Here is a 112559-nt window from a genome sequence, read left to right as displayed (position 1 = left end):
GTGGGCGACAAGCGCTGGAACGACGAGTACCGGAAGCTGATCCGGACCAGCCGGGTGGACAGCACCACCACGCTCGCCATCACGATCGCGGGTCTGCCCGCCGCGGACCGGCCCGCGGTGCTGCTGAACTCCTCGGCTGTCGGCTGGTACGGCAACACCGGTGACCGCGCGGTGACCGAGGAGGCGCCGCCCGGTGAGGGCTTCCTCGCCGACGTCTGCCGGGTGTGGGAGGCCGCGACCCGGCCGGCCGAGGACGCGGGCGTACGGGTGGTGCGGCTGCGTACCGGGCTGCCGCTGCACCGCGACGGCGGCCTGCTCAAGCCGCAACTGCTGCCGTTCCGGCTCGGCGTCGGCGGCAAGCTGGGCAACGGGCGGCAGTGGTTGCCGTGGATCTCGATCCGGGACTGGCTGAACGCGGCGAAGTTCCTGCTGGACCGCGACGACGTGGCGGGTCCGGTCAACGTGGTCGGCCCGGCGCCGGTCACCAACGCCGAGTTCACCCGGGAACTCGCCCGTCAGCTGCACCGCCCCGCGATCATGCCGATTCCGGCGGTGGCGCTGAAGGTGGCGCTCGGCGGCTTCTCGCACGAGGCGCTGACCAGCACCCGGGTGCTGCCGGGCGTGCTCGACAAGTCCGGCTTCCCCTGGACGCATCCGGACCTGCCGGGCGCGCTGCACGCCGCCCTCACGGAGTGAGCCCGCGAGGGCGGCGCGGCGTGGCGGTTCAGCAGCCGATCACCCAGTACGCGGGCCCGGTCTGCTTGAGCGTACTCGTGTAGAAGGTGTTGTAGAGGCCCATCCGCTGCCCGCTGCCCAGCGCGTAGGCGTACCCGCCGGACTGGTAGGCCCGCCCGGCGACCACGTGCGCGTAGTTGCTGGCGGTGACGCAGACCGGCGCGCTGGTCGGCGAGGGCGACGGCGACGCGGTCGGGGTGGGCGACGCGGTCGCCGTCGGGGTCGGGCTCGGCGAGGCGCCGCCACCGCCGAGCCCGAAGAAGAGCGCGTCGCGGTACGTCGAGCAGATGGTGTCCAGGAAGTACGCCCCGGCGGTGCCGCACTGGTCCGCGCCCGTGCCCGGGTCGACGGGGGTGCCGTGGCCCATGCCGGAGACCCGGTAGAGGCGTACCTGGTCGTTGCCGTAGACCTCCAGGCTCGTGCCGGACGGCAGCGTGGAGGTGCTGGTCGGGGTGGTGGACACGCCCAGCACGTTCGTCCACTGGTCGCGCGACTCGACGGCGTTCGCGGTCGCCACTGTGGTGTCGCTGGTGCCGTGCCAGATCGCCACCCGGGGCCGCTTGCCGGTGTAGCCCGCGTACGCGCCGCGGGCCAGGTCGCCCCACTGCGCCGGGGTCTTGTCCACACCCGGGTTCATGCAACTGAACGCGGTGACGGTGCTGGTGGCGCAGCGGTACGGGATGCCGGCGATGATCGAGCCGGCGGCGAAGACGTCGGGGTAGGCGGCGAGCATGGCCGCGCTCATCGCGCCACCGGCGGAGAGGCCGCTGACGTACACGCGGGCGGCGGCGGTGCCGTAGTTGCTCTTGGCGTAGTCGACCATCTGCTTGATCGACAGCGCCTCGCCCTGACCGCGGGCGGTGTCACCGGTCTCGAACCAGTTGAAGCAGGAGTTGGCGTTGTTGCCGCTGGGCTGCTGCGGCGCGATGAGCGTGAACTTCCACTGGTCGGCGTACTTCTGCCAGCCGGAGTTGGCGACGTAGGTCGAGGCGTTCTGCACGCACCCGTGCAGCAGCACCACGGCGGGCGCGCCGGCCGGCAGGCCGTCCGGGCGGTACGCGTACATGGTCAGGTTTCCGGGGTTGGAGCCGAAGCCGGTGACCTGGGTGAGCGAGGCGGCCTGGGCGGGGAGGGCGGCGACCAGCGCGGTGGCCGCGGCCAGCACGACCCCGGCCGCCGCTCCGGCGACGCGGGCGATGAGGGATGAGGAGCGGGGCACGGGGACCTCCCGATCGTGGAATGTGAACTGAGTCACTTCCGGGTTGCCGCGACGTTACGGCCGCGTTTCGTCACTCGGAATGGCGGCGACTCACACATTCACGACCGCCGAAGTGTGCGGGCGAGTTTCGTGTCCGGCCGGTCTGCCCAGGTCAGGTTGGTAACGTCCGCTGCGTGCCGTCCTCCCCGTTCCTGGCCACCGGGCCGTCGACGACCCGCGTCCGTGACCGGCGGGCCGACCTCCTGGTGACGCTCGCCGCGCTGGCCCTGGCCTTCTGGGTCACCAGCGGCATGTGGCGTGACCCCAACAGCCGAGCCATCACTGTCAACTCCAGCGACCAGGCGTTGTTCGAGTGGCTGCTGGCGTTCGGCGGGCACGCGCTCACCCACGGGGAGAACCCGCTCTTCACCACGCTGATCAACGTCCCGGACGGGGTGAACCTCGCGGTGAACACCTCGATCACCGTGTACGCGGCGGTCTTCGCGCCGCTGACGTACCTGATCGGGCCGCCCGCCACGTTCCTGGTGATCCTCACGCTCAACCTCGCCGCCACCGCGGTGGCCTGGTACTGGCTGCTGAGCCGGTACCTGGTGCGCAGCCGGCTGGCCGCCGGCGTGGGGGCGCTGTTCATCGCCTTCTGCCCGGCGATGGTGTCGCACGCCAACGCGCACCTGAACTGGACGGCCGGCTGGCTGGTGCCGCTGCTGATCTGGGGCGTGTTCCGGCTGCGCCGCCCCGGCCGCGCAGTCACCGGCGGGATCGTGCTCGGGCTGCTGGTGGCGGTCGCGTTCTCGATCGCCGCCGAAGGGCTGTTCTTCACCGCGCTGGCGCTCGGCGTGTTCCTCGCCGTCTGGGCGCTGCACCCGGCCCGGTGGCCGGAGGTACGCGCCGCGCTGCCCCGGATGGCGGCCGGGCTGGGCGTCACAGCGCTCGTCGCCGGGGCGCTGCTGGCGTACCCGCTCTGGCTGCACTTCCTCGGGCCGCAGCGGTTCCACGGCACCGGTTTCGACCCGCTGATCCACTCCGAGGACATCGCCGCGTACGGGTCGTACCCGCGCCGGTCGCTGGCCGGCTGGGCCGGGTGGGGCACCTCGCTGGCGCCCAACCCGACGGAGGAGAACTCGTTCTTCGGCGTACCGCTGCTTGTGCTCGCCGTGGCCTGCTTCGCGCTGCTGTGGTGGCGCGCGGACCGCGCGTTCCGGGCCACCCTCGCGGCGCTCGGGGTGACCGCAGTGGTCTTCGCGGTGCTGTCGTGGGGGCCGACGGTCAAGTGGAACGGCCGCCGTTTCGACCAGACGCTGCCGTTCGGGGTGCTGGACAACCTGCCGGTGATCAACGCGGCGCTGCCGTCGCGGCTGGCGCTCGTCGTCGCGCCGGTGATCGGCCTGCTGCTGGCGTACGCGATCGACGCGCTGCGCGCCCGGCCGCCCCGGCGCCGCGCGACCGGCGTGGCCTGGGCGCTCGGGTTCGTCGTCGCGCTGCTGCCGCTGGTGCCCACCCCGCTGCTCACCAGCGTCCGCGAGCCGATTCCGCAGTTCATCACCAGTGGCGCCTGGCAACGCTACGTCCCGCCCGACGGGGTGCTGACCCCGCTGCCGCTGACCGTCGACGTGTATCCGGACGGGCAGCGCTGGCAGGCGTACGCGCTGGCCCACCGGCAGGGCGAGTTCCGCATCCCGGCCGGGTTCTTCCTCGGGCCGGGCGGACCGGAGGGCCGGGGCCGGATCGGGCCGGTGCCCCGCACCTTCGACTCGCTGATGGACCAGGCCGGCCGGACCGGCCTCGTACCGATCATCACCGACGGCAGCATCCGCGAGTCCCGGGCGGACCTGCGCCACTGGGGGGTGCGGGCGGTGGTGCTGCCGGATCGGGTGCACGGCGCCAAGTACGACGTCGACGAGGAGGCGCTGCGGCGCACCGCCACCGCGCTGCTCGGCGAGCCGGAGCGGGTGGAGGACGTCTGGCTGTGGCGGGTGCCGGACTGACGCGACGAGGCTCACGGGCCCGGTTCCCGGAGGGCGGGACTAGGCTGGACGGGTGAGCGTGACGACTTCCGGGCTGACCGCCGTCCGCGCCGGCCTGCTCGACTACCAGGCCGCCTGGGACGAGCAGCGCCGGCTGCACGAGGCGGTGGTGGCCGGCGAGCAGGGCGACACGGTGCTGCTGCTGGAGCACCCCAGCGTCTACACCGCCGGCAAGCGCACCGAACCGTGGGACCGGCCGATGGACGGCACCCCGGTGGTGGACGTGGACCGCGGCGGCAAGATCACCTGGCACGGCCCGGGGCAGCTCGTCGGCTACCCGATCGTCCGGCTGCCCGACCCGGTCGACGTGGTCGCGTACGTCCGGCGCACCGAGCAGTTGCTGATCGACGTGTGCGCCGAGTTCGGGCTGACCGCCGGCCGGGTCGAGGGGCGCTCCGGCGTGTGGGTGCCGGAGGACGACAGGGGCCCGGCGCGCAAGGTGGCCGCGATCGGCATCCGGGTCGCCCGTGGCGTCACGCTGCACGGCTTCTCCGTCAACTGCGACTGCGACCTCGGCTTCTTCGACCGGATCGTGCCCTGCGGCATCCGCGACGCCGGGGTCACCTCGCTGACCGCCGAGCTGGGCCGTCCGATCACCGTCGCCGACGTGCTGCCCGTGGTCGAGCGGCACCTGCCGACGCTCACGCAGGTCTGAGCCGGGTGCGGCTCGACCTGGTCACGCTCGTCGTCGCCGAGTACGACCGGGCGATCGCGTTCTTCACCGAGGTGCTCGGCTTCGATCTGGCCGAAGACAGCCCGTCGCTCACGAACGACGGCCGGCCCAAGCGCTGGGTGGTGGTACGCCCACCGGGCGGCGGCACCGGCCTGCTGCTGGCCCGCGCCGACGGCGAACACCAGGCCGGCGCGGTCGGCGACCAGACCCACGGGCGGGTGGGCTTCTTCCTCCAGGTCGACGACTTCGACGCGGCCTACCGCCGGATGCTCGACGCGGATGTCGAGTTCGTCCGACCGCCCCGCACCGAGCCGTACGGCCGGGTCGCGGTCTTCCGCGACATCGCCGGCAACCTCTGGGACCTGCTCGGCCCGGCCTGACCGCCCTCGCCCCGCCCGCCCGCCTGGTCCCGTCCCTCGGCCCTGGCCCCGCCCTCCCCTGCTGTGGTCCGGCCCTCGGTCACCGCGCATCCGCTCGACACACGGCGACCGCCGGGACCGGGTCGCCCTCCACCCGGGCCCGGCCTCTCAGCCAGTCACGGTCAGTGACAGATCAGCGCCCGAGGCTTGCACCCTCCGGCAGACTTTGCTCTGCAACCGCATACGCGGCGGTAACTCCTGGTCGATCGTTGCTTCAGTGGCTGCAGAGCAAAGCGCGCAGAGACCCATCTCCTCTCCCGGAGACCGTTCGCCATAAACCCTGCTCAGGGGCAATGCGCCAGCGGCCAGGGCGCCCAGCGATCCCGAACGCACCATCACCGAGCGTCACCCCAGCGCGGCACAGCCCTTCCTCACTCTCGGTGGCCAGCCGCAGCAGTCCGCAGCACCCGCGGCGAGACACCGACGAGCCCGCGCCGCAGCGCCAGGCCGGCAGGGCGCAAGTCCCACCGGCCGCAGCCGTCAGGGCGTGAGGCGGTGCAGGTCCCGCGGGAAGGCGGTCACCTCCCGGACGTTCGCCGCGCCGGTGAGCCGCGCGACGAACCGCTCCAGCCCGATCGCGAACCCGCCGTGCGGCGGCATGCCGTGCCGGAACGCGTCCACGTACCCGGCGTACGGCTCGACCGGCTCGCCCCGCGCCGCCAAGGCGGCCAGGTAGTCGGCGTGCCGGTGTAGCCGCTGCCCGCCGGTGACCAGCTCCACGCCCCGGAACAACAGGTCGAAACCGTTCGAGTACGCGGGCCGGGCCGGGTCCGGGTGGGTGTAGAAGGGGCGCTTCGCCATCGGGTAGCCGGTGACGAAGAGGAAGTCGCTGCCGTGCTCGCGGAGCGCCCACTCCCCCAGCGCCCGCTCGTGCGCGGGCGCCAGGTCGGGTTCGTCGGCCGGCGCTCCGGCGATCTTCAGCGCCTCGGTGAAGTGCACCGCCGGGATCTCGGCCGGCACCGCCGGCACCGTCACGCCGAGCGTGGCCAGCGCCCCGCCGGCCCGGTCGGCGACTGTCGCCACCATCCCGGCCAGGGTGTCCCGCAGCACCGCCATCACGTCGCGGTGGTCGGCCACGAACCCCAGCTCGACGTCGAGCGACGTGTACTGGGCCAGATGCCGCGCAGTGTCGTGCGGCTCGGCGCGGAACACCGGCCCCACCTCGTACACCCGCTCGAAGACGCCCACCATGAGCTGCTTGTAGAACTGCGGCGACTGGGCCAGGTAGGCGAGACGGCCGAACCAGTCCAGCGCGAACACGTTCGCCCCGCTCTCGGTGGACGAGGCGACCACCTTCGGCGTGTGCACCTCCACGAAGCCCTGCCCGTCGAGCGTGGCCCGGAAGCCGGACACGGCCGCCGCCGAGATCCGTAGCGCGGCGGACCGGATCGGGTGCCGCAACGCGACCGGCGCGTGGTCGAGCTGGGTGGACAGGCCGGCGGTGAGCACCGGCCGGTACAGGTCGAACGGGGGCGGGACGGCGGGTGGCCCGAGCGGACGTACCGTCGGCTCGACGACCTCGACCCCGGCGGGCGCGGCCGGGTTCGCGACCACGGTGCCGACCACCTCGACGACAGTCTCCTCGGTGAGCGCCTCGACCTGCGCGCGCACGGCGGGCGCGGCGACCACCACCTGGGCGAGCCCGCCGCCGTCGCGGAGGACCAGGAAGGCCACCGACTTGAGCAGCCGGCGGCGGTGGACCCAGCCGGCGAGTCGCACGGCCGAGCCCACATGGGCGGGGAGTTGAGAGGACAGGATGCGTTGCACGACGACTACCTCCTTGACCAATCGCAACGCGATCCCCAGGGAGGTGTGGGCGAGCGGGAACCTCGCGGTGCCACCACACCTTCGCTCCCACCGGGGCGGGAGCCTCGTTCGTCGCCTTTTCACCGGGGCCGGCCGGGCGGGCTCTACTGGGCGCGAAGGCGCTGTTCTTCCCGCAGCTCGGGAGGGTCTTCGCGGGCCGGCGCCAGACCGCCTCGCAGCAACCGGCGGATCTCTCGACTGGCGGATCGGTCCGTTACTCGGCTCCGTCACAGCTCTGCCCGGCACGCTAGCACCTGACGCCTCGCCGTGTGACCGGGATTTTTGGCCCTTCGTGTCCGGTGTCACAGCGATTCCGGGGTGACGGCGGTCGCCCGCCGTTCATCGACCGGCGCCGACCGGCGTACGCTCGGTTTTGTGACGATCGAGCAATCCGCGCCGACGACTGAGCAGCCTGCGCGCCCCGCGACGGTCGCCCCGGAGGGGCGGCGCATGCTGCGGATCGAGGCACGCAACGCCGAGACGCCGATCGAGCGCAAGCCGCCGTGGATCAAGGTCAAGGCCAAGATGGGCCCGGAGTACACCCAGTTGCGCGGGCTCGTCTCGCGCGAAGGGCTGCACACCGTGTGCCAGGAGGCCGGCTGCCCCAACATCTACGAGTGCTGGGAGGACCGGGAGGCCACCTTCCTCATCGGTGGCGACCAGTGCACCCGGCGCTGCGACTTCTGTCAGATCGACACCGGAAAGCCGGCCGAGTTCGACGCCGACGAGCCGCGGCGCGTCGCCGAGTCGGTCGCCGCGATGGGCCTGCGCTACGCGACCATTACCGGTGTCGCCCGCGACGACCTGCCCGACGGTGGCGCCTGGCTCTACGCCGAGACGGTCCGGCAGATCCACGCGCTGCAGTCCGGCTGCGGTGTCGAGCTGCTGATCCCCGACTTCAACGCGGTGCCGGAGCAGCTCGCCGAGGTGTTCGGCTCGCGGCCGGAGGTGCTGGCGCACAACGTGGAGACGGTGCCGCGCATCTTCAAGCGCATCCGCCCGGCGTTCCGCTACGAGCGTTCGCTCGACGTGATCCGCCAGGCCCGCGCCGACGGCCTGGTCACCAAGAGCAACCTGATCCTGGGCATGGGCGAGGAGCGCGCCGAGGTCTCCCAGGCGCTGCGCGACCTGCACGAGGCCGGCTGCGAGCTGATCACCATCACGCAGTACCTGCGCCCCTCCCCCCGGCACCACCCGGTGACCCGCTGGGTCAAGCCGGAGGAGTTCGTCGAGCTGCGCGAGGAGGCCGAGGAGATCGGCTTCGCGGGCGTGATGAGCGGCCCGCTGGTCCGTTCGTCGTACCGCGCGGGCCGCCTCTACCAGCAGGCGCTCGCCGCCCGCGAGCAGGTCGCCGTCCCCGGCTGAGGCCGGCCGACCACCGCGTCACCCGCCGCCGGCCGCCCGCCGGATGCCATGATCACAGGCATGACCGCCGGGGTACGCGAGGAGCCACGCGAAGCCGTGCGCCCTCGTACGCCCCGGCGGCTGCCGTTGCCGACGCTGCTCGCCCTGCTCGTCGGGTTCGCGGCTGTGGGCTACCGGCTGGCGCTGCTGTTCGCCGACGTGCCGCCCACCAACAGCGACGAAGCGACGATGGGCCTGGCCGCCCTGCACATCGCCCGCGGTGACGGCTTCCCCGTCTGGTTCTACGGCCAGGCGTACATGGGCACGCTGGAGGCGTACCTGGCCGCGCCGCTCGTCGCGCTGGCCGGGCCGTCGGTGCTCGTGCTGCGGCTGCCCACGCTGGCCCTGTACGCGTTGTTCCTGCTGCTGTCCTGGCAGCTGACCCGGCGGCTCGGCGGTGACCGCTGGTACGCCCTGCTGGTCGTCGCCGTGCTGGCGCTCGGCGCGGACCGGGTGGTGAAGAACCAGCTGATCGCCGGTGGCGGCTACCCGGAGCTGAACCCGGCCGGCGCCGCGCTGGCGCTGCTCACGGTCGGCCTCTGCGTGACCGGGCCGGGCGCGCGGTTGCCCCGCTGGGCGGCCTGGGGACTGATCTCCGGGGTGCTGCTCTGGGTGGACCCGCTGATCCTGCCGTACGTGCTGACGCTCGGCGCGATGCTCGTGGCGTGGCGCTGGCGGGAACTGGCCGGCCGGGCCGGGGTGGTGCTGGCCGGGGCGCTGCTGCTGGGCGCGGCGCCGATGCTCGTGGACAGCATCCGGCACAGCCGCAACCCGGTGGCCGCGGTGCTGGCTGCGGGTGGCACGGGCGCGCCTGCGGACTGGGCGGACCGGCTGCACGGCGGCCTGGTGCTCGGGCCGCCGCTGGCGATGGGCTTCTGCTCACCCGGCCGGTGCGCCACCTGGCAACTCTGGTGGGCCGTCGCGTTCCCGCTGCTGCTGGCGCTCGCCGCGCTCACCGCGTGGCACACGCTGCGCCGTGCCTCCGGCGGTCCGCGCTCGCCGGAGCGGGTGTCGGCCGGGGTGCGGCTGGCGCTGCTCGGTGGCGCGGCCGGTGTCCTCGCCGCGTACGCGGTGAGCAACGCGGCCGGGCGGACGCCGATCGAGAGCAGCCGATACCTGTCGTGCCTGGCGGTGGCGGTGCCCGCGCTGCTCTGGCCACTGTGGCGGGCCGCCCGCCCGCTCACCGCCCGCCCCCAGCTCGGCGAGGTGGCGGCATCGGTCCGGCCCGCCGAACGCCAGCTCGGCGAGGTGGCGGCCTCCGACCGGCCCGCCGAACGCCAGCTCGGCGAGGTGGCTGCATCGGAGGAGGGTGGATACCGCCGCCTCCCCGACGTGGAGTCGATCAAGGCGACCGGCGGGCGCGCGGCCGGGGCGAGGGCCCGCGTGGCGGGTGTCGGGGCGCTGGCGGTGCTCGCGGGTGTGCTCGGCACCGGCGCGGCGGCCACAGTGGAGGTGATCCGGGCGGCGCCCGCCGTGCACGCCGAGGCCGACCGGCACCGCTCCCTCGTGGACACGCTCGGCGCGCTCGGCGTCCGGCACGTGCGCGGCGGCTACTGGACGTGCAACCGGCTCACCTATGCCACCGGCGAGAACGTGCTCTGTGCCGTGGTCGAGGACGACCTGCGCCCCGGATTCGACCGGCTGCCCGCGTACCGCCGGGAGGTCGCCGCCGACCCGGACGCCGCCTGGGTGGCGCCCGCCGGCTCGCCGCTGGCCGCGCGGCTGGACGCCCGCCTCGGCCCCGAACCGGGCGCGCTCGACGTCGTCACCGTGGCCGGCTGGCGGATCTACCTGCCACGCCGCTGACGCAGGCCCGGGTGGTCGCCGTTCTGACGCTCGCCCGACGCGGCACGGCCCGACGCTCGCCCGTCGCAGCGCGAGCCGACACGGCGCGGCTCGACTCGACGCGGCCCAACGCGCGGCCGCCCCGGCGCGGGCCGACGCGGCGCGCTACCGGGCGCGGCGCTGCGCCGGGGCGGGTGGCGGCACGTCGAGCAGCCCGAGGCGATGGGCCAGCGCGGCGGCCTCCACCCGGTTGGTCACGTCCAGCTTGGCGATGATCCGGGACACGTGCACGCTCGCCGTTTTCGGCGAGATGAACAGCCGCTCGGCGATGCGGCTGTTGCTGTGCCCCTCGGCGACCAGTCGCAGCACCTCCCGTTCCCGGCTGGTCAGCAGATCCGGCCCGGGTCGCCCGGTGCCGCGCAGCCCGACCCGGCGGGCCAGCGTCGCCGCCTGCTCGCCCAGCGGGGTCGCGCCCAGGCGGGCGGCCACCTCGACGGTCTCCCGTACCGCGGCGGCCACCTCGTCCCGCTCACCCGCCGCGGCGGCCGCCTCGGCCAGCCCGAGCAGCGCGCGGCCCAGCGGGTACGGCTGCCCGGCCGCCCGCCACGCCGCCACCGCCGCCCGCCACTGCGCGAGCGCCCCGGCGGGGCCGGTGGACGCGAGCCCGGCCAGGACGGCGGTGACGCCTGCCGCGTACGCCTGCTCGGCGGGGTGCCGGGCGGGCAACGCGGCGGCCGCCGTGGACACGTCGGCGGCAAGCGCCGCGTCAGCGGTCAGCGCGGCGGTACGCGCCACCGCGCTGAGCACCGGCCAGCCCTCGCGCGGCAGGTCGGCCAGGTGGGGATCGGCCAGGGCGGCGCGCGCCGCGCGTACCGCCTCCAGCTTGTCGTCGGCGGCGAGCGCGGCCTCGACGCGCAGCTCGTGCAGCGGCAGCCGGTGGTTCGGCCAGAGGTAGGGGCGGCTGAGGAACGCGAGCGCCCGCCCGACGACCTCGTCGGCGGCGGGATGGGCGCGGGCCAGGTGGAGCCCGGCGCGCAGTTGCAGCCAGTGCAGCCCGGAGACGCCGGGCGGGTCGATGCGGGCCGCGTCCGCGCAGGTGGCGTCCGCCTCGTCCCAGCGGCCCAGCGCGATCAGCGCCTCGGCCCGGTTCGACAGCAGGTACGCCCCGATCGAGCGGCTGATGCCGACCCGGCGCGCCTCGGTCACCCCGGCCGCGGCTGCCTGTTCGGACTCGTCGTAGCGGCCCAGCTCGTAGAGCACGTCGGAGAGGAAGACCAGCGCGCTGACCAGGGCCCACGAGTCACCTGCGGCGCGGGCCCGCGCCTCGACCCGGCGCAGCTCGGCCATTCCGCGCTCCGGGGTGCCGTCGAGGCGGTGCAGCAGGGCGATCCGGGTGGGCAGCAGGACCAGGTCGGTGCCGACCTCGGACGCGCCGGCCGCCGCCTCGGCGGCGACCGAGGCGGCCTCCCGCGGGTCGACCTTCATCAGGTGCGACGCGATGTCGGCCAGCACGGCGAAGCGTTCCGCGCCGTCGGGGGCGCCGGCCGCCAGCCGGTACGCCTCGCGCAGCTCGGCCGCGCCGTCGCTCTTGCCGAGCAGCGCGAACAGCCGGCCGCGATGGTCGAGCAGGCGGGCGGCGCGCAGCGGCTCGGCGTCGGAGTCGACCTCGGCGAGCGCGGCCCGGGTGAGCGTGAGCGCCCGGCTGAGGTCACCGGCGGTGACCGCAGCGGTGAGCGTGTCCTCCAGCACCCGCAGGTGGTCCATGCCGAGCCGGTCGGCGGCGTCGGGCACCTGCTCCCACAGTTCCAGGACGCGCTCCAGCAGGCGGCTCTGCTCGGCGTACGCGTACCGTTCGGCGGCCGCCTCGGCGGCGACCCGGGCGGCGGTGAGCGCGCGCGGGTGGTCGTGCGCCGCGTACCAGTGGTGGGCGATCTCGGCCGGGGCGCGTCCGGCGGCGACCAGGTGGGGTTGGGCCTCGATCGCGGCGGCGTACCGGGCGTGCAACCGCGCGTGCTCGCCGGGCAGCAGGTCGTCGTGCACGGCTTCGCGGACGAGCGCGTGCCGGAACTCGTAGTCGCCGTCCGGGTCGGCCACCACGAGCTGCCCGGCGACGGCGGCGCGCAGCGCGTCCTCCAGCTCGGCCTCGGGCAGACCGGCCACCTCGGCGAGGAGCTGATGGGCGAAACGGGTGCCGCCGGCGGCGGCGATCCGCAGCACCCGCTGGGCCGGCTCGGGCAGCCGGTCGACGCGGGCCAGCAGCAGGTCGCGCAGCGTCTCCGGGATGGCGGCGCAGCCGACCGGGCCACCGGCGGCGGCCAGCTCCTCGATGAAGAACGGGTTGCCCTGGGTGCGTTCGTGCACGTCGTCAACGGTCCGGGCGTACTGCTCGATGCCGAGCAGGTCGGCGAGCACGGCGGCGGTGCCGTCGCGGTCGAGGCGGCCCAGCTCGATCCGGTCCACGCCGCGGACCCGGTCCAGCTCGGCGAGGAACGGCCGCAGCGGGTGGCCGCGGTGCAGCTCGTCGGTGCGGTACGTGCAGACCACCAGCAGGCGGGTGGCCCGGGCGGCCCGCACCAGGAAGCCGATCAGGTCGCGGGTGGAACGGTCGGCCCAGTGCAGGTCCTCGATCACCAGCACCAGCGGGCGTTCCTCGGCGATCCGCCGGAACAGGTCGGCGACCAGGTCGAACAGGTAGCCGCGCGGGGTGTCGGCGAGGGCCGGCCCGGCGGGCGCGGCGGCCCCGGCGGGCATCCGAGCAAGCTCCGGCAGCAGCCGGGCGAACTCCGCCTCGTAGCCGGCGAAGGCGGCCGGCCCGTCGTGGCGCAGCACGTCGCGCAGCGCGGCCGCGAACGGGGCGAACGGCAGGCCGGCCTCGCCCAGCTCCAGGCACTGGCCGACCAGCAGCCGCGCCCCGGCAGTGTGGACGTGTGTGCCGAACTCCTCCAGCAGCCGGGTCTTGCCGACGCCGGCCTCGCCGCCCACGAGCACTGTCGTCGGGTCGCCGGACCGGGCCCGGGCCAGCGCGTCGCCGAGCACTGTCAGCTCGCGCCGGCGGCCGACGAGGACGGTGCTGGCGGCGCGTACTGTCACGCCGTCGAGCATGCCACGGACCTGCGACGGCCCGGACGGGCCGATCGGGCGGTGGACGGCCGCCGGCCCGGCCGCCCCCGTGACGGCCGGACCGGCGAACTGCCCCACGGCGCCGGCCGCGCCCACCGACCCGGCGGCGGCCGCCGGTGCGGTCACCGGCGGGCGTCGGTGGTGCGGGCGTGGTGCTGCCGGCGGCTCAGCCAGCCGCGCGGGTGCCGGCGGGGCAGCGACCGGGCCAGCCGGTCCTGCGCCGCGTCGGCCTGCAGCTCGGAGGCGTGGCTGCGGTGGATGCTGAGGATGAACTCCGCGTCGTTGCCGAACATGTCGGATCTCCCTGTGTCGTACGTCTGTCGTCCCTGTCGAGATCCACTTTTCGCGCGAAGGTGCCTCCGGCACATGGGTACGCCGCCTGATCTTTGCCCCCGCCGCCTCCTTACCTGAGGGCCGATGAGGGCCGGCGCGGCCGTAAGGTACTCAGCCCGCGCCGGAAGGGGCGGCCACGGATCAACGTGACGTGCGCCGACCACTAGACTCTGCGGCATGGCAAAGCCCCAGGAGAAGGTCTCGTTCGGCCAGCGGCTGAAGCAGATCGGGATGGTGTTCCGGTTCACCGCCAAGCAGGACAAGTGGTTCGCGCCGCTGACGGCGGCGGCGGTGCTGATCCCGCTCGCGCTCACCGTGGTCGCGGTGATCGCCTGGGGCTGGATCTGGCTGCCGATCGGCATCCTGCTGGCCACGCTGGCGGTGCTGATCGTGCTCAACCTGCGCTCCAACAAGGCGATGATGAACGCCGCGGAGGGGCAGCCGGGCGCGGCGGCGCAGATCATGGAGAGCATGCGCGGCGACTGGCGGGTCACCCCGGCGGTCAGCTCCACCACGCAGATGGACATGGTGCACCTGGTGGTGGGCCGGCAGGGCGTGATCCTGCTGGCCGAGGGGAACCCGCAGCGCGTGCGTGGCCTGCTCGGCCAGGAGAAGCGCCGGTTGGCGAAGGTGATCGGCACGGCTCCGCTGCACGACTACGTGATCGGGCAGGGCGAGGGTGAGCTGCCGGTCCGCAAGCTGCGGATGACGCTGATGCGGCTGCCCCGCGCCCTGTCCCCGAAGGACGTCAATGCCCTCGACAAGCGGCTCAAGGCGCTGACCGCGCGGCCGCAGATGCCCAAGGGCGCGGTCCCGAAGAACATGCGGCCGCCGCGTGGCGCGTTCCGGCAGACCCGGGGTCGCTGACTTCCGGCGTACGCGAGAAGGAGCCGGTCCCGTGCGGGGCCGGCTCCTTCGTCGTGCGGGTCAGCGGCGCGGGACGTCGGTGACGACGGAGCCGGCGAGCCGGTCGTGCAGGCCGCGCCGGTGCTCGTCCATGAGCAGGGCCGGCACGACGAGGGCCAGCAGGAGGCCGCGCAGCAGCCCGCGGAGCAGCCCGATCCGGCCGCCGTCGGCCCAGGCGACGCAGCGCAGCCGGGTCAGGTACATGCCGGGGGTCTGGGCGAACAGGCCGATGAAGAAGCCGTACTCCAGGATCAGCACCAGGACCGGCGGCCAGCCGTCGCGGACCGGGTCGGAGAAGGCCCGGGCGACCATCAGGCACAGCACCCAGTCGATGATCAGGGCGCCGAAGCGGCGGCCGAGGCTGGGCGGGGTGAAGTTGGCGTCGGCCGCGGGCGGCACCGGTGTGGCGGCGGTATCGGTCACAGCGGCCAGGGTAGCGCCGCAGCAACCCCTGACGAAAAATACGACATTCGGCACCAGAGCGTGCCGTAGTGACGCTCCGCAAGCAACGTAACACGGCGGAAACAGACGAGACACGGCCGGGCAACCCCCCGGCCATAGCGTCGCCAGTAGTTAGCTACCGGAGTGGACCTGCCAGGAGGACGTGTGTTCGCCAATTCCGAGGAACTCCTGCGATACCTCGCCAACGAGGACGTGAAGTTCGTCGACGTACGTTTCTGTGACCTGCCCGGCGTGATGCAGCACTTCAACCTGCCGGTCGAGTCGTTCGACGACAGCGTGTTCACCGACGGCCTCGCCTTCGACGGCTCCTCGATCCGCGGGTTCCAGGCCATCCACGAGTCCGACATGCTCCTGCTGCCGGACGTCGCCACCGCCTTCATCGACCCGTTCCGCACGCAGAAGACCCTCGCGCTGAACTTCTTCATCCACGACCCGTTCACCCGCGAGGCCTACTCCCGCGACCCCCGCAACGTCGCCAAGAAGGCCGAGGCCTACCTCGCCGCCAGCGGCATCGCCGACACCGCCTACTTCGGCGCGGAGGCGGAGTTCTACATCTTCGACTCCATCCGCCACGAGACCTCGGCGCACCAGTCGTTCTACTACATCGACTCGATCGAGGGCGCCTGGAACAGCGGCCGGATCGAGGAGGGCGGCAACCGCGGCTACAAGACCGCCTACAAGGGCGGCTACTTCCCGGTGCCGCCGGTGGACCACTACGCCGACCTGCGTGACCGGATCGTGCGGCGCCTCGTCGACGGTGGCTTCACCGTCGAGCGTTCGCACCACGAGGTGGGCACCGCCGGCCAGTCGGAGATCAACTACAAGTTCTCCACGCTGCTGCACGCCGCCGACCAGCTCCAGCTGTTCAAGTACATCGTCAAGAACGAGACCTGGGCCGCGGGCAAGACCGCGACGTTCATGCCCAAGCCGCTCTTCGGTGACAACGGCTCCGGCATGCACACCCACCAGAGCCTGTGGCGCGGCGGCGAGCCGCTGTTCTACGACGAGACCGGCTACGCCGGCCTGTCCGACACCGCCCGCTGGTACATCGGCGGCCTGCTGCACCACGCGCCGTCGCTGCTGGCCTTCACCAACCCGACGGTGAACTCCTACCGCCGCCTGGTGCCGGGCTTCGAGGCGCCGGTCAACCTGGTCTACTCGCAGCGCAACCGCTCCGCGTGCACCCGTATCCCGGTCACCGGCAGCAACCCGAAGGCCAAGCGCGTCGAGTTCCGGGTGCCGGACCCGTCCAGCAACCCGTACCTGGCGTTCTCGGCGATGATGATGGCCGGCCTGGACGGCATCAAGAACAAGATCGAGCCGCCGGCGCCGATCGACAAGGACCTCTACGACCTCCCGCCGGAGGAGTGGGGCGACGTCAAGCAGGTCCCGGGTTCGCTGCCGGAGGTGCTCACCGCGCTCGAGGCCGACCACGACTACCTGCTCGACGGCGGCGTGTTCACGCCGGACCTGATCTCGACCTGGGTCGAGTGGAAGCGGGCCAACGAGGTCGACCCGGTGCGCCTGCGCCCGACCCCGCACGAGTTCGCGATGTACTTCGACTGCTGAGCACGCTCGTCAGCACCGGCCGGGCCGGCTCCGCGATCGCGGAGCCGGCCCGGCCGTTTCAAGCGGCTCGGCGGCGCAGCGCGGCCCGGACGGCGGCCACCGCGACGACCACCACCACCGCCGTCATCAGCACCGCGCCGGGCGCCTTGGTGAACCGGGCGAGGTTGGTCCCGTCGGGCAGGGTGAGCAGCGAGACCGCCGCGCAGGGGGCCACGAACCAGACCTCCCGGGCCAGCGGCACCGCCGCGACCGCGAGCAGCGTCAGCGGCCAGATCGCGTACCAGGGGTGGAACACCGGCGCGAGCAGCACCGTGGCGGCGAGCGCCAGTCCCGCGCCGAGCAGCGCTACCCGCGGCCGGGCCAGAGTCAGCCGGGCGACCCGCTGGCGGGCGTCGTTGAGCCGCCGCAGTGTCGTCCACGCCCGCCACCAGAGCGCCACCAGCAGCCCGGCCAGCAGCGCCAGCGCGACCGTCCGGACCACCGGCACCGCCGCCGGCCGCCGCCCGGCCAGCTCACCGGCGTAGTCGATCACGAAGCCGACGGCTGTCGGCGGTGAGGTCCACTGCTGCGAGTCGCCGCTGTGGCCGAGTCCCCCGATCCAGCCCAGCCCGAGGCCGGTGGCGAGCGAGACGACGAGCAGTGTGCCGAGCACCGACGCGGCCAGTTGCCCGCCGTCGCGCAGCAGCGCCCGCCAGGTGTAGCGGCCCAGCACGGCGGCGAGCGCCGCGAACGGCAGCGCCACCACCGCGACCGCCTTCACCGCCACGGCCAGGCCCAGCAGCACGCCGGCCACCAGCAGCGCGCGCGGCTTGCCCGGGCGGCGGACCAGCACCAGCAGGCCGAGCAGGAGCAGCCCGAGCGCGAGCGCGTCGTTGTGCGCGCCGGCCACCAGGTGGATCCCGACCAGCGGGCAGGCGAGCACCAGCCAGGCGGCCCGGCGCGTGGGCACCCCGGCGGCGCGGGCCAGACCGGGCAGACACAGCGCGGCCAGCAGCACCCCGGCCACCGAGACCAGCCGCAGCGCCACGACCGTCCCGATCAGGCCGCCACCGGCGAGGACGGCGAGCCCGGCCAGCAGCACGAAGAACGGCCCGTACGGCGCCGGGGTGTCCCGCCAGATCGGTGACACCGAGTCGGTCCACGGGCAGCCGGCCGCCGCGACCCCCACCCGGTACGGGCTGAGCCCCTGCGTCCACGTCCAGCCCTGGCAGGCGTACGAGTAGACGTCGCGGCTGCCGATCGGCGGCGCAGCGAGCAGCGGCAGTGACCAGAGCCCGGCCGTCAGGTACGCCCACCGGCCGGACGGCGCGCCCCACCGCAGCGACCACCAGGCGCCGACCAGCAGCAGCGTCCCGGCCAGCCAGCAGCCGAGCGTCAGCGGCCCGTTCGGGGCCGCCCAGATCGCGGCGGGCGTGCTGCGCGGGGGCGGGCCGGGCAGCGCGCCACCGAGCCACCCGGCGGCGGTGAGCAGCACCGCCCCGGCGAGACCGGCGTAGCGGGCGACGGCGGCGGCGATCGGCCGGACCGGACCGTCGACCTCGCTCACCGGCACACTCCTCAGTCCGCGGGAACCGGCTGCCGGCCCGTGCGAGCCGACCGTACCAACCAGACGACCACACCGATCACGAACAGGGTCATCAGCGGCGCACCGGGCATCTTGCTGAACCGGGCCAGCCCGGTGCCGTCGGCGAGCACCAGGAACGACGACACCACAGTGACGATCGAGAACCAGAGCGTGCGGTGCGCGGTGGCGGCGAGCACCGCCAGCGGCCACAGCCAGTACCAGGGGTGGAACAGCGGGGACAGCGCGACGGTGGCGGTGAGCGCCAGCGCGGCGTGCCAGAACGGCTCACCGCGACGGAACGATCGGAACCAGAGCCAGATCAGCACCCCGATCAGCGCGACCATGCCGATCGCCCGGGTCGCCGGCAGCGCGTCGACGTGCACCCCGAACGGCGCCAGCAGATAGCCGACGGTCTGCCCCACCGCCGTCGGCGGCGACGTCCAGGCCACCACCAGGCTGCCCTGCTCCAGCCCGCTGATGAACCCCAGCCCGAGGCCGGAGACGACCGTCACCCCGGCCAGCGCCAGGAGCGACCCGCCGACCACCCACCCGCCGTCGCGGACCAGCGACCTGATCCGGTACGCCCCGACGATGGCGGCGAGCGCGGCGAACGGCATCACGACCAGCGCGGTGACCTTGACGGCGGCGGCCAGTCCGAGCAGCGCCCCACCGGCGAGCAACGGCCAGGGCCGCCCCGGTCGGGCCGCCACCACCGCGAGCCCGGCCACGAGCAGGCCGATCATCAGCGCGTCGTTGTGCGCGCCGGACACCAGGTGCACGGGCACCAGCGGGCTGGCCAGCGCCAGCCACAGCGCCCGCCGCGGCGGCACCCCGCAGCGGCGGGCCAGCACCGGCAGCGCCCACGCGGTGAGCGCCACCCCGGCCACGGCGAGCAGCCGGAACAGCGCGACAGCGCCGAGGAGCGAGCCGGTGGCCTTCACCACCGCGCCGGCGAGCAGCACGAACAGCGGCCCGTACGGCGCCGGGGTGTCCCGCCAGATGTAGGAGATGGTGTCCAGCCAGGGGCAGGGCAGCGCCGACACGCCCTGCTCGTAGGGGTTGATCCCGGCCGAGAAGCTGGCGCCCTGGCAGGCGTACGCGTACACGTCGCGGCTGCCCAGCGGCGGCGCGACGAGCATCGGCAGCAGCCACAGCGCGACGGTCACCAGCACCCAGCGCGACGACGGCACCCGGTCCCGCAGCGACCACCAGGCCCACGCCAGCAGCGCAGTGCCGACCAGCCACAACGCGATGATCAGCGGCCCGTTCGGGCCCTGCCAGATGCTGACCGGAGTGGGACGCAACTCGCCGTCGGGCAGGGCGCCGCCGAGGAACGCGGCCACGGCGAGCAGCACCGAACCCGCCAGGCCGATCCAACGCGAGAGGTGGTGAGACACGCCCGACATGCTGCCAGTACGGTGGTTCGCGATCAGGAGGTGGGCATGCGGGGCGGTCGGGTGGTGGCGGTGTCCGCCGCGTCGGCGCTCGTCCTGGCCGTGCTGTATCTCACCCTGCCGGTCACCGGCTCGGACCTGTCCGCCCAGGTCGCCCGCGCCGACTTCTTCGCCGCGCACCCGTCCGCCCTGGTCGACCTGCGCTGGTACGGCGGCGTGCACCCGTGGGGCTACAGCCTCGTCTCGCCGCCGCTGATGGCGCTGCTCGGCGTACGCGTCACCGGCGCGCTCGCGCTGCTCGCCTCCGCCACCGCGTTCGCCGCCCTGCTGGTGCGTACCCGGGTGCCCCGCCCGCTGCTGGGCAGCCTCGTCGGGGTGCTGACGATCGCCGGCAACCTGGTCTCCGGCCGGGTCACCTACGCCCTCGGCGTCGCGTTCGGCCTGGCCGCGCTGCTGGCGCTCACCGGCCCTGCCCGCCGCGCCGCTGCCGACCCGGCCGGTGCTGCCCGTGGAGCCGGTGTCGCTGCCGGTCCTGCCGCCGCCACGCCGGCCGGCCCCGTCGGCATCGGTGCGGGCCGGAGCGTCTGGGCGGCCGTCGCCGCCGCGCTGCTCGCCTCCGCGGCCAGCCCGGTGGCCGGGCTGTTCGTCGGCCTCGTCGGCGTCGCGCTGCTGCTGACTCGCCGGTACGCCGACGGCCTGCTGCTCGCCGTACCCGCGGCCGGGCCGCTCGCGGTGACCGGGCTGCTGTTCGGCGAGGGCGGCTGGATGAACATCAGCCGCACCGACACCCTGCACGCCGTGGTGACGAGCCTGCTGGTCGCGGCGCTCGTGGCGTACCGGCCGGTGCGGGTGGGCGCGCTGCTGTCCGCGGCCGGGGTGCTGGCGTCGGCGTTGCTACCCACCCCGGTCGGGCTGAACGCCACCCGCCTGGTGGTGATGTTCGCGCTGCCGCTGCTGGCCGCCGCGGCGACGCCACCCGCATGGCTCACTGCGGCTCGCCTCGGAGCCCGACTCGGCGCGGATCGACTCGGCGCGGGTCGGTCCCGTCGGGCTCTCGACGCGGTCGGGCTGGCCGCCCTGCTCGCTGTCGTCTGCTGGTGGCAGCCGCCGGTGGTCACCGCCGACCTGCGCAGCGCCGACGATCCGACGGCCGACCCGGCGTACTTCGCTCCGCTGCGCGCGGAACTGGCCCGGCGCGGGCTCACCGGACGGGTGGAGGTGCCGCCGACCCGCAACTACTGGGAGGCGGCCCGCATGGGCGAGGTGCCGCTGGCCCGGGGCTGGCTACGCCAGGCCGACATCGACCGCAATCCGCTGTTCTTCACCACGGTGCCCGGCGCGGACGGCACCGGCATTCCGTTGACGCCCGTCACCTACAGGGACTGGCTGGCCGACAACGCGGTGCAGTACGTGGCGGTGCCCGACGCCGAGTTCTCCTGGGTGGGTCGTTCCGAGGCGAAGCTGGTGGAGTCGGGTCAGCCGTACCTGACCGAGGTCTGGTCGGATCGGCACTGGAAGCTGTACGCGGTGGCCGATCCCACCCCGCTGGTCGGGGCGCCGGGTGAGCTGGTCCGCCAGGACGGCGCCTCGATCACGTTCCGCGCCCCCGCCCCCGGGCCGATCCCGATCCGGGTCCGCCACGACCGCTGGCTCACCGCCTCCAACGGCGCCACAGTCACCCCCGAGGGCAAGTGGACCACCGTAACGGTCCCCCAAGCCGGCACCTACACCCTCAAAAGCTGACCCACCCGGCCCCGGCCCCTGCCCGGCGATCTTGCAGTTGCGGCCCCTCGGAGGCCGGATAAGCCCCTTTTGCCGGGCGGCAAGTGCAAGATCGACGCCGAGGGACGAGGCCGAGGACCGGGGCGAGGGCGGGGCGGGGTTTAGAGGGGGGACTCCAGGATGCGCTGGACGACTGTGCGGGAGTGGCGGCCCGTTCGCAGGTACTCGTCGAGGAACTCGCCCTGGTCCTCGCGCCCCAGCAGCCGCACCACCCCGGCCAGCTCCACCCCGTGCCGGGGCAGCTGGTCGCCGGCCCGGCCGCGTACCAGCATCAGCGCGTCACGCACCTCGGCGGCGAGCGTCCAGCCGGCGGCCAGCTCGGCGGCGTCGGTGGCGTCGAGCAGCCCGGCGTCGCGGGCGGCGGTCAAAGCGTCGAGCGTACGGGTGCCGCGCAGCTCGGGTATCCGGCCGGCGTACCGGAGCTGGAGCAGCTGCACGGCCCACTCGACGTCGGCGAGCCCGCCCCGGCCCAGCTTGGTGTGGGTGGCCGGGTCGGCGCCCCGGGGCAGCCGCTCGGTCTCGACCCGCGCCTTGATCCGGCGGATCTCGATGACCTGTTCGCGGGTCAGCCCGTCGGCCGGGTAGCGCACCGGCTCGATCATCGCCTCGAACTCGGCGCCCAGGTCGGCGTCGCCGCAGACGAACCGGGCCCGCAGCAGCGCCTGCGCCTCCCACACCCGCGACCAGCGCGCGTAGTACTGGGCGTACGCGGCGATGCTGCGCACCAGCGGGCCCTGCCGGCCCTCGGGTCGCAGGTCGGCGTCGACGCCGAGCGGCGGGTCGGGGGCGGGCGCGGACAGCAGCCGGCGCAGCTCCTCGGCGACGGCGTGCGCCGCCGCGCTCGCGGTGCTCTCGTCCACGCCCGACGGCGGGTCGTAGACGAACAGCACGTCGGCGTCGGAGAGGTAGTTGGACTCGTACCCGCCGAGCCGGCCCATGCCGATCACTGCGAAGCGCAGCCCGGGCGGTCCGGGATGGACGGTACGGGCGGCGCGCAGCGCGGCGGCGAGCGTGGCGTCGGTGACGTGGGACAGCGCGGTGCCCACAGCTGTCACGTCGACCACTGTGGGCCGGCGTTCCCCGCCGCCGACCGGGCGCGGGGTGAGCGGGGCCAGCGAGCCGGCGCGGCTGAGCACGTCGGCGGCGGCGATCCGGACCAGTTCCCGGCGGCGCAGCGCGCGGACCGCCCGGATCGCCTCGACCGGGTCGTCGTGCCGGGCGGCGGCGGCGGCGAACCCGTCGACGAGCGTCTCCCGCGGGCGCGGGGTCAGTTCGCTGTCCTCGGCGAGCAGCCGCAGCGCCTCCGGCTCGCGGGACAGCATGTCGGCGGCGTAGCGGGAGGAGGAGAGCACCCGGGCCAGGCGGCGTGCCACCGGGCCGGAGTCGCGCAGCAGGCGCAGGTACCACGGGGTGCTGCCGAGCTTGTCGGAGACCTGCCGGTAGTTGAGCAGCCCGCGGTCCGGCTCGGGGGCGTCGGCGAACTCGTCGAGCAGCACCGGCAGCAGCGTGCGCTGGATCGCGGCGGTACGGCTGACTCCGCCGGTGAGCGCCTGGAGGTGCCGCAGCGCGCCGGCCGGGTCGGCGAAGCCGAGCACCTCCAGCCGGTGCCGGGCCGCCTCGGGTGTGAGGCGCAGCCCTTCGGCCGGTACCCGGGCCACGGCTTCCAGCAGCGGCCGGTAGAGCAGTTTGGCGTGCAGCCGGCGTACCTCGGTGGCGTGGGTGACCCACTCGGCGCGGAACTCCTCGACGGCGCTGCGGCCCGGTGTGGCGGCGTAGCCGAGCGCGGCGGCGAGCCAGCGCAGCGCGGCCGGTTCGGTCGGCACGGTGTGGGTGCGGCGCAGCGCCTGGAGCTGGAGCCGGTGCTCGACGGCGCGCAGGAAGCGGTAGCCGCGCAGCAGCGCCTCCCCGTCGGCGCGGCCCACGTAGCCGCCGGCGACGAGCGCGCGCAGCGCCGGTACGGTGCCCGGCACGCGCAGCGACTCGTCGCCGCGGCCGTGCACGAGCTGGAGCAGCTGGACGGCGAACTCGATGTCGCGCAGCCCGCCCGGACCGCGCTTGATCTCGCGTTCCAGCTCCTTCGGCGGCACGTTGTCGAGGATCTTGCGGCGCATGGACCGGACGTCCTCGACCGCCTCGGGGCGTTCGGCGGCGGTCCACACGAGCGGAGCGAGGGCCTCGATCCACTCCCGGGCCAGTTCCAGGTCACCGGCGGCCGGGCGGGCCTTGAGCAGCGCCTGGAACTCCCAGGTGCGGGCCCAGCGCTTGTAGTACGCGAGGTGGCTGGCGAGCGTGCGGACCAGCGGCCCCCGGTTGCCCTCGGGTCGCAGCGCCGCGTCGACCGGCCAGGCCACCAGGCCGCAGATCTGGATCAGCCGGGTGGCGATCTGGGTGGCGGCGGGCAGGTCGTCGTCGGTCGCGGAGACGAAGATGACGTCGACGTCGGAGACGTAGTTGAGCTCGTCGCCGCCGCACTTGCCCATCGCCACCACGGCGAGGCGGGGGCGCGGCGTGCCCTCGGGTAGCTCGGCGGCGGCGATGTCGTAGGCGGCGGCGAGCGTGGCGTCGGCCAGCCCGGACAGCGCCGCCATGGTCTGTTCCAGGCCGCGCCCGCCGGTCAGGTCGGCCGCCGCGATCCGCAGCAGCGCCAGCCGGTACGCCTGCCGCAGCAGCGGGACCGCGCCGGTCATGCTGGTGAGCCGGGCTGCCACGCTCAGGTCGAGCCGGCCGTCGGCGGTGGGGGCGAGCCCGTCCGGTTCGGTGGCCAGCACCGCCCACTGCCCGGGGTTGGCCACCAGGTGGTCGCCGAGCGCGGACGAGGCGCCGAGCACCGCGATCAGCCGGCGGCGCAGCCCCGGGTCGGCGGCCAGCGCGTCGCGTACGGCCACCTCGTCGCCGGAGCGCCGCTCGGACTCGACCATCCGGTGCAGCTGACGCAGGGCCAGGTCCGGGTCGGCGGCGTGGGACAGCGCGGCGAGCAGTTCGGCGGCGCGTTCGTCGGCCGGCTCCTGCGTGTCGGGCCGCCACAGGGCGAGCCCGTCCGGGCCGAGCAGGTCGGCGGCGCGCGTGGCGCCGTCACCCTCGGCGAACCCGTAGCGGGCCAGGCGCCCGCGGGCCGGCCGGGTCACCGGTCAGGCCCCGAGCAGCGGCAGGCTGCGGCGTGGGTTGTCGTCGCCCAGCTCGCCGAGCGCGAGCGCGGCGAACCGGATCGCGAACGGCTGCCACGCCTCCTCGACGTCGGCCATCACCCGGTCGCAGGCGGCCACCACCAGCTCCGGGTCGTAGTCCAGCTCGGCCAGCACCGCCGAGTCGCGGGACCACTCGGCGATCATCGCGGTGTCGCACTCGATGTGGAACTGAAGGCCCCAGGCCCGGTCGCCGAGGCGGAACGCCTGGTGCGGGTAGCGGGTGGACGCGGCGAGCAGCGTCGCGCCGTGCGGCAGCTCGGTGATCTCGTCGGCGTGCCACTGGAGCACGTCGGGCATCAGCGGCACGTATCGGAACAGCGGATCGTCCTCGGCGGCGTCGCGCCGGCCCACCAGGGCCGGGCCGATCTCCGGCCCGGACGGGCTGCGCTCGACCAGGCCGGCGTGCGCGGTGGCGAGCAGTTGCGCGCCGAGGCAGATCGCGAGCGTGGGCACCCGCTGGCGGACCGCCTTGCGCAACAGCCCTTCCAGCGCGGGGAACCAGGGCGCGCCGGGGGCGCCGTCGGGCCCCGGGTATGCCTGCTGGTCGCCGCCGAGCACCACCAGCGCGGCGTACCCCTCCAGGTCGGCGGGGAGCGCGTCACCGGCGTGCGGACGCAGCACGCGCAGCTCCAGGCCCCCTTCGGTGAGCCACTCCCCCAGGCGGCGGAGGTCGTCGGTCGGGTCGTTCTCGATCACCAGCGCGGTCGCCACGACGTCGAGGCTAACCGGTGCGCCCGACAGGCCATGGTCCGGCAGGCCCTAGGCTCGCGATCGTGCCCGACGACTGCCTGCGCCCACCGGCCCTGCGTCCCGGCGACCCGGTGATGCTGGTGTCCCCGTCCGGACCGACCCGTCCCGAACGGGTGGCCCGTGGCATCGAGCTGCTCACCGGCTGGGGGCTGCGGCCGGTGCCCGCGCCGAACGCGTACGCCCGGCGGGGTTACCTGGCCGGCGACGACGCGCTGCGGGCCGCGGACCTGAACGCGGCGTTCGCCGACCCGGAGATCCGCGGCGTGATCTGCACGCGGGGCGGCTACGGCGCGCAGCGGGTGGTCGACCTGATCGACATGGCGGCGGTACGCCGGGACCCGAAGGTGGTGGCCGGGTTCTCCGACATCACCGCGTTGCAGTTCGCGCTCTGGCGGGGCGCCCGGCTGGCCGGGGTGCACGGCCCGGGGGCCGCGTGGCGGGACGAGCGCACCCCGATCCGCTCGGCGGAGTCGCTGCACACGGCGCTGACCAGCGCCGAGCCGGTGACTGTGGCGGCGGTCGAGGCGGAGGAGACGTACCCGGTGCGGGTGCCCGGCCGGGCCGAGGGCCGGCTGCTCGGCGGCAACCTGTGCCTGATCACCGCGTCGATCGGCACGCCGGACATGCCCGACCTGACCGGGGCGATCCTGCTGGTCGAGGAGGTGCAGGAGCCACCGTACAAGATCGACCGGATGCTCACCCACCTGCGTCGCTGCGGCGCGTTGGACGGGATCGCCGGGGTGGCCGTGGGTCAGTTCACCGAGTGCGCGGACGGCTGGGACACCACCGTCGTGGACGTGCTCACCGACCGCCTGGGCGACCTGGGCGTGCCGGTCCTGGGCGGCCTGCCGATCGGCCACGGCCCCGGCCAGCTGACGGTCCCGGTAGGCACCCCCGCGCTCCTGAACGCCACCACCGGCACCCTGACGGTGACCTCCGCCGTCCGCTGAGACCTCCACCCCGGCGATCATGAAGTTGGCGGCAGTTCAGAGATCCACAACTGCCGCCAACTTCATGATCAACGCGGAGAGGGTGGCGGCGAAGGGGTGAGGTGGGCGACCGCGCCGGACTCCAGGGCGGCCCAGACCGCGCCGTCGGGGGTGACAGTCAGGCCGTGGGGCTCCGACGCGGGGGTGGGCAGATCGTGGGCGGTGTGGTGGCCGTCGGGGTCGATGTGGGCGATGCGGTTGGCGCCCCACTCGGTGAGCCAGCAGCCACCGGCCGGATCCGCGACGATCGCGTGCGGGCGCGCCGCGCGGTCCGGCAGCGGGAACTCGTCGATCCGCCCGTCCGGCGTGATCCGGCCGACCTGCCCGGCGGCGATCTCGACGAACCAGAGCGCGCCGTCGCCGCCGCGGGTGATGCCGACCGGCCCGGCCGCCTCGGTGGGCAGCGGATGCAGCGTCACCGACCCGTCCAGGTCGATCCGGGCGATCGCGTTCGCCTGGTTGAGCGTGAGCCAGAGCGCGTCGTCCGGTCCGGCCGCGAGCATCGACGGGAAGCCCTTGGCCACCGGCAGCCCGAAGGTGGTCACCTCCCCGTCGACGCTCACCCGGCCGACCGTGTCGTCGTTCATGCCGGCGTACCAGAGCGCGCCGTCCGGGCCGGCCGCCAGCCCGCAGGGGCCGCAGCCGGGCGGCAGCGCCACCGAGGCGGTCTCGCCGCCGACGGTGATCCGGCCGAGCCGGTCGTCGCCCGAGCGGGTGTACCAGAGCGCGCCGTCGGGGCCGCCGACGATGATCAGCGGGCGGCTGCCCGGCGGGTCGTCGCGGTAGGTCCGCACCTCGCCGTCGGGACCGAGCCGGGCGACGCCGCCGGAGCCGGCCAGCGTCAGCCAGAGCGCGCCGTCGGACCCGACCGTGATCGAGTACGGGCCGGAGCCCGGCCCGGTGAGCGTGATCTCGCGGATGGCAGGCTGTGTCATCGAGTGGCCTTTCGTCGGGTTTCGCCCAGCCTTCCGGGCGCTCCCCCACCCGGCAACACGAATAAGCCGGGCCTTCCGGGCGGGATTGCCAGCCCGCTGACAGGTTCGCCACGGGTTGCCCTCAGTTCCGGGGATCACTGTCGGTGACGTCATCGCACCACCACCGAACAGGAGAATCGCATGATCCGCACGATGTCGAAGAAGCGCCTGCTGGTCGGCCTGGCCGCCGCCGGAGTGCTCGGCGTCGGGATCGCCGCCCCGACGGTGGCGCTCGCCGACGACAAGAGCCCGAACCCGTCTTCGAGCGCCAGCAGCACCGACCAGGGCGACGACCGCCGCCAGAAGCACGCCGACCGGCAGGCCGAGTTCGCCGAGGCGCTCGCCAAGGAGCTGGGCGTCCCGGCCGACAAGGTCACCGCGGCGCTGGAGAAGCTGCACGAGCAGCGTCAGGGCGACCGCCCGGAGCGGCCCGAGCGGCCCTCGACCGAGGACCGGCAGGCCGCGCTGAAGGAGCGGCTGGACCAGGCCGTCACCGACGGCAAGCTCACCCAGGAGCAGGCCGACGCGGTGCTCAAGGCCGCCGAGGCGGGCGTGTTCCCGGGCGGCCCCGGGCACGACGGCAAGGGCGGCCCGCACGGCGAGCGCGGTGGACACGGCAAGGGCGGCCCGGACGGCAAGTGACCGCACGGCCGCGCCGCTTCCCGCCGGACTAACCTCCTCGTGACCGGCCCCGGCGGGGCCACCGCCCCGCACCAGGTGGCGGGACAGAGGCGCCGCACCGGGGAAGCCCCGGTGCGGCGCCGGTCGCGCCGTCCCGACACCGCAGCCGGTGGCACGGGTACGGCGCGTGGGTCAGCGGGCGGTCGCGTACGCGGCGCAGCCGATCAGTTCGAGTGAGACCTGGAGACGCTCGAGGCTGATGTTCTTGGCGATCGTGTCCTCCGGAGTGTGGTACGGCGGCTCCAGCAGTGCCGGGCTCGTCTCGCCCCGCCAGGAGAAGTTGGCGCTGGCGATGCCGACCTCCTGGAAGGACTGGTGGTCGCTGGAGCCGCGCTGCGTCACCGGCGACATCCGCGGGTCGTAGCCGAGGCGTACACCGGCGGCGGCCACCTCGTCGGTGGCCCGGTTGGACTGGCCGGTGAAGGACAGCAGCCAGTAGAGGGTGGCCGGGTCCCAGCTCGTGGCGACCATGTCGTTCTGGTACACCGCCAGGATGCGGTCCCGCTCGGCCTGCGGGAGCTGTCGCACGTGGTGACGCGAGCCGAGCAGGCCCTGCTCCTCGGAGCCCCACAGCGCGAACCGCAGGGTGGCGTCGACCGGGATCGCCTTCATCACCCGGGCCAGTTCGAGGCAGAGCACGGTGCCGGAACCGTCGTCGTTGGCACCGGGGGCGCCGACAACCGTGTCGTAGTGGGCGCTGACCATGACGACCGGCCCGTTCGCGCCGGACCGCCCGACCCGCTCCGCGATGACGTTGTGGGACGTCAGGTTGCGGTGCGCGGCAGTGGAGACGGTGAGCGTGAGTCGCCCGGTGGCGAGCAGCGCACGCAGCCGCTCCTTCTGCGCCTGGGCGACGCCGACCACCGGGATCGGCACCGGGGCGCCGGCCGAGCCCGGCAGGGTCGGTGAGAACGTGCCGCTGCGCCGGGGCGGCACCCCGTCGGCGGCGAGGAACACCACGGCGGCCGCGCCGCGTTGCAGCGCGGTGGCGACCAGCTGCTCGCGCCGGGCCGCCACGTAGTCGACAAGCACGAACTGGCCGGCCGCGCTTGCCGGGTAGTTCTCGGGAGCACCCGCGCCCACGTCCACCACGTCACCCTGGACGGTGGTGTCCAGCGCGGCCTGCGGGGAGGCGCCGGCCTGCCAGTTCAGGTCGGTGGGCAGCCCGGCCGGCGAGGCGAGCTGAGCGAGGAACTTGTCCGCCACCGCGAACGGCTCCAGCCGGACCTGGTAGCCGAGGCGGTCGAGCTGCTTGGCGATGTAGTCGGCGGCACGCCGCTCCGAGGCGGTCCCGCCGATACGCGGTCCGATCTCCTCGCTGAGGACGCGCAGGTGCGCCAGCGCCCGCTCGGCCGAGACCTGAGCGATGATCTTGCGATCGTCGGACGTCAGCGCCGGCGCCCGACGGGAGCCCGGCCGCTTGTCGTCGGCCGCCCAGGCCGGCGTGGGCAGGGCCACGGTGGCGGCGCCACCGAGAGCGATAGTCAGCATGCGGCGTCGGTTCACAGTGGATCCGGTGATGTCCGTGGCGGGGGAAGAGGGGTAACCGTCGTTGGTCATACGCTTCTCCTGACTGTGCGAGCCGGGCGGTCGTCGGCCGCCCGACTCGGAGGATCTTGAACATAACCCGAGGTCGGGGGCGCATCCAAGATCCTCTCCGGTAATCACCGGACCGGCCGGCGCAGCCGGCTACCGCCCTGACCGATCCGGACATCGACCGGCCTCTTCCCCGCCTCGCCGGCTCGCGCTCACGGCGGCCACGCTCGGCCGGCCGGCGGCGACAGCCGCGTACGCCCGGGTGACCCGGCTACCGCCGACGACGAACGCCCTGTTCGTCCCGCACGGACAGACGGTCCGGGCGGCCGCCGTCGCGACCGCCCGGACCGACGTGGCCCCGGCCCACGGACACCGTCGCGTTCGGACGGACCACCACGGTGTCACCGGCCGACCCGGACCGGGGTCAGCCGCTGGCCGGCGGGGTGAAGACGCCGAGCAGATTGCCCGACGGGTCGCGCAACAGGGCCCGCACCAGACCGGCCGGCGTGGTCACCGGAGCCGTCACCACCGTGCCGCCGGTCGCCTCGGCCCGGCGGCAGATCTCCGCGACGTCCGCCACCTCGGCGTAGAAGATCGCGTAGTTGCCGGTGTCGGTGCCCCGGATCGCGCCGCCGATCCCCCGCGGCCCGCCGGCCACCGTCTGCCGATACGACCTGGCCGGGTCGGTCGGCTCCTCGAAACTCCAGCCGAACAGGCCGGCGTAGAACCGCTGCGCCTCGTCCGGCCGGTCGGAGCCGATCTCGAACCAGGTCACGGGCGTGCTGGACATGCTTCCTCCTGAGGTTCGCGCCGGCGGTCGGCCGGCGTCGTCAGGAATCAGCGTCGAGGACGTCCGCGACAGCGTCCTGTCAGAGTTTCGCGGTCAGACCCGCCGCGCCCTCTCCACCACCGGAACCAGCCGGCGCACCAGATCGGGCCGCCGCTTGCCGTGTCGCCGCTCGAATTCGTCGAGGAACGACACCCCGGTCGGCATCGTCATCACGCCGGTCTCGTGCAGCCGAACGATCACGTCCGCGAAGACCAGGTCCATCCCGAACTCGGGCACCGCCGGGAGTGTCTCCGCCACCGCCTCGACGACCGCGGCGAGCCGCTGGTCGACCCGCCGATTGGCGCCGAGAGCCTGGTAGATGCAGCGCATCATCGCCCAGGCAAGTCTGGTTGAGGTCCGCAGGTCATCCCTCCTGCACGCCGCCTCCACCACCTCGGCCACCAGTTCCGCGGACACCCCGCTGTCTGCGGCCATCCGGTCGAGCAGCAGGCTCAGGAAGGCGGCCCGGTTCCAGGCCGGGAACACGTCGTTGCCACGCTCGGCCAGCGACACACAACCCAGGTACACCCGTCGCCGTTCATCCTGCGTCCCCGGATACAGCGGTAGCAGCCACGCCTCGAGCAAGGCGTGGGCGGCGGACGAGGAGCCGCCCGAGTCCGGCCCGGCGACCAGGGCCAACGCCTTCGGCAGCCGGTCGAACATCGGCTCCAGGGCGCCGACCAGCACCGCGCCGTCGACGTCACAGGCGAGGTGGGCGGTGCGGCGGATCCGGACCAGCAGGTCGGTCGTCAGGCCGGCGAGCGCTCCCTGCTGCACGCCGAACACCCACAGCGGGTCGGCGTCCGGCGGCGCCGCAGTCCCGCTGTCCAGCCGCAGCCGGACATCCCGGTCCAGCCCCGCCTCGAGCCGGTCCAGGGCCAGCACGTCGCTCAGGCTCTGCCACTCCTCCGGTGCAAGCTGGGAGCGCCACAACCCCACCTGGACCCGCCACTCGGCCACCGGGTCGTCTGGAAACAGATACCGTCCGACGGCCTCTCCACCCGCCACCAGGATCAGCAGCAACAGGTTGGCGGTGTAGGCCGCGCAGCGGGCGGACTCCCGCAGGCGACGAGGGCGGTAGCCGTCGAAGTGGCGGCCGCCGGTCGCGTAGGGCGCAGCCCGGAACAACCGCACCAGCAGGTCGGACCAGGCGGCCCGGTCGGAATCGACGCGCAGCCTCTCCTCGATGAAGCCGAGCACGGTGGCCCGGCTGCTGAGCACGGCGTACGAGAGCAGGGCGTGCAGCAGGTCGTCCTCGACCGGTTCACCGGTCAGCGTGAGGCTGGCCGCCCGATGCCGAGCGATCAGGTCGCCGACCGCCTGCGCGGTGAGCCGGGCCACCAGGTATTCGCCGAATGTGGCGTGCAGGAACTCATACGTCTCGTGACGCCGCTCCTCGTCACCGGCGCGGGCGCGGTGGATGAAGAAGAACCGGCCCAGCACCACCTCGGCCGCCGCCAGCGGCGCGCGCAGCCCTTCGTGCCGAACCGACACCGATCCGCCAAACGGCAGCGCGGCCAGGTCGGCGTCCAGTTCGGCGGCGCTCACCCACTGCACGCCCCGGTTGAACATCGCGAAGGCCACCACGGCCAGCCGGCACAACTCCTCCTCGACCGCCCGATCCAGCTCCAGGTCGGGCAGGCCGGCGCGATGCTTGACCACCTCCCGCCGGGCGAAGCGGCGCAGCAGCCGCTCGTACAGGTCACCGCGGCGCAACTCACCGGCCTGGCGCAGATCGTGCCCCTCGGCGTCGTACAGGGCCAGCATCAGCAGCAGCAGCGGCTGCCCGGCGAGTTCCTGGTGAGACAACACCGTGGCCGGGTCGAGCGGCCGGGCACCGGGCGCCCGGAACGCCACGGCGTTGACCCGGTTCCAGGTCCGCACCCAGGCGTCGACACGTGTCGCGTCGAACGGCTCCAGGCGTACGGCTACCGTGCCGGGCGGCGGCTGGGCGCGGTCGGCCACACTGGTCCGGCTGGTCACCAATACCGCCACCGGCCGACCCTGGTCGGCCTCGCGCCGTTGGAAGGCGGCCACCCGCCGCAGGTAGTCGGTCTGGCTGGCGCCGGTGGCCTGCAACAGCTCGTCGAAGCCGTCGAGCAGCACCACCGGCAGCGCGTCGCCGGCGGAGCGGGCCAGCGCCGGCCACTCGACACGTTCGCCGGTGTCCTGCCGCACCGCCTCTTCGATCTGCTCCTGGATGTCGCCGGCCGCGTAGACGTCGCGGAGCACCACCCGGACCACGAGGAAGTCGGCGGCGGGCAGTCGGGCGGCGATGATCCGGGTGAGCACCGACTTGCCCGAGCCGGGTTGCCCGAGCACCAGGAGCGGGGCCCGGACGGCCCTGGGCGAGGTGAAGTGAACGACCAGTGCCTGCCAGAGGTCGTCGCGATCCGACCGGTCACCCCACCAGCTCTCGTCGCCGGGCCGCGCGGCCTGGTCCAGGTCGGCGATCCGGCACAGTGGCGGCACGTACGCCTCGCCCAGCGTCGGCACGGTCAGCCCGGCCGGGACGTCGCCAGAGCTGATGATCGGCCGGGCCAGATCGGCGGCGTACGCGGCGGCGAGGCCGGCCCGCCGACCGCTCGGGGCCGACCCGGTGGAGAGTTCGCTCAGTGCCCGGTGCAGGTCGGTCAAGCCCACCGACAGCCTGCGGACCTCGACCCGGGTGGCCTCGTGCTCGTGTAGGTCGATCCAGAAGGAAACTTCGGGGAAGTCCACGGCGAGCCGGTGCAGCAGGGCCGTATACAGGTCGACGGCGGCGGCGGGAAGGTCGGCGAGGGCCTCTTCGACGACCGGCCAGCTCGCGTCGGAGAGCCTGTCGCCGACCGCCAGTCCGTTCAGAAAGTCGAGGAACGCGCGGGCCTGCCACCCGTACCAGTCGACGAGCGCCGACCGCAGCGCCGGCTGGGACAGGTGCGGACCGGGCGTGGGCGCGGCCGTGTCGAACAGCGCCGCGGTGAGGCCGTCCGCGGCGTGCCGGGCACCGGCCAGCCGCAGTTGGTCGGACCGGTCGAGGGCCAGCTCCTTGAGGTCGAACGGCAGCTTCAGGTCGGCGAGGGCCTCGAAGAACGCGGTCACCGCGATCACCGCGTGCGCGGCCTCCAGCCGCTGCGTCCGCCCGTACCGGGACAGTCCGGAGCGCTTCTCGGACGCCGTGCGCACCAGCTCGTGGCCGAGCCGGACGAACTCCGCCTTGGCATCGAAGATGCCGAGCAGAGCCGGCACCGGCACCGACGCGACCAGCAGCACGCCGCCGGTCAGCTTGTCGAACCAGTCGACGACCTTGCTCTTCTCCCCGCCCAACAGGCGTACGGCGTCGGCGTAGCTGAGCGTGTCGGGCACCGGCGTTCCTCCCCAGGGACGGCAGACCCACCAGGATCGCCGAACCGGGCAAGCCGCGCTGTCGGATTTCAGACCAGGGTGAGCGGGCGTACCCGGTCGACCGGCACGTCGAGGTCGCCGGGACGCCACTCCCGGGTCACCGGCTCGGCCAGCGGGCGCACCGAGCGGATCCGGTCGGTGCGGAAGCAGCGCACACCGTCGCGCAGCCGGCACCAGGCGACCAGGTACCAGTGCACCGAATTGCCCAGGTAGGCCAGCGGCTCCACGTCGCGTACCGAATCGGCGCCGCCGCGGTCGGCGTACCCCAGGCGCAGCACCCGCCCGGCGGCGACCGCGTCGGCGACGACGGCCGGCACGGGCGAGCCCGGCCCGTCACCCACCAGGTGCACCCGGCCGGCGAGCCGGTGCGCCTCGGCCACCGCGGCCGGCGGCATCACCGCGACCAGCTTGCGCAGCGCGGCGCCGGCCGCCGCGGCGAACGGGGAGCCGCCGAGCCGGTGCAGCGCGACAGCCATCGCCACCGCCTCGGCCGGTGACAGGTTGACCGGCGGGAGCGTGCGCGCCCGGTCGACCACGTAGCCGCCGGTGCGGCCCGGCTCGGCCCAGATCGGCACGCCCGCGCCCTGCAAGGCGGAGATGTCCCGCTCGACGGTGCGGGTGCTGACCTCGAAGTGGCGGGCCAGCCAGCTCGCGCTGCGCGGGCGCGGCGACACCGCCCGCAGCTCCTCGACCAGGGCGTAGAGACGGTCGGTGCGGTTCACCCCCGGAAACTAACCCCGGGGTACGACACCGCTCAGGCGATGCAGGCGCAGACGATCAGCGCGGCACCGAAGTGGGTGGCGGCGCTGACCTTCGCGGCCGGGTGCGACTCCTCGGCGGCGATGACGTCGCCCAGCCTGCCCGGGGTGAGCAGGTCCAGCACCAGGAAGGCCAGCGCCATCACCAGCAGGCCGACCAGCCCGAAGACCACCGTGGAGGCGAGCCCCTTGGTGAACGAGCTGTAGCTGGTCAGCACGGCGGTGAAGACGATGCCGGCGATGCCGAGCTGGTTCGCGGCGAGCAGCAGCGCGGCGTTGCCGTTGCGGCGTACCCAGATCAGCTCCCGCAGCTTGCCCGGGGTGAGCAGATCCACGAGCAGGAACCCGGCGGCCATCAGCGCCACCCCGACGATCCCGAACACGATGCTCTGCCACGCCCCGTCGAGCAGGTCTCCCAGCACCAACGCCTCCCCGGCTTCACCCGCCGGCGAGGTGCCGGGCGGTGCCGCAGACGATAGCGGCACCGCGCCAGGTGATCTAGAGAGACAGGTAGCGCTGCCGCTCGTACGGCGTGACCTCGCGGCGGTACTGCTCCCACTCGGCCCGCTTGTTGCGCAGGAAGAAGTCGAAGACGTGCTCGCCGAGCACCTCGGCGACCAGCTCGGAGCCGGCCATCACGTCGATCGCCTCGGCCAGGTTCTCCGGCAGCGCCTCGTAGCCCATGGCGCGGCGCTCCGCGCTGCTGAGCGACCAGACGTCGTCCTCGGCGCCCGGCGGCAGCTCGTACCCCTCCTCGATGCCCTTGAGACCGGCGCCGAGCATCACCGCGAACGCCAGGTAGGGGTTGGTCGCCGAGTCCAGCGAGCGGACCTCGACCCGGGCCGAGTTCGGCTTGCCGTACGCGGGCACCCGCACCAGCGCGGACCGGTTCAGGTGACCCCAGCAGACGTACGCGGGGCTCTCGGTGATCCGGTCCGGCAGCGCCTGCGGGAACAGCCGCTTGTACGAGTTGACCCACTGGTTCGTCACCGCGGTGTACTCCCGCGCGTGGGTGAGCAGCCCGGCGATGAACGACTTGGCGACCTTCGACAGCTTCATCGGGTCACCGGCGTCGTGGAACGCGTTGCGCTCGCCCTCGAACAGCGACAGGTGGGTGTGCATGCCGTTGCCGGGCTGGTCGGTGAACGGCTTCGGCATGAAGCTGGCCTGCACGCCGGTGGAGAGCGCGACCTCCTTCACCACGTGCCGGAAGGTCATGATGTTGTCGGCGGTGGTGAGCGCGTCGGCGTAGCGCAGGTCGATCTCCTGCTGGCCGGGGGCGACCTCGTGGTGGCTGTACTCCACCGAGATGCCGATCCGCTCCAGCGCCAGCACCGCCTGGCGGCGGAAGTCCCGCGCCACGGCGTGCGTGGTGTGCTCGAAGTAGCCGCCGGTGTCCACCGGGATCGGCACCGAGCCGTCCTGCGGGCCGTTCTCCAGCAGGAAGAACTCGATCTCCGGGTGGGTGTAGAACGTGAAGCCCTTGTCGGCGGCCCGGGAGAGCATGCGACGCAGCACGTGCCTCGGGTCGGCCCAGGACGGGCTGCCGTCGGGCAGCGAGATGTCGCAGAACATCCGGGCGCTCTCGCCGCTGACGCCCCCCTCGAACGGGAAGACCTGGAACGTCGTCGGGTCCGGCATGGCGACCATGTCCGACTCGAAGACCCGGGCGAAGCCCTCGATCGCGGAGCCGTCGAAACCGATGCCCTCGTCGAAGGCCGCCTCCAGCTCCGCCGGGGCCACCGAGACGCTCTTGAGCGTGCCGAGCACATCGGTGAACCACAGCCGGACGAAACGGATGTCCCGCTCTTCCAGCGTACGGAGGACGAACTCCTGCTGACGGTCCACTTCCACCCCTCGTTACACGTACGTCCGCGCCGGCGCCGGGGCCGGCTCGGCCTGACCGCCCAGTCTCCACCGGGCTCGTTACGCCGACGTTACGCCCTCCCCCGGCCGGCCGTCCCGCCGTGTCCGCCGCGCTGGGACGTGCGGGGCCGGCGCGCCTGTCTGCCCCAACCGGTCGGATTCGGCCCGGACGGCTGGGGGAAGATGAGTACATGCCCACCCTGCGTCTCGCCCTGTGCCAGGTCAATTCGACGGTAGGCGACCTCGCCGGCAACGCCGGCCTGGTCCGCTCGTGGACCCGTCGGGCCGCCGACGCCGGCGCCCAGCTCGTCCTGTTCCCCGAGCTGATGCTCACCGGTTACCCGGTCGAGGACCTGGTGTTCCGCCGCTCGTTCGTGGCCGCGTCCCGTGCCGCGCTGCACCGGCTCGCCGCCGACCTGGCCGCCGACGGCCTCGGTGACCTGCCGGTCATGGTCGGCTACCTGGACGCCGACGGCCCGCCGCAGGTCAGCTCCGACGCCGAGCCGGGCCGGGGCGCCCGCAACGCGGCAGCGCTGCTGCACCGGGGCGAGGTCGTCGCCACCTACTTCAAGCACCACCTGCCCAACTACGGCGTGTTCGACGAGGACCGCTACTTCGTGCCCGGTGACACGCTCACCGTGGTGCGCGTCGGCGGGGTGGACGTGGCGCTGACCATCTGCGAGGACCTGTGGCAGGCCGGCGGCCCGTTCGCGGTGGCCCGGGAGGCCTGCGTCGGGCTGGTGCTGAGCATCAACAGCTCGCCGTACGAGCTGAACAAGGACGACGTGCGGCTGCCGCTGGTCCGCCGGCGCGCCGCCGAGGCCGGGGCCGCCATCGCGTACGTGAACATGGTCGGCGGCCAGGACGAGCTGGTCTACGACGGCGACTCGATGATCGTCGCCGCGGACGGCACGCTGCTGACCCGGGCGCCGCAGTTCGTCGAGCACCTGCTGGTGCACGACCTGGAGCTGCCGGCGGCGGCCGGTGCGCCCGGCGGGACCGGCGCGCTGAGCGACGGGATGCGCGTGGTCCGGCACGAGATCGCGGCGATCCCGGCCGCGCCGACCGGACCGGTGGCGGACGGCGGCATCATCGAGCCGGTCGCCGACGAGGCCGAGGTGTGGCACGCGCTGGTGCTGGGCCTGCGCGACTACATCGACAAGAACCGTTTCCCGTCGGTGGTGCTCGGCCTGTCCGGCGGCATCGACTCGGCGGTGGCGGCGGCCATCGCCGTCGACGCGGTCGGCCCGGACCGGGTCGTCGGCGTCTCGATGCCCAGCCAGCACTCCTCCGAGCACTCCCGCACCGACGCCGAGGACCTGGCGAAGCGCACCGGCCTGGACTACCGGGTCGAGCCGATCCAGCCGATGGTGGACACGTTCCTGGCGAACATGTCGCTGTCCGGGGTGGCGGTGGAGAACCTCCAGGCCCGGGTACGCGGCGTGATCCTGATGGCGCTGTCGAACCAGGAGGGCCACCTGGTGCTCACCACCGGCAACAAGAGCGAGCTGGCGGTGGGCTACTCGACGCTCTACGGCGACTCGGTGGGCGGTTACAACCCGGTCAAGGACGTCTGGAAGACGCTGGTGTGGCGGCTGGCGAAGTGGCGCAACTCCGACGCGGTACGGCGCGGGCAGACGCCGCCGATCCCGGAGAACTCGATCGGCAAGCCGCCGTCGGCCGAGCTGAGCCCCGGCCAGCTCGACAGCGACACGCTGCCCGACTACGACGTGCTCGACCCGATCCTGATCGGCTACGTCGACGGCGACCTGGGCCGCGACGGCCTGGTCGAGTCCGGCCACGACCCGGCCGTGGTGGACCGGGTGCTGCGGATGGTGGATACCGCCGAGTACAAGCGGCGGCAGTCCGCGCCCGGCACCAAGATCTCCATGAAGGCGTTCGGGCGGGACCGGCGACTGCCGATCACCAACCGGTGGCGCGAGGACGGCTGACCGCTCCCCGGCCGGGGAGTGACATCCTCCACTCCGATCTGCCCGCGGGCCGTCGCCCGGTGCGACGATCGCGGGGAACCCGGGGACCGCGTGCGCGGCCTCGAGGAAGGAGATTGTCATGGTGGAGTCCACCCCGGCCGAGGTGACGGCGCTCTACGGCGGCCCGGCCACCCGGCGGGTACGCACCCGCGACCTGATCGCCGCCAAGGAGCGCGGCGAGCGCTGGGCAATGCTCACCTCGTACGACCAGTACACCGCCTCGATCTTCGACCAGGCGGGCATCCCGGTGCTGCTGGTCGGCGACTCGGCGGCGAACAACGTCTTCGGCTACGAGACCACGCTGCCGGTGACCGCCGAGGAGCTGCTGCCGCTGGTCCGGGCCGTGGTACGGGCCACGAAGCAGTCGCTGGTCGTCGGCGACCTGCCGTTCGGCTCGTACGAGGAGGGGCCGGCGCAGGCGCTGCGTACCGCGGTGCGGTTCATGAAGGAGGGCGGCTGCCACGCGGTGAAGCTGGAGGGCGGACGGCGCTGCGCGGCCCAGATCGAGGCGATCACCGGCGCCGGCATCCCGGTGATGGCGCACATCGGCTTCACCCCGCAGAGCGAGCACACGCTGGGCGGCTACCGGGTGCAGGGCCGGGGCGAGGCCGCCGAGGAGGTGCTCGCCGACGCACGGGCGGTGGCCGCGGCGGGCGCGTTCGCCGTGGTGCTGGAGATGGTGCCGGGTGAGGTGGCCAAGCGGATCACCGCCGAATTGGCCATCCCCACCGTCGGCATCGGCGCCGGTCCGGACACCGACGCCCAGGTGCTGGTCTGGCAGGACATGGCCGGGCTGCGGACCGGGCGGGCACCCCGCTTCGTGAAGCGGTACGCCGACCTGGCCGGCGCGCTCACCGACGCCACCCGCCGGTTCGCCGACGAGGTGCGCGGCGGCGAGTTCCCCGCCGCCGAACACACCTTCTGACGGGTGTAAGGAAGGGCCCCTTCTTAACGCCTCGCGTAGAGAAGGGGCCCCCTGTTAACACGCGCCGACGGCACGCGGCTCGGGGTTCAGAGGTCGGTGACGCGGATGCCGGCGTGCGCCTTGTAGCGCTTGTTGATCGCGATCAGGTTGGCGGTGAACGCCTCGATCTGGTGGGCGTTGCGCAGCCGTCCGGCGTAGATGCCCCGCATGCCGGGGATCCGCGCGGCCAGCGCGGCGACCACGCCGGCCACCTCCCGGTCCTCGGTGCAGATCAGCACGTCGAGGTCGATCCGGTCGATCTGCGGGTCGGCCAGCAGCGGCGCGCTGACGTGGTTGAACGCGGCGCACACCCGGGACTCGGGCAGCAGCCCGGCGGCCTGCTGCACCGCGCTGCCCTCGGGCACGTCGAGCGCGTACGGGCCCTGCTTGTCGAAGCCGAGCGGGTTGACGCAGTCCACCACGATCTTGCCGGCCAGCGGGGCGGCGAGCGCGGCGACGGTGGCCGCGTGCCCGTCCCACGGCACCGCCACGATCACCACGTCGCTGCGCCGGGCCACGTCCTCGTTGTCGCCGCCGGAGACGACGGCGCCCTCCGGTACGCCGGGCAGGGCGGCGATCTCGGCGGCGGCCTGGTTGGCCCGCTCCGCGGTGCGGGAGCCGATCAGCACGGTCTGCCCGGCGCGGGCGAACCGGTAGGCGAGACCTCGTCCCTGGTCGCCGGTGCCACCGATGATGCCGACGGTCAGCCCGGAGACGTCGGGCAGCGTGGTCGCGTCGTAAGCCATGGGCTCATCCTCGCAAAGCGAGGCCGCGTGCGGTGCATCCCGATGCTGTGACAATGGCCGCGCTGGTCACGCCCGTTCGAAGGCGACCCGGCGCTGGGCCGGGTCGGCGACGGTGAGCCGTACCCGGACGCGTTCGCCGAGCGGCAGCTCTCCGGCGCAGCGGGCGCGGACCGGCGGCTCGTCCAGTGCGATGGTGCCGCCGGGCGGTCGGCCGGGCCGGCCGTTGCCCGCCGGGCGCGGTTCGTCCACGTCGAGCACCGCCGCCTCGAACGTCTCCCCCACCCGGTGCGCGAGCAGCACCGCCTCGGCCAGTTCCACGGCGCCCCGGCTGGCCGCGCCGGCGGTCCGGTCGGTCGTGGCCATCACCTCGGGCAGCTTCGGCAGCGCGGCCCGGACCTGCTCGGGCACCTCCCGGCCCTCGTGCAGCGCCAGGCAGACCTCGGTGGCGTACCGGTCGGCCAGCCGCCGCAGCGGCGCGGTGACGTGCGCGTACGCGGCGGCCACCCCGCCGTGCTCGGGCTGCTCGGGCACCTCCCCGTCGAACGCGGTGTACGCCGCGCCGCGCATCAGCTCGGCGGCCTGGTCGACGAAGGCGGCCACCCGGGGCTGGGAGGTGTCCAGCCCGTCGAGCACCTGACCCACGGGTGTGCCGTCCGGCCAGGGCACGCCCAGCGGACCGGCGGCCGTCCGCAGCCGCTGCACCGCCTCCGAGCGGGGTCGGGGCATGGTCCGCAGCAGCCCGATCCGGCCGGCCAGCATGATGTCGGCCGCGGCCATGCCGGTCAGCAGCGAGATCTGGGCGTTGTGCTCCTCCATCGGACCGGGGCCGCGCAGCACCAGTCGCCACCCGTCGCCGTCGGGCTCGACGTCCTGCTCCGGCAGCGGCAGGTTGATCGCGCCCCGGCTCAGGCCACGGGCGGTGAGCAACGCCCCGATCTCGGGCAGCAGGGCGATCGGCTCGGGCAGCCGGCGGGCGTCGGCGTCGCGCTGCACGCCGCCGTAGTCGAGCTTGGCCCGGCTGCGCACGAGCGCCCGTTCCAGCGTGACCGCGACGGTGCCGCCGTCGGCGTCCAGGTCGACGGTCCAGAGCACCGCGGCCCGGTCGGCGTCGGGCAGCAGGCTGGCCGCCCCCTCGCTGAGCGTGTGCGGGTGCAGCGGCACGTTGCCGTCGGGCAGGTAGACCGTCTGTCCCCGACGCCACGTCTCGGCCTCCAACTCACCGCCGAGGCGTACGTGGGTCAGGACGTCCGCGATCGCGTACCGGACGCGGTAGCCGCCGCCCGGACGGCGGGCGAGGTGCATGGCCTGGTCGAGGTCGCGCGAGGTCGCCGGGTCGACGGTGACGAACGGGACGTCGGTCCGGTCGGCGACGGCTGGTGGCGGCGCGGCGGCGGCCGTGTCGGCCTCGCGCTGCGCCGCGGCCGGGAAGCTCTCGGGCAGTCCCAGCTCGCGGCGCAGCGCGCCGAAGTCGATGCGGGGCGCCAGTACGCGTCGGATCACCACGTGGTCAATCCTGACAGCGCCCCGCTCGTTCCGCCCTCCGGGGCGAGCGCCGTGTCCGCCCGGCGCCGCGCGGGAGGGCGGCGGGGGTCAGGCGCGGCGGGCCGGCGCCTTCCGGGCGGTGCTCTTGGCGGTGGTGGTCTTGCGGGCGGGCGCCTTCTTCGCGGCGGTGGTCTTCTTCGCCGTGGTGGTGGTCTTGCGCGCGGTGGTGGTCTTGCGCGCGGGCGCCTTCTTGGCCGCCGCCTTGCGCGCCGTGGGGCGGGTCGAGGCGGTGGTCTTCTTCGCCGGAGCCTTCTTCGCCGCTGTGGTCTTCTTGGCGGCGGTGGTCTTCTTCGCCGCCGCGGTGACCTTCCGCGCTCCGGTCGCCTTCGTCGCCGCCGCCGTCTTCTTCGCGGTCGTCGTCTTGCGGGCCGGCGCCTTCTTCGCGGTGGTGCTCTTGCGCGCGGTGACCGTCGACTTCGCCGCCGTGCTCTTGCGGGCGGCGGTGGTCTTCTTCGCCGCCGTCGTCTTCTTCGCTGTCGTCTTCTTGGCGGTGGCCTTCTTGGCGGGCGCGCTCTTGGCGGTGGCCCGGCCGGCCGGCGCCGTCCGGGTGCCTGCCTTCTTCGCGGTGGTCTTCTTGGCGGTCGTCCTGGTGGTGGCCTTCGTGGCCGGGGCCCTGCGGACCGCCGACACGACCTTCTTGGCGGCCGCCTTCTTCGCCACCGCCTTCTTCGCCGGCGTCCGTCCGGCGCCGGCGCCCGAGGCGTTCGGCGACGCCTTGGTGACCGTCGTCGACCTGCCCGCAGTGGTCCTCTTCGCGGTCGTCCGTTTCGCGGCCGGGCGGGTGGCCTGCTGTGCTTCGGCCATCTCGGTTCCCTTTCCTGGGGACGTGCTCCCGCCCTCGCGGGAGCACGGATCACCTCGACGCGGGCCCTCCCGCGCCGTCTAGCGGCCCTCCCCGGCCCAACGGGCGTCCTCGGCGTCCCACGCGTCGTTCCGCTCCCGCACCGTCTGCAGGGCGTTGTCCGCGTCGGCGGCTGAGGCGTACGGTCCGAGAACGTGCCGGGCGGGACACACGTCGGCTTCGGTCTCGACCCGGTGGTGTCGCGTGCACCAGTAGTAGTGCCCACCACTTCCGTCGTCGCTCATGCGATCACTGTGCACTGGTAACCGCCCGTCCGCCACCGGAACGGCCCAAATAGTCACGCTTCTCCACATTAGACCTGGTCGGGGCGGTTGCGGTGGGGAACCGCGCAAGCCTGTCCTCGTCCAAACGGTGGGTACCGCCAGTGGTGCGAACCGGACAGGATCGGCGCTCGTGATCACCATGACGACGGGCACGGGGGCCTGTCCGCGATGCGGCGCGACGCCGGTGTCGCTGGACGAGGCGTTGCCCTGGTGCGCCGGATGCGACTGGAACCTCGACACCTACGACGCGCGCCGCCAGGCGCCCGAGTTCGGCTGGTCGCCTGTCGACCGGCGGACCCACCGGCTCGCCGCGCGGCTCACCCGTCAGCAGTACGCCGCCCTGGTCGCCCGGTCGCTGAAGTCGACCGGGCCGGGGTTCGCCGGCCTCCTCGTCACCGGCATCTCGGTGCTGCTCCTGCTCGGTGTGGCCGGGCTCGCGGTGGCCGGCGTGTGGCTGCTGTTCGCGTACCCCTTCCCGAACCTCGCCGTGGTCGGCGGCGTGGCGCTGATCGCGCTGGCCGTGGCGCTGCGGCCGCGTTTCGGCCGGATCGACGGGGACCTGGAGGTGCTCACCGCGCAGGAGGCGCCGGAGCTGCACGCCCTGGTCCTCGAGGTCGCGTCCGCGGTGGGCGCGCCGATGCCGCACGTGATCGGCGTCGACGGCGACATCAACGCGTACGCGACGTCGGTGGGGCTGCGCCGGCGGCGCGTGCTGGGCCTCGGGCTGCCGTTGTGGGGCGCCCTCGACGGGCCGGCGCGGGTGGCGCTGCTGGGGCACGAGCTGGGCCACTTCGTCAACGGCGACGTCCGCCGCGGGCCGGTCACCCAGCCGGCGCTGACCATGCTCGGCAACGCCGCCGACCTGTTCCGGCCCCGGGGCGGGTCCGACGGCGGCGGGCTGCTGGTGATGGTCGGCGAGTGGCTCGGGCGCCTGGCGTCCTGGACGCTGTCCCGGCTGCTGTTCGCCGGGCACGTCGTGCTGGTCGCCGTCGCGCTGCGGGAGAGCCAGCGGGCCGAGTACCTGGCCGACGAGATGGCCGCCCGCGCCGGTGGCACTGCGGGCGCGACCCGCCTGATGGACACGCTGCTGCGTACCGACACGGTGGCCACCGTGGTGCGCAACGCGGTGCGCGGCGGCCACGGGCCGCACACCTGGCGGGTGGAGACCGGGCGCGCGCTGGACGCGGCGACCGAACGGCTGTCCCTGGAGCGCCAGCTCACCGTCCGCGAGGGCACCTCGCTGTTCGCCACACACCCGCCGACCGGCCTGCGGCACCGGATGCTCGACGCGCGGCCGTGGCAGGACCCGGCCGTGACGCTCACCGAGGAACGGGCCGCGCGGATCGACGCCGAGCTGGCGCGGCACTACGAGCGGGCCGGCCGGGCGCTGAGCTGGAACGCCTGACGCCTCAGGCGAGGGCCGGGACGGGCGCCGGGCCGGGCACGGCGGCCGGCGCCGGGCGGGCCGCCGTGATCGCGTACGCCACGGCGTAGGGCGTGCACGCCAGGTAGAACATCGGCTCGACGAGCACCCGGTCGGTGATGAGGAACTGTTCCCACTCCGTCGGCCGGGGCAGCCCGAACGACGAGTCGGTCCAGCAGGTGAGCAGCCAGAACGGCGCGGAGATCCGGTCCACCGAGTCCGGTGGCAGGCCGTCGGCCACCGGCGCGGTGGCCGGGATCGAGGTGACCACCGCGAGCACCACCGCCGCGTCGGCCGCCACCAGCGCGCCGGCCAGCCCGGCCAGCCACGCGAGCCGGACCCGGCCCGTGCGCGCCAGCGCCCCAGCGACCCAGAGCGCCGCCGCCAGCAGGCCCAACCAGAGCAGCAGCCCGGGCGCGCTCTCCCACACCCGGCTCTCGCCCCGGGCGGCGAGCAGCGCCAGCGTCGCGGTCACCGTCGCGGCGACCGGCAGCACCACGCCGAGCGCGGTGGGCAGCGCCCCCACGCGTACGGTCCGGCGGGCGGCCCGGGCGACGACGAACGCGAGCGCCACGCCGAGCAGCGCGGTCAGCCCGGACCAGGTCGGCAGTTGCGCGGCGGTGGCCCACGGCACGCGCATCTCCAGCCAGCCGTGCGCCAGACCCATCACCAGGCTCGCGAACACGAGGACCGCGACGCAGGCCGGCGGCGCGAGCAGCAACACCCCTGCGGTACGCCCCAGCCGCCGGGTCACCACGCTCGCGCCCCGGCCGGGTCCGCGCCGGCACGTTCGGCGGGTACGAGGGCACGCAGCTCCGCGACTGCCAGCCGGGCGGACCGGACGCCCTCGCCGGTCAGACGGTAGTAGCGGCGGGCCGGGCGGCCGGCGGCGACCGGGTCGACGTCCTCCCAGTCGGCGGCGAGCCACCCGGCGGCCTGGAGGCGGTGCAGCACCGGGTAGAGCGTCCCACTGGGCAGGCCGGTGAGCCGCATCAGGTCGAGGCCGTAGCGCGGCGCCTCGGGCTCGGCGAGGAGCGCGGAGAGCACCTTCACCACCGGGATGGTCAGTCGCACAGCGGCACTCTATCGGAACTCTACATAGGACGGGTGCACCCGAGGTAGCAGGTCGAACGGTGATCGACAATGGGACGGTGTGTCCCCTTCGGCGGAACCGGTGGCCGGTCCGGCAGGGCCCGCTCAGGTGGATCACCGGTGGCCCGGGTGCACCGCACTCCATATGCGAGCCTCGACTGACGAATCCGCTGTCGCCCTTCCGGCGGACAGCGGCCCGAGTTGGGAGAGAAATCGTGGGCAACCTTGACATCGCGCTGAAGAACGCGATGAACATCGACGGCGCGATCGGCGCCGCGCTCGTCGACTACACAAGTGGCATGACCCTCGGCGTCGCCGGGGGCACCGGCGAGATCGACCTGACCGTCGCCGCCGCCGGCAACACCGACGTGGTACGCGCCAAGCTGCGCACCATCGAGATGCTCAAGCTCGACGACGAGATCGAGGACATCCTGATCACGCTCGGCAGCCAGTACCACCTGATCCGCCCGCTGAGCAACCGCACCGGCAAGGGGCTTTTCCTCTACCTGATGGTGAGCAAGAGCCGGGCCAACCTCGCGATGGCGCGGCACCAACTGCGCACGATCGAGGAGAGCCTGGAACTGTGAGCCGGGTGGACGACCTCCCCCGCCGTACGCGCGCCCAGACCGGCACCCTGCCGCCACCACGCGCGCTTCCGCCCTCGCTGGCCGGCAACCCGGCCCTGCCGTACCCGGCCATCGCCCAGGAACTGTCCGCGCTGCGGCTGCAGATCCCGGGCGTGCACGGGTGCGTCCTCGGCGGCGTCGACGGCCTGCTCGTCACGCACAACCTGCAGAACGGCGCCGACCCGGACGACCTGGCGGCGCTCGCCGCCACCACGTACGGACTCGGCCGCCAGGTCGGTCTCCGGCTCGGGCAGGGCGACTTCCAGCAGTCCACGGTCCGTAACGCGGGCGGATACCTGAGCGTGTACGCGATCAACGGCCAGGCCCTGCTCGCCGTGGTCGGCACGGACAGTATCAACGTGGCACGACTGCACCTGCACGCCCCGACCACCGCGGCCAAGCTCGCCGAACTGCTCGACGAGGCCGGCCCGGCCACGTCCTGACGTACGCCGGTCGTCCCGGTCCCACCCGTCCGGACCGGAGGCGGCCGGCGTACCCCCGGGTTCTGCGGCTCGTGCCCGGCGGTCGCGCGCTCGGCGCGGCCGTCGCGCTGGTCCGTGTGGTGCGGCCGTGAGCGCGGCGGTCAGACGCCGAAGCGGCCGGCCCACGTGGTCACGTCGGCCACCGTGGCGTTGCCGCCGCAGAGCACCAGCCCCAGCCGGGCGTCGCCGCCCACCCGCTCGACCACCCGGCGGGCGGCGGGCAGCAGGCACCCGGCGGCCGGCTCGGCCCACACCTTGGCGTGCTCGGCCAGCTCCAGCGTGCCCCGCACCGCCTCGGCGTCGGAGACCACCAGAACGTCGCTGACCAGCGCGGTCACATGGTCGTAGGTGAGCTGCGAGACGGTCGGCGCGCTGAGCGTGGTGACGATCGACGACAACGGCACCTCGACCGGGCCACCCTTGGCCAGCGCCTGCGACATCGCCTGCGCGCCCTCGGTCTCCACGCCCCAGACGCGTACCCCCGGCCGGCGCGCCCGCAGCGCCGCCGCCACGCCCGAGATCAGCGCGCCCCCGCCGATGCTGACCAGCACGTCGGTCAGCTCACCGGCGTCGTCGGCCAACTCCAGCCCGACAGTGCCCTGCCCGGCGAGCACAATCGGGTCGTCGAACGGGTGCAGCAGCGTCATGCCCTCGTCCCGCAGCCGGTTCATCAGCGCGAACGCGCCCGCCATGTCCTCGGTCAGCCGCACGTCGGCCCCGGCCGCGCGGGCAATCTCGACAGCACGGGCGGGCGCGCTGCGCGGCATCACCACAGTCGCCGCCACCCCGAGCGCGCCGGCCATCACCGCGACCGCGATGCCGTGGTTGCCGCCGCTCACCGCTACGACCCCGGCCGCCCGCTCCGCCTCGTCGAGCGCCAGCAGCTTCGCCGCCGCACCACGGGCCTTGAACGATCCGGTACGTTGCAGCAGCTCCAGCTTGGCGGTCACAGGTACGCCGAGCAGCTCGGTCAGTCCCGGGCTCGGCAGGGTCGGGGTGTGCACCACGACGTCGGCGATCCGGTCGGCGGCCGCCTCGATGTCCGCAAGCTCGATCACCACCGCAGCGTGCCACACGCAGCCCGCTAGCCCCGTGCCGCCTTTGCCGCTCTCCCCGCTCTCCCCGTCGATCTTGGAGTTGTGGTGCCTGCCAAACTTCACGGAACGGGTCTTTCTGGGCGCCAACACTCCAAGATCGATGGAAGCTGGGGTGGATCACCATCACGGTCGGGTGGCGGCTACCTCGGCGTCGCTGCGGAGGATGCAGAACTCGTTGCCCTCCGGGTCGGCGAGCACCACCCAGCCGGTGCCGTCGCTCTCCCGCCGGTCGGCCACCACTGCCGCCCCCAGCCCGGTCAGCCGGGCCAGTTCCTCGTCGCGCGTCCCCTCGACCGGGCGCAGGTCGAGGTGGATACGGTTCTTGACCTGCTTCGCGTCCGGCACCTCGATGAACAGCAGACGATGCCGCCCGTCCCGCGAGTAGATCATGCACTCCTCGTGGCCCGGCTCGTTCGGATCGTCCGGGTCCTCGCGGTAGTCGAGGACGGCTGCCCACCAGCGGGACAGGGCATAGGCGTCGGCACAGTCCACGGTGGTGTGGGACACGTAGGAGGTCACCACCGGATCATCGCAAGTCCGGAGGGAGATGTTCCATCACGCCGAGGGCGGGTATTCCCGATCGTGCGTATCGACATCGACGAACCGAGGGCCGCGGAACTGTTCTGGGAGGGCATGCGGGAGGTGGCAGCCAGCGCCGCCCGGCATCAGGACGACAACCTGTACCGGGCGATCGTCAAGATCGGCCGGGGCGCGCTGGCCCAAGGCGGCGAGCTGGTGCCGCAGTGCGGGCTGTTCCTCCAGTGCCCGGTCTGCGAGGCGGTGGCCGGCCAGCAGTGCATCAACGTGCCGGGGCATCCGCTGAGCGACGATCTCCTCCATCCGGAGCGCGTCGAGATGGCCGAGATGGCGCTGCGAGGAGAAGCGGCGCTTCCTCCGCCATTGCGGGAATGAATGAGCTGACCGGCGGTCGGGCGGCGACGAGACTACTCACCAGCGTGAATCGATTCGATACCGAACTCGGTCTGCAGCCTCGACCGCTCACGACGCGTCGCCGGCCGCCAGTCCCGCGTCGAGCGCAGTCAGGAAGTCCAGCAGCTCACGCCGTGCGGCCTCGTCATGTGTGCGGTGGTTCAGGAAGTCCGACGTGACGCGACGGGAGCGGTCCTCGACCACCTCGATCAGCGCGGGCAACTGAAGCCGGGCCTCGACCACCACGTCCGAACCCACCTGACGGCACCAGTCCTGGATGAGGGCGGGGTCGGTGGAGACGGCGTCGATCCCGCAGCACGCGCGCAGGCACGCGACCTCGCAGAAGACGATGCAGTCACGTAGGGGCGCCGGCACTTCGACCGACACGTCCGCCATCGCCTCTCCTCCCCCTGAACCCGCCGCGACAGCGACGGGTGGCCGACGCTGGCGCCACAACCGGCTGACGCTCCTGCGAATTCGGCGGCCACTCCGGAGCCATAGTCTCGTGGTCGTCGAGGAGGTTGCCGGGGTGGACATCGCGTGGAGCGCTACTTCTCCCTTGTCTGGGAGGTTCGTGCCGATGGAGCAGTCAGGCGTCGCTGGCCTGATCGAGCGGTTCGAGGAACTGCGTACCCAGGAGCGCGGTTATCTCGAAGTGCGGGGCGACGCCGCATTCCCGGTGCTGACGCTCGGGTTCACGGGGTCGGCGGCGGTCATCCATCTGATGACGGACGAGGAGGCCGCTTTCCTGCTAGCCGCCGAGCCACCTGCCGGCGCCGGTGCGGAGGTGCTGGTGCTGGACGACCCCGTGGAGTTCACCGCCGACGTCGTTCTCGACCTCGAACGCGCCTGGCAGGTCGTTGACGGGTTCGTCCGCACTGGTGTTCCTGGTCGGGCAGGAGAGTGGCGCGAGCTGTAGCGCTGGCGGTTACGAGCTGGTGGGCGACGGACGAGTCGACCTGTACGCCGGATTCTGTGCCCGGCACGCCCGTAGGCGCACCGGCGGCGGCCATCCATCTCGGCCTGCCGTTGCCGGCAGGCTCCAGCGGCCTACCCGCAGACATCGGGCGGGCAGCCCTCAAGCGTCTGCGCGGGTCGTCATCTTGCGGTGACGGCCCTTTCTTGGCCTTGCTCCGGGTGGGGTTTACCGAGCCACCCCGGTCACCCGGGGTGCTGGTGGGCTCTTACCCCACCGTTTCACCCTTACCGTCCCGTAACGGGCCGGCGGTCTGTTTTCTGTGGCACTGTCCCGCGGGTCACCCCGGGTTGCCGTTAGCAACCACCCTGCCCTGTGGAGTCCGGACGTTCCTCGGCGACGGGCCGGAGCCCGTCGACGCGACCGCCCGGTCGACTCGTCCGTCGCGCCCTCATCCTAACGACGCACCCGCCGCGCCCATTTCCACCCCGGCCCACCAGCGCCCGTCCGCCACTTCGGGGAGGTGGCGGCATCAACCGGCCCTCGATCCAGCCACTTCCCCGAGCTGGCGCCGCGCCACCCGCCCACCACCCCGACCGCCACCCCGTCCGCCACCCACCCAACGGACGGCAGCCCTGCCCGGCCTGGGACCCGGACCGACTAGCCTCGGGGGACCATGGATCTCTCCGACGCCGCGCTTCTGCTCGCCGCCGGTCTCGCCGCGGGCACTGTCAACGCGGTGGCCGGTGGTGGCTCGCTGATCACGTTCCCGGCGATGATCGCCACCGGTCTGCCGCCGGTGGCGGCGAACGTCTCCAACTCGGTGTCGGTCTTCCCCGGGTACGTGGCGAGCGTCGCGGGCAGCCGGGTGGACCTGCCGCGCGGGCGGGAGCTGTGGTCGCTGCTGCCCACCGCCGTGCTCGGCACGATCGCCGGGTGCGCGCTGCTGCTGGCGACCCCGGCGCGTGCGTTCGAACTGGTGGTGCCGTTCCTGGTGCTCGGCGCGACCGCCGTACTCGCGTTCCAGGGCCCGCTGCGCCGGCTGGTCGGCCATCCGGAACGGCTGGGCGCGCGCCGCCGTACCGTCACGGTTCAGACCATGGTCGCGCTCGGCACTGTGTACGGAGGCTATTTCGGCGCGGCCCTCGGGGTGATGCTGGTGGCCGGGCTGGCGCTGGTGCTGGACGCGACGCTGGCCCGGGTGTCGGCGGTGAAGAACCTGCTCTCGGCCGTGGTGGGGTTGACCACGCTCGTCGTGTTCGCCTTGTTCGGCCCGGTGAACTGGGCGGCGGTCGCGGTGGTCGCGCCGGCCACCCTGTTCGGCGGGTACGCGGGCGCGCGGCTGGCCCGCCGGCTTCCGCAGGTGGTGTTGAAGACGGTGATCGTGGTGTTCGGTACGGCCATCGGTTGCTACCTGCTGTGGCGGGCGCTGACCTGACGCCGCCGGGCCGGACCGGAGCCGTCAGTACGCCTCCCCCACCGGCTCCTCCGGGGCGTGCTCGGCGTGGCGGGCGGCCCGGTTCCAGATGACCCGTTCGCCGTAGCCGGCCGCCATCAGGTGACCGAACGCCAGGTAGATCAGCACACCGGCGGCGAGCACCGCGAAGCCGACCCAGAACGGCAGCGCGAGGCTGTGCTCGGCCAGCTTGCCGGAGATGATCGGCGCGGGCGCGGCGGCGCCCCAGCGGACCAGGTTGAACGCGCCGGTGGCGACGCGCCGGTCGGCGGAGCCGAGCCCGAGCGCCAGGTCGGTGAGGTTGGCGTTGGCGAGGCCCATGAACAGGCCGGCGACGACGAGTACGACGAGCGACATGGCGGTGCCGGTGGAGGTGGCGAACAGGACCATGCAGACCAGCAGGCCGAGGAGGGCGACGCCGACGGTCTGCACCGCGCCGATGCGGTGGGCGAGCCGGTGCCCGATGAGCAGGATGCCGGCGGCCAGGCCGAGGCCCCAGCCGGTGAACGCCAGGCCGAGCGGGATGACGTCGAGGCGTAGGAACAGCGGCGTGTAGCCGAGTACGACGAAGAAGACGAAGTTGTACGCGGCGGTCACCACGCAGAGCGTCACGAACGCGGGCTTGCGGTAGGTGGCGAAGATCTGGCCGACGCGTACCGGTGGTTGCTTGTGGGCCGGTTCGCGCAGCTTGCGGGCGGCGACGCCGAGCGCGAGCACCATGAACACGCCGCAGACGAAGAACGGCAGCCGCCAGCTCACCTCGCCGAGCAGGCCGCCGATGAGCGGGCCGACGGCGAAGCCGAGGCCGAGGGCGGTCTCGAACAGTCCGACCACCCATTCCCTGTCGTTCGCCAGGTTGACCAGGACCACCATGGCGGTGGCGAAGAACATCGCGTTGCCCAGGCCCCAGACGCCGCGCAGCACGGAGAGCTGCACGATGTCGTTGCTGAACGAGGCGAGGATCGCGGCCAGGCCGACCACGGAGACGCCGGTGACGAGCACCGGCTTGAACCCGAACCGCCCGCTGGCGAGCGTCGCCGGGATCATGCCGACGGCCATGACCGCGATGTACGCGGTGAAGAGCAGTTCGACCTGCCAGGCGGTGACGCCGATCGCCTCGCCGATGGCGGGCAGGATCGGGTCGACGACGGCGATGCCGGCGATGGCCAGGAACGCGACGAGCGTGGTGGCGTAGATGGCACTGCGGTTGGGCTCGGATCGGCGATCCACTCCGCAACCTCCCAGATAGCTGTATCGTACAGGTATTTTCCTTGTATGATACAGCTATGAGCGGCGACGACCACACCCACGAGGCCACCCTCGGCCGGATCGAAACCGAGGTCGCGTTGCTGATGCGGCTGGGCGAGGCGACCCGCCGGGGCACCGGCACGATGGAGCACCGGCTGCTCGACCGCGCCGCGTACGTGATCCTGCGGCACCTGGACGCGGCCGGCCCGCAGAACGTCTCGGCGCTCGCCGCGCGGCTGAGCCTGGACGGCTCCACCGTCACCCGGCAGGTCTCCGCGCTTCAGCGCGACGGCCTGATCTCACGTACCCCCGACCCGGCCGACGGGCGCGGCACGGTGATCTCCGCGACGGCGGCCGGCCTCCAGCGGATGGCCGCCGTCCGGGCGGCCCGCACCCGGCTGTACGGCGACATCCTCGCGGCCTGGCCCGAGGCGGACCGGGAGACGCTGGCGGACATGTTGCACCGCCTGAACGAGGCGCTCGACGCCCGCAACCGCCGCCGCTGAGGCGTTAGGAAGGGCCCCTTATTATGCAGAATGCGTTAATAAGGGGCCCTTCCTTTCACGCCACGGGCTCCGGGGCGGAGTCGGCGCGATCGGCGGAGGCCGTCACGCGCGGGTCCCCCTCGTCGGCGAAGTAGTCGTCCGGCGTGGTGCCGTCCGGCCCGTCGGCCACCTTCGCGGCGCGCAGCACCAGCGTGAGCAGCGCGGCCACCACCAGGTTGACCAGCACCGCCACGATGCCGACGTAGATGGTCTTAGGGGTGTCGAAGCCGAACTTCTCCAGCGGGAACGCCGACCCGGCGAAGTGCTTCTTGCCGGTCGCCGGGTTGCCGATCTGGTAGAGCATCCACATGCCCAGGCCCATGCCGGCGGCCCAGCCGGCGATCAGCGCGCCCCTGTGGAACCAGCGGGTGTAGAGGCCCAGCGCCACCGCCGGCAGCGTCTGCAGGATGATCACGCCGCCGATGAGCTGCAGGTCGATGGAGAACTGCGGGTCGAGGAAGACGATGCAGGCCACCGCGCCGACCTTCACCACCAGCGAGGTGATCTTCGAGACGTTCGCCTCCTGCGCCGGGGTGGCGTCCCGCTTCAGGTACTCCTTGTAGATGTTGCGGGTGAACAGGTTCGCCGCCGCGATCGACATGATCGCCGCGGGGACCAGCGCGCCGATGCCGATTGCGGCGTACGCCACCCCGGCGAACCAGTCCGGGAACTGCTGGTCGAACAGCAGCGGCACGACAGTGTTGCCGTCGGTCGTGCCCTCCTTCGCGCCGGGCAGCGGCTTCACGTTCGCCGCGATGGCCATGTAGCCGAGCAGCGCGATCAGCCCCAGCAGCAGGCTGTACGCAGGCAGCGCGGACATGTTCCGCTTGATCACGTCGCGGTTCCGGCTGGCCAGCACGCCGGTGATGCTGTGCGGGTAGAGGAACAGCGCCAGCGCCGAGCCGAACGCCAGCGTCACGTACTGGATCTGGTTGTTCTGGTTGAGCAGGATGCCGTCGCCGGGCGCTGGTGACGCCTGGAACTTCGCGTCGGCGGCGTCGAAGATGGCGCCCCAGCCGCCGAGCTTGTACGGCAGCCAGATCACCGCGACCAGGATCACGATGTAGATCAGCGAGTCCTTGACGAACGCGATCAGCGCGGGCGCGCGCAGCCCCGACTGGTACGTGTACGCGGCCAGGATCGCGAACGCGATGATGATCGGCAGGTGCCGGGCCAGCGCGCTGTCCCCGGTCACGCCCATGGTCTTGAGCACCGCCTCGATGCCGACCAGTTGCAGCGCGATGTACGGCATGGTGGCGACGATGCCGGTGATCGCGACCAGCAGCGCCAGGATCGGCGAGCCGAACCGGTTGCGGACGAAGTCGGCGGGGGTGACGAAGCCGTGCCGGTGCGAGACCGACCAGAGCCGGCACAGCACCAGGAACACCAGCGGGTAGATGACGATCGTGTACGGCACCGCGAAGAACCCCGCCGCGCCGGCCCCGAAGATCAGCGCCGGGACCGCCACGAACGTGTACGCGGTGTAGAGGTCACCGCCGACTAGGAACCAGGTGATCCAGCCGCCGAAGCTGCGCCCGCCCAGTCCCCACTCGTCCAGGTGGGCCATGTCGGTCGGTCTGCGCCACCGGGCTGCCACGAAACCCATGGCGCTGACCAGCAGGAACAGCAGCGAGAAGACGATGATCTCGGTGAGGTGATCCCGCCACATCAGTGGTCACCCCGCTTCTTCGTCATCTGGTAGACGAGCGTGGTGGTGCCGACGCCCAGCAGGATCCAGGCCAGTTGCAGCCAGTAGAACCGTGGGAACCCGAACAGCCGGGGCGAGTCGGCGTTGAACAGTGCCGGGATCAGCGGCACCACGATCGGGATGAAGAGCAACCAGTTCCAGGGACTCTTGTCCTTCGCCCTGGATCGCGCCGTGTCCGGCGCCTCGGATTCCGGTGCGGCCATGTGACACCCTCCGGGCATTCGTAGCGGGCCATGTGACGGCCGGAGGCTACGACCCTGTGACGGGGGTCACGTCCGATCGGGTGATGTCGATGCGCCGAACGGCCGCCGGCATGCGCCGAACGGCCGTCAGAGGTCCGTGAGGTGCGAGGTGTCGTTCACCGAGCGGACCGCGACGCCGCCGTCCGGGTACAGGTCCAGCACCGAGATGCCCGCCGTGTCCAGGTAGAGCCGGTGCAGGAACGCGTCGCCGGCGGCGAGCGCGTCGCGCAGCACCAGCTTGATCGGCGAGACGTGGGAGACCACCACGACGGTCTCCCCCGGGTACGCCGACCGCAGCCGGTCGACGGCCCGCCCGGTCCGCTCGGCCACCGCCACGAACGACTCGCCCTTCGGCGGGGCGACCCGGGTGGAGGCGAGCCAGGCGTCCAGTTCCGCCGCCCAGCGCTCGCGTACCTCGGCGAACGTGTGCCCCTCCCAGACGCCGAAGTCGCACTCGATCAGGTCGTCGTCGGTGCGTACCGGCGGGTTGCCGACCTGGGCGGCGATCGCCTCGGCGGTGGCCGTACACCTCACCAGCGGGGAACTGACCACTGCCGCGACGGACGGCGCCAGCGCGGCCACCCGGGCGGCGGTGGCCCGGGCCTGGGCCCGGCCCCGCTCGGTCAGCGGCACGTCGCCCCGGCCGGAGTAGTGCTTCTGCACGGTGCGCTCGGTCTCGCCGTGCCGCACCAGGATCAGCCGGGTGGCCTCCTCGGTGGGGCGCGGCTCCCAGGAGGCGGGCGTGGTGGCCGGGTCGGTGCCGGTGGCCCGGACGACAGCCGCCTCCCGCGCCTCGGCCTTCGCCTGCGGCGCGGCGCCGGACGCGGCGGCGTCCATCGCCGCGTTGGCGAGGGCGTCGGCGTGCCGGTTGCGCTCCCGGGGCACCCAGGTGAACCGAACGGCGGCGAAGCGGCTGACCAGCCCGGCGGCCTGGGCGGCGAGCGGACGCAGCCCGGGGTGCTTGATCTGCCAGCGGCCGCACATCTGCTCGACCACCAGCTTGGAGTCCATCCGCGCCTCGACCTCGGCCGCGCCCAGCTCGGCGGCGGCCTCCAGCCCGGCGATCAGGCCCCGGTACTCGGCCACGTTGTTCGTGGCCGTGCCGATCGACTCCGACACCTCGGCCAGCACCTCGCCGGTCTCCGGGTCCCGGACCACCGCGCCGAAGCCGGCCGGGCCGGGGTTGCCCCGGGAGCCGCCGTCGGCCTCGACGACGACCGCGCGCACCGCCACGGCGGCTACAGTCCCGACTCGTTGGTCCGGACCATGATCCGCCGGCAGTCCTCGCAGCGGACCACGTCTTCCGGGTCGGCCTTGCGGATGCGGGCCAGGTCGGCGCCGGACAGGTCCAGCCGGCAGCCGCCGCAGCGGCCCCCGGTCAGCAGCGCGGCGCCCATCCCGGTGTCCTCGCGGATCTTGTCGTAGAGACCGACCAGGTCCGAGGGCAGGTCACCGGCGAGCGGCTGGCGGGCGGTGCGCTTGAAGTCCTCCTCCTTGGCGATCTCGGCCAGGGTCTCGTCGCGGCGCTGCTCGGTCGCGGCGCGGCGGTCCCGCGCCTCGGCGAGCCGGCTCTCGATTCCGTCGAGCACGCCCTGCGCGGTCTCCCGCTGCTCCATCAGCTCCAGCTCGGCGTCCTCCAGGTCGCTCTGCCGGCGGTTCAGCGAGACCAGCTCGTGCTGGATCGCCTCCAGCTCGCGGGCCGGACCGCTGCCCGAGGCCAGCCGGGCCTCGTCCTTGCTCTTACGCGCCCGTACCTGGTCGACGTCCTTCTCGATCCGGGCGATGTCCCGGTCCAGGTCGTCGACCGCCACCTGGGCGCGGACCCGCTCGTCCTCCAGCGCGGACAGCTCACGCGCCAGGGCCTCCAGCTCGGCGCGTTCCGGCAGGCTGCGGCGGCGGTGCGCAAGCTGCGCCAGCGCGGTGTCGATCGCCTGGAGGTCGAGCAGGCGGCGCTGCACCTTCGGGTCAGCCTTCACGTCGGGGCTCCTTGTCGTCCGGCCGGGGCGCGGCGGCGTGCACGGTCCACGGGTCGGTGTCCAGGTCGGACACCACGGTCTCGACGCCCAGCTCGCCGGCCAGGTGGGCGGCCAGGTCGTCCAGCCAGGGTCGCTCCGTCGCCCAGTGGGCGGCGTCCAGCAGCGCCGGGCCGCCCGCGGCGAGGTGTTCCCCGGCCGGGTGGTGACGCAGGTCCGCGGTGAGGAACGCGTCGACCCCGGCCGCGGTCGCCTCGGCGAGGAAGCCGTCCCCCGAGCCGCCGCTGACGGCGAGGGTACGAACCATACGCCCGGGATCCCCGGCGGCGCGAACGCCCCAGGCGGTGACCGGGAGCACGGCGGCTGCCAGCCGGGTCAGCTCGGCCAGCGTCATCGGCTCGGGCAGCTCGCCGATACGGCCGATGCCCCGGCCGGGCCCGTCGGCGGGCGAGCCGGGGCGGGGCGGATGCAGCGGGCGCAGCCCGGTCAGCCCGAAGCGGGCGGCGAGCGCGTCGGACACGCCCGGATCGGCCACGTCGGCGTTGGTGTGCGCCACGTACAGCGCGACGTCCGCCTTGATCAACCGGTGCACGATCCGGCCCTTGTACGTGGTGGCGGCCACCGACGAGACGCCGCGCAGCAGCAGCGGGTGATGCGCGACGATCATGTCCGCGCCGGCTTCCAGAGCCTCGTCCACGGTCTCCGGGACCACGTCCACCACGCAGGCGATCCGGCGTACCGGGTGGTCGGGCTCACCCACCACCAGGCCGACCCGGTCCCACTCCTCGGCCCAGGCGGGCGGATAACGGCGGTCCAGGGCGGCCACCACGTCGGCGACGGTTGTGCTCACGGGCGGCCAGCTTACCGGCGTCCGGGCCGGTATACGCCGACCGCCGTCGAGCGTGGGCTCCCGGGCGCGCCGGGAGCCACGCTCACGCCGTCAGCCGACCGGGGCGACCGGCCGGTCCGCGCCGCGCAGGGCGGCCAGGCCGGCGTCCCAGGGGAAGGCGTCCGCGCGCCGCTCCCCCGTGCCGGGCGGATGCAGGCGTACGACGTGGTCGCCGAAGACCACCCGGACGCCCCACCCGGCCAGCCGGTCGAGGCTGGCCCGGAACGCCGGGTGCCCGGCCATCGCCACGTTCGTGTACGGGACGGCCGCGATCGGCACCCCCATCCCCTGTGCCTCGACCAGCAGGCCGAGCGCGAGGGTGTCGGTGATGCCGACCGCCCACTTGTTGATCGTGTTGACGGTCGCCGGACAGACCAGCATGGCGTCCGCCGGGGGCAGCACGTCCAGGTCACCCGGGTTCTTGTAGTGCGTACGGACCGGGTGGCCGGTCTGCCGGGCCAGGGCCGCCCGGTCGACGAACTTCGCGCCGTCCGGCGTGGTGACCACGCAGACCGTCCACTCCTCCTGCTGGGCGAGGTCGACCAGCCGGCCGACGTGACGGGCCAGCGGCGAACCGCAGGCGATGACATAGAGCACCCGCCGGTGCCCGCTCGCGGTCTCCGGACCGCTCATACTCCGACTCCCATGTGCTCAGCCAACTCCGCGATCGGCGGAGGCGGCGCACCACGTGTGCGACGGAGAATCTCAGACATCAATTCGTGCGCTATCGGCCGGCACCGGATCTCGGAGGGCGCGAGCCGGTCGCCGCGCAGCAACATGTCCCCGGCGTTCGCGACGTCGCCGATCTGGGAGTAGCCCCGGGCCAGGTCGAGCAGGTGGTGCGCACGCCGTTCCGGCAGCAGCGCGTTGAACGCGGGCTCGGACAGCCGCAGGTGCGTCTCCACCGCCCGGCCACCGTCACCCAGCTCGACAGCGGCGGCGGCCCGGTGCAGCTCCAGATTGGTCGGCCCGAAGGAGGTCCAGTAGTAGTTGTGGTCGCCGCCGAGCATCGTCGCCGCCTCGGACGCGCCGGCCAGCAGGTCGTCCACTGTCGCCGAGTCACCGATCCGGGCGGCCGCCATCGCGCCCTGCAGCAGCAGCATGCCGTAGACGGAGAGACGTTCGGGCCGCACGTCGTTGTCGCCACCGGGCGCGAGCCGCCCGGCGATCCGCACGTTCAGCTCCAGCGCGGGGCGGGGGCGGCCCATGGCGACCAGCGCGTTGCAGACCCTCGTGGTGGCGATCCCGGCCAGCAGCGGGTCGTCGGCCCGCTGGGCCACCGCCATCGACCGGTCGGCGGCGAGCCAGGCGAGGTCGCACTCGCCGAGCTTGCGCAGCACCGAGGAGGCGATCTGATAGACCTGCCCGAGCAGGTGGGCGGCTTCGCGTACCTGGTCGCCGGCGGCGTAGCCGGCGTCCGCCGCCTGGGCGTCGCGCAGCAGCTTGGGCAGCGCGCGGGTGAGCATGCCGTACCGGCCGTACTGGTAGGTCAGCCAGGCGTGGTTGACGGCCTTGCGCATGTCGGCCAGCGGCGGGGGGTAGGGCGCCGCGTCGAAGTAGGCGCTCATCGAGTCGTACCGCTCCAGGGCGGTCCGGATCTCCTCCACCTCGACCTGGTCGATGCAGTTGAGCGCGTCGGTACGCCGCTCCGGGTCCTTGCCGTGCAGCAGCTGCACGTCGATCTGGAGGATGTCGGCGATCTCGTAGAGCACGGAGAACTTGTCCAGCCGGCGGACGCCACGCTCCACCTTGTCCACCCAGCTCTTGGACTTGCCGAGCCGGTCGGCGAAGACCTGCTGGGACATCTTGCGCCGGCTCCGCCAGTACGCCACCCGCCGGCCTATGGGTAGTTCGTCCATCCCTGCTCCCTCCCCCTCACGGCGCCGGCCGGTCCCCCCACGTCTCCCAGGCTTGCCCTGGTCGCACAGGTTGTGCGTCCACCGACCAGCCAGTTCTCGTAGTTTTCGTGCAAGTTGCACCGACCGTTAGTCACCACAACGAGCGTGGGTTACGGCAGTGACGGCTTTCGACGTGTGGCATGTGGACAGTTTCGCGGGACGAGAGGAGATGTCAGACATGTGGAGGAATGTCCGACCGCGCGTCGCTCACCTGTCCCCGCTGGAACGGGTCCGGCTGCGCCGCGTCGCGGTGCGGTACGCGCTGCACGGCTGGCCGGTCACCCCCGGCGCCTGCCTGGCCAACAGCCGCTTCGTCTGCGGCCGGGCCGGCTGCCCCACAGTGGGCTGCCATCCCGCCCTTGAGGACTGGGAGCACGCCGCCAGCACCGACCCGGCCCGGGTGGCCACCTGGTGGCGCAGCCGCCCGCACGGAGTCCTGCTCCCCACCGGGCACGCGTTCGACGTGCTCGAGGTCGCCGCCCACCTGGGCCGGCAGGTCCTCGACGCGGTCGCCACCCATCCCGCCGGGTTCGGCGTACGCGGACCGGCGCTGGTCACCCCGACCGGCCGCTGGATGTTCCTGGTCCGCCCCGGCGATCCGCTGCGGCCCGAGCTGGAACACTGCTTCCACGTGGTGCGCCACGGACCGGGGTCGTGGATCCCGGCCCCGCCGACGCGGCTGCCGGAGGGGACGGTGCGCTGGGCGGTCGCCCCGGAGCAGGCCCGCTGGCAGCTGCCCGACTCCTATCTGGTGCAGAACGCGCTGATCGCCGCGTTACGCGCGGCCGGCGTGACGCTCGGCGCGGACCTGTTCCCCGGCCACCTCCCGCTCCCCCGCCGAGGCCGCTGAGCCCTCGTCCGACCCGGACGGGTGCCCGACAGCGACCTCCCCGGCACCGCACTCGTTGTTCCTGCCGAGGGCGCGTGCGCGCCAGAGCGGGGGTTTTGACCATGTCCAGGGACGACGCTGCCCGCCACACCGGCGGTACCGAGCCGGCGCGGCCCCGCCGCCGTCTGCACCCGTGGGCCTTCACCCGCCCCCTGGGCGTCCGCCCCGGCCGCCCCCGCCCCACCGGCTCCCGCCCCGCGATCCTCCACCGCCCCATCCGCTGACCACCCACCCCCTCCCCTCCGCCCGCCCCACCCACCCGACGCCGTTGATCAAGGAGTTTGCGTCCGCGCAGCACGCTCCAAAGGACACAAACTCCTTGATCACCGAGCCGAGGCGGGGCGAGGCGGACTGAGGCGGCGCGGACACGCCCCGGCGGCGAGGGCCGCGCGCGAGGGGCGGGCCGGGCGCGCAGGTCGCCCGCAGCAGATCCGGCGGGGCGCGCCGCTTCGGTGATCATGAAGTTGGCGGTGCGACACGCCGGGTGCCGGTGCCGCCAAACTTCATGATCGACGAAGCAGGGACCCCCGGGGAGTCAGCAGGTGGGGAGGGTGCGGGAGTGGTGTTGGTGGGCGTCCTCCGTGACCACGGCGTGCTGCCAGGGGGACGGTAGGCCGTCGAGCCAGGTGAGGCCGGGTTCGCCCATGGCCACCGCCGCCGTCGCGTACGCGTCGGCCACGCCCAGGTCCGGGCCCACCACCGTCACCGAGCGCAGACCCTTCGCCGGGGCGCCCCGGCGCGGGTCCACCACGTGGTGCCCGCGCTCGTAGACGCCGGAGGTGGCGACCGCCAGGTCGGTGCCGGTCAGCACCAGACAGGTCGCCGCCGCGTCCCAGGGGTGCCGCACCCCGATCCGCCACGGTTCCCCGGCCGGGTCATGGCCGCGTACGCGCACGTCGCCGCCCGCGTTCACGCAGTGGTTCGGCGCGCCGGCGGCCACCAGCCGGTCCGAGGCGACCTGCGCCGCCCAGCCCTTGACGTAGCCGGACGGGTCGAGCCGCCCGGTCGCGTACACGTCGAAGAAGCCGTCGGTGGCGGTCCACAGGTCGGCGCAGGCGGCCAGCACGGCGCGCAGGTCGGCGGAGGCGTCGGCGGGCCGCAGCTCGCCGCGGTCCACCCGGCACACCTCGCTGTCGTCCCGGTACGTGCTGAACCGGGCGTCCACCTCGCGCAGCCAGCCGAACGTGTCCTCGGCCAGCTCGTGCAGGGTCGCCGAGGGCAGGTCGTCGGCCAGGTCCAGGCTGATCGCCGTACCCATGATGTGTTCGACGCGGCGCAGACCGGAACGGACCGCGGTCACGCCTTGTCCAGCGCGGCCTGCAACGACTGCTTGTACGCGGTGCTGGTGTAGGTGGCGCCGGACACGGTGCTCAGGTTGGCGCTCTGCCGGGCCACCACCTCGCCCGACGTGCCACTGTAGCGGGCCTGCACGTCGTCGCTGCGCTGCCCGGACTGCCCACCCAGCGGCAGTCCGATCGCCGTGGCGTCGACGATCCGGCTGCCGCTGAGCGTGATCCGGACCTGGAGTGAGCCGTACTCGTAGGTGACCGACGGCCCGGTCACCGTGCGGGTGGTGACCTTGGGCGCGCTGGTGGTGGTCCGGGGCGCGGCGGGCGTGGTGCGCGTGCGGGTGCCGCCCCGGCTGGCCGGGCTGCGGTCGGCGGACGGCTTCGGGCTGGGCTTGGCCGAGGCGCGCGGCGACGGCGTGGCACTGCCGGACGCCGCGGCGGTGGGCGACGGCGGCTCGGGCGCGGCCGAGCCGCCCGGGGCGACCGGCGCCAACGCGACCGGCACGTCCGGCAGGGTCTGCCCGCTGCCCGGCGCGCCCTTGAGCACCACGAGCGCGGTGGTGCCGGCGGCCAGTCCGGTGATCGCGAGGAGCGCGCGACGCATGGGGGTGCCTTCCTACAGCTCGAACGCGGTCAGGTGGATCTGGCGGCGGGGCACGCCGGCTGCCCGCAGCGCGGCGACTGCCTCGTCGACCAGGCCGCCCGGGCCGCACAGGTAGACGTCGCGCCGGGTCAGGTCGGGCACCAGGCGGCGCAGCCCTTCCGGGTTCATCACCTGGCGGGGGCCGGGGTCGTCGCGGCGGCCGACGACGTACCAGACGGAGGTCTGCCGGGCCTGCGCGAGCCAGTCCAGCTCCTGGTGCAACAGCACGTCGGCCGGGGTGCTCGCGCGGTAGATCAGCGCCGCGCCGGGCGGCAGCTCCTCCAGCATGGCCCGAAGCGGGGCGATGCCGCTGCCGCCGGCGATGAGCAGCGTGCGCTCCCGGGTGCGGTGGGCGGCGGTGAACGTGCCGGAGGGGCCCTGCGCCCAGACGCGGGTGCCGGGCGTCAGGTCGCGCAGCTCGGCGGTGTAGCCGCCGACGACCTTGACGGTGATCCGCAGCCACCTGTCGTTCGCGGCGGCGGAGACGGAGAACGGGTGCGACTGCCACCAGCAGCCGGGGTTGAGGAACCGCCAGCGGAAGAACTGCCCGCCGAGCAGGTCGATCTGGTTGAGCCGCTGCCCGGTCAGGTAGACCGAGACGGTGTCCGGGCTCTCCGCCACCACGTCGGCGACGCGCAGCCGGTGCCGCAGGTTGAACGCCAGCGGCGCGAGCACCCGGCCCCACACCAGCGCGGCCACCACCAGCACGTACCCGGCGATCCAGCCGGTACGCACCAGGCCCGGCTGGTGCAGCTGCGCGCCGTTGCTGAACTGGTGCGCGTAGCCCAGCAGCAGCGTCAGGTAGGCGGCCGCGTGCAGCAGGTGCCACAGCTCGTACGGCAGGCGGCGGCGCACGGCGCGTACCGCGGTGAGCGCGACGGTGACCAGGACGCCGGCCGCGGCGAACGCGGTGATCATGTCCTCGTAGTCGGTCAGCAGCACGCCGACCTCGGTGAGCACCGAGTTGCGTTCCTGCCGGGAGTAGCCGACCACCAGCAGCGACATGTGCGTGAGCACCGCCACCAGCAGCGTCGCGCCGAGATCCCGGTGCAGCCGGGAGATCCGCTCGCCGCCGAGCGCGCGTTCCAGCACGCCGAGCCGGCTCATCATCAGCACCTGGACCAGCAGCAGGTAGCCGGCGATCAGGCCGGTGACCCGGCCGCCCGCGGTGAGCAGGTCGGCGGTGTCGGCGAGCGACCCGGCCGGGGTGTCCAGCCACCACGGCAGGACCGCGGCGACCACACCCAGCCAGAACAGCGCGGCGAGCGCACGCCGGCCGCCGGGTCCGCGACGCGGACGAGCCGGGGGTACGGGAGCAGCCGGACGGCCGCCGTACGGGGCGGAGTGCCCGGTACGGCGGCCGGCGGCGCGAGTTTCCTGGTACGTCACGCGTAGATCTTGACCGGGGTGAACTTCTGCCGGGGGAAGACCTTGTCCACCTCGGCGTTGGTCAGACCGAAGCGGCCCTGCGCGACGGATCCGTAGACGTTGAACATGTTGTTGTACTCCGGCACGTCGCCGCTGTCCAACTTGTCCAGCCCGTTCCAGGTGCCGAGCAGGGAGCTGGCGAGCTTCCGGCCGGACAGCACGGTGACCACGCCGCCGTGGCCGTGGTCGGTGCCGCCGCTGTTCGAGGCGACCCGCCGGCCGAACTCGCTGGACACCATGATCGTCACGTCCGCCGCCTGGTCGCCCAGGTCGGTGAAGAACGCGGCCATGGCCTTGGCCAGCTCGTTGAGCCGCCGCCAGAGCTGGCCGCCCTCGCGGGTGCCCTGGTTCTCGTGGGTGTCGTAGCCACCCATGCCGACGGTGGCCACGCGCACGTTCGCGCCGCCCTTGATGAGCTGGGCGAGCTGCTTGAACGCGTTGCCGACGCCCTGGTACTGGACGCCCTCCGCGGCGGCGTACGGCTTCGCGGCGAGCTTCTGCGCGGTGGCCAGCGCGCCCATGCCCTCCTGCACCGCCTCCTCCACCGGGTGGTTGATGCCGGTGAACAGGCCGCGGATCGCCTTCTCGGTGGCCGCGCGGAACTTGTCGTCGCCGTTGAGCCGCAGGTCGCCGACGCTGTTGAGGGAGATCGCGCCGTTCACGCCGACCAGCGAGCGGGGCAGCGTGCTGCCGATGCCGACGCTGCGGAACGCGGTGCCCTTGCCGAGCGCGTCGACCAGGCTGTCCAGCCAGCCCCGGCCGCCGGTCTCACCGGGCAGGCCGCCCAGGTTGCAGGCGTCGGCGGCCTGGAAGTGGCTGCGGGACAGCCGCGGGTCGGACACGGCCGGCACGAAGCCGAGCTGACCGGCCTTGAGCCACTTGTCCAGCGGCGCGAACGCGCTGGTCAGCTTGAAGCCGCGGGCCAGCGCCAGCGAGTCCTCGGCGAGCAGCAGGTCCGGGCGGGCCTTGGCGAGCACCGGGTCGCTCGCCGGGGCGACCAGGCTCAGCCCGTCCAGCCCGCCGTAGAGGAAGACGTGGATCAGCGTGCCGGTCTTGGTCGCGGCGAACGATGCCGACGTGGTGACGAACTGGGCGGTGGCCAGCGCGGTCGCGGTGGCCGCGGCGCCCGCGACGAAGGTACGCCGGGTGACGCCCCGGCCGTCCTGCTGGGCCTCCTCGATCTCCTCCAGCCGGCGGTACCGGTCGGCCTCGGCCGCGTTCTCGGCCGCGACGATGTCCGCCTCCGCGCGCAGCAGCGCCTCGGCCGGGTTGTCGGCCAGCCGCCGCAGGTCGGGGCATTCGGGGTGCAGGGGGTACGGGTTCACGGTCATCTCCATCGAATGCCTCACCGGAGGTGGTGCTGGGGGGACGCGAGGATCGTCCGCGCGACCGCGGCGATGGCCCCGTTGAAGGTGGCGTCGACCTTGGCGCTCTCGGCGACCCCGGCCACGGCGAGCACGAGCTTCTTCTCCTTGGCGCTGAGCTTCTGGTGCACCAGCCGCTGGGCCAGCGCGTCCACGTACGCCCCGGCGGTGGTCGGCGGCTTCGCCACCAGCTTCTCCGGCTTGACGAAGGTGAACTGCTTGCGGTAGCCGGCGATCAGGTCACCCGCTTCGTTCCAGCCGTCGATCATCGTGCCGGCCGAGGTCCAGGCCAGGTAGACGTCCGCGTAGCCGTCGGGGGTGGGCTTGCCCATCGGGTACTGGCCGAGTTCCCGCATCTTGTCCTGGATCTGCCGCAGGCCCTGCGCGAACGGGGTCCGCCGCTGGTCGCCGGAGTAGCCGGGGGCCGCGTCCGGCGAGACGCCGAGCGCCCGGTACGTGGCGACCAGGTACTCCATCGGGCGGCGCACCTTCTGGCCGACCGCGGCCCAGAACTCCGAGGAGCTGAACAGCGTCGCCAGCACCGGGCGGATCTGCCCCTTGTTCGTGGTGTACGCCTTGGCGAGCCGGTCCACCACGGACTTCGGCGGGGTGTCGGAGACGAACCGGGTGGCGAGGTTCTGCGCCACGTACCGGGCGGTCGACGGGTGCATCGCGATGTAGCGGATGTACGAGTCGATGACCTTGTCGGCGGCCACCGGGTCGTCGGAGTTGTTGGCGTGGCTGAACCCGAGGATCTTCACCTTGCCGAGGTAGTGCCGCTCGGCGAAGAACTTGTACTTGCCGTCGGCGACGCCGCGTCCGGTCTGGAGCAGCGCGGCCTGGCGGACGTCCTTCTCCGTGTAGCCGCCGTCGACGCCGACGGAGTACAGCTCCAGGTTCTCCCGGGCCAGGTTCTCGTTGACCGCGTCCTTGCGCGAGTCGACCTGGTTCAGGTAGAGCAGCAGCGCCGGGTGCTTGTTCGCGGCGACGAGCATCTCCGGGTAGCTGCCGAGCGCGTGCTTGCGGATGACGTCGCGGTCGAACGCGTTGCGGTAGTTCTCCCCGCCGTCGAAGTCGGCCGCGACGTGCAGGAAGTCGTTCCAGAAGTCGACCATCACCTCGAACAGCTGCCGGTCCGACCAGATCTGCCGGGCGATGGTGGCGTCCACCGTCTCCCGGGCCGGGTCGACGCCCTTCTCGTTGAGCTGCTCGCGCTGGTCGCGAAGCTGGGTCGGGCTGAGCTTGAGCGACTGCAGGTCGGCCAGCTTCAGCTCCGCCTTCGTCGGGGCGATCTTCTCCGGTTCGAGCTGCTGGCGCAGCCAGTCGTCGATGCCGAGCCGCTTGATGTCGGCGAGCATCTTCGGGGTGGCGCCGAACGTGGTGCGGGTGGCGAGGTGCCGGATCGCGTCCTTGGCGAGCACCGTCTTCACAGTCACCTTGGTCGCCTCGGCGGCGGCGGCCGGGCTGCCGTAGAGGCGGCCGCCGGAGGGCGCGTTGCGCTTGAGCGCCTCGCCCGCCCGGGAGCCCATGTAGCTCTCGTTCTGCTCGGTGTAGGTCCGCACGGTGCTGGGCTGCTGGCCGCTCGGCCGGGCCGAGTTGCCGTCGGTGGTCACCGTGCCGGTGGCGTCACCGGCCGGGGCGTCACCGGTGAACAGTCCGCGTACCTGCGGGGACAGCGCGAAGGCGGCGCCACCGGCGACCACCGCGGCGCCACCGAGGGTGGCCAGCGCCCGGCGGCGGCCCCGGTTCGGGGGCTCATCGCGGTCGTCGTCCAGGGTGGGCAGTCCCGGGCCGGGCGGCGGGCCGTACCCACCGGCGGGCTGGGCGTAGCCGCCCTGCTGGGGGAAGCCGCCCTGCGGGGGGTAGCCGCCGCCCGCGGCCGGGGCGAAGCCGTCCGGTCCGACCCACTGCGGGCCCGACGTGGGGGCGGGGTGCCCGCCGGCGTACGGCGCGGCGTGCGGGTCGCGGTACCCGTCCGGATGGGGGTGCTGGTATCCGTCCCAGCCGCGGTCGTCCCGGGGGCGACGCGGTGGCACGTTCAGGTCGGCCATGTACCTATCCCGTTTTCTTCGAGCGCCGGCACGCCTGCCACCCGGGGGGTCGGGTGGCGCAGGGGCGGCGACGGTTGCCGGAGAAGTTGCCTACGGGAAAGTAGCCATGCGTTCCCGGCCGCTCAAGGCGCGCCGGAAGGGCCCGCGAGCGCACTTAAGACAGTGCTCATGCCCGCCGCCGGAGCCGGTCGGCGCGGCGGGTGATCCGGCGGCGTCCAGAGCAGGGCCGACCCGGGCGCACACCGCCCGAACGCGAGGTTTCGCACCCCGGCGACGCCGCCGCGGGCGTTCACCGCCTCACCGAAACTTAAGGTACGGATAAGCCTGCGCTGAGAACCTCGTACCGCCTGTCCGATCCGGCGAAACAGCAGCAGCGGCGGCGCGTGACCGGCCTCCGAACCGGGTATGCCGCCGAACCGCTGAAGCCGTGAGGGGAAGGCACCGCCATGCTCAGCCAAGAGGATCAGCGCAGGTTCGAACAGATCACCCGCCATCTACGGGAGAGCGACCCTCGATTCTTCGCCCGGTTGGACAGCCGGATGAAGGGCCGCCGGGGTCGGTACATGATGCTGCTGACGATCGTGCTGTGGGCCTCGCTGCCGGCGATGACAGTACTGGTCGGACGGCTGGCCGGGGCGATCTGCGCCGTCGTGCTGGTCGCCAACGCCGCCGTGATGTGGCGTTTCCGCCGCCGCCTGCTGTAGGCGTAAGGAAGGGCCCCTTCTTAACGCATTCGGTAGAGGAAGGGCCCCTTGTTAACACTCGCCTTCGGCGCGACCGAAGTCCCTGGGGGACGCGGCTCCGCCGCTGCTGAACTACCTCGGGGACGCGGCTCCGCCGCTGCCGAACTCCCGGTACGCCCGGCGCAGGCGCTCGGCCAGTCCCGGCCCGCCGATCCCGGCCCCGGGTGACCCGAGCTGACGCAACAGCAGCTCCGGGCCGGTGGCGAGCGTGGGCGGCCGGTCCGGCAGCGCCACCGGCGCCAGCCAGAACCGGTCCAGCTCGACGTCCGGCTCGATCGCCGGCAGCCCGGCCAGGGCCCGCGCCGCGCCGACCACCGGCACACAGGTCGCCGCCGCCGAGTCCGGCCCGGCGCCCGGGACCGATTCCGCGTCCGCGTCGCCGGGTCCACCGCCGTCCGTCGCCGACCCGCCGGTCCCGCCCGCGAAATCGGCCCGGTCCACGCCACCGGTCCGATCCGCACCGCCAATCCCATCCACGCTGCCGGCCCGGGCCGTACCGCCGGTCCCGGCCGAGCCGCCGGGGTGGGCGCCGCGCAGCGTACGCAGCCGGTCGAGCAATTCGGCGCGGGATCGGCCGCGCCAGTGCAGCAGATGGAACGGGTCGGCGTCGAACGCCTCGGCGAGCAGGTAGAACGTTGCAGCCAGGTGTTTGCACGGCACCGCGAAGTCGGGACAGCCGCAGCTCTGGTCCAGCTCGCCGATCTCGGCCGGGAACAGCGGCGCGCCCGCCTCGGCGAACAGCTCCTCCAACTCTGCCGGCAGGTCACCGGCGAGCAGCCGGGCGCTGAAGAACGCCTGCCCGGCCAGCTCCGACTCCAGCCGCCGCCACACCTTCTCCGGGTACGCGGCCAGCCCGATCCGCACCGGGTAGGGGCGCGGCCGGGACCCCTGCACCTCGGCGGTGACCTTCCCGGGTGACACGTCGAGCCGGAGCACCTGCCCCCGGCGCGCGTACGCCCGGCCGCGGGTGAGCCGGGAGCCGAGCGCGAACGACTCCAGCACCTCCACGAAGCGCCGGGACCACCAGGACTGCCCGATCGCACCTCTGGTGCTGCGTGCCCGCAGGCCGCCCTCGACCCGCAGCGGCGGACCGTAGTCGTCAAAGCCGGGGCTCACTCGACCACCGCCCCGGACTCCAGCGTGAACAGGTCCCGCAGCGTGTCGGTGGACAGCTCGGTGATCCACTGTTCGCCGCTGCCCACCACGGACCGGGCGAGGCTGCGCTTGTCGGCGATCATCGCGGCCACCTTCTCCTCGACGGTGCCGGCGCAGACGAACTTGCGTACCTGCACGCGGCGGCGCTGTCCGATGCGGAACGCCCGGTCGGTGGCCTGGTCCTCGACGGCCGGGTTCCACCACCGGTCCACGTGCACCACATGGTTGGCGGCGGTCAGCGTGAGACCGGTGCCGCCGGCCTTGAGCGACAGGACGAACAGCGGCGGCCCCTGCGGCGTCTGGAACCGGGTCACCATGGCGTCCCGGTCGGCCTTGCCGACGCCGCCGTGCAACAGCAGCACCTCCCGGCCGGTACGCGCCGACAGGTGCCCGCGCAGCATGCCGCCGAATTCGGCGTACTGGGTGAACAGCAGCGCCTTCTCCCCCGCAGCGAGCACCTCGTCGACGATCTCGTCGAGGCGCTCCAGCTTGCCGGACCGGCCGTCCAGCGCGGAGCCGTCGTGCAGCAGCTGGGCGGGGTGGTTGCAGACCTGCTTGAGCCGGGTCATGGTGGCCAGCACCAGTCCGCGCCGTTCGATCCCGTCGCTGGACTCGATCTTCGCCATCATGTCGTCCACCACTGCGCGGTAGAGAGCGGCCTGCTCGGCGGTGAGGTTGCAGACCACCTCCATCTCCAGCTTCTCCGGCAGGTCCGTGATGATCGTCGGGTCGGTCTTGAGGCGGCGCAGCACGAACGGGCCGGTGATCCGGCGCAGCCGCTCGGCCACCTCGGCGTCGCCGTGCCGCTCGATCGGTTCGGCGAAGCGCTTGCGGAACGTCGCGGCCGGGCCGAGCAGCCCCGGATTCGCGAACTGCATGATGGACCAGAGGTCGGCGAGCCGGTTCTCCACCGGCGTACCGGTGACCGCGACCCGGTGCCGCGCGGGCAGTGACCGGACCGCCTCGGCCTGCCGGGTGGCGGCGTTCTTGATCGCCTGCGCCTCGTCCACCACCACCCGGTGCCAGTCGACACCGGCGAGCTCGAACGCGTCCCGGGCCGCCACCGAGTACGTGGTGAGCACCAGGTCCGCCTCTCCGACCGCGGTGGCGAAGCCCTCGCCCCGGGCGCGCTCGGCGCCGTGGTGCACGTGCACCCGCAGCCCGGGCGCGAACTTCGCCGCTTCCCGCTGCCAGTTGCCGACGAGCGACATCGGGCAGACCAGCAGCGTGGGCCCGACCTCCGGCGGGTCACCGGCGAGCAGCGCGAGCAGCTGCACGGTCTTGCCCAGGCCCATGTCGTCGGCGAGGATGCCGCCGAGCCCGAGCGACTGGAGGAACGCCAGCCACGCCAGTCCACGCCGCTGGTACGGCCGCAGCGTTCCGCTGAACCCCGGCGGCGGGTCGGCGGGAATGAGCCGCCGTTCCGCCTCACCGGCGAGCAGTTCGCCCAGCGCGCCGTCGGCGACCACGTCCAGCACCGGCAGCTCACCGGCCCGGTCGTCACCGGACAGTCCCATCCGCAGCAGGTCCGCCACGGTCAGCTCGCCGGAGGAGCGCAGCAGCTTCAGCCCGGCCTCCAGCCGCTGCGGGTCCAGCTCGACCCACCGGCCGCGCAGCCGGGCCAGTGGGGACTTCAGGTCGGCGAGCGTCGCCAGTTCCTCGGCGGTCAGCGGCTGGTCGCCGAGCGCCAGCTCCCAGCGGTAGTCGACGAGCGCGTCCAGTCCCAGCTTGCCGTCGGTGGTGGCGACCGCGCCGGGCGCGCTGCGGCTGCGCGCCCGCAGCCGCGCGCCGAGCCGGGACGAGGAGCGCCGCCACCAGGACGGCAGCAGCACCCCGAAGCCGGCCGCGTGCAGCACCGGCGCGCCCTCGCGCAGGAATCGGTGCGCGCCCTCGGCGTCCAGCTCCATCCCCTCCGGCGCGGCGGTACGCAGAGCGGCGTCCACCTCGGGCCACAGCCGGCTGGCCCGGCCCAGCTCGGCCAGCAGCGTCTCCTGCGGCTCGACGCCCCGGGCGGCCAGCGCGGGCGCGGGCCGCTGCCAGATGTGCGCGGCGTCCACCACGAGCCCCGGCTCGTCGGCCGGGTGCAGACCGAACTCGACCCGCCAGGCCGCGTCCTCGACCAGCTCGGCGACCGGGTCGACGTCCGGCTCGACGAGGCGGAACGTGGCCCGTACCGCGCCGCCCGCGGCGTCGCGCTGCCAGGCGTCCAGTTCGTCGCGGAGCGTCTTCAGGGCGGCGGGCTCGGCCGGGAACGCGCGCTCCGGGCCGGTCAGCGCGGCCAGCCAGCGCGGCACCGCGCCGACCGGGCGCATTCCGCGGTGCAGCCGGGTGTCGGCCAGGGCCACCCGGGCGGCGGCGTCCACGAGCGCGTCCAGCGCCTCGGCGACCAGCTCACCGGCCCCGATGTCGCCGGCCCGCCCGGCCCACGCGTCGCCCGCCTGTCCGCTCGCCCCGCCGCGATCACCGCTGTCCCGGACGGCCCCGCTCGGCGAGCGCCCGCCCGACAAGGGCCCGTCGGCGCTCGCCCGCGCGTCCGCCGAGGCCGGGACGACGACCCCGCCCGGGTCCTCGCCCGCACCGACCGGCGCCGCCGGTGCGCCCCAAAGCTCGGGCCGCCATTCCCGGGCGGCACGGGCCGCCGGTGGCAGCGCCATCACCAGGTCGCGCGCCCACGCCGCATCGGTGCCGGTGAGCAGCGGCCGCCAGAGCGCCCACGCCGTCACCACGTCGTCCGCCCCGACGGCCCGCAACCGCCGCCCGGGCCCCGCGACCGAGCCAGCCCGCGCCGGCCGCGCGGATCCCGCGACCGGATCCGGCACACCCGAGCCAACCGCGCCCGAGGCCGCACGCAATCGCCGCGCGGACTCCGCGACCGGCCCCGCCACGTCCGAGCCAGCCACGCCCGGGGCCGCCGGCAACCGCCGCGCCGAGTTTCCCCGGCCAACCGCGGCCGACCCACCGCGAGTGCCGGGCGCGCCACCACCGGGGTACGCGTCGAGCACGCCCGGCAGCAGTCGGCCGCGTCCGACCAGGTCGGCGGCGAAGTCGTCCAGCTCGCACAGGTGACGCAGGCTCGCCCCGACCGGGCCCGGCATCGGTGCGCGCAGCAGCTCGTACGCGGCGTCCGGGGCGTACCCCAGGGCCGGGACCCGCCATCCGGCGCGGGTGACCGGGCCGCGGACCGGTTCCCCGACGGTGGCCCGGACCAGCTCGGGTGAGTCCAGCGGCGAGCCGGCCCGGGTCGGCAGGTCCAGCAGGACGGAGATCGGCTCGCCCGGCATGCCGTCGAGCGCGTCGGTGAGCGTGGCGTGGTCGGCGGCGAAGGGGTGCGGGCGCTCGCGCGGGACGCGGCCGGGGCGGCGGGGCGCGCGGGCCGGGCGCGTGCCGTCCTCGGCCCACAGGGCGAGCCCGGCGCCGGGCAGCCACAGCCCGTGGATGACCAGCACTGCTCCCCCTCGACGACGCCCGGGGCCGGAAGACGGCGCCCGGGGAGCCAGGATAGGCCGCGGGGCGCGGATATCGTCGGCGCCATGGTCGACCTTCTCGTGATCGGCGGGCTCGGCGTGGACGTCCGCGTCCAGGTGCCCGCCCTGCCGCCGCCCGTCGCGGACTCGCTGCTGGTGCCGCCGATCGACGTGCGGATCGGCAACACCGGTTCCGGGGTGGCGCTGGCCGCGCACGCGCTCGGCCTGCGGGTGGCGCTCGTCGACGTGCTGGGCGCCGACCCGGCCCGTGACGTGGTGCGGACGGCGCTGGCGCGTACCTCGATCCGGACCACGCTCGCCGACGCGCCGGCCGGCACCCGCCGCTCGGTGAACCTGGTCGATCCGGCCGGTCGGCGGATGTCGCTGCACGACCCGCGCCCGTGGTCGGGGCCGGCGCCGTTCGCCGACGCGGAGCTGGCCGCGCTCGTGGCCGAGGCGACCCACATCCACCTGTCGATCATGGACTGGGCCCGGGACTCGCTGGCGGTGCTGCGCGCCGCCACGTCGGTCTCCACCGACCTGCACGACTGGGACGGCGAGAACGACTACCACCGCCCGTTCGCCCGGATCGCGGACCTGGTCTTCGTCAGCGACACGCGGCTCGGCGAGCGGGCCGGGTCGGAGGCGGCCGGGCTGGCGCCGCGCACGGTGCTGGTCACCGGCGGTGCGGCCGGCGCGACGCTGCACACCCCGGAGGCCCCGCCCACGCACGTGCCCGCCGCCACCCCGCCGGGACCGGTGGTGGACACCAACGGCGCCGGGGACGCGTTCGCCGCCGGGGTGATCGCCGCCCGGCTGCGCGGCGCGGACGTACTCGACGCGGCCCGGTACGCCGCCCGGGTCGCCGCCGCGGCCTGCACGCACGACGGGATGGAGTACCCGGACGGGCTGCTCCCCCGGGCCTGAGGCGTCAGATCGCGCCGGTCTCGCCGTCGGTCAGCTCCCGCAGGATGTCGGCGTGCCCGGCGTGCCGGGCGGTCTCCTCGATCAGGTGCACCAGCACCCAGCGCAGCGACACCTCGCCGAGCTGCGGGTGCGGGACCACGTGGTCGAGGTCGAACCGTGCGGCCACCTCGCGGGACCGGTCACAGGCGGCCTCGTACGCGGCGGCCAGCGAGGCGACCGTGTCGCCGGGGGACAACGCGAAACTGGCGTCGGCGTCGGCGTGGGAGGTGACGTAGACGTCGCCCGGCTCGGGGGCGAACAGGCAGCGGAACCAGTTCCCCTCGACCACCGTCAGGTGCCGGAGCAGCCCGGCCAGGGTGGTGAGCGAGGGCACCAGACGCCGGGCGGCGTCGGCGTCGCTCAGGCCGCGCACCTTGCGCAGCACGGTGCCGCGGTGGAAGTCGAGGAACGCGTCGAGGATCGCCCGTTCGCCGCCCGTACGGGCGAGGACCGGACCGAGAGTCGGATCGATCGTCGGGTGCGCCATCCCCGGACCCTAGTACGCACGGTGCCCGTTTCGCTGCCCCGCGTGATCCCCTGCGCGGGCGGGCCCGCCGGGGCAGGATGGGCGCATGGCTTCCACGGTGCAGATCCCCCTGGTGGGCGGCGCGGCCGACGGCGAGACCGTCACCGTCGAGCTGGACAGCAACGGCCGGCCCCCGCTGACCCACCACCACCTCGGGTCGATGGGACTCGCGGAGGCACAGATCTACGAGCTGGAGTCGGACGACCAGCCGGGCCGGGAGTGGGTCTACGCCTGGCGCGGCCCGGCGGTCTGACGGACCCGGCTCACACCGCCGGGGTCAGCGACCGGGCCCGGATGCTGTCCAGCACGCTGCGGGTCACCTGCGAGGTGCCCCGCGCCTGCTCGCAGACCTCCGCCACCCGGCGCGCGGTCTCGTCGGCCCGCGCCGCCCGCTCGTCCCACAACCGGTCCACCTCGGCCAGCAGCGGTCCTTCGACCTCCCGTTCCACGCCGCGCAACGCCGGCACGCCGAGCCGCTGGGCCAGGTCGAAGACCTTTCCGGCGTACGGCAGCGGCAGGAACGGCGTGCCCATCATGGCCGCGAAGATCAGGAAGTGCAGCCGCATGCCGACCGCGAGGTCGAAGTGGCGCATCAGGCCGAGGATCTGCGCCGGGCGGTAGTCGCCGTGCAGGATCCGGCCCCGGTCGGCGGCGGTCATGTGCGACAGCACGCCGTGGGAGTGCCGGATGTCGTCGCGTTCCATCGGCACGAACAGCACGTGCGCGTCGATCCGGTGCACCAGGAAGTCACCGATCTGGGCGAGCAGACGGTGGTAGCCGTCCACGTCGAGCCGTTCGGCCGCCCGGCCCGGCTCGCGCACGCTCAGCCCGACCAGCCGGGAGTTGGACGGCACGCCCTCCTCGCGCAGCCACTGCTCGGGGAACTCCTCCGGTTTCAGCAGGAACGCCGGATCGGCGGTGACGGTGATGGGATTGACGAGGCCCGCCTCCTCCAGCACCATCCGCGACTCCTGGTCGCGGACGGTCACCTCGACGGCCTGCGCCAGCGTCTCGCGCACCATGCCGCTGTCGAGCGTGTCGCTGAGCGGGCCGACCCCGACCGCGTACGTGAGCAGCGGCAGCCCGCGTTCCTGCGCGACCCGGACCACCCGCAGGTAGCGCCGGGCCTCCTTGTCGTAGAGGATCCCGCCGCCGCCGAGGATGAGCAGGTCGAGCTGGTTGAGCACCGGGGACGAGTCGACGCGGCTGACGCCCTCCCACGGCACCGCCTCGACCTCGGGGTGGGCCAGCGCGGTGTGCGCCGGGTTGCGGGAGAAGACGATGATCCGGGCGTTCGGCTCGTGTCGGCGCAGGTCGTCCAGGAGACCCGTGAGGATCGCCTCGTCGCCGAGGTTACGGCCGCCGTACGACCCGAGCACGCCGATGGTCAGTCCGGTGCGATCCCTCATCCGTTGCTCCTTCCCAGGGGCGTCCGGGCCAGCGTTCCCGCTGGCCGCCCCGGCTTAACGCACGGCGAGGAGACTCAACCGGTGGCGTCGCCGACCAGACGGGAGACGAGGTCGGAGACCACCTGATCGGTGTCGAACCCGGCGTCGATCGAGGTGGTGAGCAGGTCGAGCAGGAGCCCGTCGACGGCGTAGTGCAGCAGCGCCACCTCGTACGCCCCGCCCGGCAGACCGGCGGCGAGGTGGTGGGCGACGTCGTCGGCGTACCCCTGGCGCAGCACGCCGCCGAGCGCGGACCGCAACTCCGGGCGGCGGGCGGCCTCCAGCCGCAGTTCGATCAGCGCCCGGGTGAGGCCCGGCTCGCGGGTGGTGCGCGCGACGATGTCGCGCAGGTAGTCGGTCATCAGCGCGAGCGACGGCTCGCGGCGGCCGAGGTCGGCCAGCACGGCCGGGTCGGGCGCGATCCGGTCGAAGATGCGTTCGGCCAGGCCGGCGAGCAGCGCGGCGCGGGACGGGAAGTAGTTCGAGGTGGTGCCGGTGGGCACGCCCGCCTCGGCGTCGACCGCCCGGTGGGTCAGCCCGCGCGCGCCCGCGTCGGCGAGCACCCGCAGACCGGCGTCGGCGAGCAGGGTACGGCGTTCCGGGTTCCTGGCCACGCGAACACACTAGCAATAACCACGACAGGTGTTGTAGATTCGCACCGAACCACGACAGCCGTCGTGGATCACCTCGGACATCGGAGCCGGTTTGCGCAAGCTCGTCTACTTCGTCGCCAGCACCCTCGACGGCTTCATCGCCGCGCCCGACGGGTCGTTCGACTTCCTCCCGCTGACACCCGACCTGGCGCCCTACCTGGTCGCCGAGTGGCCCCAGACGCTGCCCACGTTCGCCCACGCCCAGCTCGGCATCGACTCCCCACCCAGCGGCCGCTTCGACACCGTGCTGATGGGCCGCGGCAGCTACGAGCCCGGCCTGAAGATCGGCGTGACAAGCCCGTACGCCCACCTGAAGCAGTACGTCTTCAGCCGCTCTCTCCCCGCGGCCGACTACCCGGACGTCGACGTCGTCGCCGGCGACCCGGCGGCCTTCGTCAGCGAGCTGAAGACGCGGCCCGGGCGCGACATCTGGCTCTGCGGCGGCGGACAGCTCGCCGGTCAGCTCCTCGACGAGATCGACGAGCTGGTGGTCAAGCTCAACCCGGTGATCGTCGGCAGCGGCATCAAGCTCGTCGACACCGGCTTCGATCCGCGGCGGCTCACGCTCACCTCGGCGCGCGAGTTCGACGCCGGCGTGGTCGTCCTGCGCTACACGCGCCACGGTTAACCCGGTTGCCCCGGACGCCGGGCGGCACGCACCGTGGGACCGTGACGAAGACCCGGCTGCACTGGCACGAGTTGCCCGCACACGTACGCGACGGAGTCGAGGCCGTCCTCGGCGACCGGGTGGTGGCGGCGCGCTCGCAGCCGGGCGGCTTCTCCCCCGGCACCGCCGACCGGGTCCGTACCGCCGGTGGTGGCCGGGCCTTCGTCAAGGCGGTCAGCCCGGCGCAGAACGACCGCAGCCCCGTCCTGCACCGCGCCGAGGCCCGGATCGCCGCCACCCTGCCCCCGGACGCGCCCGCGCCCCGGCTGCTGGGCAACTACGACGACGGCGACTGGATCGCGCTCGTCTTCGCCGACGTCGAGGGGCGGCACCCGGCCACCCCGTGGCGTACCGGTGAGCTGGCCGCCGTGCTGTCCACGCTGGAGGCGATGGCGGCGGCGCTCACCCCGGCGCCCGCCGCCGCCCGAACCACCACCGCCGCCGAACACCTCGCGCACGACTTCGGCGGCTGGCGGCGCATCGCCGCCGACCCGCCGGCCGACCTCGACCCGTGGGCCCGGTCCCATCTGCCCGAACTGTGCGCCACCGCCGAGCGCGGCCTGGCCGCGCTCGCCGGTGACACGCTCTGCCACGTCGACGTCCGCGCCGACAACCTGCTGCTCGGCCCGGACGGGTCGGTCACCGTGGTCGACTGGCCGTGGGCCTGTCGCGGGCCGGCCTGGCTGGACACCCTGTTCACCGTCGTCAACGTGCAGGTGTACGGCGGGCACGACCCCGACGCGCTGCTGGCCACCCGGCGACTGACCGCCGGCGTCGACCCGGCCGACCTGACCGGCGTGCTGGCCGGGCTCACCGGCTTCTTCCTCGACGGCGCTCGCCAGCCCCCACCCCCCGGCATCCCCACGGTACGAGCGTTCCAGCGCCTACAGGGCGAGTCCCTGCTCCCTTGGCTGACCCACCGCCTCGCGGCTTGACCCGCCCCCGCCCACGGTCCCGGCGATCTTGCAGTTGCGGCCCTCGGGGTGCCCTATTGGCGCACTTTGTCAGGGCCGAAACTGCAAGATCAACGAGCGCATGGGGGCGGCGAGGGCTATCCGCGGGTGAGGGTGCCCAAGGGGTCGGCGAACAGGGGTGAGAAGCCCCGCTCGGCGGCGCCGATCAAGGTGGCGTCGTAGCCGAGCGCGCACACGCGCAGCCGGGCCTTGTCGCGGGAGATGGGCAGCACGTTGGCGGCGATCCGGCTGCGGACGTGGGCGGCGCAGACCGGGAAGACCTCGCTCAGCGTGCCTCCGAAGATCACTACGCCGGGGTTGAACAGGTTGATCACGTTCGCCACGCCGATGCCCAGCCAGTCACCGATGTGCCGCAGCGCGTCCTGGGCGGCCGGCTCTCCCCGCACGGCGGCGGCGACCACCGCCCGTACCGCCTCGCGCCCCTTCTCCCCCGCCGGGCGGCCGGCGGCGTCGAGCAGCGCCCGCTCACCGAGCTCGGCCTCCAGGCACCCGCGCGAGCCGCAGCCGCAGGGCCGCCCCTGGTACGGGTTCACGAGCATGTGCCCGACCTCGGAGGCGTACCCGCCGTCGCCGTCGAGCAGCTCTCCGCCGACGATGATCCCGCCGCCGACGCCCACGTCACCGTGCAGGTAGACGACGTTCTGGACGCCGACTCCGGCGCCCCGCTGATGTTCGGCCAGCGCGCCCAGGTGCGCCTCGTTGCCGACTAGGACGGGCAGGCCCAGGTCGAGCCGCCGGGCCAGTTCGGCGCCGAACGCCTGGTCCACCCAGCCCATGTCCGGTCCGAAGCGGACCATGCCGTCGCCGGGCCGGATCATCCCGCAGTACGACGCGCCCACGCCGACGCACACCGATCCGGGTGGCGCGGCGTGGTGCAGGGCCCGCCCGAAGTCGGCGAGCACCGAGACCACCGAGTCGAGGTCGGCCCCGGCCCGTGGCCGTTCCGCCTCCAGGCGGGCGGACACCACGCCGCCGAGCCCTACGCGGGCGGCCACGAGCCGGTCCACGGCGATGTCGAAGGCGAGGACGTAGACGGTGTCCGAGGCCGGGCGGACCACAAGCGAGGGTCGGCCCGCCCGTCCGCTGCCGCCCGCCGCCACCTCCCGGACCAGGCCGGCCGACGCCAGTTCCGCGGTGAGCGCCATGACCGTGCTGCGGTTGACGCCCATCCACTCGGCCAGTTCGACGCGGGTGACCGGGCCGGTCAGGTGGACGCGCCGGAGCAACGCGCCGAGGTTGGCTCTGCGGCCGTCCCCCTGCGCATGCCGATCCGCGACCAGGCCCTTCCGCATCGACCACTCCGTCAGACGGCGACTGGCTTGTGACCCGAGAATAGTTGCCGCACATCGACGGGTGCCAGCACCCGCCTCCGGGACGGCCGTCTCAACCATCGAGGGCCCGACCGGCGTTCATTGCGGTGAGGGGGTGGGCATGTCGGAGTCGTTCCGCGAGTTCGTGGTGCAGCGGTCACCCGCGTTGTCGCGGACCGCGTACCTGCTGACCGGCGATCACCAGCTCGCCGAGGACCTGTTGCAGAGCGCGCTAGCCCGCACCTACCGCCACTGGCGGCGGATCCGCGACGGGGACCCGGAGGCGTACGTGCGCCGGGTCATGTACCACCAGCAGGTCTCCTGGTGGCGGCGTCGACGGGTGGCCGAGCGGCTGGACCCGGCGCCGGCCGAGCGCGGCGGCGGCGACCACACCGACGCGACGGCGCTGCGGCTGAGCGTGGTGGCGGCGCTGCGGCGGCTCACCGCGCGGCAGCGGGCCGTGGTGGTGCTGCGGTACTACGAGGACCTGACCGAGGCGCAGGTGGCCGAGGTGCTGGGCTGCTCGGTGGGCACCGTGAAGCGGCACGGGCACGACGCCGTACGGCGGCTGCGCGAGCTGGCCCCCGAACTGCTGGAGCGGACTCCGGAGAGGAGCGAGCGATGAGCGTACGGCTGCGGGAGGCGTTGCGGGAGGCGGCGGCCGAGGTGCCCGCGTACCCGGTGCACGACCGGGCGGTGCGGACCGCGCGGCGCACGCGGTGGCGGACCGCCGCGGTGGTCACGGCGGTGCTGGCACTGGTGGCGGCCGTGCCGCTGACGGTACGCGGGGAGGGGCGGACCGCGCCGGCGGCATCGGGCGGTGCGGCGCTGCCGGACCGGCTCGGGTTGCCGCCGTTCGGCGCGTTGCGGGCGACGGACCGGCCCGCGCTCGGCCCGGCGTCGGTGGTGTTCAGCGGGCAGGCGCGAGGGCTGACCGGCCTGTTCGACGAGAACGGCACTGTCGGCATCGTCGGGGCGGACGCGGACCGGTACCGGACGTGGACGGTGGGCTTCGAGGCGCCGGCCGGGCAGGGGGTGCTGCTCTCCCCGGACGGGCGGTTCCTCGCGGTGCCCGACGGGTCGGCCACCAGCCCCGGGGTGGAGGTGATCGACCTGGCCGGCGGCACGGTCCGGCGGTTGCCCAGTCCGCGGCCGGGAAGCGTGGGAACGGGGCCGGCCGGGTGGGCGCCGGACGGGTCCGCGCTGGTGGTCGTGGACACGACTCCGGCGAACCCGGAGCGCAGCTCGTACGTCAACACGCTCAGCCTGGTGCGGCTGGACACCGGCCGGGCGGTCCGCCTGCTGGAGACCACGCAGCTGCCGGTGTTCGGCTCGCCGGTGGCGTTCGCCGCCGACGGGTCGCGGCTGGCCTACCAGGTCGGCACGAAGGTGCTGGTGAGCAGCCCGGACGGGCGGCAGCTCTCCTCGTTCGCGTTGCCGCCCGACACCGCGCTCGCAGGCAAAGGGGCCTGGCTGCCCGACGGCTCGCTGGCCCTGGTCGCCCACGAGGCGGCGGGCGACAGGTGGCGGCTGCGCCGGGTGGACACCGACGGGCGGGAGCTGTCGGCCCCCGCGCTGGCCGCCGTCGAGGGCGTGACGGCGATCCGGCTGCTGGGGTGGCAGCCGGACGGGACCGCGTGGGTGGTCGCGTACCGGCCCGAGCCGAACGCGCCGAGCTGGTACGCCGACGGGCTGGCGATGGACCAGCGGACCGCGTACGCCAACGTTCGCTCGATCCGGGTTCTGAGCCTGACACCGGGTGCCGCTACCCCGGTCACGCTGCTCACCGCGCCGGATCAGGTGCTCGCCGTGGACGTGGCGGACTCGGTGGTGCGCGCCGGCCGGGTCCGCGAGGCCGATCCCCCGTCCGGCCCCGGTGGCCGGGCGTGGTGGGGGGCGGGCCTGGTGGCGCTGACGCTCGGCGGCCTGGCGGCGTACCGGCGGCTGCGCCGCGGGCGCTAGTGACGAAGCGGGTGCCTCCCCGGCCGGGGAGGCACCCCTGCGCCGCCGGGTTACTCCGCTTCGCGGACCGGGCTCTGCGGCACCACCATCACCGGCCGGTGGGCGCGGTGCAGGGTGGCCATGGCGACGCTGCCGAGCAGGATCTTGCGCATCGCCGTCCGTCCGCGCGAGCCGACCACCACCGTGCTCGCCTTGTGCTCGGTGGCGACGGCGGCGAGCGCCTCGGCCACCGCACGCCCCTGGGCGCCGCGCCCGGCGCTCACCCGCACGACCGTGACCGATCCGCCGGCCGTGTCCGGCGTGGGCGTCTCCCCCTCGTCGCCGTCGACGGCGACCAGGACGACGTCCCGCTCGGGGAAGAGGCGCCGGGTGGAGTCGAGCGCCGCCTCGGCGCCCGCGGAGGCGTCCCAGCCGACCACTACCGGTCCGGCGGCGAGCGCGTCGTGCTCGTCGCTGAGCAGCGGGTGCGGCACCACCAGGACGGGCCGCGGGCTGTAGTGCACGGCCATGTCCGACACGCTGCCGAGCACGGCCCGGGCGCCACCGAGCCCGCGCGAGCCGAGCAGCAGCACGTCGGTCTGCTTCTCGTCGGCCAGTTCGGCGAGCCGGAGCCCTTCCCCGCCGTAGCTGCGGCACACGAGCGGCTCGGCGTCCCAGCCGGCCGCGCGGGCCAGCATCACGCCGACGGAGGTGAGCCGGTCGGCCTCCCGGCCGCCCTCGCGCTCGATCGCCTCGACGAACGCGTTGATGTTGCGCTTGCCGGTCCAGAGGCGCTTACGCAGCTCCTCGCTGGCGAACGGCGGCGTCCACAGATGCCCGATCCACGCGTGGGCGCCGGGGAACAGCAGCGCGCCCGCCTCGATGGCGGCGCTCGCAGCCGGAGACCCGTCGTAACCCACCATCACTTGCCTGCTGTGCACGTCGCTCACCGCACCAAACCTCTCTTGCCGACGTCATCCCACAAGATCGTATCCGCGGCCGGAGCGCGTCCGCGTCGGATCATCCGCCACCGGCCCGTCGGTACGCTGGGCGGATGAGCTCCCCGGACCTGTCGTACCTGCTCGACCACACCAGTCATGTGCTGCGCACCCGGGTGGCGGCAGCCCTGGCCGAGATCGGGCTGACCGCGCGGATGCACTGCGTGCTGGCGCACGCGCTGCCCGAGGAGCGTACGCAGATCCAGCTCGCCGAGATGGGCGACATGGACAAGACCACCATGGTCGTGACAGTGGACGCGCTGGAGCGGGCGGGCTTGGCGGTGCGGCGTCCGTCGCGTACCGACCGGCGGGCCCGGATCATCGCGGTCACCGAGGAGGGCGCCCGGGTCGCGGCGCGCAGCCAGGAGATCGTCGACCGGGTGCACGCCGAGGCGCTGGCGAGCCTGCCGGACGACGAGCGGAAGGTCTTCCTGCGCGCGCTGGAGCGCCTGACCGCCGGCCACCTGGCCACTCCGGTGCCGAGCCCGAAACCGGCGCGCCGCGCCCGCCAGTAGCTCCCAAAGAGATTGTCTGTAACGGAACTATCCGTTACGGTCCATCCTGTCGCACCTCTCGACAGGAGGACTTCATGTCCGCTCCCCGCTCGCGTCAGCTCGCGCTCGGCGTGCTCGCCACCAGCGCCCTGATGACAATCCTCGACGGCAGCATCGTCACCGTGGCGATGCCGGCCATCCAGCGCGACCTGCACTTCTCCCCAGCCGGCCTGAGCTGGGTGGTGAACGCGTACCTGATCGCGTTCGGCAGTCTGCTCCTGCTCTCCGGCCGCCTGGGCGACCTGGTCGGACGCCGGGCGATGTTCCTCGGCGGCACCGCGCTGTTCACCGCCGCGTCGGTGCTGGCCGGGTTGGCGGCGAACAGCGCCACGCTGGTCGCGGCCCGCTTCCTCCAGGGCGTCGGCAGCGCGGCGGCGGTCGCGGTGAGCCTCGGCATCCTGGTCACGCTCTTTCCCGGCACCGCCGAGCGGGGCCGGGCGATCGCCGTGTTCGCCTTCACCGGCGCCGCCGGGGCGGCCATCGGCCAGGTCGCCGGCGGCCTGCTCACCGACGCGCTGGGCTGGCACTCGATCTTCCTGATCAACCTGCCGATCGGCCTGGCCACTATCGCGCTCGCGGTCCGCACGCTGCCCGCCGACCGGGGCCTCGGCCTGGCCGCAGGGGCCGACGTGACGGGCGCGCTGCTGGTCACCGCGGGACTGGTGCTCGCCATCTACACGGTGGTCACGATCGAGCGGTACGGGGCGACGTCGGCGCGCACGCTCGGCCTCGGCGCGCTCGCCGTCGCGCTGGTCGCCGGGTTCGTCGTCCGGCAGGCGACCGCACGCCGCCCGCTCATGCCGCTGCGGATCCTGCGCTCGCGCGGCGTGGCGGTGGCGAACGCGGTCCAGATCCTCACCGTGGCCGCGACGTTCGCGTTCCAGGTGCTCGTCACGCTCTACCTCCAGCAGGTGCTCGGCTACGACGCGACACGTACCGGGCTGGCCCTGCTGCCGGCCGCCGTCACCATCGGCGCGGTGTCGCTGGGCGTCTCCGCCCGGCTCAACGCCCGGTTCGGCGAGCGGGCGGTGCTGCTGGCCGGGCTCGTCCTGCTGGTGGCCATGTTCGTGCTGCTGGCCCGCCTACCGGTGGACGGCCGTTACCTGCCCGACGTGCTCCCGGTGATGCTGCTCGCCGGCGGGTTCGGGCTGGTGCTGCCGGCGCTGACCGCGCTCGGCATGTCCGCCACCGGCGCCGGGGACGCCGGTCTCGCCTCCGGGCTGTTCAACACCACCCAGCAGCTCGGCATGGCGTTCGGCGTGGCGGTGCTGTCCACGCTGGCCGCCGCCCGCACCGCGGACCGGCTCGCGCTCGGCGACGACCACGCCACCGCGCTGACCGGCGGGTTCCACCTGGCGTTCGCGATCGGCGCCGGGCTGCTCGTGGTCGCCGTCGGGCTCGCGTACGCGCTGCTGCGCCCGCGCACGACGGCGGGCGCGGACGCTCCGGCGCTGGTGGGTTGAGTCAGCCGGGGGCGCGTGCCGGGTGGGTGAGGAACGGCAGCACCGCCGCCGGCAGCGCGGGCGAGGTCAGCACGTCGTAGTGGGTCAGGCCGGGCAGCACGGCCAGCCGGGACGCGGGACGGTCGGTTCCGTCGCCGCCCGCGTCCCGGTGGCCGCCGCCGAGCAGGCCGAAGAACTCCGCCGCGTGGCGCACCGGGATCTCGTCCGCGTCGGCGAACACCAGCAGCACCGGCATCGGCAGCGCGGCCACCTCGGCGGACCAGTCGTAGTCCCGTCGCAGCAGCTCGCCGCCGCGGGCCCAGAGCCTGGGCCAGTCCTGCGGGCGGGGCGCCACCCGCGCGTACCGCTCGTGCAGCGGGGTGCCGCGCATCCGTCGCGCGACGCGCTCGTCGTGGGCGGACATCGCGGCGAGCGTGCGCGGGTACCAGCCGTGCCGCCGGAACGGCGTGGAGACCAGCACCAGGCGGCGGACCAGGTCGGGGTGCTGGATCGCGGTACGCAGGGCCACCCCGCCGCCGAGGGAGAAGCCGAGCACGTCGGCCCGGAGCAGGCCGAGGTGCCGCAGCAGCGCGGCGACGTCGTCGGCCATCGACTCGTACCGCAGCGGCCGGTCCACGTCGGCGGTGCGGCCGTGGCCCTGCAGGTCGACGGCGATCAGCCGCCGGCGTGTGGCCAGCGCGGGGCGGACCGGCGCGAACGTCTCCGTCGAGCCGTACTCGCCGTGCAGCAGGACCAGCGGCTTGCCGTTCCCGTGCTCCTCGTACCAGATCCGCAGCCCGCCGACCTCCGCATAGCTCACCCGCCGATCGTCGCGCCGCCCGCGCCGCCGTGGGCGCGTTTGCGGTCGCCCTCAGCTCGACGCGCGAGGGCGGGCGCGCAGGTGGGCGCGTTCGCCCTGACTGCCGAAGAGGCTGAGGAACTCCACCCCCTCGCTGTCGGCGCGGCCGAACCAGTGCGGTACGCGGGTGTCGAACTCGGCCGCCTCACCGGGGACCATCACCAGGTCGTGCTCGCCGAGCACGAGCCGCAGCCGCCCGTTGAGCACGTACACCCACTCGTACCCCTCGTGGGTCTTCGGCTCGGGCTCGGACCGGCCGCCGGCCGGGATGATCAGCTTGTACGCCTGGATGCCGCCGGCCCGCCGGGTGAGCGGCAGCATGGTCATCCCGTGCGCGGCGACCGGCCGCAGGTGGATGCGCGGGTCGCCGGTGGGCGGGGCGCCGACCAGCTCGTCCAGCGTCACGCCGTGCGCGCGGGCGAGCGGGAGCAGCAGCTCCAGCGTGGGCTTGCGGCCGCCGGACTCCAGCCGGGACAGCGTGCTCACCGAGATGCCGGTGGCGGCGGAGAGGTCGGCGAGCGTGGTCTCCCGCTCACGCCGTAGCGCCCGCAGCCGGGGACCGACAGCGTCGAGGGCCTGGTCGAGCTCGTCATCCATGCCACCAGTTTGCCATAGCGGCAACAGGGTTTGCAGTTCTGCCATCCTCCGTCGCAGTCTGGTCGCGGAGGTGGTCACGATGACCGAGCTACGTGAGGACTACGAGGTACTGGTGATCGGCGGTGGCGCGGCCGGGCTGAACGGCGCGCTGATGCTGGCCCGGGCGCGCCGGTCGGTGCTCGTGGTGGACGGCGGCGAACCGCGCAACGCCCCCGCCGACGGCGTGCACGCGCTGTTGGGCCACGACGGCGTGCCGCCGGCCGAGCTGCTGGCGCGCGGCCGGGACGAGGTACGCGGCTACGGCGGGCACCTGACCGAGGGCCGGGTCGAGGCGGTGAGCCGCGACGGCGACGGCTTCGAGGTGACGCTCGCCGACGGCCGGCGGGTACGCGCCGGGCAGCTGCTGGTGGCCACCGGCCTGGTCGACGAACTGCCCGAGGTGCCCGGCCTGCGCGAGCGCTGGGGCCGCGACCTGGTGCACTGCCCGTACTGCCACGGCTGGGAGGTGCGGGACCGGCCGATCGGGGTGATCGGCAGCGGCCCGATGTCGGTGCACCAGACGCTGCTGTTCCGGCAGTGGAGCAACGACGTGGTCTACCTGCGGCACACCGCGCCGCCGCTGACCGACGAGCAGGCCGAGCAGCTCGCCGCCCGTGGCGTGCCGGTGGTCGAGGGCGAGGTCGCGGCCGTCGAGGTGGCCGGGGACCGGGTGACCGGGGTACGCCTGCGCGACGGCCGCACCGTCGACCGCGAGGTGCTCACAGTCGCGCCCCGGATGGTCGCGCGGGCCGGATTCCTGGCGGCGCTGGGGCTGAACCCGCAGCCGCACCCCAGCGGGATGGGCGAGTACGTGCCGGCCGACGAGTCGGGGCGTACCGAGGTTCCCGGGGTGTGGGTGGCGGGCAACGTGACCGACCTGTCGGCGCAGGTCGGGGCCGCCGCGGCGGCGGGCGCCCGGACCGCGGCGATGATCAACGCGGACCTGGTGCAGACGGAGACCCGCCGGGCGGTCGAGGCGCGGCGGGCCGCGCGGGAGAGTGGGCGACCACGAATCCCCCCTAACCTGACAATTCTTCCCTTAGGTTGAGCCGGAGAGGGCAGCCGAACCGGGAGGCGACGTGAAGAGCTATCCGGCGATCGAGGACCACGGGCTCATCGGCGACCTGCAGACCGCGGCGCTGGTGACCTGTGACGGGACGATCGACTGGTTCTGCGCGCCGCGCTTCGACTCGCCCAGTGTCTTCTGCGCGTTGCTGGACAAGGACAAGGGCGGCTTCTTCCAGATCGCCCCGCACGACGTCCGGTACGTCACGAAGCAGCTCTACCTGCCCGGCACGCCGATCCTGATCACCCGGTTCATCAGCGCGGACGGCGTCGCCGAGGTGATGGACTTCATGCCCGTCACCGGCGAGCGGGTCACCGACTCGCACCGCATCGTGCGCATGGTCAACATGGTGCGGGGCACGATGCGTTTCCGGGTGGAGTGCCGGCCACGCTTCGACTTCGCCCGGGAGCGCCACGAGCTGGAGCGGCACCGCAACGGCTACCTGTTCCGGAGCCGGTCGGCGACGCTCACCTTCAACCCGATCGATCCGGTGCGGCAGCTCTGGGCCAAGACCGGCGAGATCCGCATGGAGGACGGCGACCTGATCGCCTACGGCACGTTGCAGGAGGGCGACACCGGCGGGGTGGTCCTGGAGACCAGCAGCGAGGAGCCCCGGATCATCCCGCCGGAAGAGGTCCAGGGCATGTTCGAGTGGACCCGGGACTACTGGCGGCGCTGGGTCGAGCGCTCCCGTTACACCGGGCGCTGGCGGGAGATGGTCGAGCGCTCGGCCATCACGCTCAAGCTCATGACGTACGCACCGACCGGCGCGATGATCGCCGCGCCGACCGCCGCGCTGCCCGAGCTGGTCGGCGGCTCCCGCAACTGGGACTACCGCTACACCTGGGTACGCGACACCTCGTTCTCCGTGCACGCGCTGCTCGGCCTCGGGTTCACCGAGGAGGTCAGCCGGTACATGGACTGGCTGGACGAGCGCATCCGCGAGGCCGGCGACCACCAGGACCCGCTGAAGATCATGTACCGGGTGGACGGGTCCTCGGACCTGCACGAGGAGGTGCTCGACCATCTGGAGGGCTACCGCGGCTCCCGTCCGGTGCGGATCGGCAACGGCGCCGCCGACCAGCTCCAGCTCGACATCCACGGCGAGGCGCTCTACGCCATGCACCTCGCCGACGAGCAGGGCATCCGGGTGTCGCACCAGGTGTGGAAGAGCACCGTACGGTTGATCGACTGGCTCTGCCACAACTGGGACAAGCGCGACGCCGGGATCTGGGAGAGCCGGCACCATCCCCGCAACTACACGTTCGGCCGGGTGATGTCCTGGGTGGCGCTGGACCGGGCCATCCGGCTGGCCACCCGCACCGGCCGGCCCGGGGACATGAGCTGCTGGACCGAGCAGCGCAACCGGATCTACAACCAGGTCATGGCCCGCGGTTTCCACCGGGAACGCGGCAGCTTCGTGCAGGCGTACGACGAGAACGTGCTCGACGCCGCCCTCCTCTACATGCCGGCGGTCGGCTTCGTCACGCCCAGCGACCCGCTGTGGTTGTCCACCCTGGAGTCGATCGAGCGGGACCTAGTCTCGGACAGCCTGGTCCACCGGTACGACCCGGTCCACTCCCCCGACGGGCTCCCCGGCCACGAGGGCACGTTCAACATGTGCACGTTCTGGTACGTCGAGGCGCTGGCCCGCTCCGGCCGGCTGGACGACGCCCGGCTCACCCTGGAGAAGATGTTCACCTTCAGCAACCACCTCGGCCTCTACGCCGAGGAGATCGCCTCCACCGGTGAGCAGATCGGCAACTATCCGCAGGCGTTCAGCCACCTCGCCCTGATCAACTCGGCGCTGGCGGTGAACGACCTGCTCGACGCCGAGGCCGACGCCCGCCGCCGCCGGTAACTCCGGTGATCTCCGGCCCGGTCCCGGGTACCGTTGATCGCATGAGGTTCTTCGCCGCTGTCATGAAGCCCTGGTCCCTCCGCTGACGGCGGCAGGGTGACCGGCTTCTTCTGACGCACCAGCTCTGCTCCGCCGTCCTGGCGTTCCCGCCGGGCGGTGTCCTCGCGCTGCCCGGCTCCACGACGAGCCGAAGAGCGGACTGTGCGCAACCTCGACAACATTCCTTCCTTCCCATCCACCTCGGGCGGTTCGCTGCCCGCCGGGCACCGGGCGCACGTGCGGGCCGACGGCGTCCGCGTCGTACGCGGCGGCCGGGTCGTGCTGTCCGACGTCAGCGTGACCGTCTCCGCCGCATCCCGCCTGGCAGTCGTCGGCGAGAACGGCCGCGGCAAGACCACGCTGCTGCACGTGCTGGCCGGCCTCATCGCGCCCGACCAGGGCGTGGTGGAACGGCTGGGCACGATCGGCGTCGCCCGGCAGAACCTGGAGTCGCGCCACGGCGAGACGGTCGGCACGCTCGTCCGGGAGGCGATCCGGGAGTCCGAACGCGCGCTGCGGGCGCTGGACGAGGCCACGATCGCGCTCACCGAGGGCCGGGCGGGCGCGGACGACGCGTACGCCGCCGCCCTGGACGCGGCGACCCGGCTGGACGCCTGGGACGCGCAGCGGCGCGTCGACGTGGCGCTGGCCGGCCTCGACGCGTGCCCGGACCGGGACCGGGAGCTGGCCACGCTGTCCGTCGGCCAGCGCTACCGGGTGCGCCTGGCATGCCTGCTGGGAGCGCGGGTCGACCTGCTGATGCTGGACGAGCCGACGAACCACCTCGACGCCGACAGCCTGACCTTCCTCACCGCCCGGCTGCGCGACCACCCGGGCGGCGTCGTGCTGGTGACCCACGACCGCGCCCTGCTGCGGGACGTGGCCACGGAGTTCCTGGACCTCGACCCCAGCGCGGACGGGCGCCCGCGCCGCTACGCCGGGGACTACGCCGCCTGGCAGGACGGGCGCCGCCGCGACTTCGCGCACTGGGTACGCGACCACGAGGCGCAGCAGGCCGAACACCAGCGCCTCGCCGACGGGGTACGCGAGGCGCGGGACCGGCTCAGCACCGGCTGGCGTCCGGAGAAGGGACACGGCAAGCACCAGCGCCAGTCCCGCGCGCCCGGACTGGTCCAGGCGCTGCGACGCCGGCAGGAGGCGCTCGACGCGCACCGCGTCACCGTGCCGGAGCCGCCGCAGCCGCTGCGCTGGCCACCGCTGGACACCCGTCCCGGACTGCCGATCCTGCGATGCCACGACGTCACGGTGGCCGGGCGCCTGCGTACCCGGGTCACGCTCACGCTCGACGGCGGGGACCGTCTGCTGGTGACCGGACCCAACGGCGCGGGCAAGTCGACGCTGCTCTCCGTGCTGGCCGGCGACCTCACGCCGTCGACCGGGGAGGTCCGGCAGCTGTCCGGGGCGCGCGTCGCGTACCTCGGTCAGGAGGTGCCCGACTGGCCACCGGCGCTGCTCGCCCACGACCTGTACGAGCAGCACGTGGGCCGGCTCCGCACCGCCGGGCGCGTCACCTCCGGCACGGCCCTGCCGCTGAGCGCCACGAACCTGCTCGACGCCGAGGCCCGGCGTACCCCCGTGGGCCGCATGTCGCACGGACAGCAACGGCGGCTGAACCTGGCGCTGCGCCTGGCCGAACGTCCCGACCTGCTGATCCTCGACGAACCGACGAACCACCTGTCGGCGCCGCTGGTCGACGACCTCACCGCCGCCCTGCTGACGACCAGGGCCGCGGTGGTCGTCGCCACCCACGACCGGCAGATGCTCCACGACCTCGCGGCCTGGCCCACGCTGCCACTCGCCGACGCCCGGGAGGATCTTCCCTCCCGCGATGCCCGGCCGTCCGGTCACACAGGGTCATACCTGCCGGAAGATTGATGCTCCGAAGCGATATGACTGAGAGGCATATTTATGCCTCTCAGTCATATCCATCTCAGTCTCAGCAGTCACCGCTCCTCCCGGGTCCACCCGACGAAGCGGCGGTGCAGTGCGCCAGCAGGTGCCCAGGGCATGTCCTCGGAGGCCTGCACGAGGTAGGCGCCGAGATACAGAGCCAGCGACGCTGGCGTACTCCGCCCTCAGCTCCCGCCTGCGTATGGGGCACGGCCACGGCAGGTCGCCGCCACAGCTCCAGACCGGCATGACCGGGCCGTGAGTGGTCACCGCACGCCCTCCAGGAACCGCGCGGTGATCCCGTTCTGCCACCCCGCGCCGAACGCGAGTAGTCCTGGCACTGACTACTCTGCACTCGGAATGCGGCACGGCACGGCGTCCGGATCCAGCGAAACCGCCGCTGCCCACGACACAACAGGAGAGCGCTGTGACAGTCCGCGCGACGGGCCGGCCACTGACCCGACTGGAAGCCACCCGGGCGCACGCGGAGCGCGTGCTCGGCGCCCGGAAGGCGAAGCGGATCGCGGCGTTCGACAGCGGCGCCCTGTACGTCCGGGCCGGCACCGGGGCGCAGGCCATGGCCTGGCTCATCGACTTCACGGTGTTCCTGTTCGGTGTCGGCGCGGGCTTCGTCGCTCTGTCCCTGGTGGACCGTGAGGTCACCCTCTCCGACAACCTCGTCTCCGGAGTCGGCCTGTCGTTGCTCGTGGTGGTGCCGCTGCTCTACGGCCTCTGCTACGGCAACGGCCGGGCGCTCGGCGCGCTGCTCACCGGCACCCAACTCGTACGGACCAGGGACGGCGGCCGGATCGGCCTGAAGGCGTGCTGGGCCATGCTGGTCCGGACGCTGTTGATGCCGGTGCTGGTCGTCGTGCTGGTGGTGACCGCGTTCAGCACCGGATCCTCAGACGCGCCCGGTTCGCTCGTGCGGACCAGCATCGACCGCGACGCCACCCGGCGGCTCCACGACGCGGGCATCCGCTGACCCGTCCCGCGGCCACGCCGCGAGGGCGGACGCCGCCAGCCTGATGCTCACCTGGGCTCCAAGTTCCTGGAAGCCGAGCCGGCGAGCGAGCCGTCGTGGGGGCTCGGGGCGTGCGCGCCACTGCGGCAGCAGTCGGTTCGCAAGCGCCTCCGCGACCGCGGCGGACGCCACCGCACGGGCCAGTCCGCGGCCCCGGAAGTGGGCGCTGGTCAGCACGCAGAGATGAGCGACCGCGTGTGGCCAGTTGTGGTATCCCGCCGCCGCTACGACTCGTACGCCGTCCCGGACGACGAACACGGGTGAGGTGATCTCACCGATCCCGCTCTCCCCGAGGTCGTCCGCGGAGACGTCTGCGGCCAGCCGATCGAGGTCCGGGTGCCCCGGCGACAAGCGGGCCACCTCGGCGGTCGCCGTCGCCGGCCGGAACTCACGCTCGTCGAGGTACGCCAGCGAGGCGGGACCGAGCACGTCCACCACGGCGTGCTCCCCGTCCCACCGCCCGTCCTCGACGGCCGACCGGAGTGGCCGTCCCGCGAGCGATTCGCGCAGGAACCGGGCGGTGGCATTGTCCGGTCCGGTGGCGATCCCCGAGCTTCCCAACACGACGATGCCGGCCCAGGCCGGCGGGCACAGCCGCGACCCGGCGGAGACAACCACCCGGACGCCGTCCGCCGGGAAGCTGGTGGCGACACCGGCGAGGCCGACCCAGAGGTCCTGGGCGCGGTGCGACGCATCCGATCGAACCATCGACGCATTGTCCCCCGCGGCTCCGCGACGCGGACACCCGCTGACCCGTCGCGCAGCCGCGCGCGGGGCGGACACCACTCCCGCGTACGCCTAGCCTCTCGGGGATGGAGCGACTGCGCGACCTTGCCGTCCGGCTGGCGATGGACGAGCCGGTCGGCGACGACCTGGCGATGGCGGCCGCGCACGCTCTGGCCCGAGGTGTCGACTCGCCGAGCCTGCGGGAGCTCGCCGGTCTGTCGAAGGGCCAGTCCCGGGAAGCCGTCGACCTGTTCCGGCAGACGATGGAGGAACTCGGCTCGCCGGTCCCGGATGAGAGCGGCGCCCGGCTGCACCTCATGCGTGTGGCAGCGGCGAGCATCGTCGCCGGAGAGGGCGATCCCGAGGACCTGGCGCACGAGATCTACTGGCAGTCGTCCCACTTCCTCTCGCCCGAACTGCGCGAGGTGGGCTACCGCTTCCTGCTCCTGTACGCCGAATGCGACGCAGCGCCTGACCGGACGGAGAGGGCGGCGGCGGCCATGAAGGAAGCCGCACAGTCTTTCCTGCACGATCATCCCGCCTGACCAGCCCCTGCTCGCACGGTCGCCGTCGTGAGGCGAAGCTCAGAGGGCAAACGGCTGGTACGCGAGGGCCTCCGCCACCACCTCCTCATCGGTCAACTCGGGCTGCGCGAAGAACATCAGGGTGATGACGTGCGGGCAGCGCAGGATCCGCTCCAGCTCATCGAGCTTCGCCCCCGTCTCCTCGTCAGGAATGGTGGGGTCGCGCAGTTCTCGGACGAGGACCAACGCTCTGCCTCGCGTCGCGTCGTCCAGTGCCACAGCCCGGAGGGTACGGCTCCGGCCCGATCTACGGCAGCTCGTTCACGTCAAGGCGCCCTCAAACCAGGCTTGACCGGCTGCGCACACTGAGGGCAGGCATCTCATCCAGGGAGGTCGAAATGCGCTGGCTCATCCTTCTGCTCATCATCGCGGCGGCCGTGGCCGCGGTCGCACTGTGGCGCCGTAGCCGGCAGACACCAGTCGACGGCGGCCAGGTGCGTGACCTCCAAGCATCCGCCGAGGCCCGCCGCAGGCTCGACGACCACCGGAACCGGACGGACGGCGGCAACACCGGCAGTGGCGGCGTCGGCGGCTGGAGCGCCTGATCTCACGGCAGGTCAGCTCAACGGGCGACTCTCCTGCTGTCACCGCGCTCATCTGATGGTGGGCGCGGCAGGTTTCGAACCTGCGACCCCTCGCTTGTAAGGCGAGTGCTCTCCCACTGAGCTACGCGCCCGGAACGCCCGTACGGCGGGCCGGAGCGGCCAGCTTACCTGCCCGCCTCCGGCCCGGTCGAACGACGTACCTGGGTGTGGGACTCAGGCGGCGACGGCCTCGGCCAGCGCCTTGCGCCAGCCCTGCTGATCGCGCGCCTCGCCGGGCATGTTCATCTCCGCGAAGCGAACCACGCCGGCCTTGTCGATGACGAAGGTGCCCCGGTTGGCGATGCCCGCGACGTCGTTGAAGACGCCGTACGCCTGGGCCACCGCGCCGTGCGGCCAGAAGTCGGCGAGCAGCGGGAACTGGAAGCCCTCCTGCTCGGCCCAGATCTTGTGGGCGTACACGGAGTCGACGCTGACGGTCAGCACCTGGACGTCGTCGTTGGCGTACTCGTCGAGGTTGTCCCGCACCTCGGACAGCTCGCCCTGGCAGACGCCGGTGAAGGCGAGCGGGTAGAAGACGAGCAGCACGGTCTTGCGGCCGCGGAAGTCGGCGAGCCGTACCTCCTGGTTGTTCTGGTCCTTGAGCAGGAAGTCGGGCGCTTCGGCGCCAACCTCGACGGGCATGTGCGCTCCTACTTCTTGCTCTTCGAGCCGCGCCGCATGACGAGGCGGGCGCCGCTCCAGTCGCGGCCGGCGTTGATGGTGGAGGTCTGCTGGAGCCCGGCGGTCTGCGCGCTCTCCGCGACCTCGCTCGGCTCGACGTGGCCGTCGCGGCCGGCCTTTGGGGTCAGGAGCCAGACCACGCCGTTGTCGGCGAGCGGCCCGAGGGCGTCCACGAGGAGTTCGAAGAGGTCACCGTCGCCGTCTCGGTGCCAGACCAGAACCGCGTCGACCACCTCGTCGGTGTCCTCGTCGACGAGTTCCCCACAGCGGTCGGTCAGGGCGTCCCGGAGATCGGTGTCGACGTCGTCGTCGTAGCCCATCTCCATGACGACCATGCCCGGCTCGATACCGAACCGGTCCGCCAGGCTGCGTACCCCGTCGGCCTGACCAGCGGTCGCGCTCACTGTCGCGTGCCTCCTCATCTATCCCTGCTCGTGGCGTCGGGTGACACCGTCGGGCCCAGTCCACACAGTTGCGGCTCGCCGCGCAAGTGGCGCACCGGGTGGAACGGAATTTACCGTGCCAGCAGCGTACGGGCACCCTGGGTGATGGCTTCCTCGGAGACCAGAACCTGACGAGCGGCCGGACCTAATGGTACAAACGAGTCAAGTCCGGCCACACGGCGCGCGGCGCCGACGTACCCGGTGTCGACGAGCGCGGACACCACGCCCTCGCCCACCCCGCCGGAGCGTCGCGTCTCGTCCACCACCAGCACCCGGCCGGTCGCCGAGGCCTCCCGGATGATGTCGGCCACCGGCAGCGGGGCCAGCCAGCGCAGATCCACCACCCGGCTGCCCACGCCCTCCGCGGCGAGGGTGGCCGCCGCGCGCAGCGACATCCGCACCCCGCTACCGAAGGTGATGATGGTGAGGTCCTCGGCCGGGCCGATCCCGTAGACGCGGGCCCGCCCGATCGGCACGTGCCGGTCCGCCCAGGCGCCCGGCTCGGCGTACTCGGCCGTCCACTCGCCGTCGCCGTCGGCGTGGAGGTCGCGGGCGTGGTAGAGCGCGGCCGGCTCCAGGAAGACGCAGACGCTGCCGTCCACCCGGGCCGCCGCCAGGCACGTACGCAGCATCGGCGCGGCGTCGTCCGGCCGCGCCGGCACGGCGACCACGAGCCCCGGTACGTCCCGCAGCACCGCCACCGAGTTGTCGTTGCGCGCGTGGCCGCCGAGCCCGTCCTCGCCCGCCAGGGCGGCCACCCGCACCACCATCGGGTTGCGGAACGCGCCCCGGGAGAAGAACCGCATGGTGGCCGCCTCGCCGCGGAGCTGGTCCTCGGCGCTGTGCAGATAAGCCAGGTACTGGATCTCCGGCACCGGCAGCATCCCGGCCAGGCCGGCGCCCAGCCCGAGCCCGAGGATCGAGGTCTCGTCCCGTGGCGTGTCGAACACCCGGGCCGCCCCGAACCGGTCCCGCAGCCCCTCGGTCACCCCGTGCGCCCCGCCGCCGGCGGCCACGTCCCGGCCGAACACCGCCATCCCCGGGTGGTCGAGCATGCCGTCGGCGAGCGCCGCGTTGATGCTCTGCGCCAGCGTCAGCGGCCCGGTCAGCTCCGGCGGTTTGCCGCCGAACGCCTCCGCCCGCGCCCCGGCGCCCGGCCCGGCCGCCCGCTGCGCCGCCTCGGCCACCGCCCGGGACACCCGGACCGGCCGGCGTGGCGCCAGCTCCCGCACGACGTCGACAGCGGACGCCAGTTTTGGCTCGTCCAGCACTTCCTCGGCGATGCGGCGCAGCTGCCAGCCCCGCTCGTCGTACCGGCTGAGCAGCTCCTCGCCCCCGGCGTACCCGGAGGTGACAAGCAGCCGCGCGGTGGCCAGCAGCGGGTCGCGGGCCGCGTCGCCCTCCCCCATCAGCCGGACCGCGCCCAGGTGCAGCACGGCGGGCCGGCGATGCCGGCGCACCCAGACCGCCGCCTCCGCCGCCACCTGGTAGCTCTCGGCCACGTCCGTGCCGTCGGCCGCGAAGTAGCGGATGCCGGGCCGGGACCGCAGCGTCGTCGCCACCCACCCGTCGGCGGAGCGGCCGCTGTCCTCGCACACGAACAGCACCGGGATACGCAGGCCGGTGTGGTCGTACCAGCCGGCGGTGTTGAGCGCGGCGGTGACGGTGGCGTGGTTGACCGAGGCGTCGCCGAAGGAGCAGACCACCACGGAGTCCGCAGGCCAGGCCGCCGCCTCCGGCTCGCCGTCCGCGGGCCGGGCACCCCGGCGCAGTCGCTCCAGCGCCAGCCCCAGGCCGACCGCGCGGGGCAGGTGCGAGCCGGCGCTCGCGGGGGTCGGCACGACCGCGAGGTCGGCGCGGCCGAAGAGCTTCTGCCGGCCACCGGCGGCCGGTTCCTCGGCGGACGCGACAATGCCGCGCAGCACGTCGCGCGCCGCCGCCGCGAACGCGTCGTCGGGCGAAGGCTGCGGCAGATCGGGTACGCCGACAGTCGCGTCACCGTCCGCGTCCACCACGATCGACGCTCCCACCGGAAGGCTGCCCGCCTCACCCGACCGGTCGGCAGCGTCCCCCGCCCCCGACCGTTCGAGATCTTGGTACGAAACGGCCCCCATAGGGGCACTTTCCTTCCAAGATCTCTCCGGCTCCTGAACAGTGGAACGCTGGTCCTGGAAAGTGGGATCGATGCGGGGATCCCGGCCGGCGCCGCGCTGAGTGGGCAGGTCACGCGATTCGTGCGCGGCGTCCGACAGAGCCCGGGCGGCCGACGGGTCCGGGATCGCAGCCGATGGGGCGGGGGCGATTTGCTGCGCGGAAGATGCGGCCGGCTCGTCGGGCGAGACGACGCTTGAGGCGCGGGAAGCGGAACCAGGCGAGGCATCGACGACGGCGCTGGAACCTGCACCGGACGGGCCGTCGGCCGCGGCGCGGGGATCAGCACCGGGCGAGGCGTCGGCCGAGGCGCGAGGAGCAGGGCCGGGCGGCCCGTGGACGGCGGCGCGAGAAGCGGCACCGGGCGAGCTGTCGACGGCGTCGTCGGGGGCGGCCTCCGGGTCGGAGGTCGGCGGGGCAGGTGGTGGCGGGGCGGCGGGGAAGGCGCCGGCGGCCTGGGCGGCGCGCAGGCAGTAGAACGCCCCGGAGCGGTGGTGCAGCAGCGCGGGGTCGGTCGGCCGCAGCGCGGCGGCCACCGCGGCGTTGCCCTCGTGGCCCGCCGACTCGATCGTGTGGTACCCCTCACCGAAGCCGTGCAGCCACTGCCCGGCCAGGTCGAGCAGCCGGCTGGTCAGTTGCGCGTCGAACAGGGCCAGCGCCTGCGCCCCGGTCAGCGGCCCGCCGTCGGGCAGTGGCTCGCGCAGGTCGCGCCGCTGGTCGGGAGCCCCGAGCGCGGCCAGTTCGGCCCGGAGCCGGTCGTCGAGATCGTGCGGGGTGGTCACGTCGGACAGCATTACCGACTCGGGCCTGCCGCGCCCAGTCGGACACGTTCCGCCCGGCGTGGCTCAGACCTCGCCGCACTCCTCCGGGCAGCCGCCGTCGGAGACCTTGAAGACGAGTTCACGTAGTGCGGCCAGTTCGGCGGTGCTCAGGTCGTTGAGCAGTCGGGAGTCCGACATGACCTGCCCGACCCGCTCGCGGACCTCCCGGCCGCGCCCGGTGACCACCAGCGTCTTCTGCCGCCGGTCGGCCGGGTCGGTGCGTCGTTCCACCAGCCCGGCCCGTTCCAGCCGGTCGGCCAGGCCGGTGACGTTCGACCTGTCGCAGCCGAGCTGCTCGGCGAGGTCGCGGGCCGGCAGCGGGCGGTCCGGGTCCAGTTCGTGCAGCGCGCGGGCGGCCGCGGGGGTGAGCCCCAGCCCGGCGAGCGCCTCGTCCTGGTGGTGGCGCAGCGCGGCGGCGACGTGCAGGATCCGGCGCACGGTGTCTCCGGCCAGGCTCGGCCGGTCGCCGGGGCCGGGCTGATCAGCGGAGACAGTGGAGTGTGCCATCGGCCAATTCTACGTGACTGGTCAATAATTGATGTACTCCACTATCTGCGCGGCCGCTGTTCGGCGGAAGGTGCCGTCCGGTCGCCCGCCGGCCACCTGGCGGCCATCGACGTCCGTGAGGCTGCCCGGAGTCGACGAACCGGACTCCGGGGAGGAAATCGTGGCACTGTCCCGACGTACCATCCTGCTCAGCGGCGCGGCGCTCGGCGCCGCCGGCGCGGCAACCGGCCTGCCGCTCGCGGCCGCCGCGTCGCCGGGCCCGCTGCGACGCGACCCGTTCACGCTCGGCGTGGCCTCCGGCGACCCGGACCACGACGGCTTCGTGCTCTGGACCCGGCTGGCACCGGAGCCGCTGGCCGAGGACGGCATGGGCGGCATGCCGTCGCGGGTCGTGCCGGTGTCCTGGGAGGTGGCCGCGGACGAGCGCTTCCGGCACGTGGTGCGCCGCGGCGTGGCCCTGGCGCGGCCGGAGTCGGCGCACAGCGTGCACGTCGAGCTGGGCGGCCTGCTGCCCGGGCGGGAGTACTTCTACCGGTTCCGGGCCGAGCGCTGGCTGTCCCCGGCCGGGCGGACCCGCACCGCCCCGGCGCCGTGGACGATGCCGTCCGCGCTCGCGATGGGCTTCGCCTCCTGCTCGCAGTACGAGCACGGCTACTTCACCGCGTACCGGCGCCTCGCCGAGACCGAGCCGGAACTGATCCTGCACCTCGGCGACTACCAGTACGAGTACGCGCCGGACACGTACAACGTGCCCGGCGGCAACCCGCGCGACCACGAGGGCCCGGAGACCCGGACGCTGGCGAACTACCGGCAGCGGCACGCCCAGTACAAGACCGACGCCGACCTTCAGGCCGCGCACGCAGTCGCGCCCTGGGTGGTGGTCTTCGACGACCACGAGGTGGAGAACAACTGGGCCGACGAGGTGCCGGAGGCGCCCGACCCGGACTTCCTCGCCCGGCGCGCGGCGGCGTTCCAGGCGTACTACGAGAACATGCCGCTGCGCCGCACCTCGATCCCGCGCGGCATCGACATGCAGCTCTACCGGCGGGTGCGCTGGGGGCGGCTGGCCACGTTCCACATGCTCGACACCCGGCAGTACCGGGACGACCAGGCGTGCGGCGACGGCTACAAGGGCTGCGACGCGGCGTCCGACCCGGCCCGCTCGATCACCGGCGCCGCGCAGGAGGCGTGGCTGCTGGACGGCTTCCGCCGCTCCGAGGCCCGTTGGGACCTGCTCGGCCAGCAGGTCTTCTTCGCCCAGCGGGACAACAACTCCGGCCCGCTCACGGTGACGAGCATGGACGCCTGGGACGGGTACGTCGCCTCCCGCGACCGGATCACCCGGGGCTGGATGGCCGCCGGGGTGCGCAACCCGGTGGTGCTCACCGGCGACGTGCACGCGCACTGGGCCAGCGACCTGAAGCTGGACTACGCGGACCCGACCTCGCGCACCGTCGGCAGCGAGCTGGTCTGCTCGTCGATCACCTCGACCGGGGACGGCGCGGACTCGCCGACCGGCTCGCACCCGTGGCTGGCGTTCAACCCGCACCTGCGCTTCCAGAACAACCTTCGGGGGTACGTGCGCACCACGATCACCCCGACCGAGCTGACCGCGAACTTCGACGTGCTGCCGTACGTGAGCCGGCCGGACGCGCCCGCGTACACCCGGGCCCGGTTCGTGATCGAGGACCGCGTACCCGGGTTGAACCTGACGTACGACCGGCCGCCGGCCGCGGCGCGGACCGTCGCCCCCGGCGTCGACCAGGGCCGGCAGACGGTGGAGGCGGAGACGGTCCGGCCGTGACCGGCAGTGGCCGGGCCGGGCGCGACGAGCCCGGCCCGGCCGCTCAGCCGGGCAGGAACGAGAAGCGCACCTGCCGGTCGGGGTTGTCGCCGTTGGTGTCGACCAGGCAGATCGACTGCCAGGTGCCGAGTTGGATCCGCCCGTCGAGCACCGGCAGCGTGGCGTACGGCGGGACGAACGCCGGCAGCACGTGGTCGCGGCCGTGCCCGGGCGAGCCGTGCCGGTGCCGCCACCTGTCGTCGGTGGGAAGCAGGTCGTCGAGCGCCCGCAGCAGGTCGTCGTCGGAGCCGGCGCCGGTCTCGATGATCGCCAGCCCGGCCGTGGCGTGCGGGACGAAGACGTGCAGCAGGCCGTCGCCGGCGCCGGCGACGAATCGTTCGGCCTCGCTCGTGATGTCCCGGACGGTCGGCCGGGAGCCGGTCCGGACGGTGATCACCTCACTGCGCATACGGCGCATTCTGCCGCAGTGCCCGGTTCCCCGCCGCGCCCGCCGATAGCGCATCCGGTGATCGCGCAAAGTTACTGATGGGTACCTGTGTTCAGCGTCGCGTCTGAGGGTGGGAGAGGTGACGACACGCGCCACCAGGGGGCAGGATGGCGCTAGAGACCTATCCCACACGAAACCGAGGGAACGCCTGTGGCTACGGAACGCAAGCGCCCGGTGATCACCGCTGGTCTGCCGAGCCAGCTTCCGGACATCGACCCTGAAGAGACCAGCGAATGGGTCGAGTCGCTCGACGGTGTCATCGACGAGCGCGGGACAAAACGAGCCCGGTACGTCATGCTGCGCCTGCTGGAGCGGGCCCGCGAGCGGCAGGTCGGGGTGCCGTCCCTGACCACCACCGACTACATCAACACGATCCCGCCGGAGCGCGAACCGTGGTTCCCGGGTGACGAGCACGTCGAGCGGCGGCTGCGGGCGTACATCCGGTGGAACGCCGCCATGCTGGTGCACCGGGCGCAGCGCCCGGAGATCGGCGTCGGTGGCCACATCTCCACGTTCGCCAGCTCCGCGTCCCTCTACGAGGTGGGCTTCAACCACTTCTTCCGGGGCAAGAACCACCCGGGCGGCGGCGACCAGATCTACTACCAGGGCCACGCCTCCCCCGGCATGTACGCGCGGGCGTTCCTGGAGGGGCGGCTCAGCGAGTCCCAGCTCGACGGCTTCCGGCAGGAGCTGTCGCACCCCGGTGGCGGGCTGCCGTCGTACCCGCACCCGCGGCTGATGCCGGACTTCTGGGAGTTCCCGACCGTCTCCATGGGTCTCGGGCCGCTGAACGCGATCTACCAGGCGCGGTTCAACCGCTACCTGCAGCACCGGGGCATCAAGGACACCTCCCAGCAGCACGTCTGGGCGTTCCTCGGCGACGGTGAGATGGACGAGGTCGAGTCGCTCGGCGCGATCGGCGTGGCCGCCCGCGAGGAGCTGGACAACCTCACCTTCGTGATCAACTGCAACCTCCAGCGCCTGGACGGACCGGTCCGCGGCAACGGCAAGGTCATGCAGGAGCTGGAGGCGTTCTTCCGGGGCGCCGGCTGGAACGTCATCAAGGTCGTCTGGGGCCGGGAGTGGGATCCGCTGCTCGCCGCGGACACCGACGGCGCGCTGGTCAACCTGATGAACACCACGCCCGACGGCGACTACCAGACCTACAAGGCGGAGTCCGGGGCGTACGTGCGGGAGCACTTCTTCGGCCGCGACCCGCGGACCCGCAAGATGGTCGAGCACCTGTCCGACGACGAGATCTGGAACCTCAAGCGGGGTGGCCACGACTACCGCAAGCTCTACGCGGCCTACAAGGCGGCGATGGAGCACACCGGCCAGCCGACGGTGATCCTCGCCAAGACGATCAAGGGCTGGACGCTCGGCTCGCACTTCGAGGGCCGCAACGCCACGCACCAGATGAAGAAGCTGACGCTGGAGGACCTGAAGCTCTTCCGCGACCGCCTCTACCTGGACATCCCGGACAAGCAGCTGGAGGAGAACCCGTACCTCCCGCCGTACTACACCCCGGGCGAGAAGTCGGACGAGATCACCTACCTGAAGGACCGGCGCCAGCAGCTCGGCGGCTACCTGCCCACGCGCAGCACCGCGCGCAAGACGCTGGCCATCCCGGGCAGCGAGCGGTTCGCCGACGTCAAGCGCGGGTCGGGCAAGCAGAAGGTGGCCACCACGATGGCCTTCGTCCGCCTGCTCAAGGACATCATGAAGGACAAGGAGTTCGGCAAGCGCTGGGTGCCGATCATCCCGGACGAGGCTCGTACGTTCGGCATGGACTCGCTCTTCCCGACCCAGAAGATCTACTCGCCGCACGGCCAGCGCTACACCGCTGTGGACCGGGACCTGTTCCTGTCCTACAAGGAGTCGACCACCGGCCAGATCCTGCACGAGGGGATCAACGAGGCCGGGTCGGTGGCCTCGTTCACCGCCGCCGGCACGGCGTACGCCACGCACGGCGAGCCGATGATCCCGCTGTACATCTTCTACTCGATGTTCGGCTTCCAGCGCACCGGCGACGGGTTCTGGGCGGCGGCGGACCAGATGGCGCGGGGCTTCGTGCTCGGCGCGACCGCCGGCCGGACCACGCTCAACGGTGAGGGCCTCCAGCACGAGGACGGCCACTCGCTGCTGCTCGCCGCCACCAACCCGGCGGTGGTCTCCTACGACGCGGCGTTCGCCTTCGAGCTGGCGCACATCGTGGAGAGCGGCCTGCACCGGATGTACGGCGAGGCGCAGGAGAACATCTTCTACTACCTCACCATCTACAACGAGCCGATCTTCCAGCCGGCCGAGCCGGAGGGTGTGGACGTCGAGGGCATCGTCAAGGGCATCCACCGCTACTCCCCCGCGCCACAGGTCGGCGACGACGCGCCGAAGGCGAACATCCTCGCCTCCGGCACCGGCATGCAGTGGGCGCTCAAGGCCCAGCAGCTGCTCGCCGAGGACTGGGGCGTCTCCGCCGACGTGTGGTCGGTGACCTCCTGGACCGAGCTGCGCCGCGACGCGGTGGAGTGCGAGGAGCACAACCTGCTCAACCCGGGCGAGGAGCCGCGGGTGCCGTACATCGCGCGGAAGCTGGCCGACGCCGACGGGCCGAAGGTCGCGGTCAGCGACTGGATGCGCGCGGTGCCGGACCTGATCGCCCGCTGGGTACCCGGCGACTACACCTCGCTCGGCACCGACGGCTTCGGCATGTCGGACACCCGGCACGCGCTGCGCCGCCACTTCCACGTGGACGCGGAGTCGGTGGCGGTGGCCACGCTGCGCCAGCTGGCGCTGCGCGGCGTGGTGCCGGCCCACGTGCCGGCCGACGCGGCCCGCAAGTACGCGCTGGACGACGTGAACGCCGCCCCGGTCGGTGAGACCGGCGGCGACAGCTGAAAGGAAGGGCCCCTTCTTAACGCCTCCGGCATAGAAGGGGCCCCTTCTTAACACCCTCGGGTAGAACGACGGCCCGGCGTCCCTGGCGGGAACGCCGGGCCGTCACCATCGCGGGCGACGCCGGGACGGGCTCGGTCAGCCGACGGCGGCCAGGTCGGTCAGCCGGGCCAGCGAGTCCTCCAGGTCGGCGCCGACCCGGCGCAGGCCGAGCCGGAGCAGGGCCGCCTTGACGGGTCCGGCGGGCCACCGCACGACGATCAGCCGTACGACGGTGCCGCCGGCTTCCTCGTCCGGGGTCAGCTGGACGTAGATCTCGGTGCGCGCCTCGGCCCGGGCGCCGGCGCCCTTCGCGCGTTCGCGCCAGCCGATCAGGGTCGGTTCCTGGAAGGCGATCACCTCGGCCTCGTGCGCGGCGCCGCGTCCGGCCTGGACCAGCTGCCGCCGCCCGAATCCCTCCCCGGACAGGACCTCGGCCGCGCGGACTCCCGCCAGCCAGGCCGGCAGCTGCTCGGCGCGCTGCACGACGTCCCAGACCACTTCCACCGGCGCCGCCACGTGTGCGCTGCGTTCCACGAGGATCATGAGTAATTTTCCCCCACTTAAATCACATCCGCGATATTCGGCACTCTATGTGTAAATCGGACTTAAGTGGACGGGTTCGGAAAAGACACGCCGAACCCCCTTGCATCAAGCAGTCATCCCGGCCTATGGCGCGGCGGTCCACCGAGCCCTAGAGTCGCGAGCACGCTTCATGTCTTGGAGGGTGCCTTGACGACCGCGCCGATGCCCGAGTTCCCCGCCGGCTTCCGCTGGGGGGTCTCCACCTCCGCGTACCAGATCGAGGGCGCGACCACTGCCGACGGTCGCGGTCCGTCCATCTGGGACACGTTCGCGCACGAGCCGGGCCGGGTCACCGACGCCAGCAGCGGCGACCGGGCGTGCGACCACTTCCACAGGTACGCCGAGGACACCGCGCTGCTGGCCGGGCTGGGCGTGTCCGCGTACCGGTTCTCGATCGCCTGGCCCCGGATCCAGCCCGACGGGACGGGCCCGGCCAACGCCGCCGGGCTGGACTTCTACGACCGGCTGGTGGACGGCCTGCTCGCCGCCGGCGTCGACCCGGTCGCCACGCTGTTCCACTGGGACCTGCCGCAGCCGCTGGAGGACGCCGGCGGCTGGCTGAACCGCGACACCGCGGCCCGCTTCGCCGAGTACGCCGACCTGGCCGCAGGCCGCCTCGGCGACCGGGTGAAGCTCTGGATCACGCTCAACGAGCCGTTCATCCACATGAGCATGGGCTACGGCATGGGCGTGCACGCCCCCGGCCGGATGCTGCTGTTCGACGCCTTCCCGGTGGCCCACCACCAGCTCCTCGGGCACGGTCTCGCGGTCTCCGCGCTGCGCTCCCGCACCACGTCCCCGGTGGCGATCGCCAACAACTACTCCCCGGTGCGGGTCGCCGGCGACACCGACGCGGACCGGGCCGCCGCGGCGGCGTACGACGCGCTGCACAACCTGCTGTTCACCGATCCGCTGCTCGGGCGCGGCTACCCGGACGCGCCGGGCGTCGACCCGGCGGTGATCCGCGACGGCGACCTGGACGTGCTGGCCGCCCCGATCGACGTGCTCGGGGTCAACTACTACAACCCGACCGGCATCCGCGCGCCCGAGGCGGACTCGCCGCTGCCGTTCGACATCGTGCCGCTGGACGGCTACCCGCGTACCGCGTTCGACTGGCCGGTGGCCCCGGACGGCCTGCGGGACCTGCTGCTCCAGCTGCACCGGCGGTACGGCGACGCGCTGCCGCCGATCCAGGTCACCGAGAGCGGCTGCGCGTACGACGACGCGCCGGATGCCGACGGCCGGGTGCACGACCCCGAGCGGATCGCGTACCTGGACGGGCACGTCCGCGCGGTGCGCGAGGCGATGGCCGCCGGCGTGCCGGTGACCGGGTACTTCGTCTGGTCACTGCTGGACAACTGGGAGTGGGCCGAGGGCTTCACCAAGCGATTCGGCCTGGTGCACGTCGACTTCGAAACGCAGCGGCGGACGCCGAAGTCGTCGTACACCTGGTTTCGGGACCTGGTGCGGCGATGACCACTGTGAACCCGACGCCGGCGTCGCTGCCGGCGGCGCTCGCGGAACCGACGGTGCCGGTACGGCGGAGCTGGATCGCGCTGATTTTCGCGGCCAACCTGGGCGTCTGGATGGCGTTCTTCACCCCGATCCAGGTGCTGCTGCCGCAGCAGGTGGAACGCATCGCGCCGGCCGACAAGGAGGCCATGCTGGCGGTGGTCACCGGCATCGGCGCGCTCGCCGCGGTGCTGGCGAACCCGCTGGCCGGGGCCCTGTCCGACCGCACCTCGCTGCGGCTGGCCAACCGCCACTTCGGCCGCCGGCACGTCTGGACCGCGCTCGGCGCGGTGATCGGCGCGCTCGCGCTGGTGCTGCTGGCCCGGCAGAACACGATCGCCGGGGTGGCGGTGGCCTGGGTCGCCGCGCAGGTCTGCTTCAACGCCATGCTGGCCAGCCTCACCGCGGCGATCCCGGACCGGGTGCCGGTGGCGCAGCGCGGCGGCGTGTCCGGCTGGGTGGGCATCCCGCAGGCGCTGGGCCTGGTGCTGGGCGCGGTGCTGGTGACGGCCGTGGTGACCGGCAACGCCGCCGGGTACGCCGCGATCGCGCTCGCCGTGCTGCTGCTGTCGCTGCCGTTCGCGCTGCTGACCCAGGACGACCACCTGCCCCGGGAGCACCGTTCGCCGCTGCGGCTGCGCTCGCTGTTCTCCTCGATGTGGATCAGCCCGCGCCGCCACCCCGACTTCGCCTGGGCGTGGTTCACCCGGTTCCTGGTGCAGACCGGCAACGCGCTGGGCACGCTCTACCTGCTCTACTTCCTCACCGACGGGGTACGGGTCGCCGACCCCGAGGGCTCGCTGCTGATCCTGATCCTGCTCTACACGGTCGGGATGATGCTGACCGCCGTGGTCGCCGGGCGCATGTCCGACCGCTCCGGCCGGCGCAAGGTCTTCGTGATCGCCTCCGGGCTGATCATGGCGGTGGCGGCGCTGCTGCTCGCGGTGGCGCCGACCTGGCCGATGGCGATGGTGGCGGCGCTGCTGCTCGGCGCGGGCTACGGCGTCTACCTGGCGGTGGACGCCGCGCTGATCACGCAGGTGTTGCCCGCCGCCACGGACCGGGCCAAGGACCTCGGCGTGATCAACATCGCCAACTCGGCGCCGCAGGTGCTCGGCCCGGCGCTGTCCGCGCCGATCGTGGTGCACCTCGGCGGCTACCCCACCCTGTACGCGGTCACCGCTGTGGTCACCGTGCTCGGCAGCGCCCTGGTGGTGAAGATCAAGTCGGTGCCCTGACCCGGCCCCCTGCCGGAAACCCGTCGCGGTCCGCCGTAGGCTGGGGGACGTGACGGTACGTGTACGCTTCGCCCCCTCCCCGACCGGTATGTTCCACGTCGGCGGCGCCCGCTCGGCGCTGCAGAACTGGATCTTCGCCAAGCAGCAGGGCGGGGTGTTCGTGCTGCGCATCGAGGACACCGACGCGGCCCGCAACAAGCCCGAGTGGACCGAGGGCATCCTGTCCGCGCTGGAGTGGATCGGCATCGCCCGGGGCAGCTACGAGGGCCCGTACTTCCAGTCCTCGTACGCCGGTGAGCACCGGGCCGCCGCGCAGCGGCTGTACGAGGGCGGCCGGGCCTACTACTGCGACTGCACCCGCGAGGACGTGCAGGCGCGTACCGGCCCGCAGCAGCGCGGCTACGACGGTTTCTGCCGCGACCGGGGCCTGGAGCCGGGCGAGGGCCGGGCGCTGCGCTTCCGTACGCCCGACGAGGGCGAGACGGTGGTGGTCGACCTGGTGCGCGGCGAGCCGACGTTCGAGAACAAGCTGATCGAGGACTTCGTCATCGCGCGCGGCGACGGCTCCCCGGTGTTCCTGCTGGCGAACGTGGTCGACGACATGTCGATGGGGATCACCCACGTGATCCGGGCCGAGGAGCACCTGCCGAACACCCCGAAGCAGCAGCTCCTCTGGGACGCGCTCGGCGTCAAGCCGCCGATCTGGGCGCACGTGCCGGTGGTGGTGAACGAGAAGCGGCAGAAGCTGTCCAAGCGGCGGGACAAGGTCGCGCTGGAGGCGTACCGGGACGAGGGCTACCTCGCCGACGCGATGCGCAACTACCTGATGCTGCTGGGCTGGGCGCCGTCGGGCGACCGGGAGATCGTGCCCTGGTCGGTGATCGAGCAGGACTTCCGGCTGGACGAGGTCAACCCGTCCCCGGCGTTCTTCGACGAGAAGAAGCTGCGCGCCTTCAACGGCGACTACATCCGGGCGCTGCCGGTGGAGGACTTCGTCGCCGCCTGCCAGCCGTGGCTCACCGGCACCGGGACCATCGCCCCGCCGCCGTGGCAGCCGGAGGAGTTCGACCCGGCCGCGTTCGCGGCGGTGGCCCCGCTGGCGCAGACCCGGATCGCGGTGCTCAGCGAGATCGTGCCGAACGTCGACTTCCTCTTCCTGGCCGATCCGCTGATCGACGAGGCGGCGTGGGCGAAGGCGATGAAGGAGGGCGCGGCCGACCTGCTGGACGCGGCGATCGCCGCGTTCGAGGCGCTGGAGTCCTGGGACGCCGAGTCGCTCAAGGCCACGCTGGAGGCGGTCGGCGCGGAGCGCGGGCTGAAGCTGGGCAAGGCACAGGCACCGGTACGCGTCGCCGTCACCGGCCGCACCGTCGGGCTGCCGCTGTTCGAGTCGCTGGAGGTGCTCGGCCGCGACCGTACGCTGACCCGGCTGCGCGCCGCCCGCGTACGCCTGGTCTGAGCGGCAGGTCCGGCGCCGGTCGCCCCGGCGGTCCGGGCGTGTCGTGGCCGGGAAACGGTACCCGTGTTGAGCGATATGCCTCTGAGTCATAACTATGACTCAGAGGCATATCGGTTTTCGGCGATCGTTTTGCCGGCCGCGTCACGCGGAGTTACCCGCGAGCCTGCTCGCCCTGACCGGCCGGCGTCAGCGGCGGCCGGCCCGGCGGCGCAGCAGCAGCCCGCCACCGAGCGCGGCGAGCACCACCACCGCGCCGGCCGCCCACAGCCAGCCCGTACCCCCGTCGTCGTCCGCCTCGGCGGCGGCCGGGGTCGGGCTCGCCGGGGACGGCGCGGCGCTGGTGGGCGCGGCGGTCGGTGCGGCGCTGGTGGGCGGCGCGGTCGCCGACGGCGACTCGGCCGGGGTGCCGGTGGTGAGGGTGAACCGGATCTCCCCCTTGACCGGGTGGCCGTCGTCGGACGCCAGCCGGTAGGTGACGATGTAGAGCCCGGCCGCGCCCGGCCGGAACGGCACGATCACCCGCTTGCCGTTGAAGGTCGGCGCGCCGCCGGTCGCGGCCACGTTGTCCGGTCCGGTGACTGTCACCTCGGTCGTGGCCTCCTTCGGCGTGGCCAGGAACCGCAGCTCGATCCGCTGCGGCGCGGCGGCCAGCCGGGCCCCGTCGCGCGGGTCGCTGCCGGTCAGCGAGTTGTGCGCGGCGGCCGGCGCGGCCGGCAGCAATGACACCGCCGCCGCCACCCCGAGCACCACCAGCCAGGTACGCGCCACACGAGCGACCCTGCCCCCCATGGTTCCCTCCGTCCGGGTAAGATCCGGCCGAAGATCATCGGCCGCTCATTGGTCGGTCTCAGCTCGCAAATAGTTCCAAATACTCTTCCACCTGCTGCAACCAAGCGCCGTTCTGCGGAGTCTTTGTGGTGGACACCGGTCCAGTGTGACTGCAGCGGAAGCCAGCCATCGAACGGGGCGAGGAGGCGGCGATGATCCGGAAGGTGAGACGGCTGCTGATCGCCGTGACCGGGACCATGGCGGCCCTCGCGTGCACACTGGCCCTGACCGGCACGGCGGCGGCCCAGGCCGCCCCGAAACCCAAGCCCGCGCCCGCGCCGACCGGCGTCGACATCACCGGCGACAAGCTCGACGAGCCGCTGCGGCTGCGCACGGACAGCCGGTCGGCCGAGGTCCACCTGGTGATCGACCAGATCAAGTGGCTGGGCACGACCGGCCAGCTGCGCGGCCCGGCCGCCGCGGACCTCGGTCCGAAGTACACGGTGGTGGTGCACGTCGCCGCCGGTCCGCAGCGCACCTACGACCTCTTCCCCCTGGCCAAGGGCGGCCCGCGCGTCTACCGGCCGGCGAAGCAGCCGGACAGGAGCAACCCCCGCGCGGGCTGGTTCTTCGGGCGGCTCAACATGCCCGAGACGCTGCGCTCGGTAGGGGTGCCGCTGCCGGCGCAGTTCGACACGCTCGCCGGTGGCATCGGCGGCGGCGAGCGGGTGCTGCCGGAAGAGGCGCTCGACCCGGTGGGCGATCTCGACACCGCCCTCGGCGAACTGCAGCGGCTGCTGCTGCTCAACGTGGGCGTCGTGCTGGTCATCACCGCCGGGCTCGCCGGCATCGCGCTGCTGGTACGCCGCCGCACCCGCTGAACCCGGCCGCGACCAGGCCCTGCACCCGCCCGGCCGGCGTCAGCGCCGGCGGCCCCGCGTCAGCACCAGCGGCGCGGCGGGCGCTCCCGGCGGACCACCCGGTTGCGCGGGCGTACCGCGCCGTGGCGGTGGGCACCCGCCCAGCCCGCCAGATCGCTGCGGCAGCCCTGCTCCGGCGACGGCTCGTCCGCGAGATGCGCCGGCTCGGCGGCCCGCTGACGGGGCACCACCGGCTCGTCCTCGGCGCGCTCCGCGGCCCGGCCGACGGTCTGCTCGCCCTGGTGGTGCAGGCACGGCCGACGCGGGTGCGTGGCCGTGACCGGCTGGTCGTGGCCACGCCGGCACGGTTCGCCCTGGGCGCAACCGTGCTCGGCCTCCCCCTGCGCCATCCCGGCCTCCTCACCGTCGCCCTCGCGCGCCCGCCGGAACACCCGGGCGCGCCCTGACACCGTACTGGCCCGCCCGGACAAGATCGCCAGCGCGTACCGGTGGAGATCGTCACGCCACGACGACGCCACCACCTCGGAGTGGAACCGCTGCTCAGCGCGTGTCAGGCTGGTGCGGTGAGCGAACCGGGCGGCACGGAGACGTCGGCGACGCTGCGCCGCATCGAACGGGCGGCGGGCAGCCTGGCCACCGCCAGCGTGGCCCGGATGGACGAGACGCTGCCCTGGTTCCGCGGCCTGCCCGCCGACCAGCGCTCCTGGGTCATGCTCGTGGCCCAGGCCGGCGTACGGTCACTGGTGCAGTGGCTGCGCCAGGGCGGCGGCGCGACCGACCGCACCCAGGAGGTGTCGGACGAGGTCTTCGCCGCCGCGCCGCAGGCGCTGGCCCGCTCGATCAGCCTCCAGCAGACCGTTGCGCTGATCAAGGTGACCATCGACGTGGTCGAGGAGCAGGTGTCGGACCTGGCCGTACCGGGCGAGGAGCAGTCGCTGCGGGAGGCGGTGCTGCGCTTCTCCCGGGAGATCGCGTTCGCCGCCGCGCGGGTCTACGCCCGGGCCGCCGAGAGCCGCGGCTCCTGGGACGCCCGGTTGCAGGCGCTGCTCGTCGACGCGTTGCTGCGCGGCGACTCCCCCGACGTGCTGGCCAGCCGGGCCGCCGCGCTGGGCTGGACGGACGCGCCGCCGGTCGCGGTGGCGGTGGGCCGCTCCCCGGGCGGCGAGGTGGCCGCCGTGCTGCACACCGTCTATCGGCAGGCCCGGCGGATCGGCGTCGAGGTGATCGGCGGCGTGCACGGCGACCGCCTGGTCATCGTGCTGGGCGGGGCCGCCGACCCGGTGGCGGCCACGGAGAAGCTGCGTACCGCCTTCGGTGAGGGGCCGGTGGTGGTCGGCCCGGCGGTGCCCAGCCTGGACGAGGCCACCGAGTCGGCGCGGGCCGCGCTGGCCGGGTTCCGGGCCGCGCCGGCCTGGCCGACCGCGCCGTGCCCGGTCGCCGCCGACGAACTGCTCCCGGAGCGGGCGCTGGCCGGCGACACCGAGGCCCGCCGCCGGTTGCGCCACGACGTGTACGCGGCACTCGCCCGCTCCGGCGGTGAGCTGCTGGAGACGCTCGACGCGTTCTTCGCCGCCGGCGGCACGCTGGAGAGCGCCGCCCGGGCGCTGTTCGTGCACCCGAACACCGTGCGGTACCGCCTGAAGCGGATCGCCGAGGTGACCGCGTTCTCGCCGCTCGCCCCGCGCGACGCCTTCGCGCTGCAGGTGGCGCTGACCGTCGGTAGGCTCGACCCGGTGGTACCGGCAGTCGCACCGGTCCCGAGCCAGACAGGAAGCCCAGCGGGGCGGAAATCGTCCCAGAGTAGCGATGATCGTCGCCGATCTTTGTAGGTTTCCTCTAAAGGTTCTAGTGCGGTTTCGTGCCGTGCGTTACAGCGTGACCCGCGAGTATCCGTCAGAGTCGTACACGTGCTCGCCGTACTCTCTCCGGGACAGGGTTCGCAGAAGCCCGGCTTCCTCGCCCCATGGCTCGACCTCGACGGTGTCGAGGCGCGCCTGCGCTGGTGGTCGGCCCTGGCCGGGGTGGACCTGATCCACCTGGGCACCCGGGCCGACGCGGACGAGATCAAGGACACCGCCCGCACCCAGCCGCTGCTCGTCGCCGCCGCGCTGCTCGCCGCCGAGCACCTGCCGATGCACGACGTCGCGCTGGTCGCCGGGCACAGCGTCGGTGAGCTGGGCGCCGCCGCCCTGGCCGGGGTGCTGCCCGCCGAGGCCGCCGTAACGCTCGCCGGCGTACGCGGACGCGAGATGGCCGCTGCCTGCGCGCTGGAGCCGACCGGGATGGCCGCCGTGCTCGGCGGTGACCCGGACGAGGTGCTCGCCGCGCTGGCGGCCCACGGGCTACACCCGGCCAACCGCAACGGCGCCGGTCAGATCGTCGCCGCCGGCGCTGTCGACGGGCTGGACAAGCTCGCCGCCGAACCGCCGGCCCGCACCCGGGTCATCCGGCTCCAGGTGGCCGGCGCGTTCCACACGCCGTACATGGCGCCTGCCGAGGCCGCGCTGGCCGGCGTCGCCGCCGGTGTCACCGCCTCCGCCCCGGCCCGGATCCTGCTGTCCAACCTCGACGGCGCGCCCGTCGGGCACGGCCCGGAGACGGTGCAGCGGCTGGTCCGGCAGGTCACCGCCCCGGTCCGCTGGGACCTGTGCATGCGCACGCTGGCCGACCTCGGGGTCACCGGCGTGATCGAACTGCCGCCGGCCGGCACCCTGGCCGGGCTGGTCAAGCGGGAACTCAAGGGCGAGGGCGCACCGGAGATCGTCACCCTGAACACCCCCGCCGACCTGCCCGCCGCGCGGCGGCTGATCGCCCGGCACGCCGGTCCGGCCGCCCGCCCGCCCGCGCCGTGGTTCCGGATGGTGGTCTCCCCCGCCGCCGGTCGCCTCGCCCGGGCGGCCGAGGCGACTGTGGGCACCGAGGTACGCGCCGGCCAGGTCCTCGGCCACGTCGCCGGACCGCAGGGGCCGGTCGAGGTGACCGCGCACGACAACGGGCTGCTCACCGAGTGGCTCGCGCACCACGACGACCCGGTCGCCCCGGGCCAGCCCCTCGTCCGCATCGGAGGAACGCACTAAATGGCCGGCAGCCGGATCGTCGCGATGGGGCACTATCAGCCCTCCCGCGTCGTCACGAACGACGAGATCGCGCAGATGGTCGACACCAGCGACGAATGGATCCGGGACCGGGTCGGCATCGTCTCGCGGCGGATCGCCGGCGACGAGACGGTGGCCGACATGGCCACCGCCGCCGCCGGCAAGGCGCTCGCCAACTCCGGCCTCACCGCCGCCGACATCGACCTGGTGGTGGTGGCCACCTGCTCGTCCGTGGACCGCAGCCCCAACGTGGCCTGCCGGGTCGCGGCGAAGCTCGGCATCAACGCGCCGGGGGCGTACGACCTCAACACCGCCTGCTCCGGCTTCGCGTACGGGCTGGGCACCGTGGACCACGCGATCC

General features: G+C 73.5%; 102 protein-coding genes, 1 tRNA gene, 1 other RNA gene and 3 pseudogenes (2 of these 107 only partly in view). 46 read left to right on the top strand and 61 right to left on the bottom strand.

The window, feature by feature from the left end; genetic code table 11:
* Positions 1 to 696, top strand: partial view of a TIGR01777 family oxidoreductase gene (locus tag ACSDG8_RS25530; protein ID WP_210897184.1) — the 3' portion only. It extends 204 nt beyond the left edge of the window; 696 of the gene's 900 nt are visible here — the last part of the coding sequence; its start codon lies off the left edge, out of view; the stop codon is at positions 694 to 696.
* A 28-nt stretch (positions 697 to 724) separates the two neighbouring features.
* Here the strand turns inward: ACSDG8_RS25530 and ACSDG8_RS25525 are convergent, their stop codons facing one another.
* Positions 725 to 1954, bottom strand: a complete 1230-nt coding sequence (locus tag ACSDG8_RS25525) for an extracellular catalytic domain type 1 short-chain-length polyhydroxyalkanoate depolymerase (RefSeq protein WP_210897186.1) — start codon at positions 1952 to 1954, stop codon at positions 725 to 727.
* Between the two features lie 173 nt (positions 1955 to 2127).
* Between ACSDG8_RS25525 and ACSDG8_RS25520 the strand changes: the two genes are divergently transcribed.
* The 3 genes from ACSDG8_RS25520 to ACSDG8_RS25510 are packed head-to-tail and all read left to right on the top strand — an operon-like array spanning position 2128 to position 5031.
* On the top strand, positions 2128 to 3939 hold the full coding sequence (locus ACSDG8_RS25520) for a DUF2079 domain-containing protein (protein ID WP_439427296.1): 1812 nt from the start codon (positions 2128 to 2130) through the stop codon (positions 3937 to 3939).
* A gap of 52 nt (positions 3940 to 3991) precedes the next feature.
* A complete protein-coding gene (gene lipB, locus ACSDG8_RS25515; protein WP_210897190.1) occupies positions 3992 to 4633 on the top strand; it encodes a lipoyl(octanoyl) transferase LipB in 642 nt (213 codons plus the stop codon).
* A gap of 5 nt (positions 4634 to 4638) precedes the next feature.
* Positions 4639 to 5031, top strand: coding sequence for a VOC family protein (locus ACSDG8_RS25510; protein WP_210897192.1), 393 nt, complete (start codon positions 4639 to 4641; stop codon positions 5029 to 5031).
* A gap of 519 nt (positions 5032 to 5550) precedes the next feature.
* Here ACSDG8_RS25510 and aspS read toward each other — a convergent pair.
* Positions 5551 to 6837 (bottom strand): aspartate--tRNA(Asn) ligase, encoded by a 1287-nt coding sequence (aspS, locus tag ACSDG8_RS25505; RefSeq protein WP_210897194.1) that lies wholly within the window; start codon positions 6835 to 6837, stop codon positions 5551 to 5553.
* Positions 6838 to 7194: 357 nt separating this feature from the next.
* On the opposite strand from aspS, the gene lipA reads away from it, so the two are divergent.
* Together lipA and ACSDG8_RS25495 are read left to right on the top strand one after the other, a co-directional pair.
* Positions 7195 to 8241: a lipoyl synthase gene (lipA, locus tag ACSDG8_RS25500; RefSeq protein ID WP_210897196.1), complete on the top strand. Its 1047-nt coding sequence runs from the start codon at positions 7195 to 7197 to the stop codon at positions 8239 to 8241.
* A 60-nt stretch (positions 8242 to 8301) separates the two neighbouring features.
* Positions 8302 to 10086: a DUF423 domain-containing protein gene (locus tag ACSDG8_RS25495; RefSeq protein WP_247679141.1), complete on the top strand. Its 1785-nt coding sequence runs from the start codon at positions 8302 to 8304 to the stop codon at positions 10084 to 10086.
* A 144-nt stretch (positions 10087 to 10230) separates the two neighbouring features.
* On the opposite strand, the gene ACSDG8_RS25490 is transcribed toward ACSDG8_RS25495, so the two are convergent.
* Together ACSDG8_RS25490 and ACSDG8_RS25485 are read right to left on the bottom strand one after the other, a co-directional pair.
* Complete coding sequence (locus tag ACSDG8_RS25490; protein ID WP_439427295.1) at positions 10231 to 13311, bottom strand: helix-turn-helix transcriptional regulator; 3081 nt, start codon at positions 13309 to 13311, stop codon at positions 10231 to 10233.
* Entirely contained in the window at positions 13308 to 13478 is a 171-nt protein-coding gene (locus tag ACSDG8_RS25485) for a hypothetical protein (RefSeq protein ID WP_174537813.1), read from the bottom strand. Before ACSDG8_RS25485 ends, ACSDG8_RS25490 begins: the two co-directional genes overlap by 4 nt.
* A 217-nt stretch (positions 13479 to 13695) precedes the next feature.
* Between ACSDG8_RS25485 and ACSDG8_RS25480 the strand changes: the two genes are divergently transcribed.
* A complete protein-coding gene (locus ACSDG8_RS25480) occupies positions 13696 to 14385 on the top strand; it encodes a DUF4191 domain-containing protein (protein ID WP_210897200.1) in 690 nt (229 codons plus the stop codon).
* 60 nt (positions 14386 to 14445) lie between these two features.
* Here ACSDG8_RS25480 and ACSDG8_RS25475 read toward each other — a convergent pair whose 3' ends face one another.
* The gene (locus ACSDG8_RS25475; protein WP_256440906.1) at positions 14446 to 14856 is read right to left on the bottom strand and encodes an RDD family protein; all 411 of its coding nucleotides are present in this window, start codon (positions 14854 to 14856) and stop codon (positions 14446 to 14448) included.
* 174 nt (positions 14857 to 15030) lie between these two features.
* Between ACSDG8_RS25475 and glnA (ACSDG8_RS25470) the strand changes: the two genes are divergently transcribed.
* Positions 15031 to 16455 (top strand): type I glutamate--ammonia ligase, encoded by a 1425-nt coding sequence (glnA, locus tag ACSDG8_RS25470; RefSeq protein WP_043329312.1) that lies wholly within the window; start codon positions 15031 to 15033, stop codon positions 16453 to 16455.
* A 58-nt stretch (positions 16456 to 16513) separates the two neighbouring features.
* On the opposite strand, the gene mptB (ACSDG8_RS25465) is transcribed toward glnA (ACSDG8_RS25470), so the two are convergent.
* A complete protein-coding gene (gene mptB / locus ACSDG8_RS25465) occupies positions 16514 to 18001 on the bottom strand; it encodes a polyprenol phosphomannose-dependent alpha 1,6 mannosyltransferase MptB (RefSeq protein ID WP_210897202.1) in 1488 nt (495 codons plus the stop codon).
* 11 nt (positions 18002 to 18012) lie between these two features.
* A complete protein-coding gene (gene mptB, locus ACSDG8_RS25460; protein ID WP_307871199.1) occupies positions 18013 to 19416 on the bottom strand; it encodes a polyprenol phosphomannose-dependent alpha 1,6 mannosyltransferase MptB in 1404 nt (467 codons plus the stop codon).
* A 45-nt stretch (positions 19417 to 19461) separates the two neighbouring features.
* Between mptB (ACSDG8_RS25460) and ACSDG8_RS25455 the strand changes: the two are divergent.
* Both ACSDG8_RS25455 and ACSDG8_RS25450 read left to right on the top strand, forming a co-directional pair.
* Positions 19462 to 20385: pseudogene (locus tag ACSDG8_RS25455) on the top strand (hypothetical protein); the annotation flags it as partial.
* 96 nt (positions 20386 to 20481) lie between these two features.
* Positions 20482 to 21156, top strand: a pseudogene (locus ACSDG8_RS25450) (hypothetical protein); the annotation flags it as partial.
* A 140-nt stretch (positions 21157 to 21296) separates the two neighbouring features.
* Here ACSDG8_RS25450 and ACSDG8_RS25445 read toward each other — a convergent pair.
* Complete coding sequence (locus ACSDG8_RS25445) at positions 21297 to 24320, bottom strand: bifunctional [glutamine synthetase] adenylyltransferase/[glutamine synthetase]-adenylyl-L-tyrosine phosphorylase (RefSeq protein ID WP_439427294.1); 3024 nt, start codon at positions 24318 to 24320, stop codon at positions 21297 to 21299.
* A 3-nt stretch (positions 24321 to 24323) separates the two neighbouring features.
* Positions 24324 to 25091: a type 1 glutamine amidotransferase gene (locus ACSDG8_RS25440; RefSeq protein WP_073831540.1), complete on the bottom strand. Its 768-nt coding sequence runs from the start codon at positions 25089 to 25091 to the stop codon at positions 24324 to 24326.
* A 113-nt stretch (positions 25092 to 25204) separates the two neighbouring features.
* On the opposite strand from ACSDG8_RS25440, the gene ACSDG8_RS25435 reads away from it, so the two are divergent.
* Positions 25205 to 26080, top strand: coding sequence for a S66 peptidase family protein (locus ACSDG8_RS25435; RefSeq protein WP_247679185.1), 876 nt, complete (start codon positions 25205 to 25207; stop codon positions 26078 to 26080).
* A 68-nt stretch (positions 26081 to 26148) separates the two neighbouring features.
* Here ACSDG8_RS25435 and ACSDG8_RS25430 read toward each other — a convergent pair whose 3' ends face one another.
* Positions 26149 to 27054, bottom strand: coding sequence for a Vgb family protein (locus tag ACSDG8_RS25430; RefSeq protein ID WP_439427293.1), 906 nt, complete (start codon positions 27052 to 27054; stop codon positions 26149 to 26151).
* Positions 27055 to 27234: 180 nt separating this feature from the next.
* Here ACSDG8_RS25430 and ACSDG8_RS25425 point away from each other — a divergent pair, with 180 nt between their 5' ends.
* Positions 27235 to 27735, top strand: coding sequence for a hypothetical protein (locus ACSDG8_RS25425; protein ID WP_184687040.1), 501 nt, complete (start codon positions 27235 to 27237; stop codon positions 27733 to 27735).
* A 171-nt stretch (positions 27736 to 27906) separates the two neighbouring features.
* On the opposite strand, the gene ACSDG8_RS25420 is transcribed toward ACSDG8_RS25425, so the two are convergent.
* The 6 genes from ACSDG8_RS25420 to glnA (ACSDG8_RS25395) form a co-directional block, all read right to left on the bottom strand.
* Positions 27907 to 29265 (bottom strand): M28 family peptidase, encoded by a 1359-nt coding sequence (locus tag ACSDG8_RS25420; RefSeq protein WP_439427292.1) that lies wholly within the window; start codon positions 29263 to 29265, stop codon positions 27907 to 27909.
* 469 nt (positions 29266 to 29734) lie between these two features.
* A complete protein-coding gene (locus tag ACSDG8_RS25415) occupies positions 29735 to 30100 on the bottom strand; it encodes a VOC family protein (protein WP_439427291.1) in 366 nt (121 codons plus the stop codon).
* 93 nt (positions 30101 to 30193) lie between these two features.
* Positions 30194 to 33484, bottom strand: a complete 3291-nt coding sequence (locus ACSDG8_RS25410; protein WP_210897218.1) for an NACHT domain-containing protein — start codon at positions 33482 to 33484, stop codon at positions 30194 to 30196.
* A 68-nt stretch (positions 33485 to 33552) separates the two neighbouring features.
* Entirely contained in the window at positions 33553 to 34245 is a 693-nt protein-coding gene (locus ACSDG8_RS25405) for a helix-turn-helix transcriptional regulator (protein WP_210897220.1), read from the bottom strand.
* Positions 34246 to 34277: 32 nt separating this feature from the next.
* Complete coding sequence (locus ACSDG8_RS25400; protein WP_210897222.1) at positions 34278 to 34703, bottom strand: DUF350 domain-containing protein; 426 nt, start codon at positions 34701 to 34703, stop codon at positions 34278 to 34280.
* Between the two features lie 76 nt (positions 34704 to 34779).
* A complete protein-coding gene (glnA, locus tag ACSDG8_RS25395) occupies positions 34780 to 36129 on the bottom strand; it encodes a type I glutamate--ammonia ligase (RefSeq protein WP_036344036.1) in 1350 nt (449 codons plus the stop codon).
* Positions 36130 to 36338: 209 nt separating this feature from the next.
* Here glnA (ACSDG8_RS25395) and ACSDG8_RS25390 point away from each other — a divergent pair, with 209 nt between their 5' ends.
* The gene (locus ACSDG8_RS25390; RefSeq protein ID WP_210897224.1) at positions 36339 to 38099 is read left to right on the top strand and encodes an NAD+ synthase; all 1761 of its coding nucleotides are present in this window, start codon (positions 36339 to 36341) and stop codon (positions 38097 to 38099) included.
* A gap of 118 nt (positions 38100 to 38217) precedes the next feature.
* Entirely contained in the window at positions 38218 to 39063 is an 846-nt protein-coding gene (gene panB, locus ACSDG8_RS25385) for a 3-methyl-2-oxobutanoate hydroxymethyltransferase (RefSeq protein ID WP_210897226.1), read from the top strand.
* Positions 39064 to 39149: 86 nt separating this feature from the next.
* Here panB and npdG read toward each other — a convergent pair whose 3' ends face one another.
* The 4 genes from npdG to ACSDG8_RS25365 form a co-directional block, all read right to left on the bottom strand.
* A complete protein-coding gene (gene npdG / locus ACSDG8_RS25380; protein ID WP_116507680.1) occupies positions 39150 to 39848 on the bottom strand; it encodes an NADPH-dependent F420 reductase in 699 nt (232 codons plus the stop codon).
* A 66-nt stretch (positions 39849 to 39914) separates the two neighbouring features.
* Entirely contained in the window at positions 39915 to 41351 is a 1437-nt protein-coding gene (locus ACSDG8_RS25375) for an RNB domain-containing ribonuclease (protein WP_210897228.1), read from the bottom strand.
* An 87-nt stretch (positions 41352 to 41438) separates the two neighbouring features.
* The gene (locus tag ACSDG8_RS25370; protein WP_210897231.1) at positions 41439 to 42194 is read right to left on the bottom strand and encodes a histone; all 756 of its coding nucleotides are present in this window, start codon (positions 42192 to 42194) and stop codon (positions 41439 to 41441) included.
* A gap of 78 nt (positions 42195 to 42272) precedes the next feature.
* The gene (locus tag ACSDG8_RS25365; RefSeq protein ID WP_030504197.1) at positions 42273 to 42476 is read right to left on the bottom strand and encodes a hypothetical protein; all 204 of its coding nucleotides are present in this window, start codon (positions 42474 to 42476) and stop codon (positions 42273 to 42275) included.
* A gap of 178 nt (positions 42477 to 42654) precedes the next feature.
* Here ACSDG8_RS25365 and ACSDG8_RS25360 point away from each other — a divergent pair, with 178 nt between their 5' ends.
* Entirely contained in the window at positions 42655 to 43920 is a 1266-nt protein-coding gene (locus tag ACSDG8_RS25360; RefSeq protein WP_439427290.1) for a M48 family metalloprotease, read from the top strand.
* 4 nt (positions 43921 to 43924) lie between these two features.
* Here the strand turns inward: ACSDG8_RS25360 and ACSDG8_RS25355 are convergent, their stop codons facing one another.
* The gene (locus ACSDG8_RS25355; RefSeq protein WP_439427289.1) at positions 43925 to 44692 is read right to left on the bottom strand and encodes a hypothetical protein; all 768 of its coding nucleotides are present in this window, start codon (positions 44690 to 44692) and stop codon (positions 43925 to 43927) included.
* Positions 44689 to 45012, bottom strand: a complete 324-nt coding sequence (locus ACSDG8_RS25350; RefSeq protein WP_439427288.1) for a PadR family transcriptional regulator — start codon at positions 45010 to 45012, stop codon at positions 44689 to 44691. The genes ACSDG8_RS25355 and ACSDG8_RS25350 overlap by 4 nt, the downstream gene beginning before the upstream one ends.
* 233 nt (positions 45013 to 45245) lie before the next feature.
* Here ACSDG8_RS25350 and ACSDG8_RS25345 point away from each other — a divergent pair, with 233 nt between their 5' ends.
* The gene (locus tag ACSDG8_RS25345) at positions 45246 to 45617 is read left to right on the top strand and encodes a hypothetical protein (RefSeq protein WP_013287772.1); all 372 of its coding nucleotides are present in this window, start codon (positions 45246 to 45248) and stop codon (positions 45615 to 45617) included.
* Positions 45614 to 46099 (top strand): roadblock/LC7 domain-containing protein, encoded by a 486-nt coding sequence (locus ACSDG8_RS25340; RefSeq protein ID WP_210897236.1) that lies wholly within the window; start codon positions 45614 to 45616, stop codon positions 46097 to 46099. The genes ACSDG8_RS25345 and ACSDG8_RS25340 overlap by 4 nt, the downstream gene beginning before the upstream one ends.
* Positions 46100 to 46239: 140 nt before the next feature.
* Here ACSDG8_RS25340 and ACSDG8_RS25335 read toward each other — a convergent pair whose 3' ends face one another.
* Together ACSDG8_RS25335 and ACSDG8_RS25330 are read right to left on the bottom strand one after the other, a co-directional pair.
* A complete protein-coding gene (locus tag ACSDG8_RS25335; protein WP_439427287.1) occupies positions 46240 to 47196 on the bottom strand; it encodes a threonine/serine dehydratase in 957 nt (318 codons plus the stop codon).
* A gap of 162 nt (positions 47197 to 47358) precedes the next feature.
* Positions 47359 to 47754, bottom strand: coding sequence for a VOC family protein (locus ACSDG8_RS25330; RefSeq protein ID WP_439427286.1), 396 nt, complete (start codon positions 47752 to 47754; stop codon positions 47359 to 47361).
* 63 nt (positions 47755 to 47817) lie between these two features.
* On the opposite strand from ACSDG8_RS25330, the gene ACSDG8_RS25325 reads away from it, so the two are divergent.
* Positions 47818 to 48147, top strand: coding sequence for a zinc finger domain-containing protein (locus tag ACSDG8_RS25325; RefSeq protein ID WP_439427285.1), 330 nt, complete (start codon positions 47818 to 47820; stop codon positions 48145 to 48147).
* 87 nt (positions 48148 to 48234) lie between these two features.
* Here ACSDG8_RS25325 and ACSDG8_RS25320 read toward each other — a convergent pair whose 3' ends face one another.
* Positions 48235 to 48561 carry a DUF6331 family protein gene (locus ACSDG8_RS25320; protein ID WP_439427284.1) on the bottom strand — a complete coding sequence of 109 codons (327 nt, stop codon included), beginning with the start codon at positions 48559 to 48561 and terminating at the stop codon, positions 48235 to 48237.
* 109 nt (positions 48562 to 48670) lie between these two features.
* On the opposite strand from ACSDG8_RS25320, the gene ACSDG8_RS25315 reads away from it, so the two are divergent.
* A complete protein-coding gene (locus tag ACSDG8_RS25315) occupies positions 48671 to 49084 on the top strand; it encodes a hypothetical protein (RefSeq protein ID WP_439427283.1) in 414 nt (137 codons plus the stop codon).
* 27 nt (positions 49085 to 49111) lie between these two features.
* Here the strand turns inward: ACSDG8_RS25315 and rnpB are convergent.
* Positions 49112 to 49520, bottom strand: an RNA gene (gene rnpB / locus ACSDG8_RS25310) — RNase P RNA component class A.
* Positions 49521 to 49757: 237 nt separating this feature from the next.
* On the opposite strand from rnpB, the gene ACSDG8_RS25305 reads away from it, so the two are divergent.
* Complete coding sequence (locus ACSDG8_RS25305) at positions 49758 to 50519, top strand: sulfite exporter TauE/SafE family protein (RefSeq protein WP_210897247.1); 762 nt, start codon at positions 49758 to 49760, stop codon at positions 50517 to 50519.
* Between the two features lie 24 nt (positions 50520 to 50543).
* Here the strand turns inward: ACSDG8_RS25305 and ACSDG8_RS25300 are convergent, their stop codons facing one another.
* Entirely contained in the window at positions 50544 to 51767 is a 1224-nt protein-coding gene (locus tag ACSDG8_RS25300) for an MFS transporter (protein ID WP_210897249.1), read from the bottom strand.
* Positions 51768 to 51823: 56 nt separating this feature from the next.
* Here ACSDG8_RS25300 and ACSDG8_RS25295 point away from each other — a divergent pair, with 56 nt between their 5' ends.
* A complete protein-coding gene (locus ACSDG8_RS25295) occupies positions 51824 to 52291 on the top strand; it encodes a MarR family winged helix-turn-helix transcriptional regulator (RefSeq protein ID WP_210897251.1) in 468 nt (155 codons plus the stop codon).
* A gap of 55 nt (positions 52292 to 52346) precedes the next feature.
* Here the strand turns inward: ACSDG8_RS25295 and mctP are convergent, their stop codons facing one another.
* The 7 genes from mctP to ACSDG8_RS25260 all read right to left on the bottom strand — a co-directional run bounded on the left by mctP (position 52347) and on the right by ACSDG8_RS25260 (position 59001).
* Positions 52347 to 53999, bottom strand: a complete 1653-nt coding sequence (gene mctP, locus ACSDG8_RS25290; protein WP_210897253.1) for a monocarboxylate uptake permease MctP — start codon at positions 53997 to 53999, stop codon at positions 52347 to 52349.
* Complete coding sequence (locus ACSDG8_RS25285; protein WP_030504212.1) at positions 53999 to 54241, bottom strand: DUF3311 domain-containing protein; 243 nt, start codon at positions 54239 to 54241, stop codon at positions 53999 to 54001. The genes mctP and ACSDG8_RS25285 overlap by 1 nt, the downstream gene beginning before the upstream one ends.
* A gap of 126 nt (positions 54242 to 54367) precedes the next feature.
* Positions 54368 to 55513: a bifunctional RNase H/acid phosphatase gene (locus tag ACSDG8_RS25280; RefSeq protein WP_210897255.1), complete on the bottom strand. Its 1146-nt coding sequence runs from the start codon at positions 55511 to 55513 to the stop codon at positions 54368 to 54370.
* A 5-nt stretch (positions 55514 to 55518) separates the two neighbouring features.
* Entirely contained in the window at positions 55519 to 56256 is a 738-nt protein-coding gene (locus ACSDG8_RS25275; RefSeq protein WP_210897256.1) for a zinc ribbon domain-containing protein, read from the bottom strand.
* Positions 56246 to 57082: a Nif3-like dinuclear metal center hexameric protein gene (locus tag ACSDG8_RS25270; RefSeq protein WP_184689945.1), complete on the bottom strand. Its 837-nt coding sequence runs from the start codon at positions 57080 to 57082 to the stop codon at positions 56246 to 56248. Before ACSDG8_RS25270 ends, ACSDG8_RS25275 begins: the two co-directional genes overlap by 11 nt.
* Positions 57083 to 57193: 111 nt before the next feature.
* A complete protein-coding gene (locus ACSDG8_RS25265) occupies positions 57194 to 57775 on the bottom strand; it encodes a flavoprotein (RefSeq protein ID WP_073831904.1) in 582 nt (193 codons plus the stop codon).
* Positions 57772 to 59001, bottom strand: coding sequence for a helix-turn-helix domain-containing protein (locus tag ACSDG8_RS25260; RefSeq protein WP_210897258.1), 1230 nt, complete (start codon positions 58999 to 59001; stop codon positions 57772 to 57774). Before ACSDG8_RS25260 ends, ACSDG8_RS25265 begins: the two co-directional genes overlap by 4 nt.
* Positions 59002 to 59218: 217 nt before the next feature.
* Here ACSDG8_RS25260 and ACSDG8_RS25255 point away from each other — a divergent pair, with 217 nt between their 5' ends.
* A complete protein-coding gene (locus ACSDG8_RS25255) occupies positions 59219 to 59890 on the top strand; it encodes a bifunctional DNA primase/polymerase (protein ID WP_116507710.1) in 672 nt (223 codons plus the stop codon).
* Positions 59891 to 60464: 574 nt separating this feature from the next.
* On the opposite strand, the gene ACSDG8_RS25250 is transcribed toward ACSDG8_RS25255, so the two are convergent.
* The 6 genes from ACSDG8_RS25250 to ACSDG8_RS25225 all read right to left on the bottom strand — a co-directional run bounded on the left by ACSDG8_RS25250 (position 60465) and on the right by ACSDG8_RS25225 (position 67198).
* Positions 60465 to 61187, bottom strand: a complete 723-nt coding sequence (locus ACSDG8_RS25250) for an FAD:protein FMN transferase (protein WP_210900046.1) — start codon at positions 61185 to 61187, stop codon at positions 60465 to 60467.
* A gap of 38 nt (positions 61188 to 61225) precedes the next feature.
* A complete protein-coding gene (locus ACSDG8_RS25245) occupies positions 61226 to 61822 on the bottom strand; it encodes an FMN-binding protein (protein WP_210942799.1) in 597 nt (198 codons plus the stop codon).
* A gap of 12 nt (positions 61823 to 61834) precedes the next feature.
* Positions 61835 to 63250, bottom strand: coding sequence for a ferredoxin reductase family protein (locus ACSDG8_RS25240; protein WP_439427282.1), 1416 nt, complete (start codon positions 63248 to 63250; stop codon positions 61835 to 61837).
* Entirely contained in the window at positions 63247 to 64620 is a 1374-nt protein-coding gene (locus tag ACSDG8_RS25235) for a DUF1501 domain-containing protein (protein ID WP_247679682.1), read from the bottom strand. The genes ACSDG8_RS25240 and ACSDG8_RS25235 overlap by 4 nt, the downstream gene beginning before the upstream one ends.
* A gap of 14 nt (positions 64621 to 64634) precedes the next feature.
* Entirely contained in the window at positions 64635 to 66704 is a 2070-nt protein-coding gene (locus ACSDG8_RS25230) for a DUF1800 family protein (protein ID WP_210900030.1), read from the bottom strand.
* Between the two features lie 122 nt (positions 66705 to 66826).
* On the bottom strand, positions 66827 to 67198 hold the full coding sequence (locus ACSDG8_RS25225; protein ID WP_439428082.1) for a hypothetical protein: 372 nt from the start codon (positions 67196 to 67198) through the stop codon (positions 66827 to 66829).
* Here ACSDG8_RS25225 and ACSDG8_RS25220 point away from each other — a divergent pair.
* Positions 67151 to 67408 (top strand): DUF3040 domain-containing protein, encoded by a 258-nt coding sequence (locus tag ACSDG8_RS25220; RefSeq protein ID WP_210900027.1) that lies wholly within the window; start codon positions 67151 to 67153, stop codon positions 67406 to 67408. The genes ACSDG8_RS25225 and ACSDG8_RS25220 overlap by 48 nt on opposite strands.
* Positions 67409 to 67519: 111 nt before the next feature.
* On the opposite strand, the gene ACSDG8_RS25215 is transcribed toward ACSDG8_RS25220, so the two are convergent.
* Both ACSDG8_RS25215 and ACSDG8_RS25210 read right to left on the bottom strand, forming a co-directional pair.
* A complete protein-coding gene (locus tag ACSDG8_RS25215; protein WP_439427281.1) occupies positions 67520 to 68563 on the bottom strand; it encodes an SWIM zinc finger family protein in 1044 nt (347 codons plus the stop codon).
* On the bottom strand, positions 68560 to 72048 hold the full coding sequence (locus tag ACSDG8_RS25210; protein WP_439427280.1) for an SNF2-related protein: 3489 nt from the start codon (positions 72046 to 72048) through the stop codon (positions 68560 to 68562). Before ACSDG8_RS25210 ends, ACSDG8_RS25215 begins: the two co-directional genes overlap by 4 nt.
* 84 nt (positions 72049 to 72132) lie before the next feature.
* On the opposite strand from ACSDG8_RS25210, the gene ACSDG8_RS25205 reads away from it, so the two are divergent.
* Entirely contained in the window at positions 72133 to 72993 is an 861-nt protein-coding gene (locus ACSDG8_RS25205) for a carbohydrate kinase family protein (RefSeq protein ID WP_210900018.1), read from the top strand.
* Between the two features lie 4 nt (positions 72994 to 72997).
* Here ACSDG8_RS25205 and ACSDG8_RS25200 read toward each other — a convergent pair whose 3' ends face one another.
* Positions 72998 to 73519: a DinB family protein gene (locus ACSDG8_RS25200; protein ID WP_210900014.1), complete on the bottom strand. Its 522-nt coding sequence runs from the start codon at positions 73517 to 73519 to the stop codon at positions 72998 to 73000.
* Between the two features lie 85 nt (positions 73520 to 73604).
* On the opposite strand from ACSDG8_RS25200, the gene ACSDG8_RS25195 reads away from it, so the two are divergent.
* Positions 73605 to 73811 (top strand): hypothetical protein, encoded by a 207-nt coding sequence (locus ACSDG8_RS25195; RefSeq protein ID WP_210900011.1) that lies wholly within the window; start codon positions 73605 to 73607, stop codon positions 73809 to 73811.
* A 10-nt stretch (positions 73812 to 73821) separates the two neighbouring features.
* Here ACSDG8_RS25195 and ACSDG8_RS25190 read toward each other — a convergent pair whose 3' ends face one another.
* Positions 73822 to 74967 carry a polysaccharide pyruvyl transferase family protein gene (locus ACSDG8_RS25190; protein ID WP_210900008.1) on the bottom strand — a complete coding sequence of 382 codons (1146 nt, stop codon included), beginning with the start codon at positions 74965 to 74967 and terminating at the stop codon, positions 73822 to 73824.
* 74 nt (positions 74968 to 75041) lie between these two features.
* The gene (locus tag ACSDG8_RS25185) at positions 75042 to 75620 is read right to left on the bottom strand and encodes a TetR/AcrR family transcriptional regulator (RefSeq protein WP_210900005.1); all 579 of its coding nucleotides are present in this window, start codon (positions 75618 to 75620) and stop codon (positions 75042 to 75044) included.
* 91 nt (positions 75621 to 75711) lie between these two features.
* Between ACSDG8_RS25185 and ACSDG8_RS25180 the strand changes: the two genes are divergently transcribed.
* Complete coding sequence (locus tag ACSDG8_RS25180; protein WP_210900002.1) at positions 75712 to 76287, top strand: dihydrofolate reductase family protein; 576 nt, start codon at positions 75712 to 75714, stop codon at positions 76285 to 76287.
* A gap of 41 nt (positions 76288 to 76328) precedes the next feature.
* Entirely contained in the window at positions 76329 to 77261 is a 933-nt protein-coding gene (locus tag ACSDG8_RS25175; RefSeq protein WP_210899999.1) for a phosphotransferase, read from the top strand.
* Between the two features lie 116 nt (positions 77262 to 77377).
* Here the strand turns inward: ACSDG8_RS25175 and ACSDG8_RS25170 are convergent, their stop codons facing one another.
* Entirely contained in the window at positions 77378 to 78592 is a 1215-nt protein-coding gene (locus tag ACSDG8_RS25170; protein ID WP_210899996.1) for an ROK family transcriptional regulator, read from the bottom strand.
* A 139-nt stretch (positions 78593 to 78731) separates the two neighbouring features.
* Here ACSDG8_RS25170 and ACSDG8_RS25165 point away from each other — a divergent pair, with 139 nt between their 5' ends.
* Both ACSDG8_RS25165 and ACSDG8_RS25160 read left to right on the top strand, forming a co-directional pair.
* Positions 78732 to 79235, top strand: a complete 504-nt coding sequence (locus tag ACSDG8_RS25165; RefSeq protein WP_210899993.1) for a SigE family RNA polymerase sigma factor — start codon at positions 78732 to 78734, stop codon at positions 79233 to 79235.
* A complete protein-coding gene (locus ACSDG8_RS25160) occupies positions 79232 to 80572 on the top strand; it encodes a hypothetical protein (RefSeq protein WP_210942797.1) in 1341 nt (446 codons plus the stop codon). Before ACSDG8_RS25165 ends, ACSDG8_RS25160 begins: the two co-directional genes overlap by 4 nt.
* A gap of 50 nt (positions 80573 to 80622) precedes the next feature.
* Here ACSDG8_RS25160 and ACSDG8_RS25155 read toward each other — a convergent pair whose 3' ends face one another.
* Positions 80623 to 81474: a universal stress protein gene (locus ACSDG8_RS25155; RefSeq protein WP_210900043.1), complete on the bottom strand. Its 852-nt coding sequence runs from the start codon at positions 81472 to 81474 to the stop codon at positions 80623 to 80625.
* A gap of 131 nt (positions 81475 to 81605) precedes the next feature.
* Between ACSDG8_RS25155 and ACSDG8_RS25150 the strand changes: the two genes are divergently transcribed.
* Together ACSDG8_RS25150 and ACSDG8_RS25145 are read left to right on the top strand one after the other, a co-directional pair.
* Positions 81606 to 82064: a MarR family winged helix-turn-helix transcriptional regulator gene (locus ACSDG8_RS25150; RefSeq protein WP_210899991.1), complete on the top strand. Its 459-nt coding sequence runs from the start codon at positions 81606 to 81608 to the stop codon at positions 82062 to 82064.
* A 74-nt stretch (positions 82065 to 82138) separates the two neighbouring features.
* Positions 82139 to 83566 (top strand): MFS transporter, encoded by a 1428-nt coding sequence (locus ACSDG8_RS25145; protein ID WP_210899988.1) that lies wholly within the window; start codon positions 82139 to 82141, stop codon positions 83564 to 83566.
* 1 nt (position 83567) lies between these two features.
* On the opposite strand, the gene ACSDG8_RS25140 is transcribed toward ACSDG8_RS25145, so the two are convergent.
* Positions 83568 to 84365: an alpha/beta fold hydrolase gene (locus ACSDG8_RS25140; protein ID WP_210899985.1), complete on the bottom strand. Its 798-nt coding sequence runs from the start codon at positions 84363 to 84365 to the stop codon at positions 83568 to 83570.
* A gap of 51 nt (positions 84366 to 84416) precedes the next feature.
* Entirely contained in the window at positions 84417 to 85001 is a 585-nt protein-coding gene (locus tag ACSDG8_RS25135) for a helix-turn-helix domain-containing protein (protein ID WP_210899982.1), read from the bottom strand.
* Positions 85002 to 85080: 79 nt separating this feature from the next.
* Between ACSDG8_RS25135 and ACSDG8_RS25130 the strand changes: the two genes are divergently transcribed.
* The 3 genes from ACSDG8_RS25130 to ACSDG8_RS25120 all read left to right on the top strand — a co-directional run bounded on the left by ACSDG8_RS25130 (position 85081) and on the right by ACSDG8_RS25120 (position 89902).
* Positions 85081 to 86088: an NAD(P)/FAD-dependent oxidoreductase gene (locus ACSDG8_RS25130; RefSeq protein WP_210899978.1), complete on the top strand. Its 1008-nt coding sequence runs from the start codon at positions 85081 to 85083 to the stop codon at positions 86086 to 86088.
* 31 nt (positions 86089 to 86119) lie between these two features.
* The gene (locus ACSDG8_RS25125) at positions 86120 to 87967 is read left to right on the top strand and encodes a glycoside hydrolase family 15 protein (protein WP_210899976.1); all 1848 of its coding nucleotides are present in this window, start codon (positions 86120 to 86122) and stop codon (positions 87965 to 87967) included.
* A 201-nt stretch (positions 87968 to 88168) separates the two neighbouring features.
* Positions 88169 to 89902, top strand: a complete 1734-nt coding sequence (locus ACSDG8_RS25120; protein WP_307856185.1) for an ABC-F family ATP-binding cassette domain-containing protein — start codon at positions 88169 to 88171, stop codon at positions 89900 to 89902.
* Positions 89903 to 89979: 77 nt separating this feature from the next.
* Here ACSDG8_RS25120 and ACSDG8_RS25115 read toward each other — a convergent pair.
* A pseudogene (locus ACSDG8_RS25115) lies at positions 89980 to 90187 on the bottom strand (hypothetical protein); the annotation flags it as partial.
* A gap of 157 nt (positions 90188 to 90344) precedes the next feature.
* Between ACSDG8_RS25115 and ACSDG8_RS25110 the strand changes: the two are divergent.
* Positions 90345 to 90902, top strand: a complete 558-nt coding sequence (locus tag ACSDG8_RS25110; protein ID WP_210899974.1) for an RDD family protein — start codon at positions 90345 to 90347, stop codon at positions 90900 to 90902.
* On the opposite strand, the gene ACSDG8_RS25105 is transcribed toward ACSDG8_RS25110, so the two are convergent.
* Entirely contained in the window at positions 90822 to 91649 is an 828-nt protein-coding gene (locus tag ACSDG8_RS25105) for a GNAT family N-acetyltransferase (protein ID WP_210899972.1), read from the bottom strand. The genes ACSDG8_RS25110 and ACSDG8_RS25105 overlap by 81 nt on opposite strands.
* Before the next feature lie 104 nt (positions 91650 to 91753).
* Between ACSDG8_RS25105 and ACSDG8_RS25100 the strand changes: the two genes are divergently transcribed.
* The gene (locus ACSDG8_RS25100; RefSeq protein WP_210899969.1) at positions 91754 to 92212 is read left to right on the top strand and encodes a hypothetical protein; all 459 of its coding nucleotides are present in this window, start codon (positions 91754 to 91756) and stop codon (positions 92210 to 92212) included.
* Positions 92213 to 92251: 39 nt separating this feature from the next.
* On the opposite strand, the gene ACSDG8_RS25095 is transcribed toward ACSDG8_RS25100, so the two are convergent.
* Positions 92252 to 92470, bottom strand: coding sequence for a hypothetical protein (locus ACSDG8_RS25095; protein ID WP_210899966.1), 219 nt, complete (start codon positions 92468 to 92470; stop codon positions 92252 to 92254).
* Between the two features lie 119 nt (positions 92471 to 92589).
* Between ACSDG8_RS25095 and ACSDG8_RS25090 the strand changes: the two genes are divergently transcribed.
* Positions 92590 to 92796 (top strand): hypothetical protein, encoded by a 207-nt coding sequence (locus ACSDG8_RS25090; RefSeq protein ID WP_210899963.1) that lies wholly within the window; start codon positions 92590 to 92592, stop codon positions 92794 to 92796.
* Positions 92797 to 92852: 56 nt separating this feature from the next.
* Here the strand turns inward: ACSDG8_RS25090 and ACSDG8_RS25085 are convergent.
* The 5 genes from ACSDG8_RS25085 to ACSDG8_RS25065 all read right to left on the bottom strand — a co-directional run bounded on the left by ACSDG8_RS25085 (position 92853) and on the right by ACSDG8_RS25065 (position 97438).
* A tRNA-Val gene (locus ACSDG8_RS25085) sits at positions 92853 to 92927 on the bottom strand.
* 82 nt (positions 92928 to 93009) lie between these two features.
* Positions 93010 to 93477 (bottom strand): peroxiredoxin, encoded by a 468-nt coding sequence (locus ACSDG8_RS25080; RefSeq protein ID WP_030503648.1) that lies wholly within the window; start codon positions 93475 to 93477, stop codon positions 93010 to 93012.
* Positions 93478 to 93485: 8 nt separating this feature from the next.
* Complete coding sequence (locus ACSDG8_RS25075; RefSeq protein WP_013287823.1) at positions 93486 to 93920, bottom strand: DUF3052 domain-containing protein; 435 nt, start codon at positions 93918 to 93920, stop codon at positions 93486 to 93488.
* A gap of 110 nt (positions 93921 to 94030) precedes the next feature.
* Positions 94031 to 96904: a transketolase C-terminal domain-containing protein gene (locus ACSDG8_RS25070; protein WP_439427279.1), complete on the bottom strand. Its 2874-nt coding sequence runs from the start codon at positions 96902 to 96904 to the stop codon at positions 94031 to 94033.
* 51 nt (positions 96905 to 96955) lie between these two features.
* Positions 96956 to 97438 (bottom strand): MarR family winged helix-turn-helix transcriptional regulator, encoded by a 483-nt coding sequence (locus tag ACSDG8_RS25065; RefSeq protein ID WP_210899957.1) that lies wholly within the window; start codon positions 97436 to 97438, stop codon positions 96956 to 96958.
* Positions 97439 to 97598: 160 nt separating this feature from the next.
* Between ACSDG8_RS25065 and ACSDG8_RS25060 the strand changes: the two genes are divergently transcribed.
* Positions 97599 to 99242: an alkaline phosphatase D family protein gene (locus ACSDG8_RS25060; RefSeq protein ID WP_210899954.1), complete on the top strand. Its 1644-nt coding sequence runs from the start codon at positions 97599 to 97601 to the stop codon at positions 99240 to 99242.
* Between the two features lie 43 nt (positions 99243 to 99285).
* Here ACSDG8_RS25060 and ACSDG8_RS25055 read toward each other — a convergent pair whose 3' ends face one another.
* Positions 99286 to 99690 (bottom strand): secondary thiamine-phosphate synthase enzyme YjbQ, encoded by a 405-nt coding sequence (locus ACSDG8_RS25055; protein ID WP_199495979.1) that lies wholly within the window; start codon positions 99688 to 99690, stop codon positions 99286 to 99288.
* A gap of 189 nt (positions 99691 to 99879) precedes the next feature.
* Between ACSDG8_RS25055 and aceE the strand changes: the two genes are divergently transcribed.
* Positions 99880 to 102624, top strand: coding sequence for a pyruvate dehydrogenase (acetyl-transferring), homodimeric type (aceE, locus tag ACSDG8_RS25050; protein WP_210899951.1), 2745 nt, complete (start codon positions 99880 to 99882; stop codon positions 102622 to 102624).
* Between the two features lie 135 nt (positions 102625 to 102759).
* Here the strand turns inward: aceE and ACSDG8_RS25045 are convergent, their stop codons facing one another.
* Complete coding sequence (locus ACSDG8_RS25045) at positions 102760 to 103206, bottom strand: SRPBCC family protein (RefSeq protein ID WP_073831293.1); 447 nt, start codon at positions 103204 to 103206, stop codon at positions 102760 to 102762.
* A gap of 201 nt (positions 103207 to 103407) precedes the next feature.
* Between ACSDG8_RS25045 and ACSDG8_RS25040 the strand changes: the two genes are divergently transcribed.
* From ACSDG8_RS25040 to gltX, 3 genes are all read left to right on the top strand, one after another.
* Complete coding sequence (locus ACSDG8_RS25040; protein WP_210893602.1) at positions 103408 to 104721, top strand: GH1 family beta-glucosidase; 1314 nt, start codon at positions 103408 to 103410, stop codon at positions 104719 to 104721.
* Positions 104718 to 105995: an MFS transporter gene (locus ACSDG8_RS25035; RefSeq protein WP_073831291.1), complete on the top strand. Its 1278-nt coding sequence runs from the start codon at positions 104718 to 104720 to the stop codon at positions 105993 to 105995. The genes ACSDG8_RS25040 and ACSDG8_RS25035 overlap by 4 nt, the downstream gene beginning before the upstream one ends.
* 88 nt (positions 105996 to 106083) lie before the next feature.
* Positions 106084 to 107454, top strand: coding sequence for a glutamate--tRNA ligase (gene gltX, locus ACSDG8_RS25030; protein WP_247678390.1), 1371 nt, complete (start codon positions 106084 to 106086; stop codon positions 107452 to 107454).
* Between the two features lie 186 nt (positions 107455 to 107640).
* On the opposite strand, the gene ACSDG8_RS25025 is transcribed toward gltX, so the two are convergent.
* On the bottom strand, positions 107641 to 108243 hold the full coding sequence (locus ACSDG8_RS25025; protein ID WP_210893599.1) for a copper resistance CopC family protein: 603 nt from the start codon (positions 108241 to 108243) through the stop codon (positions 107641 to 107643).
* 191 nt (positions 108244 to 108434) lie between these two features.
* Here ACSDG8_RS25025 and ACSDG8_RS25020 point away from each other — a divergent pair, with 191 nt between their 5' ends.
* A complete protein-coding gene (locus tag ACSDG8_RS25020) occupies positions 108435 to 109103 on the top strand; it encodes a hypothetical protein (protein WP_210893598.1) in 669 nt (222 codons plus the stop codon).
* A 59-nt stretch (positions 109104 to 109162) separates the two neighbouring features.
* Here ACSDG8_RS25020 and ACSDG8_RS25015 read toward each other — a convergent pair whose 3' ends face one another.
* Positions 109163 to 109492, bottom strand: coding sequence for a hypothetical protein (locus ACSDG8_RS25015; RefSeq protein WP_210893597.1), 330 nt, complete (start codon positions 109490 to 109492; stop codon positions 109163 to 109165).
* A 99-nt stretch (positions 109493 to 109591) separates the two neighbouring features.
* Here ACSDG8_RS25015 and ACSDG8_RS25010 point away from each other — a divergent pair, with 99 nt between their 5' ends.
* From ACSDG8_RS25010 to ACSDG8_RS25000, 3 genes are all read left to right on the top strand, one after another.
* Positions 109592 to 110932 (top strand): PucR family transcriptional regulator, encoded by a 1341-nt coding sequence (locus ACSDG8_RS25010; protein ID WP_307856184.1) that lies wholly within the window; start codon positions 109592 to 109594, stop codon positions 110930 to 110932.
* A 78-nt stretch (positions 110933 to 111010) separates the two neighbouring features.
* Complete coding sequence (locus ACSDG8_RS25005) at positions 111011 to 112180, top strand: ACP S-malonyltransferase (RefSeq protein WP_210893595.1); 1170 nt, start codon at positions 111011 to 111013, stop codon at positions 112178 to 112180.
* On the top strand, positions 112181 to 112559 hold the beginning of the coding sequence (locus tag ACSDG8_RS25000) for a beta-ketoacyl-ACP synthase III (protein WP_210893594.1). 566 nt of this gene lie beyond the right edge of the window; the window shows 379 of its 945 coding nt (coding positions 1-379); it begins with the start codon at positions 112181 to 112183; the stop codon falls past the right edge of the window. It abuts the gene before it with no gap.

It is taken from the genome of Micromonospora sp. LA-10, from assembly GCF_051853095.1.
GTDB classification, from domain to species: Bacteria; Actinomycetota; Actinomycetes; order Mycobacteriales; family Micromonosporaceae; genus Micromonospora; species Micromonospora echinospora_A.
This window is presented reverse-complemented; position numbering and strand designations above follow the sequence as displayed.

Bases quoted from the DNA above. Each gene is read 5' to 3' on its own strand.
- ACSDG8_RS25495 (WP_247679141.1), top strand. From the start codon at position 8,302: ATGACCGCCGGGGTACGCGAGGAGCCACGCGAAGCCGTGCGCCCTCGT.
- ACSDG8_RS25485 (WP_174537813.1), bottom strand. From the start codon at position 13,478: ATGTTCGGCAACGACGCGGAGTTCATCCTCAGCATCCACCGCAGCCAC.
- ACSDG8_RS25480 (WP_210897200.1), top strand. From the start codon at position 13,696: ATGGCAAAGCCCCAGGAGAAGGTCTCGTTCGGCCAGCGGCTGAAGCAG.
- ACSDG8_RS25435 (WP_247679185.1), top strand. From the start codon at position 25,205: ATGCTGGTGTCCCCGTCCGGACCGACCCGTCCCGAACGGGTGGCCCGT.
- ACSDG8_RS25430 (WP_439427293.1), bottom strand. From the start codon at position 27,054: ATGACACAGCCTGCCATCCGCGAGATCACGCTCACCGGGCCGGGCTCC.
- ACSDG8_RS25425 (WP_184687040.1), top strand. From the start codon at position 27,235: ATGATCCGCACGATGTCGAAGAAGCGCCTGCTGGTCGGCCTGGCCGCC.
- ACSDG8_RS25420 (WP_439427292.1), bottom strand. From the start codon at position 29,265: ATGCTGACTATCGCTCTCGGTGGCGCCGCCACCGTGGCCCTGCCCACG.
- ACSDG8_RS25415 (WP_439427291.1), bottom strand. From the start codon at position 30,100: ATGTCCAGCACGCCCGTGACCTGGTTCGAGATCGGCTCCGACCGGCCG.
- ACSDG8_RS25390 (WP_210897224.1), top strand. From the start codon at position 36,339: ATGCCCACCCTGCGTCTCGCCCTGTGCCAGGTCAATTCGACGGTAGGC.
- panB (WP_210897226.1), top strand. From the start codon at position 38,218: ATGGTGGAGTCCACCCCGGCCGAGGTGACGGCGCTCTACGGCGGCCCG.
- npdG (WP_116507680.1), bottom strand. From the start codon at position 39,848: ATGGCTTACGACGCGACCACGCTGCCCGACGTCTCCGGGCTGACCGTC.
- ACSDG8_RS25370 (WP_210897231.1), bottom strand. From the start codon at position 42,194: ATGGCCGAAGCACAGCAGGCCACCCGCCCGGCCGCGAAACGGACGACC.
- ACSDG8_RS25365 (WP_030504197.1), bottom strand. From the start codon at position 42,476: ATGAGCGACGACGGAAGTGGTGGGCACTACTACTGGTGCACGCGACAC.
- ACSDG8_RS25360 (WP_439427290.1), top strand. From the start codon at position 42,655: ATGACGACGGGCACGGGGGCCTGTCCGCGATGCGGCGCGACGCCGGTG.
- ACSDG8_RS25320 (WP_439427284.1), bottom strand. From the start codon at position 48,561: ATGGCGGACGTGTCGGTCGAAGTGCCGGCGCCCCTACGTGACTGCATC.
- ACSDG8_RS25305 (WP_210897247.1), top strand. From the start codon at position 49,758: ATGGATCTCTCCGACGCCGCGCTTCTGCTCGCCGCCGGTCTCGCCGCG.
- ACSDG8_RS25295 (WP_210897251.1), top strand. From the start codon at position 51,824: ATGAGCGGCGACGACCACACCCACGAGGCCACCCTCGGCCGGATCGAA.
- mctP (WP_210897253.1), bottom strand. From the start codon at position 53,999: ATGTGGCGGGATCACCTCACCGAGATCATCGTCTTCTCGCTGCTGTTC.
- ACSDG8_RS25285 (WP_030504212.1), bottom strand. From the start codon at position 54,241: ATGGCCGCACCGGAATCCGAGGCGCCGGACACGGCGCGATCCAGGGCG.
- ACSDG8_RS25265 (WP_073831904.1), bottom strand. From the start codon at position 57,775: ATGAGCGGTCCGGAGACCGCGAGCGGGCACCGGCGGGTGCTCTATGTC.
- ACSDG8_RS25260 (WP_210897258.1), bottom strand. From the start codon at position 59,001: ATGGACGAACTACCCATAGGCCGGCGGGTGGCGTACTGGCGGAGCCGG.
- ACSDG8_RS25255 (WP_116507710.1), top strand. From the start codon at position 59,219: ATGTGGAGGAATGTCCGACCGCGCGTCGCTCACCTGTCCCCGCTGGAA.
- ACSDG8_RS25250 (WP_210900046.1), bottom strand. From the start codon at position 61,187: ATGGGTACGGCGATCAGCCTGGACCTGGCCGACGACCTGCCCTCGGCG.
- ACSDG8_RS25245 (WP_210942799.1), bottom strand. From the start codon at position 61,822: ATGCGTCGCGCGCTCCTCGCGATCACCGGACTGGCCGCCGGCACCACC.
- ACSDG8_RS25235 (WP_247679682.1), bottom strand. From the start codon at position 64,620: ATGACCGTGAACCCGTACCCCCTGCACCCCGAATGCCCCGACCTGCGG.
- ACSDG8_RS25230 (WP_210900030.1), bottom strand. From the start codon at position 66,704: ATGGCCGACCTGAACGTGCCACCGCGTCGCCCCCGGGACGACCGCGGC.
- ACSDG8_RS25220 (WP_210900027.1), top strand. From the start codon at position 67,151: ATGCTCAGCCAAGAGGATCAGCGCAGGTTCGAACAGATCACCCGCCAT.
- ACSDG8_RS25225 (WP_439428082.1), bottom strand. From the start codon at position 67,198: ATGGCGGGTGATCTGTTCGAACCTGCGCTGATCCTCTTGGCTGAGCAT.
- ACSDG8_RS25205 (WP_210900018.1), top strand. From the start codon at position 72,133: ATGGTCGACCTTCTCGTGATCGGCGGGCTCGGCGTGGACGTCCGCGTC.
- ACSDG8_RS25200 (WP_210900014.1), bottom strand. From the start codon at position 73,519: ATGGCGCACCCGACGATCGATCCGACTCTCGGTCCGGTCCTCGCCCGT.
- ACSDG8_RS25195 (WP_210900011.1), top strand. From the start codon at position 73,605: ATGGCTTCCACGGTGCAGATCCCCCTGGTGGGCGGCGCGGCCGACGGC.
- ACSDG8_RS25190 (WP_210900008.1), bottom strand. From the start codon at position 74,967: ATGAGGGATCGCACCGGACTGACCATCGGCGTGCTCGGGTCGTACGGC.
- ACSDG8_RS25170 (WP_210899996.1), bottom strand. From the start codon at position 78,592: ATGCGGAAGGGCCTGGTCGCGGATCGGCATGCGCAGGGGGACGGCCGC.
- ACSDG8_RS25165 (WP_210899993.1), top strand. From the start codon at position 78,732: ATGTCGGAGTCGTTCCGCGAGTTCGTGGTGCAGCGGTCACCCGCGTTG.
- ACSDG8_RS25160 (WP_210942797.1), top strand. From the start codon at position 79,232: ATGAGCGTACGGCTGCGGGAGGCGTTGCGGGAGGCGGCGGCCGAGGTG.
- ACSDG8_RS25155 (WP_210900043.1), bottom strand. From the start codon at position 81,474: ATGGTGGGTTACGACGGGTCTCCGGCTGCGAGCGCCGCCATCGAGGCG.
- ACSDG8_RS25150 (WP_210899991.1), top strand. From the start codon at position 81,606: ATGAGCTCCCCGGACCTGTCGTACCTGCTCGACCACACCAGTCATGTG.
- ACSDG8_RS25145 (WP_210899988.1), top strand. From the start codon at position 82,139: ATGTCCGCTCCCCGCTCGCGTCAGCTCGCGCTCGGCGTGCTCGCCACC.
- ACSDG8_RS25135 (WP_210899982.1), bottom strand. From the start codon at position 85,001: ATGGATGACGAGCTCGACCAGGCCCTCGACGCTGTCGGTCCCCGGCTG.
- ACSDG8_RS25130 (WP_210899978.1), top strand. From the start codon at position 85,081: ATGACCGAGCTACGTGAGGACTACGAGGTACTGGTGATCGGCGGTGGC.
- ACSDG8_RS25105 (WP_210899972.1), bottom strand. From the start codon at position 91,649: ATGGTTCGATCGGATGCGTCGCACCGCGCCCAGGACCTCTGGGTCGGC.
- ACSDG8_RS25100 (WP_210899969.1), top strand. From the start codon at position 91,754: ATGGAGCGACTGCGCGACCTTGCCGTCCGGCTGGCGATGGACGAGCCG.
- ACSDG8_RS25090 (WP_210899963.1), top strand. From the start codon at position 92,590: ATGCGCTGGCTCATCCTTCTGCTCATCATCGCGGCGGCCGTGGCCGCG.
- ACSDG8_RS25080 (WP_030503648.1), bottom strand. From the start codon at position 93,477: ATGCCCGTCGAGGTTGGCGCCGAAGCGCCCGACTTCCTGCTCAAGGAC.
- ACSDG8_RS25070 (WP_439427279.1), bottom strand. From the start codon at position 96,904: ATGCTGTCCGACGTGACCACCCCGCACGATCTCGACGACCGGCTCCGG.
- ACSDG8_RS25065 (WP_210899957.1), bottom strand. From the start codon at position 97,438: ATGGCACACTCCACTGTCTCCGCTGATCAGCCCGGCCCCGGCGACCGG.
- ACSDG8_RS25055 (WP_199495979.1), bottom strand. From the start codon at position 99,690: ATGCGCAGTGAGGTGATCACCGTCCGGACCGGCTCCCGGCCGACCGTC.
- ACSDG8_RS25045 (WP_073831293.1), bottom strand. From the start codon at position 103,206: ATGATCCTCGTGGAACGCAGCGCACACGTGGCGGCGCCGGTGGAAGTG.
- ACSDG8_RS25040 (WP_210893602.1), top strand. From the start codon at position 103,408: ATGCCCGAGTTCCCCGCCGGCTTCCGCTGGGGGGTCTCCACCTCCGCG.
- ACSDG8_RS25035 (WP_073831291.1), top strand. From the start codon at position 104,718: ATGACCACTGTGAACCCGACGCCGGCGTCGCTGCCGGCGGCGCTCGCG.
- gltX (WP_247678390.1), top strand. From the start codon at position 106,084: ATGTTCCACGTCGGCGGCGCCCGCTCGGCGCTGCAGAACTGGATCTTC.
- ACSDG8_RS25025 (WP_210893599.1), bottom strand. From the start codon at position 108,243: ATGGGGGGCAGGGTCGCTCGTGTGGCGCGTACCTGGCTGGTGGTGCTC.
- ACSDG8_RS25020 (WP_210893598.1), top strand. From the start codon at position 108,435: ATGATCCGGAAGGTGAGACGGCTGCTGATCGCCGTGACCGGGACCATG.
- ACSDG8_RS25015 (WP_210893597.1), bottom strand. From the start codon at position 109,492: ATGGCGCAGGGGGAGGCCGAGCACGGTTGCGCCCAGGGCGAACCGTGC.